This is a genomic window from uncultured Litoreibacter sp. (assembly GCF_947487515.1).
GTDB lineage: Bacteria > Pseudomonadota > Alphaproteobacteria > Rhodobacterales > Rhodobacteraceae > Litoreibacter.
Map to the genome: position 1 here is coordinate 399939 of NZ_CANKWO010000001.1, position 112093 is coordinate 512031.

Sequence of the window (112093 nt, forward strand, 5' to 3'; positions counted from 1 at the left end):
AAAGCCCCGAGCCCGCCTTGGAAGAGCTTTACACCGACATCTACGCAGAAGCTTGAGGGGAAACTGAAAATGGCTACTGAAATCCTAATGCCCGCCCTCTCGCCGACTATGGAAGAAGGCACCCTTGCCAAATGGCTTGTTAAAGAGGGCGACACCGTCTCCTCTGGCGACATCATGGCAGAAATTGAAACCGACAAAGCCACGATGGAATTTGAAGCCGTCGACGAAGGCATCATCGGCAAAATCCTGATTGCAGAAGGCACCGAAGGCGTTGCCGTAAACACCGCAATCGCCGTGTTGATTGAAGAAGGCGAAAGCGCCGACGACATCGCAGCACCCGCCTCAGCCCCTTCCCCAGCAGCTGAAGCTGCCGTAGCCGAGGCACCCGCCGCAGTTGCACGCGGACCCGTTGAAGTGGTCATCCCAGCCGAGGCCGATTTGCCCGAAGGCACCGAGATGAAATCGACCACCGTGCGCGAAGCCTTGCGCGACGCCATGGCCGAAGAGATGCGCCGCACGCCGGAAGTCTTCTTGATGGGTGAAGAAGTCGCCGAATACCAAGGCGCCTATAAAATCTCCCAAGGCCTGCTGGACGAGTTTGGTGCCAAGCGCGTGATCGATACGCCCATCACCGAGCACGGCTTCGCCGGCATCGGCACGGGTGCAGCCTTTGGCGGCCTGAACCCGATTGTGGAGTTCATGACCTTCAACTTCGCCATGCAGGCGATTGACCACATCATCAATTCTGCGGCGAAGACATTGTATATGTCCGGCGGCCAAATGGGCTGCCCGATTGTGTTCCGTGGCCCGAACGGCGCGGCTGCGCGCGTTGGTGCCCAACACTCCCATGACTACGCTGCTTGGTATGCCCAAATTCCAGGTCTTAAGGTGGTAATGCCCTACTCGGCAGCCGACGCTAAAGGCCTGCTGAAATCGGCCATCCGCGACCCGAACCCAGTGGTCTTCCTAGAGAACGAAATCCTTTACGGACAAAGCTTCGACGTACCCGTGCTGGACGATTACACCGTTCCATTGGGCAAAGCCAAAATCTGGCGAACCGGTACAGATGTGACCATTGTCAGCTTTGGCATCGGCATGAAGTACGCCTTGGAAGCTGCTGATAAATTGGCAGAAGATGGCATTTCAGCAGAAGTTATCGACCTGCGCACCCTGCGTCCGATGGACATGCCAACCGTGTTGGAAAGCGTCAAGAAAACCAACCGCTGCGTGACCGTTGAGGAAGGCTTCCCTGTTTGCTCCATCGGCTCTTACATCAGCTCGCAGATCATGCAAGAGGCCTTCGATTACCTCGACGCCCCTGTGATCACCTGCACCGGTAAGGACGTCCCAATGCCCTATGCCGCAAACCTAGAAAAGCTGGCGCTGACCACGACTGCCGAAGTCGTCGAAGCCGTCAAAGCTGTCACCTACCGTTAAGGAGCGCAGATCATGCCAATCGAAATTCTCATGCCCGCGCTGTCCCCGACTATGGAAGAGGGCACATTGGCCAAATGGCTGGTGAAAGAAGGCGACACAGTGAACTCCGGCGATGTCATGGCCGAGATTGAAACCGACAAAGCCACCATGGAATTCGAAGCCGTGGACGAAGGTGTCATCGGCAAAATCCTTGTGGCTGAAGGCTCTGAAGGGGTTGCGGTGAACACGGCGATTGCAGTGTTGCTGGAAGACGGCGAAAGCGCAGATGACATCGGGGCCACCTCAAGCGCCCCGCAAGTCGCTGCACCTGAAGCCACTGCTGAGGCGCCCGTTGCTGCCGCTGCACCAGCGCCCGCAGCCCCTGCCCGCGCCTCTGGTGACCGCGTGTTCGCCTCCCCATTGGCGCGCCGCATTGCGGCCAACAAAGGCATCGACCTTGCAACGCTGAAAGGCTCCGGCCCGAAAGGTCGCATCGTTAAGGCAGATGTAGAGAACGCAACCGCCGCACCAAAGGCCGCAGCCCCCTCAACGTCTTCTGCAGCCGCACCCGCAGGTGCTGCATTGGCCGCAGGTCCGACCACCGACCAAGTGCGCAAAATGTACGAAGGCCGCGAATTCGAGGAACTTCCCCTCGATGGCATGCGCAAAACCATCGCCGCCCGCCTCACCGAGGCCAAACAATCCGTGCCGCATTTCTATCTGCGTCGCGACATCCAGTTGGATGCGTTGCTGAAGTTCCGCTCCACTTTGAACAAGCAACTAGAACCGCGCGGCATCAAGCTGTCGGTTAACGACTTCATCATCAAGGCCTGTGCTTTGGCACTGCAACAAGTCCCCGAGGCCAATGCGGTTTGGGCGGGCGATCGCACCTTGAGCCTGACGCCCTCGGATGTTGCCGTTGCGGTGGCCATCGAAGGCGGATTGTTCACGCCGGTGTTGAAAGATGCTGAAATGAAGTCCCTGTCCTCCCTGTCCACAGAGATGAAAGACCTCGCCTCCCGGGCCCGCGACCGCAAACTCGCGCCGCATGAATACATGGGCGGCAGCTTCGCGATCTCCAACTTGGGCATGTTTGGCATCGACAATTTCGACGCAATCATCAACCCGCCGCATGCCGCTATTCTGGCTGTAGGCGCGGGCGCCAAGAAGCCTGTTGTCGGTGAAGACGGAGAGTTGAAGGTCGCAACCGTGATGTCCACCACACTCAGCGTGGATCACCGCGTGATTGATGGGGCACTTGGGGCAAACCTACTCAACGCCATCAAGAACAACCTTGAAAATCCAATGGCGATGCTCGTTTAACCGGCTCAAAAATCCATACAAAAAAAGGGCCGGATCAACTGATCCGGCCCTTTTTTGTGCGTGTCTCGCAAGTATCAGCCTTTGGTGCCGATCATTTGATCCATAGAAATTGACGGGTGAGTGCAGCCCGCCTCCCCTACGATTTTAGCAGGAACCCCTGCCACTGTTTTCATCGGTGGCACTTCTTCCAGCACCACAGACCCCGCAGCCACCCGCGAACAGTGGCCTACGGTGATATTGCCCAGAACCTTCGCTCCCGCACCGATCAAGACACCATTTTCAATCTTCGGATGACGGTCGTCATGTTCTTTACCAGTCCCGCCCAAAGTCACCGAATGCAGCATTGAGACGTTGTCGCCCACAATTGCGGTCTCGCCGATGACGATGGAATGCGCGTGGTCGATCATGATCCCTTTGCCAATCGTCGCGGCTGGGTGGATATCCACCCCAAAGGTCTCTGAGGTGCGCATTTGCACGAAATAGGCCATATCCTTGCGGCCTTGCTTCCAAAGCCAATTGCCAACGCGGTAGGCTTGGATCGCTTGGAACCCTTTGAAAAACAACACAGGTTGGATAAAGCGCTCGCAAGCAGGGTCGCGATCATGAACGGCCACAATATCCGCGCGCGCCGCCTCCCCCAGCCAAGGGTCAGCCGCATAGGCTTCATCCGCGATTTCGCGCAAAATCTGCTCCGACATCTCGGCGGAGGACAGCTTTTGCGAAAACCGGTAAGCCAGAGCCGATTCCAGCTTGGCATGATGCAAGACAGACCCGTGGACGAGCCCGCCCAACAGCGGCTCGGCCGTGATGGCCAAGCGCGCTTCTTCTGTAATCTGCGTCCAGACCGGATCAATATTGGCCAGCTTGGGGTCGGAATGTGCCATCAGATATCCTCTAAGGTGTTCATGTGTTCATACACCACATAGGTAAATTCTGGCAATTCCAAACCCCTGTCACGCGCAAAAGCGTGAACAGTGCGATCAATTTACGTTATGCTCGCGGAATATCGAAGCGCAGCACATGTACGGCAAGCCGCACCGTACCGCCCGAAAAGTCCCCGCCGTTGGCTGTCAATTTCAACTGTGTGCTGCTGTGGTAGGCCTGTGGTTGCCCCGTAAGGCCGCGCACATAGGATCCATTGCCGATCCCCAAACCTGTCCCGTATCGCGTATCGGAAGTGTCCACGCCCAGCGACCAATTGCTCAACGTCCCTGTAATCGCGTCGGTCACCAGCCCAGTGACGGCAAACACAACACAGTCTTTCGGGATCACAAACCCCGTCAAAACGCTGCTTCCGGCGCCGATGGTGAAATCGAATTCAACCGTTTCCGCCCGCATGCCGGCACCGAAAGGCGACGTGGACAAGGGATTGTCTTGCCACTCCACCCCGTCGAAACGGATGTCCACCGCCTCGTCCGAGACAAAAACCCGCCATCCCGCCAATGGGGTCAGGAAGTCCCATCCCCCATTCAGGTAGACGGCCAGTTTGCCGTCCTGCCCCCCCCAGTCATTCACGCCCCCAAGAGGCACCAAATAGGTCACCCCGTCTTCGACCAAGCTTGGCGGGGTCGAGGTGGTCCTGCTGACCACCCCCAGCTGCAAGGCCGCGTCAATCCGCGCCAAGGCCTCATTCACCGTGACATGCTTTTGAGCCTGAGACGGCGCGAGCAAAGGGAGGTTCAGTGTTGCTGTATCAGCCATTGATTTCGATCCTTGAAAATAGTCCCGGTCCGAAGCGCAAAGACACTTGCGCCACTTCGATTTCATAAGGGCCGCTCAGCCCGTCCGCCATTTGCGCTGAACTTGTGTAGGTCCAATGCGGCACGCTGGTTTCGACCTCCCGCACAACGCTGCCCCCCTGAGTTACACGCAAAAAATAGTGTTCAACATCTTCCCCCAAGGGCACCTCCACCGACGCCCAGCTGTCCCCGTCAATCCGTGTCCGACGTATCCAACTCACGCTGGTCTGCGTGCCAGACCTGCGCGCCTTCAGATGCGCAGGCGCATAGGGTCTGAGGCCAATGCCCTCGAAGGCCTCGACATAATAGCGGTAGGACGGGTCGTCATATGGGCGCAGTGACGGCCCGATCCTGTAGTGCCGCGCCAATCCTCTGGCTGATTGCTGCATCTCGATCTGCGCAGGCCCGCCATCCAGCAACACAAACCGGCTGCCCTCCGGCCAGACATCAGGGATCAGACCGTCGCTGCCCACCTGCCCGCGCAGCAAATCGGACAATTCATATGTATCCGGTGCCACAAGTTCGGCATTTGCGAACTGGATGATTTCCCACCTGTCGGATGAGCCATCCCCGATGGCCGCTACATTGGCCCCGTTCAGCACTGCGCTGCGTGTCACCGAACTCAGTGGCGCCCCAGATACCTTCACCCGCAAAGGCACACCACGTTGCCACATCCCAGCCTGCGCAAAGCCCAATGACGAGGCCAGCACCCCCATGCGTGCCGGATTCTCAATCACCGTATTCAACGCGTAGTCACTGTCCTCGGCAGATCCGTAGACCGCCACCCCTCCGGGCCACGGCTTGGCAGAGGCCGCGACATAGGGCGCGAATGGCACCTCATCACCCTTTAGAAGCGGCAGATCCATGAATTGCGCCGAGACCGGTACAGGAACCGCAAAGGGGCGAATTTCGCCGACATTCTCTACCGCATCACTCGGGGTGTAGATATGACGCTCTACCCGCACGGCCTCAATACGCCGCGCACCTCGGTCCTCGACACGGTCAACACGGAAGAGTGTCCTATCCCCCCGCTCATCCGTCATTTGTGCCAAATCCCCCGCGCGCAGATCACTGCGAGAAGGCGGAACCGCAAAGCTGACAGCATCCCGCGCGACGCGCGCCTCCGACAACCATCGCTCTGCAATGATCTTGGCTTCGGTTTCGGTTAAGGCAAGTGGCAGCTCGTTGTGGGTCGCGTCTACCGATCCGTCATGGGGGAAACGGGCATCCGCGACGCGGGCCACGAACTCCCCTTCTGCCTCAACATAGCCCAAACGTACCTCTCCGACGATCTCCGCCTCCGGTGAACGAATTTGCTCTAGCACCGTATCCGATCCGTCGACGACAAGCTCGGCGGGGTCTACAGGCGTATCAACGGCCTCTTTGCGCGACTGGAACACCAGTTTTCCGCCGCGCTCTATTGCGTCAAAACCCAGCGCGATCATCAAAGGTTGCAACGCGGCACGCGGGGTGTCGAACTCGGCGATGTTGAAGCCACGCACAACGCCGTGCAGCCCATCAACGTCATATTCCGTTAGACCGCCGCGCTCGCAAATTTCGCCCACCACATGCGCCAATGGCATCACAGAGGTGCGCCCCGTCAGCCAATGCCCCGTGACATGGTTGTGCCCGTCACTCCACACAGACAGATTGCTGGGGAAATCTGGCCATGGCCGCGCGTCCCATGCCCAGACAAATGCCCGTGACATATCCACCATTGGCCCCTCATAGATCGGGCTTGTGGGGTTGTTGCTCTCATCCGCAAAGAACCCGAAATAGGCCCGCAAATATTGCATCTGCACGTAGTCGTCACGCTGCCCGTTCGAGAAATGGGGGATCGCGCTTTCGCTAGACTTTGGGTCCAGAAATTTATTCGGCTCATTCGGGCCCTTGTCGATGGCCGCGCAGCCCAACTCGGTGAACCAGATCGGTTTCGACTGCGGCTCCCAGTCGGTGGAAACCGTAGATCGCACCCCGCCCACGCGGTCGTGATGCGCCTGCCCCCACCAGTTCCACAAATCTTTGAAGCGGTAGACCCACGGCTCCCCATGTGCGCCGTCTTCAATCGGTGTGCGAATTTGCAAGGCCCGCTCTTCGGCGTCGCGGTAATACCAGTCATAGCCCTCTCCCCCGCGGATGTTCCCGCGCAGGTAGTCCTGATCATAGATCGAGCCGGCATCTGCATCCAGATGCTCGTCCCCGTCACGCCAGTCCGCGATGGGCATGTAGTTGTCGATCCCGACAAAATCGATCTCATCGTCTGCCCATAGGGGATCAAGGTGGTATAGCAAATCGCCAGAGCCGTCTTGCGGCTGATATCCGGAATACTCTGACCAGTCGGCGGCATAGCCGATCTTGACCCCAGCGCCAAGAATGCCACGCACCTCTCCCGCCAGAACCCGCAAGGCCTCCACTGCCGGAAACCCGCCGGTATGGTCGCGAATTTGGGTCAACCCGCGCATCTCCGAGCCAATGCAAAACGCGTCAACGCCGCCGGCTAGGGCACATAGATGCGCATAGTGCAAAATGAACCTGCGGTAAGAGTACTCATCCGGTCCGGAGTAAGTCACCGCGCCATTGGCCACAGCAAAGTCCGACACCTGCGCCGTCCCCATAAACGCGGTCACTTCGGCGTGGGCCGCTGCCGTCCCATCTGTGGAGCCAGCAACCCCGACTGCGCGTTCTGATGTGATCCGGCCACGCCAAGGCAAGGCAGGTTGCCCTATGTTTCCGCTATAGGGGTCAGGAAGGCTGTTTCCCTCCAGCTGATCCATCAAAATGAACGGGTAGAATGTAACAGCTTGCCCCGCTTCCCCCAGCGCGGCAATGGCTTCCAACACGGAGGCATCCGACGGGGTTCCCCCGTATACGGCAGCCCCATCTTGATGCGCGACAAGCTCTGCGTCATTGCGAGACAGCCCCGAGACGCTCCAGTTGGACGGCGCCACCGCCTGAGGGTGTACGAACGGCAAACTCCCGACGCTGCTTTGCGGGGCGGTTTGTGTCTCCACTTTGGGGGCGATCTTGCACTGCCCAGCGCGCAGGTCGTCGCCAAACCAGCTCACCACCAATGAGGTGGCGGCACAATTGGGCAACTCCCCCTGTAGCGCATCCAGCGAAGACACCAAATCCACGGCCCCGTCGGCGCTGTTTACATTGGCCGCGACCTCTTCGCCCAGCTCCCCTGTGCGGAACACCGGTGAGGTGGCCAATGCGAATTCCCCCGAGCCCGGCATCAGGGCTACGGCCTTTACCACATCGGACATCAAGGGCTCGCTTACCCCATTCGCACGCGACGGGCGGATCACCTCGAAGGTCAATTGAGGAACGCGGTTCCCATATGCGCTCAGGTCCATGTTCTCTATCACCACATAGGCCAGCCCCCTGTAGGCGGGAATAGTCCCCTCGCCCTCAATGGCACTCATCACTGGGTCGGGTTGCTGGTCTTTGGTGCCGCGGTAGACGCGCAGGCTCAGGTCGGATTTACGCACGATCGTGCCATCCGCCCATATGCGTCCTACCCGCGCGATCTCTCCTTCGCACAGGGCAATCGCTACGGATATGCAGTAGCTATACTGCCGTGTTGTGGCTTTCGGTCCACCGCCTTTGCCGCCACGTTGCTCGGTGACGGTCACCTTCTCCTTGAAACGCGATGTCCAGATCACATTTCCAGGAAGTCGCATCCGCCCATAGCTGCGTGCAATCGCGCCGCCTTCATTCGCCCCCATTACCCGCATCCGGTCCAACCGGCCTGCGTCTACGGTTTGGGATCCCGCTCCCATAAGGCGTTGGTCAATCGCACGCCCAACGGTCGCCCCGATGGCACGCCCAATTACAACCGAGCTTAGCCCAAAGACACCGCCCCCTAGGGCGCCCCCGACGGCGGCCCCTGCTGCGGATAAAAGTATCGTTGCCATCAGCTACCTGCTTTCGGAAATTCAAAACGCGCCACAACGCGCCGTGCCCAAGGCTCCGAGAACGGAGACTCCACAACCCCATGCCCCGAATAGGCATGAATAAATTTCGGTGACGCCCCCAGCGCAGAGGTCAGTCCCAAATGTTTGGCCACTCCCTGCTCGCGCATGCGAAACAGCACCACATCCCCCACCCCAGGGTCATCCACGTCTTTGGCAATCAACCTGCGCGCGGCAGCCGCCCACAGGCGTTCTTCTCCCTGTGGCTCGGACCAATCCGCTGAATACGCGGGAACCGCCTCTGGCTCCGCACCATACACAGCCCTCCAGACCCCGCGCAAAAGCCCAAGGCAATCTGCCCCCGCTCCCTTGCAGCTGGCTTGGTGGCGATACGGTGTCCCAATCCACAAACGCGCTTCCGCGATGATCTGTTCCGCTGCCCTGCTCATGAATACCTGCTCCCGCCGTCATTGGCCCCAGCCTCGGTTGGGTAGGTCATCAACCAGTCCTCACCGGGGATATGGGGAAAGCCTTGAAAGTTCGCGATGTTTTGGAACTTCAACCGGCAGGTCTCGATCCGCTTGTCGCAGCCCGCCTCAATCATCACCATGTCGCCCGCCACGATCGGCATGCGAAGCTCTTCCCATAGCTCGATCACCCGAACCCCGTCCTCGGTCCGGTCATTCTTCACCATGGCGACAAGGCCCTCGGCCTCCCCCGTGCGAACCTCAAGACGCCCGCGTTCAAACCAGCGGTCATCGAACCCCGCCAACTGCTTGAAGCGAAACACCCGCCCTGCCTCGACTTGCTCTACGGCGATGTCCGTTCTGTAACCTGCCGCTGTCAGATCAACACAGCAGGTGCCATCCCCCAAAACCGCCTGACATGGTTTTTGGTACACCCGCCCCACCGGAGTGTTCAGCACTTCGGACAATCCACGCAATTCCGCATGAAACGCGCCATCTGCCCGCTTCAGCTCACCAATAGAGCCCTTGAATTGCACGTCACGCGCGTCGACATCGCGCCAGTTCACCAACCACGCCACAACCTCCGCCCCGTCAAAGCGCCCCGCGTTGATGTCAGCCTCCGTCACAGCATCCCCAGATAACGCGCCCACCGCTTCAGAGTTGTCGACGGCCAAACCCGTTACCTGCTGCAACGCGCTCGCCGTCAGGCCGGTGTCGGCCTTGAACTCTATGCCCTCAAAGCTCAGACCTTCGTCGTGATCCGTAAAGCCGAACACACGCCCGTCGCGTCGTGTCACCGCCCAACACCGGCACACGCTGGTCAGCCCGGTTTGTAAATGCTGCTGAAGGCTCATACCCGCACCTCCACAACCGGCACGCTTGGCACATTCCCCGCTTGGAAGCTCGCCACGCTGGTCTGGATGGCATCCACGTCAAAGCGCACAGGCACGTCAAACTCGTACCCTGCGGTGATCTCCACCCCTTCATCCGGCGCCTCGCCAAAGGTGACAACGCCCGTATCCAGATCAATCTGCCAGTCCACGCCCTCTTGCAGCGCAATCCCGTCGAACCCGATAAGTACCGTCCCCGACACAGGCTTTTTCACCGGCCGTGCATAGTCATACCCGCCAGAGGCATAGGTCTTGATCAGCTGCCATTCGGTCTGCACTCCGTCGCCGCGGCCGATGATCTGGTCCTCAAAGGTAACCTCCCTTGATGCCTTGCAGGACCGAAAGTCCGACCAATCCTTCCAGCGAAACCCGTATAGCTGCCCTTGGCGCGCCTCAAAGAAGGCCACCATGGTCTCTACGTCATCCAAAGACCGCATCCCCACGCCCGCGTCATAGCGCCTGCGCGAATGCGCCCATGGGGTGTTGCGCTCCTCAAAGCCGTTGGCCAAGGTCACCACTTCCGTGCGGCGCTCCGGCCCCCCAAGGGAGCCAAAGGACAAAGACGCCGGAAACCGTACTTCATGAAAATTCATCGGGACTTCCTCTTGTTCAATCAGCGGTTGCGTTGGCCACGGCTCAAGGCGCGGCCCATCTGCGCTGCAATCTGGCTTTGGGATCTTTGGAAACCGGCCACATCCGGCGTGGAGATATTCATCACCACCTGCACAGGCTGGCCGCCGCCACCTGCACGCACGCCCAAGCTGCCGTCAGGGCCGCGCGCAAGGGGCATAATCGCCTCTGGCCCCGCTTCCCCCATCAACCCCATGCCGCCGCGCATCGCGAAATTCGTGGGCGCGCTGACAACGCCCCCCTTGGCGAAGGGCATCACCCGTCCTTGGGAAAAGGTGCCGCCTTTCTCAAACGGCAGTATCCCCGAGACCAAGCCATTGACGCCGCTGGCAATCACTTCGCCCAAACCGTTCTGAATGGGCCGCATGGCGGTGTTATAGGCCGCATTGATCATGCTCTCGGCCACGGTTTTCAGCGCATCCGACAGTTTCATCCCGTCAAAGGCCAGCCCGTCGAAGGCCTTCCGCAAGCCGCCACCGATCGACAGCGACAAGGAGGCCACTTCGCGCGAGGTATACAGCATCGTCGAGCGCATCGCGGCCAACTCTGTCTCAAAGGTGCTCACAACCACTTCCGCGCCGCCCAATGAGGTCTCTAAGCCCTCAATGCGGTTCTCAAGCCCGTCTATTCCGTCCAAGACACCCATCAAGGCGCTCCTTTCACGTCGCTATACATGCGCTCCAGCTCTGCAAGCCGTGCGCGGTTCAATGGTTTTTCGACCGCCTCCAGCCCCAAAACCAAGATCAACTCTGCGGGGGTCAGCGCCCAAAACTCGGCCGGCCTCACCCCTGCGGAGGCGCTCACCCGCAGCAAGGCGGGCCAGTCAAAGCCGCTCATGTCCCTTGGGGGGTGAACGCCCGCGCCAGCAATTGCGCCGCGACCTTGGTGCATTCCAGCAGGCCGCCCTCAATCTCGGCCGACAGCAAATCCGTGCCCACGCCGCGCCAGCCGCCACCGCGCAAACCCGCCACGATCAACGCCAACACGTCGCGGGTGGAAAACTTGCCCGCCTCAAACCGTTCGATCAGATCCAACACGGTCTCCCCCGCCAAATCTGCCTCCAGCTCCGCAAGGGCGCCAAGGGTCAGGCGCAACTCATGCGCCTGACCATCCAGCACGAGACGGACCTCACCTGCCCATGGGTTCGCCATTATGGCGTGACCGGAGCATCAAGGATCGGGGTAAAGCTCAACGCTCCGGCCGAGGCCAAGGCCATCTCGTAAGTTGCCTCTCCCTCCAATGCGCCCGCATATTCAATCGAGGTAATCTGGAACGCTCCTTCCACAATTCCGAAGTCAGGGATAATCACCTGAAACTGTGGAACTTCTCCGTCAAAGAAAATCTGGCGCGCGCGCTCGTCCGTGCCTTCGTCACGAAACACGCCAGACCCCGAGATCGCGGCGCTTTTCACACCAGCCCCCGCCAGCAGCTCACGCCAGCCGCCCGCACTTTCCATCGAGGTCACATCCACCTGTTCTGCGTTGAATGAAATCCGCGTCGCCCGAAGGCCCGCGATTGTCTCGAACTGCCCGTCTCCGGTCAGATCCACTTTCAACAATAAGTCCTTACCGCGTTGTACACCCATGGCCCGTCTCCATCCGTTTGTCCCAAGGGAAACCGCCCGCGTCTTCACGCGCCACGCCCCCCATCACTGCTTCAAAAATACCTAAATTCCGCCGCTCAAATCCGCCGCGTCGCTCATGTTCAACTCAACCGTCATCCACACGGGCCCGAAAGGTCAGGTCAATGCGGCGCGCGGTGCCGCTCTCCGCACGGGCCGCCTTCGCCTTCAAGAACCGGCACGACACCAACCGCCCGCGGTCCAACTCTAGGTCCGCGTCAATCAGCAGGTCGCACACGGCAACCCCTGCCTGCTTGGCTGTGGAAAATCCGGCCGCATCTGTCACCACAGAGATGATGAACTCATGCACAGCGCCGCCGCCTGACCCGTCGGACCCTGCTCGAACGCTCTCCGGCCCCAAGGTCACATATAGCTCCGGCAGGCTGCCCGCAGGCTCGGCGTCAAAGATTGCGCCGCCCACAAGGCCACTTAACCCCGCATCCCCTGCCAAAGCACCGTAAACCGCCCCCTGAAGGGCCGCTGAAATCGCGTAAGTCATCCCGCAACCTCCTCAATCGCAAAGCATGTCAGATACCGCGCGTCGACGTCGTATTCAGCGACCCCCACAATCCGGAACACGCGGGCGCCTTCGCGAAACCGCTGGTCGGGCTGCGGGCGCGCGTCCGATCCGACCGCCGCCCCACGCACCACGATCCGGTAAGGCACGGATGACACCGTCACCCCCGCCCCGAAGCGCTCGCGCCCAGAGCCGGCCTTCACCCGCGCCCACAGGTCACCCAGCGGCATCCACGCCTCTGTGTATCCCCCCGCGCCATCCGCCACGCGCACCGCGTGCTCCAAGGTCAGGCGCCTGTTCAGCTCCACACTCATGAGCGCGCCCCCAGCACACGAATGTTGCGGTAAGGCTCCAGCAAAGACACCACACCAAAGGGCATCGCCCGCGCAGCGCCGCTGACCTCATTGCGGTGCTCGTAGTAATGCGCACCCAACATCAACACCGCCTGTTGCAAGTCTGCGGGAATGTCGTCCCAGCTGCTTCCAAATCCGGCGGTGAAGCTCACAATCGCTTCGCCGTCCTCGGTGATGGCAGGCAGGCTGCGCCCCTTGGCAAACAGACGCGGTCTATGCGTGTCGCGCTCAAGCCCGAAAAGCTGCAGGTCAACATCGCTCACCACGCCCTCAACATTGCGCAACGCCACGCTGGTCATAGCGGTTACAGGGGCCACTGGCAGCGGTTGATGCCCGTCCTCAGCCCATCGCGTCACGCGCCACTGCAAAATGCGCTCGAACAATATCTTGCCTGTGCGGGCTTCGATCGCCGCGAGCGTGGCGCGCAAATACCCCGCCAAAAGGTCGTCTTGCAGGCTGTCGTCAGCAAAGCCCGAGCCAAGGCGTAAATGTGCCTTAAACGGCTCCAATGGCAAAGCCTCTAGGGGGGTGGTGGTCAGGTCAACCAGCTCCATGATCCATCTCCAAACGGTCAGTTTCAGTTAGTCGTCGCAAGGTCGGAGAGCTGGGCGCGGCATCTCCCGCGCCCAGCCGGATCGTCTTAGGAAACCGCGAACTTCAGCAGCTTGATCGCCGCAAAGTCGGATACGTCGCCGCCGACGCGCTTGGTGGCATAGAACAGCACATGCGGTTTGGCCGAGAACGGGTCACGCAGGATGCGCAGGTCTGGGCGCTCCGCGACTGTGTAGCCCTTGGAGAAGTCGCCAAACGCAATCGCCGTCGCGCCGGAGCCAATGTCAGGCATGTCTTCGCCAATCAGCACCGGATAGCCCATCAGACGTGCAGGCTCGCCCGCCGCCAATCCGTCGGACCACAAGAAGCGGCCGTCCGCGTCCTTCATCTTACGCACCGCACCCGCGGTCTTGGAGTTCATCACAAAGGCCGCGTTGGAACGGTAGCGCGCGCCCAGCGAGTAGACCAAATCCACGATGCTTTCAGCCGGTGTGCCAGAGGCAAAGTCGCCGTCTACGCCGGTGGCGATGTAGCCGATGTTGCCCCAGCTCCAGGTCGCGTCATCAACGGATGTATGCGTCAAGAAGCCCATTGGCTTGTCCACACCATCACCGCTGATAAACGCCGCAGCTTCGGCCGCGGCAAACTTGTCCGCAATGCGGCCCGCAAGCCAGCCTTCCACGTCAAAGGCCGCGTCATCCAATAGGCGCTGGGACGCTTTCGGCAGTGCCGACAATTCGTGCAGCGGGATGCTGATGCGGTCAAACTGCGGTGTGTCGGTCTCAGGGGATGCAGCTTCGGTCGCCCAGCCAAAGCCCAGTTCCGTATGATCCACCAACACGTCGTAAGACGTCGCCTCAACATTCACCACATTGGCAATTGCGCGCAACGAGGCCGCGGATTTCAGCACCGTCGCCACAGTGTCGGACGTCTGCGGGTCCACCAAGTAACCGCCGTCGGCTGCCACCGCAGTGGTCAGGCCTTTTTCCTCAATTTCGAGGCCGCGCAGACCATCGTCATCGCCACTTCGTAGATAGGCTTGAAAGGCCTTCTGATGAGGCACCTCGGCCTCAACGGCGGTGGACAAAGCCGGACGTGCGGTGCGGGCGAAATTCTTGCGATCCAAATGGGTCATACGGTCTTCCTGTGTTTGTAGTCGGGATTTCACGTCGGCCTGAAACTGGCCGAAGTCGTTCATAAATCCGGCCATCTCTTGGGCCAGATCAAAAGCCGGAGCCGTGCCATCAGGCGTGCGCCCTCCGGCCCGGGACTTAGTCTCGGGTTTGGTCATGTCATGTCCTGCATGTTGCTACGTTGTGGTGCTCAGCCCTCGCCAAGCGTGTGACGCAGGCTGTGACGAAGGGTGCGAAACACCCCCGCGAGGTCCTGCGTCGTCGTTTCAAGCACGGGGTCGTCGGCCTTCGCCGCCACCCGCGCCTCTTGGAGCATCGGGAAGGTCACAAGCGACACCTCCCATAACTCCAGCTCTGCCAAGTGCCTCCGGCCTTTGGCATCCCGTTCGGCTTTCACCGTGCGGTATCCGATGGACAGCCCGTCGATCGCTCCCGCCTCGATCAGGGCGGCGGCCTCAAACCCTTGGCGGGTCTCGGTCAACAGGCGTCCCTTGACGTAGAGGCCACGCGCATCCTCGCGCACCTCGTCCCAGACGCCGATGGGCTGCGCGGGGTCGTGCTGCCACAGCAACTTCACCCCCGTGCCGCTGGCTTTCAGCCGCTCGAGCGAGCCGCTATACGCCCCTTGCCGCACCACATCGCCGCCCTGATCCACTTCGCCAAACACAGACGCATAGCCCGCAATCGTGGCATTGGCCCCCAGTTCAACCTGATCGCCAATCTGGCAAAATTTTCGCTCTAACTCTGGCCCGTAATAGTCTGACATTATTCACCTATTTCAAAGTTTCTACGGCAGAAAAACGCCGGTTACAGTTTCCTTCAACACGGCTGCGGCCACGCCAAAGATCGTCAGCCAAACGCGCTTTTCCAGCCGCTCCAGCCGCGCTTCGATCTGCCCCAGCCGGTAGTCAAGTGCGGTCCAGCGTTCCGCCTGCACGCGCTCCAGCGCTTCCAGTTTCAACATCGGGGCCAGTTCCACCCCGCTTTGAAACGGCTCGTATAGGTAGCGCGACCCGCCCCCCTTGTGGGGGCGCTCCTTGCCCTCCATCAGCTAGGCTCCGCAGGCAGTCCCAACAGCACGCGCTTCTCGGCGGCACTCAGGAAGTCGGCCCCCGCAACCCGCTTCCACTGCGCTTCGCGCTCCACGCCAAGGGCGGGAATCTGGTCCAAATCCACGCTCAGGGTCACCCCGTCGCCCGACAGCTCCGCCAGCCAATGCGACACCGCCCCCAGCACTTTGGCGGCCAATGGCAGCACGGTCAGCCGGTAGAACGCGCGGTTGGCTTCGGCGTAATTGGCGTAGGTCGCGTCGCCCGGAATACCCAGCAGCATCGGCGGCACCCCAAAGGCCTGCGCAATCTCGCGCGCGGCGGCTTCCTTGGTCTTCTGGAACTCCATGTCCGACGGGCTGAACCCCATCGGTTTCCAGTCCAAGCCCCCTTCCAGCAGCATCGGGCGGCCCGCATTGCGCGCCCCTTGGTGATGCGCCTCCATCTCAACCTGCAATCGCTCGAACTGGTCGTTGGTCATCGACTGCTGGCCATCCCCGCCTTTGTAGACAATCGCGCCAGAGGGCCGTGCCGCGTTGTCCAGCAACGCCTTTGACCACCGCGACGCGCTGTTGTGCACGTCAATCGCCGTTGCCGCCGCCTGCAGGGGCGAGAACCCGTAATGGTCGTCTTGCGGGTGAAAGCTGCGGATGTGGCAGATCGGGGCCAAATCGCCCGTCATGCTGAACCGGTGCTTGCGCCCGCCCACGGCGTATTCATAGGCCGCGGGCCAGCCGTCGGCACCAGGCACCAAATTCATCCGCTCCGAGCGCAGCACATGCAGCTCCACCGGCACGCCGTCCCCAAGGCCCACCGCCTCCAGATAGCCGTTGCCCGAAAGCAGAAGCTGCCCGTACAAAGCCTCCAACATCTCCGCGCGGCCCTGCGCTTGGTTGGGGCGTGACATCAGCGCCAGCACCGGATGCGTCTCAAACCGCTGCGCGTCGTCTTGCAAGATCAGTGGCAAGGCCGCTGCCGCCTCCGCAATCATCTTCACTGACCGAAACCCCACAGGGTTCGCCGCAAAGCCCGAGCGCGTCAGCGATGGCGTGTCCCGCGGGCTCCATGCAATGCCGCGCCCGCCGTAAGCCAGTACTTTGCCCGTGGCCGAGGCCTTCGCTTCCGGCACTTCAGCCCGCGCCATTTCCACCGACCCACGCCGCAAAAAGTCAAACACCATCATCCGGCTCCTGTTCGTCCAAAAGAAAAGGCCCCCATGGTGTCATCCAAAGGGGCCTCAATTGTCTGTCGTCTTAGGCCTTGTTCGGCCTTGTATCCCGTCTTGAGGGCACTTTAGCGCACAGTCCCTAAGATCAAATTACACCACCGTACGGTGCTCTGGTTCTGGCGCTACAATGTACGTATGCGCGCTTGCGGGGCTGCCGCGCCCTTCAGTTCCGTCAATGCCCAGACCAGCGCATCCACGCGGTCCGGCGAGCCGCTTCCGTGGAACCCCGTCGTGGTCATCTGACACATCTGGTCTTCCAAATCGCCCAAGTCGCCAAAGTGCTTCACGCGTCCCTGCTCGTATAGCGCCGCCACAGGTTCCGCCCGCGCAGCCTTGCCCCGTGAGGCATGCACAGACCGGTAAGGCACCAAAGGGTTCAGCTGGTGGATCAACGTCTCCACCAAGTCGCCGCCTTGGTTTACCTCTGCCACGATCCGCTCCGCGCCGTGGCGCTCAAAGGCGGCAATTGCGGCATGCGCCCAGCCCGTGGGCGTGGCCCCTTCTACGGTGGCGTCTTCAATCACGACCGCTTCCCAGTCCTTGCCGCTGCGCACCAATCCGGCCACGATTATCCCGCAGGCGTCCGAGGCCTTCTTCGAGGACACCGCAGGGTCCACCGCCACGACCACGCGCTCAAAGTCCGGTAATTCCTGCGTGCGTAGCTCTTCCAACGAAGCCGAGGCCCAAAGTGCGCCGTCCAGATCATCCAGCAACAGGCCGTCCAATTCCTGACGCCCCATCCGTGTGTTGCCAAAACGGGCGCGCACTTCCTCTAGGAAGGATCCTGCCAGATTGGCGCGGTTGGCTTCCGTCGGGGCGTGGGTCACCACCGTGGTGCCCGCATCCAGCACTTGCTTTAGCACTTTCACATTGCGCGGGGTCGTGGTGATCACCTGTTGCGGGCAGTCACCCAAGCGCAGCGCGAATTGCAGCTGGTCATAGGCCTCACGCGCTTTCTTCCACTTGGCCAGCTCATCCACCCAAGCCGCGTCAAACTGCGGTCCGCGCATATGCTCTGGGGAAGACGCGCTATGCGCCTCCGCCACGGCCCCGTTGGGCCAAACCAGACGCCTGCGGGTCGCTTGCCACTCAGGACGCCGGTCCGGCGGCGAGCACGCAATAATTCCGCTGTCGCCGAAAATCATCACGTCGCGCACTTGGTCAAAGGTCTCGCCAACCAAGGCCACGCGTTTGGCACGCCCCGCGTCGCCTGGCATGTCGCCCTCCACCATGCGGCGCACCCATTCGGCACCCGCACGGGTCTTGCCCGCGCCGCGGCCACCCATGATCACCCAAGACCGCCAGTCGCCCTCCGGCGGCACTTGATGCGGATGCGCCCAGAAATCAAAGAGATACGGCAGCGCCGTCAGCTCATGTTCGCTCAACCCGTCAAGAAACGCCTCCTGAACCGCGCGCGGCTCTGATGCTATCAAGGCGGCGCCCGATCTCAAGTCGGGCTGCTCCAAGGTCAATGGCGTATTCTCCGGCTCGGCCGGCACGCTTTGTGCGGTGTTCATCAAGTCTTCCTTCCGCGTCTCTACTCATATTCAACAATTGCTGAAGCTCGGCTTTCAGCATGGGTTTAAAGCTGGGCGGGACGGATTGGTCCTCGCGCACTCGTTGCCATTCACGCCTGACCTTGGTTCTTAGGTCGAGGGTCATGGCGCTCAGGTCTTCCAATATCTCGTCTATTGTTTGCGTCACCGATGGGTCCGGCGAACCGGATTTGTCGGGGGTCTCTGTCATGGGGCCTCCTACCTCTGTCGCACGGGGCGATTAGGCTCACTCAGGGGTCAAGAAACGCAAAAAGCGGCCAAGGGTGGTGACCCAAGCCGCTTTCTCAAATGTTTCTGTCTTGAAGGGTCTTATCCCTCATTCCGCTGCGAAAGTCAAGAAAATGCACCTTCGCGGTAGCTGCGAACGGTCTTTCTTAACAAAGGGTTAGCCCCTTAGTTATTTGCGTTCCGTTCGGCTTCGATCTTGCGCCATTCCGCCACATTCTTGTTGTGCTCTTGAATGGTCACCGCAAAGGCGTGCCCGCCCGTCCCGTCAGCCACAAAGAAGATGTAGGGCGTCTCGTCAGGGTTCAACGCGGCCTCAATCGCCAGTCGTCCGGGGTTGGCAATGGGCGTCGGGGTCAGGCCGGGAATGGCGTAGGTGTTGAACGGTGTTTCACGATCCAACTCCGAGCGCCGCAGCCCGCGCCCCAAAACGCCCTCGCCTCTGGTAATCCCATAGATCACCGCAGGGTCAGTCTGAAGCTTCATGCCTTGGCGCAAACGGTTGGTGAACACGCTGGCCACTTGGCGGCGCTCTTCGGCGATGCCGGTTTCCTTCTCGATGATCGAGGCAAGGATCAAGGCTTCTTCGGGGGTCTTCAGTGGCACGGTCGGGTCACGGGCCTCCCATGCGTCCGCCAAAATTTTCTGTTGGGCGGCCTGCATCTTTGCGATCAAGGCACCGCGATCCGCCCCCGGTTTGATTTCATAGCTGTCCGGAGCAAGGCTGCCCTCTGCGGGTGTGGCAGAAATTTCGCCTTCCAACACATCCAAAGCTTTCAAACTGTCGGCAATCTGCCAGCTCGTTGCCCCTTCAGCGACAGCCACGCGGTAGCGCACGTCGCGGTCGTCACGGGCTTCAACATAGACCTGCGGGGCCTCGTCTTCGCCGGGTACAAATTTCGCGGTCTCGACATAGGCGTTCGTGGCTGGGTCCAGCTCGCGAACCACTGCGCTACGGGCGGTGACACCGATGCGGTAAACAACTTCTGTGCCACAGGTGTTCTGGCCACCACGGGTTACGATGTCGATGATCTCTTCCATCGATGCGCCCGCTGGCACCAAGAAGCTGCCCGCTTTCAGCTGTTGGGACTTATCCGCGTAATCCGCGCCAATCCGGAAGATGCGCCCGTTGGACACAGCCCCTTTTGCCTCTAGGTCCCTTGAAACCAAGGCCATGGAGCCCCCCAAAGGGACGCGCAAACACATGGCGTCCTCCAAAGGACCGGCCTTGCTGTATTGGGATTGCCCCCATCCGATCAGCGCGCCGACACCCACCAATCCAAGGATGATGATGGTTAAGAAATTGGAGGCAATTGATTTCCACATGAGCGGATTACACTTTCCCCATTATGAGACAGGCATTGGTGCCGCCAAAGCCGAAGCTGTTGGACAGAACCACATTAACTTCGCGCTCCACCGCCTTGTTTGCACACAGGTCGATATCCGTATCGACTGCGGGCGTATCAAGATTGATCGTTGGCGGGCAGACGTTGTCGCGCATCGCAAGAATGCAGAAGATCGCCTCAATCGCGCCAGCGGCCCCCAGCAGGTGCCCAGTCATGGATTTGGTCGAGGACATCGTCGCCGTCTTGCACGCATCCCCCAGCAGCCGCTCTACCGCGCCCAGCTCAATGGTGTCGGCCATGGTCGATGTGCCATGTGCGTTGATGTAGTCAATCTGCGAAGGCTCAATTCCAGCCCGTTTCACCGCAGCGCGCATCGCGCGTTCGGCGCCTTCGTGGTCGGGCGGTGGCGCAGTGATGTGATGCGCGTCACCAGACAGCCCATACCCCAAAACTTCGCCGTAGATCTTCGCACCGCGTGCTTTGGCGTGCTCATATTCTTCCAGCACCACAACGCCCGCTCCTTCGCCCATGACGAAGCCGTCGCGGTCCGCGTCCCATGGCCGCGAGGCTTTGGTCGGGTCGTCCGCGCCAGTGGTCGACAGTGCTTTGCATGCGTTGAACCCAGCAATGCCAATTTCGCAAATCGGGCTTTCGGCCCCGCCGGCAATCATCACATCCGCGTCGTCCAGCGCGATCAATCGCGCGGCGTCGCCAATGGCATGCGCACCCGTAGAACAGGCAGTCACAACGGCGTGGTTCGGGCCTTTGAAGCCGTAGCGGATGGACACTTGCCCAGACACCAAGTTCACCAAGGCACCGGGAATAAAGAACGGGGAGACGCGGCGCGGGCCACGTTCCTTGATCAACACCGCAGTGTCAGCGATCGACGACAGGCCGCCGATGCCAGAGCCAATCATAACGCCGGTACGCTCCAGCTCGGTCTTGTCCTCAGGCGTCCAGCCCGCGTCTTCCACCGCTTGCTGTGCGGCCGCCATGCCGTAAAGGATGAAGTCATCGACCTTGCGTTGCTCTTTGGGGTGCATGTAGGCGGCGGCATTGAATTCGCCTTCGCCCTCGCCGCGCGGGACTTCGCAGGCATAGCCGGTTCCCAAGTGGGAGGCGTCAAATTTCTCAATGGTGCGCGCGCCGGATTTGCCCGCCAGCGCATTCTTCCATGTGGTCTCCACGCCGTCGCCCAAAGGCGTCACCATTCCAAGACCCGTAATTACAACTCGACGCATACCCCACCCCTTTATTTTGTAGCACAAGGTTTATCCCTCGCGTCATACACGCCCACGACCCCTAGGGGCAAGGCATCTGCGCAGGAATTCACATTAGCGTTTCAGATGGGGGGACGGCTTCCGGCCTTCAACCCCCTGCGCTACAATGCGCAAATGTACAAAATCTATTCTGTCGGCCATTCGCTTTATTGCGCAAAACTGCGCCTCGCCCTGCGCACGAAGGGCCTAGAATGGCACGAGCGCGCCCCGCCCGCCGACTATCTGGCGCTGGTCCCTACGGGCAATCTTCCTGCGCTGGTGGACGGCGGCCTCACGCTGACCGATAGCGAGGCCATCGCGGAATATCTTGAGGAAAAGCACCCCACCCCCGCGATGCTCCCTGCAAAGCTGATCCCACGTGCGAAATGCCGCGAGTTGTCGCGGTTTCATGATACACGGCTGGAACCCGCCCTGCGCAGGCTGTTCTCCAATGTCGCCCCTGAAACCCGTGTGGCCGCCGAAATTGACGCCGCCCACGCCGAGATCTGCAAACGCCTCGCCGCGCTGAGCACGCTGCTAGAGCAAAGCCCTCTTCCGCGGGACCGCCTGTGGCTGAGTGACTGCGGGGTGATCGTGACGCTGGAATGGCTCGACATCATGGAAACCCACGCCGTCCTGCCGCCCCTGCCTTGGTCCAACACCCTTCGCAGTTACCGCACGCAGATGCAGGCCCTGCCCCAAGTCGCGGCGGAACTGGCGTTCTACCGCCCACACATGACGGAGTGGATGCAAAGCAAGTCGTAGGCCTCCGCGTAGGCTACCCCAGCATAAACACGTCGTAGCGTGTAGATTTGCCCAATATCTGATGTGAACAGGCACGCACACCCTCCATCGGATCAGCCTTCGCGGGCCATTTCAGCACCACGCGATTGCGCGCATGCTCCAGCGCCACGCGCAGCAAATCTGCCGCATCCTCATCCGTGCCCACGATCTCGCGCACTTGGCGCAATTCGCGTTTGACCAAGGCGGAGTTTTTGCGTGGCGGATGCATCGGGTCGATCAACACCGCCTCTCCCGCCAGTTTGGGCAGCAAATCCTTGGCGTCGCCATGCAGCAGCGTCATGCGCTCGATAATCTCGCCGATCACGCCCCCTTCGCGGGCCGCGGCCTCCATGCCGTCGCGAAGCAAGGCATGCATTTTGTCCGACCGCTCGATCATCGTGACCTGTGCCCCCAAGGAGGCCAGCAAGAATGAATCGCGCCCCAATCCGGCGGTCGCATCGACAATCACCGGCGTCTTGCCCTTTCGCAGTCCCATAGCTTTCGCCAGATCCTGCCCGCGCCCTCCGCCAAAGCGCAGCCGGTGCCCAACTGCCCCGCCAACGAAGTCGACCTGTAGTTCCGCGTCTTTTGTCATAATCAGCACGTCGCCCGTCAAGCGTCTGCCTATAGCGTTGCAGACACGTCACGGGGCCCTTTCCCGCCACGAAAAATGGCGCCCCAAAAGGGACGCCATTCTAGGTCTCGTCAAAGCTGTAAGCGAAAGCTTAGGAAGCTTCGGTGATGAATTTCGTCGCGTCGCCGAAAGTCTGGATGGTTTCTGCAGCGTCGTCTGGGATCTCGATGCCAAACTCTTCTTCGAACGCCATAACCAGCTCAACGGTGTCGAGGCTGTCTGCGCCCAGATCGTCGATGAACGATGCGTTTTCAACAACTTTGTCTTCTTCTACACCAAGGTGTTCGACAACGATCTTTTTAACGCGGTCTGCGATATCGCTCATGTTGTATTCCTCGTATTTGCTCGGGAGTTGCCCGATTGGTGGCGGGTAAGTTGCCCCACCCAGTTGGTATTGACCATTTGGCCTGTTATCTCGCCGCATAGGCGGCTGCCGGAGGATGAACCCCAACAATATATGCGCCGCCTATAGCACACCAAATAGGGAACGCAAACGCTTATGCAACCTGTTGGAGGGCCAAGGTATGGGACTGCATACCGTGGTTTAGATCATCGCCATTCCGCCATTCACATGCAACGTGGTGCCTGTGGTGTAGCCTGCTTGCGCGCTGGAGAGATATAATGCCGCCGCTGCAATCTCGGCCGCGTCGCCCATGCGACCGGCGGGAATTTGCCCCAAGATGCCGGCCTTTTGGTCGTCCGTCAGCTTTTCAGTCATCGGCGTGGTGATGAAGCCCGGGGCGATGCAGTTCACGGTGATGCCACGCGACGCGACTTCGTAAGCCAGTGACTTGGACATGCCAACCATGCCCGCCTTGGAGGCCGCGTAGTTCCCCTGCCCGGGGTTGCCCGTGGCCCCGACAACCGAGGATACGTTAATAATCCGGCCCCAACGCGCCTTCATCATGCCGCGCAACACGCCTTTGCATAGCTTGAAGGTCGAGGTCAGGTTCACATCGATCACCGACTGCCATTCGTCGTCTGACATGCGCATGAACAGGTTGTCACGGGTGATGCCGGCGTTGTTGACCAGAATGTCCACGGCTCCCATGGCCTCAACGGCCTGTTTGGGCAAGGCGTCCACGGCGTCAAAGTCGCTTAGATTGCACGGCAACACATGCGCGCGCTCCCCCAACTCGGCGGCCAAGGCCTCAAGCGGCTCGACCCGCGTGCCGGACAGGCCGACTGTCGCGCCCTGTGCGTGCAAAGCTTTGGCGATTTCGCCGCCGATACCACCGGATGCACCGGTTACCAGAGCGGATTTTCCTTCTAAGTTGAACATCTTAATGCCTCTTCTTAATTCTCATCAACGTGTCGCCACGCCAGATTTATGTGTTCAAAGCGTCCACGGCCGCTTTCACGTCTGCGGCGGTCCCGATTGCGCGGGTGCCAATGTCACGATTGATCCGGCGGATCATGCCAGACAAGGCCTTGCCCGCGCCGACTTCCCAAATCTCGGTGACCCCTTGCTCGCCAATGTAGCTGACGCTTTCACGCCACCGCACGGAGCCGGTGATTTGCTCAACCAGCAGGTTGCGAATGGTTGCCGGATCACTAATGGAGGCCGCCAGAACATTCGCCACCAATGGCACTGCCGGACGCTCGATATCAACGCCGCCCAAGGCCACGGCCATGGCCTCTGCCGCGGGCTCCATCAAGGAGCAGTGGAATGGGGCGCTGACCGGCAAAAGCACCGCACGCTTGGCGCCGCGCTCTTTGGCCAGATCGACCGCACGCTCCACCGCGCCTTTGTGACCGGACACCACAACTTGGGCGGGGTCATTGTCGTTCGCAGCTTGGCAAACCTCGTCGCCCGCAGCCTCCGCTGCGACGGCTTGAACCGCTTCGAAATCCAATCCCAGCAAAGCCGCCATTGCGCCCACACCCACAGGCACGGCGTCTTGCATGGCCAAGCCACGCGCGCGCAGCAGCCGCGCGGTGTCGGCGACGGAAATCGCACCAGCCGCCGCCAGCGCGGAATATTCACCCAAAGAATGCCCAGCCACATATGACGCGGCCTCGATGCCAACGCCTTCCGACTTCAGCGCGGCCATCACGGCCAAAGAAGTCGCCATCAATGCGGGCTGCGCATTTTGTGTCAGGGTCAATGTGTCTTGCTCGCCGTTCCAGATCAGGTCCGACAGCTTTTCGCCCAAGGCGTCATCCACTTCGTCGAACACGGCTTTGGCGGCTGGGTAGGCCTCCGCCAAGTCGCGTCCCATCCCGATGGTCTGGGCTCCTTGGCCCGGAAATACAAATGCACGCATTGGCTGCTCCCCTAGAGTATCAAGTGTTTTTTAACGGTCTATCCGACCCTTAGCCCCCTCACAAGCACCCCAAAGCGATGATGCACAAATCATGTGCGCGATTTGATGTTTTGTGTGGCCTCAATATAGGGTCTTACAAACAGACCGTTTACATCAGGAGCTTCCCCATGCGCAGCAACAGTAAAACGACCTACGGATCAGTGACAAAGAGCTTTCACTGGCTAACCGCTTTGCTGGTGATCTCCATGATTCCACTTGGCATCTACGCCAATGGGCTCCCCTTCGACTCAGGGCCGGAACTTGCGCATAAGGCGCAGATGTTTTCGCTGCATAAAACCTTGGGAGTCTTCATTTTCTTTGTCGCATTGGCCCGTATCTTATGGGCTGTTTCCCAGCCCAAACCGGGGTTGCTCAATGCGGACAACTGGCTAGAGGCCACCCTTGCGGAGCTGGTGCATTGGACGCTTTATGGTTCTTTGGTTCTTGTCCCCCTGACGGGATGGGTGCACCACGCCGCCACCACAGGGTTTGCCCCAATTTGGTGGCCCTTCGGGCAAGGTTTGCCCTTCGTGCCCAAAGATGATGGCCTCGCGCATAATTTTGCCGCGTTGCACATTATATTCGAACGGGTTTTGGCCGCGTCCATCCTGCTTCATGTTGCAGGAGCGGTGAAGCACCATATTATCGACAAGGACGTCACGCTCAAACGTATGCTCCCCGGTACGACAGAGCCAGACCACCTTCCCGCGCAAAAGCACTCCAACCTGCCAATCTTTGGTGCCATTGCCGCCTACGGTTTCGCGCTGGTCGTTGGGGCCGGACTGGGGATGTTTTCTGCGCCAGCCCATGACCATGCGGATGGTCACCATGATCATGACCACGACACCACCCTAGAGGTCGTCGAAAGCGGCTGGGCCGTGCAGGACGGCTCGCTGGCGATCACCGTGCGCCAATTGGGCAGCGATGTGACAGGCCAGTTTGCGCAATGGACCGCGGCGATCAATTTCTCCGAAGAAGCCGACGCAAACGGTCGCCACGGTGATGTAGAGGTGCAGATCGCCATAGACTCGCTGACCTTGGGATCCGTGACCGGTCAGGCTTTGGGCGCAGATTTTCTGGATGCCAAAGGGCATTCCACCGCGGTGTTCAGGGCCGAGATTTTGGCAGATGCGGGCAATTACAAAGCTGATGGGACGCTCACCCTGAAGGGGGTGGAAACACCTGTGTCGTTGCCATTCTCCTTGCAAATTGAAGGAGATACAGCGGTCATGCAGGGCCAGACACGGCTCAACCGCACCAGCTTTAACATTGGTGAAAGCCATGCGGATGAAAGCACTGTCAGCTTTGATGTGGCGGTCGAGGTAAACCTGACGGCGACGCGCAACTAAAGCTTGGCAAGCGCATCGCCAAAGAAGGTTTCGGCCCCGAAGTTGCCGGACTTTAAGGTCAGGGCGATGTCCTGACCTGCGCTTTTGGCGAAACACCATGGCACCCCAGGGGCGATCTCTGCACCGATTGCAAGCTCGGTCACACCCAAGGCTTTGGTGACCGCCCCAGAGGTTTCCCCCCCAGCCACGACAAAGCGCCGTGTGCCGAGATCACGCGCCTTCACCGCCAAGGCCGCCAAGGCGTCTTCGACAACGGCCCCCGCTTTTGATGTCCCCAGTATGCCTTGTGCCGCCTTGACGGAAGCAGGCTCCGCGGTGGCATAGATGATCTTGGCGCTGTCAACGGGCTGTTTCTCAAGCCATGCTAAAGCCGCCGCAACGCCGTCTTGTGCCAACTCCAGCGGATCTAGGCGGTATCCCTGCGCGTGATTCAGATAGGTCGAAACCTGCGCGCGGGTCATGGCCGAGCAGCTCCCCGACAGCACAATAGCCCCCGCGCCCAAGTCCGGCGCCTGCATTTTGGGCGCGTCGGCGGACAATGTGCCATCCTTCAAATACAGATCCGGCAGGGCCATCGCGACGGCGCTGCCTCCGGTTAGAAACGGCATATCGCGGCAAGCCTCGGAGATCGCGTAAAGATCATCATTCGACACGGCATCCACAACCACATGCGCCACGCCCTCGGCTTTCAAAGCCGCGATACGGTTGCGCAGCGCCTCCGCCCCCTTCTCGACCACCAACCGGTTCGCCAACCCGACGGGGCGCGTGACCTGTGGCGCCAGCAAGCGCATCAAATTGCTGTCGCGCATTGGGGTCAACGGGTGGTCGCGCATCGGGCTTTCGTGCAACGGCTGATCCCCGACAAATAAATTGCCCATGAAGACGGCGCGGCCATTTTCTGGGAACGCGGGGCAATAGATCGTCTGCTCGGCACCCAGCTTCGCCATCACAGCCTCTGCCACGGGGCCAATGTTGCCGTCTTTGGTGCTGTCAAAGGTCGAGCAATACTTCCAAAAGATGCGGGCCGCGCCTGCAGCTTGCAACCATTCCAACGCTGCCAAGGCGTCCGACACTGCGGTGCCGACTGGCTCTGTTCGGCACTTCAGGGCAATCACCTCAAAGGCCGCCGTCTTTGCAGGAGGCGTGTCCGGCACGCCCATGTGCAAATTCACTTTCACCCCCGAGCGCGCAAGCAACCCCGCCAAATCTGTAGCCCCAGTGAAATCGTCAGCGATGCAGCCCAGTACCGTCATACCATGCCCGGAAGCTTGATGCCGCTCTTGGAGGCCAGCAGCTTCGCCACTGCCGCGTCATCCTCGCGCCCCATCCCAGCATCTGAAGTTTCCTTAAACAAATTCAACGCGGTATGCGACAACGGCACAGGGTGGTCCTCGGCTTCATCAGCGACGATCCCTAGGTCTTTGACAAAAATATCGACGGCCGAATGCGGCGTGTAGTCGCCATCGACCATATGCTGCCCACGGTTGCCAAACATCCATGAATTGCCGGCGCATTCTTGAATAACCTCATGCACAACCCCAAGGTCCAATCCGATTTTGGCGCTCAGTGTCATTGCCTCGGCTGCGGCGGCGATATGCACACCTGCCAACAGCTGATTGATCATTTTCATCTGTGAGCCTTTGCCCGCGACATCGCCCAAACGGTACACTTTGGCCGCCACGGCATCCAAATAGGGTTGGGCTGCGTCAAATGCTTCTGCGCGCCCCGCCGCCATGATCGTCAGCTCTCCGCTTTGTGCTTTGGCCGAGCCACCCGACACTGGGCCATCAATCGCCAGCATTCCTGCCGCTTCGGCGCGCGCCGCCAAATCTGTGGCACGCGATGGCTCCATCGTTACGCAACTGATAAACACGGTTCCGGGCTTGGCGGAGGCCACGGCATTGCCCGCACCGAACATCACATCCTCGGTCTGCGGTCCGTTGACGACAAAGATGAAGACGACATCTGCGGTTTCGCAAGCCTCTGCGACGGAGGTAAAGCTCACCCCGCCTTCGGAGGAAAACTGCGTCAGCACATCCTCGCGAATGTCGACGCCATGCGTGGTGATTCCTGCGCGCACCAAAGACACAGCAGCGCCCCAGCCCATAGAACCCAGCCCAATTACGGCTGCGGTAAGTTGTTTTGACATGAGGTCCTCCCAAGTGCGTAAATTTCAATATTACGCATAATTTCGAAATTTGTGCCCGCTTCAAGCAGGCGTGTCAATCTCGGAACGACAGAAGAAGAGCCCAAAGTCAAAAAAACCCCGCCAGCACAAAGTACCGACGGGGTTGGTAGCCTCAAAAAGGCGACCTACTCGACTTTTTCAGCCTCGATAGAGATCATAACTTGGACTTCGTCGCTGACATAGGGCGCCGCAAGACCAAGACCGTAGTCGGACCGCAGCAAGGATGCGGTGGCGCTGAAGCCCACCCAGTCTTTGCCGCTTTGCGGGTGCTTGTCGGATTTGTTCAAAACCGCATCCAAGACAACGGGTTTGCTGATGTCATTCACGGCCAGATCGCCGGTGATCTTGGCTGTGGTGTCTCCGGTTACTTCAATCCCTGTCGACGTGAAGGTAATCGCGCCCCCTGCTGCACCATTCATCAGGTCTGGCGACAAGAAGTGGCCATCACGCTTTTCCCAACCGGTAAAAATGCTGGTGACAGGCATCGAGACAGTGACCGAAGATTTCTCGGGGTGTTCCGCGTCATAGGAAATATCGCCCTCAAAGCCGGAGAACATGCCATAGGTCGTAGAGAAACCGAGGTGTTGATAGCTGAACACGATTTGGCTGTGACTTGCGTCCAATGTGTATTTATCAGCTGCGAAGCTGGCGGAGGTTGCCATTGCAAATGCAGCGGCCAAAGCTAGAATTTTCATGATGAATGATCCTTGTTGGAAGTGATGTAGCTGTGATGATAAGTTGATCGCGCCGCACGAAAAGGCAATTCAGCGATCTTCAACAGAATGTGTGCGCAACCGCGCAGCCCCCTCAGGCCATGAATTATCTTGAAAATAAGGGGTAAAACCCTTGCGCCCTGCCCGATCCCTGCTATACCGCGCGAACCTTCGTGAAACTATTTGAACCGCGATGCCACTCGTGGATGGGTGCGAAGGCCTAAGATGCCCGTCCTATGAAGCACGCCTAAATATAGAGGAATTACACATGCCAATGTATGAGCACGTGTTTATCTCGCGCCAAGACCTGAGCAACACACAAGCTGAAGGTCTTATCGAGCACTTCTCCGCAGTCCTGTCGGACAATGGCGGCAAAGTTGTCGAGCACGAGTACTGGGGCCTGAAGACTATGGCCTACAAGATCAACAAAAACCGCAAGGGCCACTACGCCTTCGTCCGTTCAGATGCCCCAGCCGCAGCTGTTCAGGAGATGGAACGCCTGATGCGCCTGCATGACGACGTCATGCGTGTTTTGACCATCAAGGTCGACGAGCACCAAGAAGGTCCATCCGTCCAGATGCAGAAGCGCGACGAGCGTGAACGCCGCCCTCGCAACTAATTTTGTTGACTTGAACATAAGGAGCTAAACCATGGCTGCTAAACCATTTTTCCGCCGTCGCAAGTCCGATCCTTTTGAGGGCGATAACGCCCCGAAGATCGACTATAAAGACACTCGCACCCTGCAGCGCTACGTATCCGAGCGCGGCAAAATCGTACCATCGCGTATCACCGCTGTTGGCGCCAAGAACCAGCGTGCGCTGGCCCGTGCCATCAAACGCGCACGTTTCTTGGCCCTGCTGCCCTACGCAGTGAAGTAAGGAGCAAAGCACATGCAAGTTATCCTTCTGGAACGCGTCGCTAAACTCGGCCAAATGGGCGAGATCGTGGACGTAAAGCCGGGCTTCGCCCGCAACTATCTCTTGCCACAAGGCAAGGCGATGAACTCGACCAAAGCCAACATGGCTGTCTTTGAGGCGCAAAAAGCGCAACTCGAAGCCAACAACCTGGAAACCAAGAAAGAAGCCGAAGCAATGGCTGAAAAACTTGGTGGCCAACAGTTCATCGTGATTCGTCAGGCATCCGACGCTGGCGCGCTCTACGGCTCTGTTACAACGCGTGACGCAGCAGAAAGCGCAACAGCGGAAGGCTTCACAGTAGACCGCGGTCAAGTCGTGCTGGAACGCCCGATCAAATACCTCGGTGTTCACGACGTGACTGTACGCCTGCACCCTGAAGTTGAAACCACATTCGCTTTGAACGTGGCGCGCTCAACTGAAGAAGCTGAACTGCAGGCCTCCGGCAAGTCCATCCAAGAGCTGGCCGCCGAAGCCGAAGCCGAAGCTGAGTTCGAAATCTCCGAACTCTTCGACGACATGGGCGCCGCAGCAGCTGAAGACGATGAATTGGCCGAGGCTCCTGCAGCCCCAGCCGCTGAGGAAGCTGAAGACGAGGCTTAAGCCCCCGCCTTCACACTCCGCACAAGATAAAGGCCGTCCCTATCTGGGGCGGCCTTTTTCTGTTGCAAGCTGCACAAATGAAAACGGCCTCCCGAAAATTGAGAGGCCGTTAGTCGCTAAATTGTCGTTGTCGGGGTGGCTAAAGTTAAGCGACGCCCGTGTCTGCACGCAAGCGGCGCAGCAATGGTTCAAGGTCCAGCATGTCCCCGCCACATAGGTTTACCCGATCATTTCCATGTGCACTCATGGTGATGCGGCCATAGTCCCAGCGTGACAAAGCGCTGCGAAGCTCGGTCATGAAGTTTGTCTCGTCCAGATCGATGCGGGTGATTTCTTCAAAGCGGAACGTTTTACGGGACTTCATGATCGACAAAGGCGCGCGGCTAACGACGTGAACCACACGGCCCTTCAGATCGACGATCACCTCATCTTTGCGGCGAAATGCACCACTGGCAACAAAGGCCGCTGCAACAATATAGATCGCAGTGGATAAAACCGCCTTAGAGATCGCGGGATCGCCCGGAAAGCTTGTATCATTCAGGGACCAGATCATTCCGCCCGTGGCCATCAAGCCAAAACAAAGGGCTGCCATGAAAACGCGGGTTGCCTGAACCATCCATCCGTTCAACTCGGTTTCGCGCAAACGGTACCCGTTTGAACTGCGCTTAACCTCCACCGATGGATCTTCTTCCGGCGTATCAAATGTGTAATCCATCAATGTCATTGGTCGTTCCTCAAATGTTTTCCCTGAGGTCGACTGTGGCGAGCAATTGTGTCGAAAATTAATCTTACTTAGGCAGAACTTGCGGCCTTCCCCGTACCCTTTGAAGGCAACAAAAAGGGCCGCCCCGAAGGGCGACCCTAAAAAATCAATCTAGATCAAACGCTTAAGACGCGTCATCTTCCAATGCTTCCACAGCCTTCTCAAGATCCGCTTTCTTAACGGTCTTTTCGGTGATCGTGGCCAGCTCGAAGATATAGTCGACAACCTTGTCTTCAAAGATCGGCGCGCGCATCTGCTGCTGCATCTGTTGGTTTTGCTGAACGAACTCGAAGAACTGGCGTTCCTGCCCTGGGTATTGACGGGCTTGGTTCATGATCGCTTGGGTCATTTCCGCGTCAGAGACTTCGATCTCGTTCTTGCGGCCCATTTCGGCCAACAACAAGCCAAGGCGAACGCGGCGCGCGGCCAGTTCTTTGTGCTCGTCGGTGGTTTCGATCTCGGGGTGATCGTGGCCTTCTACGTCAGGGTTTTCTTCGTGCCACAACTGGTGGGCGATCTGACCGGCCTCTGCATCCAGCAAAGATGGCGGCAGCTCAAAGCTGACCAAACCGTCCAATTCGTCCAGCAGCTTGCGCTTTTGAACGGCGCGCGATGCGCCACCGAATTCAGCTTCAAGACGCTCGGCAACCTGAGTTTTCAGGGCAGCAAGATCATCTGCGCCAAACTGTTTTGCCAGTTCATCGTTGATCTCAGCCGCTTTTGGCTCTTTGACCGCTTTGATTTTGCACTCAAACACGGCCGCTTTGCCAGCCAGGTGCTCGGCTTGATACTCTGCAGGGAAGTCGACTTTAACTTCGACGTCATCCCCAACTTTCGCGCCTACCAGTTGCCCTTCGAAACCAGGGATGAAGGAGTTGGAGCCCAAAACCAGCGGGTAATCTTCTGCAGCACCGCCCTCAAAGGCTTCGCCGTCTACTTTACCAAGGAAGTCGATGGTAACTTGGTCGCCGTCTTTGGACTTGGAGCCCTTCTTGCGGTCGTCAAAGTTCTGGGCGTTCTCGGCCAAGTTCGCCAAAGCTTCGTCGATGTCTTTGTCTTCAGCTTTAACGACCAGCTTCTCCAACTTGATCTTCTTCAGATCAACATCAGGAATCTCTGGCAGAGTTTCATACGCTACCGAGACGTCCACATCGTCGCCCGGCTTCCAGTCTTCGTTGGTCATTTTGATTTCTGGCTGCATCGCAGGGCGATCGCCTGATTCTTCAAAGTGCTTGGACATCGCGCCGTCGATGCTTTCTTGCATCGCTTCGCCCATAACCTTGTCACCGAACTGCTTTTTCAGCAGCGCCATCGGCACTTTGCCTTTGCGAAACCCCTTCATTTCGACTTCGGGCTGCGCTTCGAGAAGCTTTTCGTTCACTTTCTCTTCCATCTCAGCCGCGGTGACTACGATGTTGTAGCCGCGCTTCAGGCCTTCGTTCAGGGTCTCGGTGACCTGCATATTAGTCGTCCTTATATATAATGGTGCGGGTGAAGGGACTCGAACCCCCACGCCTTGCGGCGCCAGAACCTAAATCTGGTGCGTCTACCAATTCCGCCACACCCGCATTTCGTTGCTGGCAAAAGAGTCGCCTCTAAAAGCCTGCTTCGCGCCCATGTAGCAAAGCCCGCCACAGGATGCGAGACGAAAATCACCCAATTCTCGATCTAAAGGTAAGAGAACCCCTACCTTCTGCCCCATTCGACACCAATTTATCCCGATAAGGCCGCGAACATGTCAGCTGCGTGTCCAGATTTTGCCCCATTTGGTCATCACAAGTTAGTTATCGAAACGCAAAACTAAAAACGGGATGATCACATGTCTGCCAACATGCACAAGACTTTCCACGGGGATACAACAACCAAGCTGAGCGGCCTTTTGGGCGGCTCGCAAGTTCTGACACTGCGCGGCTATATGCCAATTTCCAGCCTTGAAGCAGGTGACCGCATCGTAACGCGCAACGGAACACGCAAACTTCAAGAATTGCACGTAGAGCGCCACATGATGCGCCCGATCCGCGTGGGTCAGGGTACATTGGGGTTCTCTCGCCCGAATACAGATATGATGATGGCCCCTGGCCAAGAAGTTATGGTTCGCGACTGGCGCGCTGAGATGCTGTTTGGCCGTGACATGGTTATCGTCAACATCGACACGATGGTTGATGGGAAATACATCTCTGAAGAGCCCGAGCTGGCCCTGCATGACGTCTATCAGCTGCGCTTTGAGGATGAAGAGGTCTTCTACGCAGATGGTGTCGAGATCGTTTCCGGCTTCACCGCGCAGGCCGTCATGGACCCGCAAGACACACTCTACGCCGTCGCCTAAACCGCGACACTTCAACCGACTGGCAGACGGGGCCCGTAAGCACGTGGCCCCAACCCGCCAAACTTATTTATACACCTAATTCTCGATAGATATTTGGGATTTGCTGCGGCAGATCCTCGGCGATGAGCCCTGGCCCAATATTACGAGCGGCCATAACATGTAACAGTGCCCCGATCTCAGCGGATTGCGCCGGTGTCCCCCCCCTGGCCAGCACCCCAGTGATCAAGCCTGATAGCACATCGCCCGCACCCGCCGTGGCCAAATACGCTGCCGCCGGCACGGACCGGCTGTCCATGACCGCTACATCAGGACAGCCGGGGGTTGCGATTGTGGTTTGCATGCCCTTGTACAGGACCACGGCCCCTGACAAATCCGCCGCCCGCTGAGTGGCGTCTTTCTTTTCCTCCAAGGTGAACGGCGTGCCATCTTCACCCAACCCCGGAAACAAGCGCTTAAACTCGCCCGCATGCGGGGTCAGCACGCAGGTTTCATGCAATTGCGGGAACAGGTCACGGTCTTGCGCCATCAGCGTCAAAGCATCGGCATCCAAAACCGTTGCCCGTTTGGCCGCCAGCACCGCCCGAAGGATGGCGGATTGCGCAGGTTCCACCCCAAACCCCGGCCCGAGGCAAAGCGCGTTGATCCGTGCGTCTTCAGCCAAGATCAGCGACAAATCCAACGCCTCCGACACCTCGCGCAGCATGATTCCCGTCAGCTGGGCCGCGCATTCGGGCAAAGCCTCCTGCGGCGCCCCAAGGGTCACAACCCCTGCTCCCACACGCAACGCCGCCATCGCCGCCAATCGCGCGGCACCGGTCCTGTAGGCAGGGCCGGATAGGATAAGGGCAGAGCCATGATCGAATTTATGCTGCTCTGCGCATTTCCGAAGAACCTTGATTTGGTCTGGCGTCATGGTGGGCAAAGTCATATTTTGCGTCCTTGGTCACGGTTGCAGCTGCCCGCTTCTATACCGCGCCATAGAGATTGCCCAACAAGACGAAGTTTACATTTCGCACATTTTTTAATCATACCGCACAAAAATCAGCCACGCCCCACCTCCACAAGCCGGATCATGGCTCCATCTCCCGCGCGCCAATTGTACCTCCCAATTGAAAGTGGTCTGACACAACCAAGACGCGCAAAGGGAGTCGATCTGCGATGAAAAAGATTGAAGCTATTATCAAGCCGTTCAAATTGGACGAAGTGAAAGAAGCACTGCAGGAGCTGGGCATTCAAGGCCTCTCCGTCACAGAGGTCAAAGGCTTCGGTCGCCAAAAGGGTCATACCGAGCTTTATCGCGGCGCTGAATATGTCGTGGACTTCCTGCCAAAAGTTAAAATCGAGGTTGTTCTTGCCGATGACCAGCTTGATGGCGCCATCGAGGCGATCATCGAAGCTGCAAAAACCGACAAAATCGGGGACGGCAAGATCTTCGTGACAACCGTAGAACAAGCTATTCGCATTCGCACCGGTGAAGCCGGCGACGACGCGCTGTAAATCAATCTTAACTGACAGAAGAGGAACCGTCAGATGAGCAACAAAGATATGTTGAAGACCATCAAAGACGAGGGTGTTGAATACGTCGACATCCGTTTCACCGACCCACGCGGCAAGCTGCAGCACGTCACCATCGTAGCCGACCTTGTCGACGAAGACTTCCTTGAGGAAGGCTTCATGTTTGACGGCTCGTCCATCGCAGGTTGGAAATCCATCGACGAATCCGACATGAAGCTGATGCCAGACGCATCCTCCGCTTACATGGACCCCTTCTACGCAGAAAAAACTTTGTGCGTGCACTGCTCCGTTGTAGAGCCGGACACCATGGAGCCTTACGACCGCGACCCACGTGGCACAGCAGAAAAGGCCGAAGCCTATCTGAAGACCTCCGGCATCGGTGACGTATCCTACTTCGGTCCAGAAGCTGAATTCTTCTTGTTCGACGACGTTCGCTTCTCGGTTGAGATGAACAAAGTGTCCTTCGAAGTCGACGCCCAAGACGCCTCTTGGAACTCCGACACCGAATACGAGATGGGCAACATGGGCCACCGTCCTGGCATCAAAGGCGGTTACTTCCCTGTGAACCCAACGGACGCAGCGCATGACCTGCGTGGCGAAATGCTGTCCACCATGAAGCGCATGGGCATGAAAGTTGACAAGCACCACCACGAAGTGGCGTCTTGCCAGCATGAATTGGGCCTGATCTTTGGTTCTTTGACGCATCAAGCCGACGAGCTGCAAAAGTACAAGTATGTGATCCACAACGTGGCCCACGCCTATGGCAAATCAGCGACCTTCATGCCGAAGCCGATTGCTGGTGACAACGGCACTGGTATGCACGTCAACATGTCGATCTTCAAAGACGGCAAGCCTTTGTTCTCTGGCGATAAATATGCTGACCTGTCCCAAGAAGCCTTGTACTTCATCGGCGGCATCCTGAAGCACGCCAAATCGCTGAACGCGATCACCAACCCGTCGACCAACTCCTACAAACGCCTGATCCCAGGCTTTGAAGCACCGGTTCTGCGCGCATATTCCGCACGTAACCGTTCGGGTTGTGTACGTATTCCATGGGCTGAAAATCCAAAAGCCAAGCGCGTGGAAGCCCGCTTCCCAGATCCAGCAGCGAACCCATACCTGTGCTTCGCAGCCCTTCTGATGGCTGGCCTTGACGGCATCAAAAACAAAATCGATCCAGGCCCATCTTCCGACAAAGATCTCTACGATCTGCCACCAGAAGAATTGGCAAACATCCCAACGGTTTGTGGGTCGCTTCGTGAAGCTCTGGAAGCTTTGGAAGAAGATCACGAGTATCTGCTGGCAGGTGACGTGTTCACCAAATCACAGATCGAAGGCTATGCAGAGCTGAAGTGGGAAGAGGTTTACGCCTATGAGCACACACCACACCCAATGGAATACAAGCTGTACTACAGCTGCTAATCCCTTGAGATAAAGAATTTAAAAGGCATCCTTCTTATGAAGGGTGCCTTTTTCTTTGCCCCTTAGACCGACAAGATTTGCGACTCTTGCAAGCCATGTGTCCCCGCCTCGACCGGCTGGAGATCACCAAGGGGCTCCATCGCGGTCCCTGCGATTGTCGCGTCCAAGTTCATGCTGTTTTCAGCGGGCATCTGCGGAATTGGCGCGGGGCCATCGCTTGGCGATACTGCTTGCCCCTCCAAACGAAGCGCGCGACATCCTCCGATCTGGCCAATACGCCCCTTGGCAAGCATCGAATTCCGACCGTCACGCAGTTGCGCCCCCTCCAAAATCCCTTCCGGCAATGCAATCAGCATATCCGGCTCCATGCTCAGCAAAGTTTGGACCGGCAGGCGAACTGACGGCAAATAGGCAAGCAGCCCCAACTCGCAATCCTGAATTGCCTCTACCATATCGGGGTTGATTTTCTTGGGCGCGGCCTTCACCTGCTCGACTGCTGCGGGGAACATCAAAATTGCCTGCCCGACCTTCAACCCCGGCCCGAGATCCAACGACAAGCGCAACACATCATAGGCCTTTTCCGACATCGTCAAACTCAAGGATGCGCGGTCAATTTGCGGGGCCACATAGGAAAATCCGGCCAAAGCACTAGCATCGCGGCGATCGACGCTTAACTCCGCCAGTTTGGCGACCACAGAAGCCGCGAAACCTGTGCAAAGTGCCGCGTCAATTTCGGTCACCGGTCGCTCTACTCTCGGGGCTGCAGAGATGCGCCCTAAAGTTTGTTGCTCGATCAATGCATCGACCAACACCCCGTCAAATACGATCAACCCGCTGACACCGTCGGGCCCTTCCAGCACATGGGGAACCGCAATTTCATCAATGCAATCAATAGCCTTCGCTTGAACCATTCGCTGTGCTTGCGCATCGCGGATCAACAGGTCAATGCTGTGACCGATTTTCGCAGGGCCGCGGAACAAACTGTCGGCGATGTCTTCCAACATGATGTGGCTGGCACCACGCTTGGGCTTGCTGGGGCGCACCATTTGCGCCAATGCGGTGTTGGATCCGGTCAAAGAATTCGCCTATATGTTCGCGTCATGTTCTTGGCTAGAATGGACCGCTACTTCCTGCGAAATCTTTAACAACTAAACTTCTAACGAAATTAGTTTGCCTCAATCGGCAGATGCACACGAAAGGCAGCGCCTCCCTGCCCGGGCACATACTCCAACGTCCCTCCTAAACGGTGCATAATTTCGCGACTGATCGCCAAGCCTAGCCCTGCACTTCCTGCGGCAGATTGGTCGCTCAAACGCGAAAACTTCTCGAAGATGACCGAACTTTCTTTCGCAGATATACCCGTCCCGTTGTCGACAAAATCAATATCCACCCCCCCCTGAGAGTGCGACACAGAAATCGCCAGCTTTGGCTGATCAGACACACAGTATTTTTGTGCATTGGAAATGAGGTTGATAAACACCTGACTTAACCGGTCTGTGTCGGTTCTGAGTTGCACATCCCTGCCGCCTTGGCGCGTGACCTTCAGCCCCGCCGTTTCGCGCGCATTCAACCCCGCAGAAACGACAGCACGGTCCAGCAGATCATGCAGACTGGCCCGTTGAATGTTCAACACAACCTGCCCGTTTTCCAAGACGCTGAGGTCAAGAAGATCGTCCAACAGTCGGGTCAGGCGAATGCTTTCTTCGTGAATAATTCCTGAATACCGCGTTCGAAGCGCCTTATCGATCCCGCCTTCCATCAGGAATTCGGAAAAGGACCGGATAGACGTCATAGGGGTCCGCAACTCATGGCTGACTTGACTGAGGAAGGCGTCTTTTTGAACCGAAAGAGCCGTCAATTTTGCGTTTGCTTCCCGTAGCTTACCGGCCGTCTTCTCCAACTCCCGCGATTGAGTTTCCAACTTGCTGGAATATTCCAGCATCTGCGCAGATTCGTCCGCCACCGCCAGCAAATCGCGCACGGTGATGGAGGCCTGACCATTGATTTGCCCGATCATCGCATGCGCCGTGGCCGCCCCAACAGAGCCCGCCAACTCACGTTCCAACAATGTTATGAAATCCGACGTCGGGTCAGGCAGATACCCGATCTTTCCCTGCCGTGTGGCCTCGCGTTGAAACAACGTCTGAGCCTCGCGTGCGCCCAAAAGCCGTTGCGCCATAACCAGCAGGTCTTCGGCCTCTGCCTGCCCACCGGTAGAGGCCACCGCCCCCTCGCCCCGTTCAAACACATTGACAAAGCTGGCCCCCTGCAAGCGTTCCATCGGGGTTGGGAAAGACACCAATGACACCACAACAAAGGCGATAATATTCAAAGAGATGGACCAAAACATTGAATGCACCAACGGGTCCATATCTTGCACCCCCATCAACGCCTGTGGGCGCAAAGCCCCGATGCCCAAGGGGCCGGCTTCCAACATGGCGGCGGGAAAGCCACCGATCGCAGGCATGAACAGCGTGTAGATCCATAGCCCAAAGCCCACCAACAGTCCGGCAATCGCGCCGCGCCGCGTTGCCCCGCGCCAGAACAATCCCCCCAAAAGCGCCGGTATCACCTGCGCCACCCCCGCAAAGCTAACCAACCCGATGGCAGATAGCGCCGTGGTGCCGCCGGTCGTCCGGTAATAGGTGTAGCCCAGCCCCAACACAGCGGCGATGGAGATCCGCCGAGACAAAAGCACCACCTGACGCATATCGCCCGACATCGACGCGCCGCCTGCGCGGGTGCTTAGCCAGATCGGCACGACTATGTGGTTTGACACCATTGTCGCCAGCGCAATTGAGGCGACGATCACCATCGAGGTGGCGGATGAAAACCCGCCCAGAAACGCCAAAAGTGCCAGCCCCTCCTGCCCCAACTCCAACGGCAACGTCAGCACAAACAAATCGGGGTTGGCGCCAACGGGCATGACGGCCAATCCGACCACCGCAATGGGCAGGACAAACAAACTCATCGCCATCAGATAGGCCGGAAAGGCCCAAGCGGCGGTGCGCAGGTGGCGCTCGTCGGAGTTTTCGACCACCAGAACCTGAAACATGCGCGGCAGGCAAATGACCGCTGCGGCCGACAGAAATATCATGGAGGTCCAACGGCTTGGGCTAGGTTGCCATTGCGCCACCGGACTGGATTCGATCACACGCATCGTCTCCGCAACGCCGCCCGACACCCCCCACACCACAAACAGGCCGACCGCTAGCAAGGCCACCAGCTTCACGATGGCCTCAAGGGCGATGGCCGTGACAACACCGTGGTGGCGCTCATTCGCGTCTAGGTTGCGGGTGCCAAAGAAGATGGTGAACAGTGCCAAGCCCACAGACAGCCAAAAGGCGGTGGCGTTCAGGTCGGAGCCACCGCTCGCGCCGCTGGGGAACTCCGAGAACACGGCAACCGATAGCGTCACCGATTGCAGCTGCAACGCAATATAGGGTGTGGTGCCCGCGATGGACAAAACGGTGACGATGACCGCAATGGCCGGCGACTTCCCGTAGCGGCTGGAGATCATATCGGCGATCGAGGTAATCCGCTCCGCCTTCCCGATACGCACCAATTTGCGCAACAACCACCACCACGCGAGAAACACCAAAGTAGGGCCAAGATAGATCGTCAGATACTCCAACCCCGAGCGCGCTGCATTGCCCACTGCGCCGTAAAAGGTCCATGCGGTGCAGTAAACGCTTAAGGATAATGTGTAGGTCCACGGAGAACGCAGCCAGCGTGAAGGCCCCGACAAGGCACGCCGATCCGCGTAAAAGGCCACGGCGAACAGCACAATCGTATATAGCAACGCCACCGTGACCAAGACGTTAAAGCTAACCATTACGACCGCGTCCCGCCGGATTTGGGTTTGTCCTCGCGGGGGGTATCTGCCCCCGTGAGCCCGCGCGCGATGACCGCGCATGTTGCAATGAGGCTCAGCCAAACAAAGAAGAAATACCCCAGCCGCACCGAAGTGGTCCCTGACGTACCGTCCCCATAAGGGGTTCCCAGCAGCAGGGCCGGAATGACAAACAAAAACAACCCCAAGATCGGCAGCATTTTGGCAGCATCTACAAGGCGACGGTGCTGGTAGACGCGGCGCTCCAAAAACAACGAGCGCGAACTGGTGTTGGTGTGGGTCAAGCCGATGCGGCGACGCCCCTGCCCCTTGGGCTGGTCCTTCTCATCTGGCGTATGGCCGTCTTCGGGCACCTGCGCCATCAAGCCTTTGCGACCGAGGCCGCATAGAGTTCGCGAACCTTGCCCAGCATTTCCTCATTGGAAAACGGTTTGGTCATAAAGTGGCTGACCCCGTAGCTTTCGGCAAGTTCACGGTCCTTGGTTTGGCCACGGGCGGTGAGCATCAAAATAGGCAAATCTCGGGTCACCGCGTCATTGCGCAAGTCGCGCAAAATGTCGAAGCCACTGCGACCGGGAAGCATGACATCCAAGATGACCACATCCGGCGACACCCGCTCCACCGCTTCAATGGCCTCTGTGCCCTGCGCATGGATTCGCACGGTCCAGCCGTCTCGCTCAAGCAAAAAGCTGATCGCCTCAATGATATTTGGCTCATCCTCCACAAGCAAAACCGACTTAGACATGCGCCTTACTCCTCCCAAAGTTTGGCCGTATGTGACCATTAGGCCTGAATTTCTCCAGTTGTCAAAACGCCGCTACGTCAACTTGAAGATAAAACCGTCGGTTCGCGTCGGTCTGCGCAGTCGCTGCGGGTGCAAATCCGGCACGATGCCCCCACCTGCACGCCGTGCTGTCCCGCGTCGCCGTCTACCGCCACCAGCAGCATGGTTGCGTGATAGCTCGCTGGGCGATCAAAGCGCAAAGGGCCGTTGGTATAGGCCAGGGCCATCGCGCTAAATTGCGTGCCATCTTCGCCTTCGATCAGCTGACGCAGAGGTTGCCCCGGAGTGCGCAGCGCCGCGTAAAGTGGCCACTGCGGGCACCCTGCCCCAAACCACGGCAACACCAATCCTGAAGGAGACTTGCGCGCCAACAGCGCTCCCGCCGCATCACAGATCACCAATCCGAAATCCGGAACCGTGGCACTTCGCGGCAGGCTGGCAAGGCGTCTGAACACCGCCTCCAGCGGAGCATTAAACTGCGCCGACAAGGCCGAAGGATCAAAATTCGCCTCATGCGCCGCGGCGCTGAAGGCGTCAAACGGCATGGCTTGAGCGTCTTGCTGATATCTTGTGAGATAGTCGACCATCAGCTCATGTGCCTGTTTGCTGTCGATCTCTGGAAGGCGCGTTGCAAGGTCGTCTGCGTTCTGTCCGCGCTCCATTTCGTCAAAGTGATACGCCCGTGCGTCCAAGGCTGCGAACATGGCTTCCAGCGGTGTCGCATGGCTGGTGTCCTTGCGCGACAACCGATCCAGATGTGCAGCCATGGAGGCAGAGCTGTCGGCCAAACGGCGACTTTCCGTGTCGATGTTGGAATAGAACCTCGCTTGCCATTCTGCCCCTAGGTCCGGTGTTCCCACAAGGATCGAAGCGGTTGAACGAATGGCAGACACGGTGGTTAAAACCTCGTGCATTTTCTCTGACAACACGGGGTCATGGGTCAGCCGGTCATTCAACCCGCCGACGGTCTGCTCCAACCTGCGCAATCGGTGATGCTGGGCGGTGATCTTTGCCGCCCAACCGGGAAACCGCGCAACAAGATCGTCGATCTGGTCCAACTCCACCGACACAGCAGAATCTGTGGTCGCTGCATCTTGCAAGTCGGCCACCACCGCACGTTCCGCCCCCTGACTTAAGGTAGATGGATCAATGCCGAGCACCTGAGACAAGGCCAACAGGGTTTTCCCACCGATTCTGCGGCGGTTATGTTCGATCAGGTTCAGATAGCTCGCAGATATCCCCGTTTCACGCGCCAAATCCGCTTGTTTCATGCCACGCATCAGTCGATGTTCGCGAATTCTGGAGCCCGTCAGTGCAGATTTCGACACGTTAATTCCTTTGCGTTGAGACAGGCACGACCCTGAAATATCATAGAATTTTCCCTACATTCCGCAGCACGTTGAAAATTAGTTTACACTTTCTGCGCCAGCAATGTCCATTTGTTTACAAATTTTCAAAGCAAACCCAATGGCTTGTTGCGCGATTTACTACCCCTCCTTGATACTAAGGTCAGCCTGAAGACTATCGGGCACAGGCTTTTCCTGAGGAGGAGGAAGCCACAATCACTTAGGGAGGATATTAATGTCCAATTCGAACTTCACACGTCGTGGCTTGCTCAAGACGTCTGCAATGGCAGGCGGCGCATTGGCAATGCCAACGATTTTCAGCGGTGCCGCTTGGGGTGCTGGCTATATGAACGAGCCTACCGGTTCCACTGTGACGCTTGGCTTCAACGTACCGCAATCCGGCCCATACGCGGATGAAGGCGCCGACGAGCTGCGCGCCTACGAGCTGGCCGTTGAGCACCTCAATGGTGGCGGCGACGGCGGCATGATGAACACCTTCTCGTCCAAAGCCCTCAAGGGCAACGGTATCTTGGGCAAGAAAGTCGAATTCGTCACTGGCGATACGCAGACTAAATCTGACGCGGCGCGCGCTTCGGCGAAGTCGATGATCGAAAAAGACGGCGCAGTTATGATCACGGGCGGGTCTTCCTCCGGTGTGGCGATCGCGGTTCAAGGTCTGTGCCAAGAGGCTGGCGTGATCTTCATGGCGGGCTTGACCCACTCCAATGACACCACCGGCAAAGACAAAAAAGCCAATGGTTTCCGCCACTTCTTCAACGGTTACATGTCAGCCGCGGCTTTGGCCCCTGTGCTGGAGGCACGCTACGGCACGGACCGTACAGCCTACCACCTGACCGCTGACTATACTTGGGGTTGGACACAGCAAGAATCCATCCAAGCTGCGACAGAAGCGATGGGTTGGCAGACTGCAAACAACGTGCTGACACCGCTGGCGACGACCGATTTCTCGGCTTATGTTGCTCCGGTTTTGAACTCTGGCGCTGATGTTTTGGTACTGAACCACTACGGCGGCAACATGGTGAACTCGCTGACCTCTGCGGTTCAGTTCGGTCTGCGTGAAAAGCAGGTAAACGGCAAAGACTTTGAAATCGTCGTCCCACTGTACTCGCGCCTGATGGCACGGGGTGCTGGTGAAAACGTTAAGGGCATCTTCGGTTCCACAAACTGGCACTGGTCCTTGACTGACGAAGGCTCCAAAGCATTCGTCAAATCCTTCGGCGAGAAATACGGCTTCCCGCCAAGCCAGGCGGCGCACACAGTGTACTGTCAGACCATGCTTTACGCAGATGCGGCAGAGCGTGCTGGCACCTTCAACCCATGTGGCATCGCGCAGGCCCTCGAAGGCTTCAAGTTCGATGGCCTCGGCAACGGCGAAACAGAGTATCGCGCCGAAGACCACCAGTGCTTCAAAGACGTTCTGGTCGTGAAGGGTAAAGACAACCCGACGTCCGAGTTCGACCTTCTGGAAATCGTGGAAATCACCCCACGAGCACAGGTTGAATATGCGGTTGACCACGCAATGTTTGCCGGTGGCGATCTGGGGTCCTGCAACCCGGGCGCATAAGCTCAAGCTGACAATAACCGCCAAGGCCCAGCTGCCCCGAATGGGGATGGGCCTTGGCACCCACTGCCCACTTGGCCGCATGCGCGGCACAGGTTTTGGCAAGATCACCCAAACAGGCGAGAACGGGAACGATGGACGTAATCCTTCTGCAATTATTGAACGGTTTGGACAAAGGCTCCGCGTATGCGCTGATTGCCTTGGGCCTGACTTTGATCTTCGGCACGCTCGGCGTGGTAAACTTTGCCCATGGCGCATTGTTCATGCTGGGCGCATTTTGTGCGGTCACCGTGCAACGCCTTTTGTCGATTTCCTTTGAGACCATAGACCCCGACAAGGTGGATTTCCTTGGCAATCCCGCCAAAGTCAAAACCCCTTATGTGGAAAGTTGGTTCGGCCCAGAGATGGGCGGGGCAATCGTCGACTGGTCCGTCCCCATCGCCATTCTCTTCGCCATCCCGATCATGATCGCCATCGGCTTCATCATGGAGCGCGGGTTGATCAAGCACTTCTACAAACGCCCACATGCGGACCAGATCCTTGTGACTTTTGGTTTGGCCATCGTGATCCAAGAGGTCATCAAGCAGTTCTACGGGGCCAACCCAATCCCGACCCCTGCGCCGGATGCGTTTAAAGGCTCGTTCGACTTCGGGGTGTTGCTGGGCTTTGACCCGAATGCGGTAATCTACCCCTACTGGCGCCTTGTCTACTTCGGCTTCGCCGCCATCGTTATTGCCGCCGTCTTCGCCTTCTTGCAGTTCACCACCTTCGGAATGGTGGTGCGTGCCGGCATGGCCGACCGCGAAACTGTCGGCTTGCTGGGGATCAATATCGACAAGCGCTTCACCATCATGTTTGGCATCGCTGCCGCGGTGGCGGGCTTGGCCGGTGTTATGTATGCGCCGATCAATTCGCCCAATTACCACATGGGGATGGACTTCCTTGTCCTCAGCTTTGTGGTCGTGGTTGTCGGCGGCATGGGGTCCCTGCCCGGGGCTGTGCTGGCGGGCTTCATGCTGGGTATCTTGGAAAGCTTCTCCTCGATGAATGTGATCAAGTCCATTGTTCCGGGCATTGACCAAATCATCATCTACCTCGTTGCAATCATCATTCTACTGGTACGTCCACGTGGCCTTATGGGTCGCAAAGGCGTGATGGAGGACTAAACCAATGCTCGGTCTCGAAAAGAAAGACACCTCCTTGCTGATCATCGTTGCGATTTTGACGATGTTCGCCCCTTTCATCCTGAACCCCTTCCCTGAGGGGTCCGCGCTGGCGCAATTCAATGCGGGCTACCCCGACTTGATGCAACGCTTCGTGATCTTTGGCATCTTTGCCATCGGGTTCAACATCCTGTTTGGCCTCACAGGCTACCTGTCCTTTGGCCACGCAGCCTTTCTTGGCATAGGGTCCTACTCGGCGGTGTGGATGTTCAAGCTTCTGGGCTACAACATCATTCCCGGCATTGTGCTGTCGGTGATCACCTCTGGGCTGTTTGCCTTGCTGATCGGCTATATCTCGCTGCGCCGGTCGGGCATCTACTTCTCGATCCTGACGTTGGCCTTCGCACAGATGTCCTTCGCATTGGCCTATTCGGTGCTAACGCCGCTGACCAACGGGGAGACGGGCCTGCAGGTCTATAACTCCGACCCGCAGTATTTCCACTCCGAGAACATGCCAAATATCCCGCACCTCTTTGGCGCAAAGATGCAAGGCACCTACTCGTTGGAAATGGGGCCATGGAGCTTTGACTTCAACACGGGCTACTACCTGTGTGCGATCATCATGCTGGGCATGTTCTACCTCGCGATCCGCATCTTCCGGTCCCCGTTCGGGCTGATGCTGAAGGCGATCAAAACCAACCAAACCCGCATGAACTACACCGGATTGAACCCGCGCCCCTATACGTTGGCGGCCTTCGTTATCTCTGGCATGTACGCTGGTCTGGCTGGTGGCCTGATGGCATCGATGGACCCGCTGGCCGGTGCAGAGCGCATGCAGTGGACGGCCTCGGGCGAGGTTGTTCTGATGACCATCCTTGGCGGTGCGGGCACCTTGATCGGGCCGGTTCTGGGGGCAGGTTTCATCAAGTATTTCGAGAACATCTTCTCCAAGATCAACGACACGGTCTTGCACCAATGGTTCGCCTTTCTGCCAGACGGCATGGAGAACTTTGTGATCACCATCATCCACCCCTTCGTGGGTAAGGGCTGGCATCTGACCCTTGGCTTGCTGTTCATGGCCGTCGTCATCTTCTTGCCGGGTGGCTTGGTAGAAGGCGGGCAACGGATCACTGCCGCCCTGCGCAGACGTGCAGGCCGGTCGGGTCGGTCGGGCGATGACGCCTCCTCCACTGACACTACACCCGCAGAATAAGGAGCATATGACATGGGTATCTTAGAGATCAAAAATGTCGGCAAGCGCTTCGGCGGGTTGCAAGCATTGGGCGACGTAAACCTCAGCGTGGCCGAGAACACCGTACACGCAATCATCGGCCCCAACGGGGCCGGTAAATCCACCTTGCTGAACTGCCTTGTGGGCAAGCTGATCCCCGACACGGGCTCGGTCACCTTTCAAGGGCAGTCTTTGCTGGGGCGCAAACCCTATGAGATCAACCAGATGGGAGTTTCGCGGGTGTTCCAAACGCCGGAAATTTTCTCGGATCTGACGGTGTTTGAGAACGTCATGATCCCCTGCTTTGCCCATCGGGATGGCGCGTATAAGCTGAACGGGATCAATCCGGTTCGCAGTCAAAACGACATCAAGGAGATGGCCGAAGCCATTTTGAACGATGTGAACATGATCGATAAACGCAACATGGTGGCATCGTCGATGTCGCGCGGGGACAAGCGCCGCTTGGAAATGGCCATGTGCCTTGTGCAAGAGCCAAAGCTGCTGCTGTTGGACGAACCCACCGCCGGTATGGCGCGCGCGGATACCAATAACACCATCGATCTGCTCAAAGAGATCAAGGAAAAGCGCGACATCACCATGGCCATCATCGAGCACGACATGCACGTGGTGTTCTCGCTGGCCGAGCGCATCACCGTCTTGGCCCAAGGCACGCCTCTAGTCGAAGACACCCCCGAGAACATCAAAGGCCACCCGAAGGTACGCGAAGCGTATCTTGGCGAAGCACAGGTTTAGGAGCCGGACTATGAATGTGAAACCCGACTTCAACAAAAACGCCAATAACGCGGCCACCGCCCCTGCCTTCCTGTCCGTCTGGGACATTGAGGCGTATTACGGCGAAAGCTACATCGTGCAGGGTATCAGTTTCAACGTGCATGAGGGGGAAATCCTTGCCCTTTTGGGGCGCAACGGGGCGGGCAAAACCTCGACCCTGCGTGCCTTGGCGCGGATGGATGATCCACAAGTGAACCACGGTGAAATCTGGCTGGATCACAAGCCGCTTCACACCATGCGCTCTCACGAGGCCGCAGGCGCTGGCATCGCCCTTGTTCCTGAAGACCGCAGCATCATCCCCGGCCTGACGGTGGAAGAGAACCTGCAACTGGCCCAAATCGCACCGCCCATCGGTTGGTCAATTGAGCGCGTGTATGAGCTGTTCCCGCGCTTGGGCGAACGCCGCAAACAAGAAGGCATCACCCTGTCCGGCGGGGAGCAGCAAATGCTGGCCATCGCACGGGCTTTATGCCGCGATATCAAAGTGTTACTTCTGGACGAGCCCTATGAGGGACTGGCGCCGGTTATTGTACAGGAAATCGCGAAAACGCTGCAGATTATTCGTGACCAAGGCATCACAACAATCATCGTGGAGCAAAATGCCGTGGCGGCGCTGAAGCTGGCGGACCGCGCGGTCATTCTGGATACCGGATCGGTGGTCTTTGATGGTTCGGCCGAAGAGGTGCTGGAAAACGACGCGCTGCGCGAAGAATATCTGGCAATCTAAACCCGCCAAATTTGAAACAATGTTGAGGCGCAGTTGAGAGAAACTGCGCCTTTTCTTATCCGCGCCGTTAACAATCCATTGGGATTTGAGGTCCACCCTGAGTGCGGGTGGGATCCATACAAACGGAAAGGGCAATGCGATGGCGCTGCTTTCTCAACAATTATCCAGCCTCATACCAACACCAAACAAACCGAATCTTCCCTCTGTCGAAAACCAGCTTGAGCAAAGCATGAGCCCCGTAATCGGCGCACAACCCCGACAATCGCAGGTGGAGCCGGTCACACCGGCGGCCCAGAGCACGGCCTCTACCTTCCCACCGGATCTGGAGCAAAACAAAGCCCTGCGTGATCGCGAGCAACATGAGTTGCAATCTCTGCTGCGCGACATGCAAGGAATAGAGAAACCCTTCCCACGGGGGGAACATGTCGATCTGGTGGTTCCGCGCCCGACACAAGACGATCCCTCACCCTAGGGTTTGGCGATAATTCACGCCTTTTCACCTAAACGACCTTGGCCTATAAGCGGAACAGACAAATCAAAGCCGCATTACCAGACACGCGCTGGCACGTAAGAACGGCACTCCGGTCGAGGAATAAAAGAATGGCAAAGAATTCGCATGACGGTGACGTCGCTTTCGTAAAAGCGCTGGCCGAAGTATTGAAAAGCAATGACCTTACAGAGCTTGAGGTTATGCGTGAATATGGCCAAGACGACAGCCTGAATGTGCGCGTCTCAAAGCAAGTTAATGTTGTACAACAAACAGTTGCAACCGCCCCTGCCGCGGTTGCGGCACCTGTTGCTGGGGCGGTTCCTGCGGCCGCTGCCCCTGCCGCGGCGGCCTCAAATGACGAGGATCCCGCGCAGCACCCAGGTGCGGTCGTTTCACCAATGGTCGGCACGTGCTACCTACAAGCCGAGCCAGGCACCCCCGCTTTTGCAGCGGTCGGAGACAAGGTGACAGAAGGCCAAACCCTGTTGATCATCGAAGCCATGAAAACGATGAACCATATTCCGGCGCCGAAATCCGGCACGGTCAAACGCGTATTGGTTGAAGATGGCACTCCGGTAGAATTCGGCGCACCGCTGATGATCGTGGAGTAACCCTCCATGTTTAAGAAAATCCTGATCGCCAATCGCGGCGAAATCGCCCTTCGCGTTATCCGCGCGGCGCGCGAAATGGGCATCCAGTCCGTCGCTGTTCATTCCACAGCCGATAGTGACGCAATGCATGTGCGCATGGCCGATGAGGCCGTTTGCATCGGGCCGCCTTCCGGTACGGAAAGCTACCTGTCGATCCCCGCGATCATTTCCGCGTGCGAAATTTCAGGCGCGGAAGCCATTCATCCAGGTTACGGGTTTTTGTCCGAAAATGCGGGCTTTGTGCAGATCATCGAAGACCACGGGCTGAAGTTCATCGGACCAACCGCTGAGCACATCCGTGTGATGGGCGACAAAATCACCGCCATCGAGACTATGAAAAAGCTTGGTGTCCCTTGTGTTCCCGGCTCTGGCGGCGGTGTTCAAACCCTTGAAGACGCATATAAATTCGGGGATGAAATCGGATATCCGGTGATCATCAAAGCCACTGCAGGCGGCGGCGGCAAAGGCATGAAAGTTGCCGGATCGCGTGAAGAGATGAAAAGCGCGTTCCAAACAGCCCGCGCCGAAGGCAAAGCCAACTTTGGCAATGATGAAGTCTATATCGAGAAATATCTCACCACACCACGCCACATCGAAATTCAGGTATTTGGCGACGGCAAAGGCCGCGCGGTCCATTTGGGAGAGCGTGATTGCTCCTTGCAGCGGCGCCACCAAAAGGTGTTTGAGGAAGCCCCCGGCCCTGCGATTGACGCGGAAACCCGCGCGCGTATCGGCAAAATCTGTGCCGACGCCGTGGCCGACATTGACTACGCCGGTGCAGGTACAATCGAGTTTCTCTATGAAAACGGCGAGTTCTATTTCATTGAAATGAATACCCGCCTGCAAGTAGAGCACCCCGTTACAGAGGCCATTTTCGGTGTTGATCTGGTGCGCGAGCAAATCAAAGTTGCCGCCGGCGAAGACATGTCGTTCCAGCAGGAAGACCTTCAAGTCAACGGCCACGCAATCGAGGTTCGAATCAACGCGGAAAAACTGCCAAACTTCACGCCTTGCCCAGGAAAAATCACGCAATATCATGCCCCTGGCGGTCTTGGTGTGCGGATGGATTCGGCGCTGTATGATGGCTACTCAATCCCCCCCTACTACGACAGCCTTGTGGGGAAATTGATTGTTCATGCGCCTGATCGCCCAGCGGCCTTGGCGCGCTTGCACCGTGCTTTGGGCGAGTTGATCGTCGACGGGATCGATACCACGACACCGCTGTTCCACGCGCTTTTGGCCGAGGAAGACGTCCAAACAGGGAATTACAACATTCACTGGCTTGAGAAGTGGCTCGAGGAAAACACATAGGGAGTTGCGCGTCATGCGCAGCCCTGCTTTTCTAGCCTGATGGCCAAAGATGAACATGCTCCAGAGCTGACGCCGGAATTGATCCTGAGCGCCTATGCGCAAGGGATCTTTCCGATGGCAGAAAGCCGTGATGACGATCGTTTGTTTTGGGTCGACCCCGAAGAACGAGGGGTCATGCCATTGGATGGGTTCCATATCTCTCGTTCCTTGCGGAAAACCATCCTCCAAGCCCCCTATCAAATCAAAGTCGACACCGCTTTTTCTGCGGTTGTAGAAGGATGCGCGGATCGCGACGAGACATGGATCAACGACCAAATACTCAACATTTACATGGGATTGTTCAACGCAGGCTTCGCACATTCCATCGAAGTGTGGGACGGTGCCGATCTTGTGGGCGGAGCCTACGGAGTTTCCTTGAAGGGCGCATTTTTCGGCGAGTCGATGTTTTCACGCAAACCCAATGCGTCAAAAATTGCGATGGCCTACCTAGTGTCACGATTGAACGCGGGGGGATTTACGCTTCTCGACACTCAATTCTTAACGCCGCATCTGGCATCAATGGGCGGCGTCGAAATCTCGCGCATTAGTTACCACGAAGCCCTTCGGGACGCTCTAAAGGTCGAGGCGAACTTTCACCGGCAACCACCGACGGTGTCCGGTCGTCAAGTTTGCACCTGATCGCCCAAACGTCATACCGCGGGTGATCCATCGCATTAAGCGCCGGACTGGAAGCCACCATCCAGCCTTGAAACGCTGGCTTACCGGTCAACATATTGACAATAGACAGGTTTACAAAGGCGTCCCCGTTCGGATTACCTTTCGGGTAACGGCAATCTTGCATGGTAATGGAAAGCGGGCCGAATTTCGTCGTCATGCCCGCAGTCAAGACAATGTCTTCACTTGCGCCGGCCAATTTGTCCAAGCCTCGCATCACCGCCTGCGCGGCACTTGATGCAGAGGAGCGCGTTTCGCGTTCAATCGGCGCATTTCCAAGGCTGATGACCGTGTTGTCGCCCTCGATGGTCGTTTGGGCAAACAGCGGGTGAGACATCAAAGCCAAGATCGCGATCAAGCGCTTCATTCGTCGCCGTTCCCAGCCACAAATTTCATCAGCAATGTGATCAAAGAGACAGAGCTTTGCGTGTCCTCAATCTCCCCGCCCGGGTCAAGATTGAACGGTGACCCACCCGGAATAACTTCGACAAAGTTCCCCCCCAGCAGCCCTTCAGAGCTGATGGAAATAGCGCTGTCATCGGGGATTTCGATATCTTGCTGCATGGTAAATGTCGCATCAGCGCGAAATGTTTGTGGGTTTAACGTCAACCCCGTAACCGTTCCGACTTTTACGCCCGCCATGCGCACATCAGTCCCGACTTTGACGCCTTCGGCCGATCTGAAGCTGGCGGACAATGGATAGCTAGAGCCGCCAACAGAGAAAGATGTCGCCCCAGTTGCAAAGACAAGAAAGCCAATCGCAACAGCAAGAACACCAGTTCCGGTCAAAACTTCGGTTGTATTTTCAGCCATTTACGCCCCCGTAAACTGTGATCGCTATTCAGGCGACCAGGCCTCATAATCCGCCCGAGCCTTAGGCGCTGCCTGACGCAACGATCCCTGCGGCGCATAGGCCTGAGCCGTGCCTGTCAGATTTGGGAGATGCGGCTTTTCCCACGACTTACGGGCAAGCGGTGCATCTGTCGGTGGCTCGTCCCAAGTGTGGTGTAGCCATCCGTGCCAGTCTGGACCGACGCGCGATGCCTCTGCCTCACCGTTGTAAACCACCCAGCGGCGCTTCCCGTCTGCGGTTTTGTAGAAGCAGTTTCCAGCGTCATCTTCCCCCACTTTCAAGCCCTTACGCCAAGTGAACAGCTGCGTGTTTAGCGTCTGACCGTTCCACCAAGTTACGGCGCGAAGAAGAGTGTTGAGAATGCCCATACCGGCCTCCGAAATTTATCTTGCGTTATATGGACTATCACCACGCGACAGTCCAGTGCGCGACAGCCCCTAGGAGCTTGGTTTATAAGCGGTTACCTCAATCTCGATCCGGTACTTCGGATCGATCAACCCGCATTCAATCATCGTTGCGGCCGGTGGATTGTCACCGAATGCGGCGCGCAAAGCGGGCCAGCACTGCTCGAACTCATCTGCCGCGGGCAACATATATGTCACGCGCACGACGTCGCTGAACCCTGCCCCCGCCTCTTCCAAAGCTTTTTGAATGATCTCCAAGGCAGAAGCACATTGTGCGGCGGCCCCAACAGCGGGTTCGCCTGTATCCGGATCAGGGGCAGCAACTGTGCCCGCCACATGTATCCAATCGCCAGCGACCACTGCACGGCAATACCCAACCTTGGGCTCGAACGCACCGCCCGATGAAATACGCCGTATGGACATTAGCCGGCCTCGGCTTCGGCTTTTTCTTGTGCTTCACCGTAGATGATCAGCGGTTTTGCCGTGCGGCCCACGGCATCTTCATTCACCACCACTTCATCGACATTTTCCAATGCAGGAAGTTCAAACATCGTATCCAGCAAGATGTCTTCCAGAATGGAGCGCAATCCGCGCGCACCGGTTTTGCGTTCAATCGCACGTTTCGCGATGGCCAGAAGCGCGTCGTCGGTAAAGGTCAACTTGGCATCTTCCAACTCGAACAAACGTTGGTACTGCTTGATCAATGCGTTTTTGGGCTCGCTCAGGATAGTGACCAATGCATCTTCATCCAGATCTTCCAGCGTTGCGATCACCGGCAGACGACCCACAAATTCAGGGATCAGGCCGAATTTCAACAGATCCTCTGGCTCCAGATCCTTGAACAGCTCTCCAACGCCCTTGTCGTTTTCTTCACGAACATCAGCACCGAATCCCATGGCAGACCCTTTGCCACGTTGCGCGATAATCTTGTCGAGCCCCGCGAATGCGCCACCACAAACGAACAGGATATTTGTTGTATCAACCTGCAAAAACTCTTGCTGCGGATGCTTGCGCCCACCTTGCGGTGGAACAGAGGCGACGGTGCCTTCCATAATCTTCAGCAAGGCCTGCTGCACCCCTTCGCCCGATACGTCGCGGGTGATCGAAGGGTTGTCAGATTTGCGCGTAATTTTATCAACCTCATCAATATAGACGATGCCGCGTTGCGCGCGTTCCACGTTATATTCAGATGCTTGAAGCAGCTTTAGGATAATATTTTCAACATCTTCGCCCACATAGCCCGCTTCGGTAAGCGTCGTCGCATCGGCCATAGTGAAGGGCACATCCAAAATGCGGGCCAACGTCTGGGCCAGAAGGGTTTTACCACAGCCGGTTGGGCCGATCAGCATGATGTTGGATTTCGCCAACTCGATGTCGCCGGATTTGCCTGCGTGGTTCAAACGTTTGTAGTGATTGTGCACAGCCACCGAAAGCACACGTTTCGCGTGCCCTTGGCCGATCACATAGTCATCCAGAACTTCGCAAATCTCTTGCGGTGTCGGCACCCCGTCCGCGGCTTTCAGGCCAGCCGTTTTGGTTTCCTCGCGAATGATGTCCATGCACAGCTCGACACATTCATCGCAGATGAAGACCGTCGGCCCAGCTATCAGCTTGCGCACTTCATGTTGGGACTTACCGCAAAACGAGCAGTAGAGGGTGTTTTTTCCGTCACCAGAGTTGTTAGCCATTACACACCTGTATCCTGATATTCGCGCGCTGCTTAACGCTATGTAGAAAACCGTTTCTGTCTGTTGTTACAAGTTAGGCCAGCAACAAGGGAGGCACAACGTCAAAAGCGAAATTACTGCGCCCCGTTTCGATCAAAAAAACGAGGCGCAAATCTTAGTTATTTATCGTCGTCATCTTTGCTGCGGTTCTCGACGATTTCATCGATATGACCCCAGTCTTTGGCTTCTTCGGGCGACATGAAGTTGTCGCGGTCCAGCGCCTTTTCAACCGACTTTTTGGTTTGGCCGGTATGCTTCACGTAGATATCGTACAGACGATCTTTCAGCTTCTGCGTTTCGGCCGCGTGAATCATAATGTCCGACGCCTGACCTTGGTAGCCACCCGACGGCTGGTGCACCATGATCCGCGAATTCGGCAGCGAGAAACGCATCCCCTTTTCACCGCCCGCCAGCAGCACAGACCCCATAGAAGCAGCCTGACCAATGCACAGCGTCGACACTTTCGGTTTGATGTATTGCATCGTGTCGTAGATCGACAGGCCAGAGGTCACCACGCCACCAGGTGAGTTGATGTAGATGCTGATTTCTTTCGACGGGTTTTCCGCCTCAAGGTGCAACAATTGCGCAACCACCAGATGGGACATGCCGTCATGGATTGGACCGTTGATAAAAATGATCCGCTCCTTCAACAGGCGCGAGAAAATATCATAGGCGCGTTCGCCGCGGCTGGTCTGCTCGACCACCATCGGTACAAGGTTCATATAGGTTTCGACTGGATCGTGCATGCCTGCCTGCCTTCTGCTTTTGAGCGCTTCGTAATGCGTAAATGTGAACGTGAGGTTAGTAGCGGAGAAAAACGGGCGCAAGCGCAACCCGCTGCCATGACCTGCGTCTGGCTCATTTGGGGGTAGAAATTTCCGTTTCAAGCCGCAGCACTGCCCTTGTTACCTCAAGGCCAGAGAATTCCCTGTGACATCACAGGCTTGACAGCTAGCCTTAGCTAAGGCTCATTGACCGCAGCCCAGACAGAGCTACCGCAACCCCCTCGGGGCGCTTGCGGGCAGCCCCCATCTGCACTTTAATAAATCGACACAATTCGCTGTAAAATAAACGAAAACCTGATTTTTCATGGAAAAGATCTCAGAAATGCGCGCCGAGGCTCTTCGGCTGTTTGACATCGCAATCCTTGCGGCAGACCCCGCGCGTGCAGTAGAGCGCGCGTTGAATTCAACCAAGCTAAGCGCCGAAGGGACGCTCTATTTGGTCGCGGTGGGCAAAGCCGCAATTCCGATGATGTCGGCCGCATTGGCACGGGTGAAAACCGGAACCCAAGTCGAAGCAATCGCAGTTACGAATCCTGAGAACGCTGCGCCGCTAAAGGGCTGCCGCGTGTTGCAATCCAACCACCCTGTTCCCGATGCCGCCGGAGAGGTCGCGGCGCACGCAGTTGAGACGCTGCTTTCCAAGACAACTCCCGATGACCACGTTGTTGCCCTGATCTCCGGCGGAGGCTCTGCCCTGTTGCCCGCCCCCGCTAAGGGACTAACTTTGGCCGACAAAGCGCGCGTCAACGAGGTGTTGCTGGGGTCCGGCTTGGAAATCAACGACATGAACCACATTCGCCAGCAGCTCTCGCGGCTAAAGGGCGGTGGCTTGCTACGTATCGCCGCGCCGGCGCCTGTAACGGCCTACATTTTGTCGGACGTTGTGGGCGATGACCTGCGGGCGATTGCCTCCGGTCCCACAGTCGCCCCGATCGGCACCCGTCGCAGCGCCAAAGCCTTGTTGATGAAGGCAAATATCTGGAAGGACATGCCGGGTAGCGTACAAGCGCACCTCAGCACAGCCGAGCCGGAAATGCCCCCGCTTCCCGCTGCGAACAACCATCTGATTGCGTCCAACCGTCATAGCCTTGACGCGATGCGCGCCGCGTGTCCACAGGCCCAGATCATCTCCGATCGCTTGGAGGGGAACGTGGCAGATGTTGCCCCGCAATTGGCCGAAATTTTTCGCGCCTGCCCACAAGATGAACTTGCCGTTTTGCTGTTTGGCGGGGAGACAACCGTGACCCTGAAAGGCGATGGAAAAGGTGGCCGGAATCAAGAGCTTGCCTTGCGTGTGGCGCTGCAGGACATCGACGGGGATTGGGTGTTTCTATCGGGTGGTACCGACGGGCGTGATGGCCCAACTGACGCCGCGGGTGGAATGGTCGATAGTCGATCACGCGACCGGATGGCGGCGGCAAATTCCAAGGTTGACGCCTTGCTGGACAACAACGACGCCTACGCTGCCCTAAGCGCTTCGGACGATCTGGTTATAACAGGCGGTACCGGCACGAATGTTGCCGATGTGCAAATCTTCATCAAAGGATGATCGCGGGCCCTAAGGCTCGCGAAAGGCCTCGCGCGATTTATACAGAGGCTTGGTGAGATACTGCAAAATGGTCTTCTCACCGGTGTGCAGCTCTACTTGTGCCAACATACCCGGGCGAATTTCGACCGACTTCTGGCGGGCTGATAACTGCTCCATGTCGACGGACAACAGCACTTTGTAATGCGGGTCACCATCTGCCACACGTTCGTCTTTGAACGTATCCGCCGAGATCACCTGAACCTTGCCAGCCAATGTGCCGTAGATCGTGTAGTCATAGGCCGATAATTTCACCGTGGCGTCTTGGCCGGCGCGAAGGCTGGCTATGTCCTTTGGTTTTACCTTTGCCTCGACGAATAACTCCTCGCCCATCGGGATAATCTGGAAAATCTCTTCACCCGGGCGCACAACGCCGCCAATGGTTGAAATCGCGACGTTGTTCACAATCCCTTTCATCGGCGAGCGGATGACGGTTCGCGCCAATTGGTCTTTGCTCAGCTTCATGTTCTGGCGCAGGGTCGCCAGTTCTTTCAACGTGTCGGAGAACTCGGAAGCGCGTTCCAATTCCGCCCGCGAGACGATCTCTTTGTACTTTGCCTCGGCATCCGTGTTGGCTTTGCGCGCCTTGGAGGCTTCGACCAACGACACGATGTTTTGCTGCAAGAGGTCTTCCATCAAAATGGCTTCGCGGCGGGTTTCCTTCAAGATCGCCCGCGCCCCTTCGGTGCGCCCTTCATAGTCTGTTTGGCGCGCATTGAGCAGCGCGCGCTCCGAGGCCACGATTTCCGGCTGACGCTTTTCCAAGTCCCCCGCCACATAGAAATCAAACTGACCGGCAAGCTCTGCCTCTAGGCGCATGCGGCGAATCTCCAGCGCGTCGATTTGGTCTTGCAAGTCATCCACGGAGGTTTGGAAATTGGTCACCGACAGGCGCGCCAGAATATCCCCCGGGTTGACGGTGTCGCCCTCAGACACCAGCAATTCGGACAGGATACCGCCTTCAAAGTTTTGAACAATTTGTGGCCGAGAAGAGGATACGAACTCCCCTTCCGAGCGCACAATTTCGTCCACCCAAGCAAATGACGCCCATATGATAAAGACCAGAACGGTCAGGCCAATGATGCGGATAACCCAAGACGGGCCACGGACATCTTCATCCATTGCAGCACCGACTGTGGACATCACTTGCTTCCTTTCGGCGTGTTAATCTGAACCCCAGTTTGCGCAGCTGCTTTGGTTTTCTTCAGGTGGTCGAGAACCTGTTCGCGCGGGCCATCTACCGACAGCTTGCCGCCCTTCAAGATCATCACACGTTCGGTCAAAGCAAGGATCGGCATGCGGTGCGTCGCGATCACTGCGGTGCGGCCCTTCAACCAGCCCTGCAAATTGGCCACGAGTGCCGTTTCCAAGGATTGATCCAATGCGGCCGTCGGCTCATCAAGCAGAACAACAGACGGGTCTTGCAGCCACAAACGTGCCCAGCCGATGGATTGGCGCTGACCGATCGAAAGCCCCGCGCCGCCGTCATGAATTGCCAGATCCAGCCCCTTGGCATGCTCGCGCACATAGCGACCAAGCCCAGCAAAATCGAGGGCGGCCAGAAGGCGCGCATCGTCCCGCTCAAGTCCCGACAGGTTCAGGTTTTCGCGCAAAGTGCCAGCAAACAAGCGGACCTCTTGGCTCAGGTAGCCTACGCCACGACGCAAATCTTTAGGGTGAATTTGTCCCATGTCGATCCCATCGATCAACACACGCCCTTTATCCGGAGAATAGAGCCCAGAGAGCATCTTGATCAGTGTTGATTTCCCCGATCCATTGGCGCCCAAAATCGCCACATGCTGACCCGCAGGAATTCCCATTCCCGCCAAATCCAGCACGGGTGCCGCATCTTCGTCATAGCGGTGGATTACGTCGCGCAGCTCAAAGCGGCCGGTGATACGCTCACGGCGCAAATAGCTGCGGTTCGCATCATAGTCTTGTGGGCTTTCAACAACCGCATCCAAGCCAACCAAAGCCGTCTTTACATTCGACCAGCGCGCCATCGTGCCCGCCAACTGCGTCAACGGTGCAAGTGTGCGCGAGGTTAAGATACCAACCGCAATGATCGAACCGACGGTGAATTCACCCGAAAAGACAAGGAAAGTTCCCAGCACAACCGCCCCCACATAAGTGGCTTGCTGCACCCCTTGCGACCAGAAGGTCAGCGCAGAGGCCAGCCGGCGTTGCTCGGAAGATTTCAAGGCGGAAAGCGCGTTCAACTCCCCCCAAAGACGGGAGAAACGCTCTTCTCCGCGGTGGGATTTAACCGTGTCCGCCTCATAGATCGCCTCATGAAGCAAACGGTTTGCCTTGACGGAGGCGCCCTGCGTCTCTTCGGTCAGCTTCATCATGCGCTTTTGCAAGAAGAAGCCCGGAAGCAGCATTAACGCGCCGCCCAAGACCAAAACCCAAACCACATTGCCGGCGATAGAGCCCACAAGCAGCAAGAACAAAAAGATAAATGGCACATCCGTCAGCGATCCAATGGTGGACGCCGTGAAGAACTCGCGAATGGACGAAAACTCGCGCATGGCGGAAAATGTCCCCGAAGGCGACGCACCAGGAGTGCCCGCGCGCATCCCCAACAGGCGGCTCATCAGCGTTTGCTGCACGGCCAGTTCGATCTTGCGCCCTGCCCCGTCCATCATGCGGGCGCGGGCGATCTTCAAAAAGGCCTCAAGCGTCAACGCGCCCATGGCACCGATTGCCAAGACCCAAAGAGTTGCATGCGACTGATGCGGAATCACGCGGTCATAGACCTGCAGCGAAAACAGCGCCACGGCCACAGCCAAGAGATTGGCCACGAACGAGCCAGCAGTGATCTCAATCAGGTGGCGCTTGTACTTCGGAAATTCGCCCCAAAACCAATGCGTTGGCTTTGTTTCAAGACGGTGCTTTTCCTCGACCTGACGCATCGAGCTTTCAGCCTTCAACACCTTGCCAGAAAACACTTTGGCGAATTCAGCCAGCGGCACTTCGGTGCGGCGGTCGCCAATGGTCGCATCAAAAATGGTCAGCGTCTGATTATGTTGCTCCAGCACCAAAACCAGTTGGCCGGTTTTCATCTCAACAAGAGCTGGCCAAAGATCCGCCTGCAGACGTACTTGGCGCACCGAGCAAACCAATCCCAAGGATTTCATCACGCGGCTCAGCAGCTCCGGCGAGACACCGCCCGCATCCAAAGGCAGCTCGACGGCTGCGTCCAGAATATCGGAGGGCTGCAAGTCGACGCCCAAAAGCCCCGCATAGACCGAGACCAAATCGGCACGGCTGCGCAGCTTCTTGGAGAACCGCCCCGCCTTCTCAGCAGGTTTCGGCATTGGCACCCGCAGTCCGGGATCATTGGCGACGAAGGTCGGTGTTTCGACCGGTTTTAACTTTGCAGTATTAGACGCTTGGGCCGCTTTGGCCCGAGCCATGTCAAACGCGATGACGGGGGTGTTCATATATCTTCACCATCCACCAAGGCACCCATGAGATGGGCGATTTGCAACTCAACCAATGCAATTTCGTATTTCAGGCCAATCTGGTCACGCTCGGTCGCCACTTTGGTTTCATAAACGCTAACCACATCCATCACTGGGCGTTGGCCTGCTTGGTATTGGCGATCAAACAATGACAGATTGTCATTGGCTGAGGCCAAGAGCCCCTGCCCCTGTTTTTGCTGACGCTTCAGGGAAATCAGGTTTTGCTCCAACCGGCGCATGGTGCGCGATTGATCCTCAGAGGCCTGATCGATCCGGCGACCGGCGGCTTCTTTGGTGGCCTCGATGGCTTTCAAGCTGGCTTTGGTGCCAAAACCGAACCCGTTTGCGGCACCAGCATTCAAGCCGACACCCGATCCCCCGTCAGAGACCACGGCCTGTGCCGAAACACTTGGCAAAAAGCCCGCACGATTGATCGTGGCTTGGGCGATGTCGCGGTCACGCTCGGCTTCGGCCTTCAGGATCGAAAGAGGTTTTGCCGCCTTGGAGCTGGCAATCGTCGACAATCCACGCACATCGCTCAGTGATTTCAACGACATCGCGTTCAGCTCTGCAATTGCAGTGCGTGCAGTTTCCAAATCAGAGTTGCGCTGGTTTTCCGCTTCCGCCAGCTTCTGGTTCACAACATTCACGTCGGCAGGGTTTGAAACCCCTCCGCGCACACGTTGCTCCATGATCCACGCAAACTCGCCCAAACGGCTGGCAGCACGGCTACCGGCCTCGGCTTGGGCGCGGCCACGCTCGGCTGTGATGTATAATTCCAGCGCCGAATAGACGCGGTCATTGGTGTCTTCGGCCAAAGCGACGGCCGCTACTTCGACGTCGGCCTTGGCAAAGCTGCGCTCGGCCTTTTTGCGGCCATTGTCGAACAACACTTGGTCAATCACCAAGGAGGCCACAACTTCCCCCAAAGACGACAGGGACAAGGATGGCCCGATTGTCGGCAGCCAGTTTTTCGATGCGGCCTCGGCGCGCAATTTGGCAGACCGCAACTCGGCCTCGGCAGCCCGAGAGTTGGCCGCCAACACAGAGCCCGCGACTTTGCCGTAAGAGGTGTTCGCGTTCAAAACGGCCTCACGGCGCAACAATGTCTCGATCAGCGCGGAGCTTTCCTTGCCACCGGTGCCCCCAGCGAGCGCAGGTTGCGCCTGCACTGTGGCCCCTGTCAGATTTTCACCGACGCTTATGCTGGAGGCATTGCGCGTTGGGGTTTCTTCCGAGTTGTTGCGTTTGAGAAAGCCGAAAATTGGTGTGGTTTCAGCATCGGTCGACTGCACGCGCTCGGCGAAGCGACCGGTGGTCTTAACATCTGTCGATAGCGCAGGACGCTCTGCGGAGAATGCTCCGCGCGTTGCCTCGTCGCCCATGCAGCCCATAAGGGTAACTGCGGTGGTGCCTGCCAACACCATGCGCAAAATTGCGCGTTTACTTTTATTATGTCCCATGCGGAGCCCCTTCTTGTTAATCGAGAGGTTGGAAAGGGCGTATCCTTTGCGGATACGCCCCCGCCCGCTTTTAGTAGTTTACCGTGATGTCATGCTCGATCAGCAAGCTGCCATCGTCGCCCAATGTGTAGACGTCATAGACACGACCATCGATTGTCTCGGAGGTGTTGGTGTCAACGGCCCCTGCAATGTTGACGGTATCTGTGTTGTCGCCGTGGATCAGCAAAGCATTGGTGTCATCAGACAGACCAAGGAGGTCCGATTCCGACAGTGTCAGCTCGCTTTCAGCTACGATGGACAGGTCGATGGAACTTACGTTGAAGTTCGACAAGCCATTGAGCGAAACGTTAACCGTGCCAACCGCGTTGTCATCCAGCACCAGCAATGTGGCGCTTTCGTTACCGACTGCATCCTCGGAGTTCACAACAAGGTTTGATCCATCTGGGATGCGATCATTGAAGGTGAACTGAAGCTCGTCGCCGCGCACAATGTTGGTGTCGTAGTTAACGTTGCCTACGGCTCCGGTTTCGGACACTTGGCTGATTGCGACGATATCGTCGGTCAGCTCGGTGCCGATGCCCGACACGCCTGGATCACCGCGGAAGTACTCGGTGTAGGAGATAACAACCGGCGCGTCTGGCACTTCTGTGTCCACAGTTACCGGTGTTGTCACGCTATCAGGGTTGCCGTTGCGGTCCACAGTGGTGACGGTCACCTCAGAGGTGTATTCACCTGCAGGGATTTCATTGGGCCCGAAGGTCACCGACCAGTTGCCGTTGCCATCAATCGTTGCAGGGCGTGCTGGCAATGTGTGGAAGGTTACCATCACATTTTGCGCACCTGGCTCGGTTGTGCCTGTCAGCGTGAAGCCGGAGCCCGCCTCGTTGGCGTCAACCACACCGTCGCCCGTTGGCTGGCTGGTGCTCAGGTTGCGCACGATTGTGTCAACCTCAACAGTGCCATTGGCCACCGCGGTGTTGCCCGCTGCATCCGTGAAGGTTGCCTGAACCGGAACAGTCGTCTCTACGCCCGCAGGTACATCACCTGGACCAAAGGACGCCTGCCAGTTGCCATTGCTGTCGGTCACCACGGTCCGTGGAGAGCCGCCGAAGTTCACATCGACCCGCGAATTGGCTTCTGCCGTGCCGGTGATTGTGACACCATCCGCCGCTTCTGCGATGTTGATGACGTTGTCGCCTTCGACATTCAGCGTGTTCACTGACACATCTGCAACCGTATCAACCGCGAAGGTCGAGGTTGTCGATGCGGTGTTCCCCGCGCCGTCGGTGGCAACCGCCGATACATTCACGTCATACTCACCACCCGGCAATGTGTTGGCCGAGAAGTTCGCGCCCCATGTGCCGTTGGAATTGGCGATTACCGTCTGGCTGCCCAGCACGACACCCGCGTCAGACGTCAGTGTCACAACAACCGAGGCCCCTGCTTGCGCAGTTCCGTTCAACTGTGTGCCATTGGCGCTTTCGGACAGGTTCATCACGTTGTCCGCGCCGGTGTTATTGCCGGTGATCGCAACATTGGTGATCGTGTCGATTTGCATGGTTGTGCTGGTGGTGTCTGTGTTGCCGACAGCATCCTCAATGGACACGGCAACATCAACCTGACGCTCGCCCGTTGGGATTTGCGACGCCGCGAAGTCCACGCTCCAGTTTCCGTTCGCATCAACGATGCCAGTAGCCGTACCACCACCTGCAACGGCAACCGTGACAGTGCCGCCCGCTTCGCCTGTGCCAGACATTGTCACGCCATCTGCGTGCTCTGCGGCATTGATGATCCCTGTGCCTGCGGCCTCACCCTCGATCTGGGCGATCTCAACATGAGTGATTGTGTCGACTGGGATTGTTGCCGATGTGGTTTCGGAGTTTCCGGACGCATCCGTCGCAACCGCCGTGACTGTAAGATCATACTCCCCATCGGGTAGCGTGTTGGAAGGGTATTGAACCGTCCAAGTCCCAGCCGAAGTGGCGGTTACAGTTTGCGACCCCAAAGCCTGACCCGCAGGACCAGTCAGCGTCACAACAACCGAAGAGCCAGCCTGAGCCGTCCCGTTCAACACTGCGACCGTAGAGGCCTCTGCGTCGTTATAGACGCCATCGCCACCCGCATTATTGCCGGTAATTGCAACATTGGTGACGGTATCAACTGGGAATGTCGAGCTGGAAGTCGCCGAGTTACCGGCCGCATCTGTCGACACCGCGGTGACTGTCGCGTCATATTCGCCGCCGGGCAATGTGCCGCCCGCGAATTCCGCCGACCAATCACCTGAAGATGTAGCCGTAACCGTCTGAGTTCCAAGAACTTGCCCAGCTTCACCGGTCAAAGTCACAACCACAGAAGATCCAGGCTGCGCAGTGCCGTTCATCACGGTCGCATTGCCAACTTCAGAGCCGTTGTAGACGCCGTCTGCACCAGAGTTATTGCCCGTTATCGCCACCTCGGTGAAGGTATCAACGACCATTTCCGCCGTTGCCGTCGCCTCGTTGCCGTAGGCGTCAGTGCTGGTCACAGTCACTGTGCTGGTGTATTCGCCCGTGCTCACTTGATCCGAGCCGAAGTCGACCGACCAATTGCCATCCGCATCAACAACCGCAGTCGCCGTGGCGCCGCTTTCCTCGATCGTGACAACCACATTGGCCCCGACTTCGCCGGTCCCTGTCAGCGTCACGCCATCCGCATGCTCAACTGCATTGATAATGTCGCCAGAACCGGTTGCCGAACCGTCAATCGTAACAACGTCCACAACAGTGACCGTATCAACCCGAACCACATCCGTGATCGTCGTGGTGTTTCCGGCCGCATCTGTCGCAGTGATGATCACGTCAACATCATATTCACCCTCAGGAACCTGCGTCGGGTCGAACACCACTTCCCAAGTACCATCTTCACCAACAACGGTTTCCTGTGTCTCGCCATCGATCTCTACGACGATATCTACACCAGGCTCACCCTCGCCGCCGATTTCTACGCCGTCAGCGTGGTCATCCGCATCGAACACGTGATCCACGGAAACAACACCGGTATCCAGCGAAACCGCAGGGGCCTCAGTGTCGGGACCGGCACCACCGCCGCCACCGCCGCCGGAACCCAGAACCGCAGCGCCACCAACGACAGCGGCCGCAGCACCCAATCCGGTTGCACCCGCACCGCCAAGACCCGCAAGCAACGGGGCCGCCAGCATGGTTGCCGTCTCTTCACCCGCCACAGCATCAGCCGCGATAACAGTATCCACCTCGGAACCACCAACATAGTAGAGCGCATCATCAGGGCTCCACTTGCCGAAAATCTGGGCTTCCGCGTAATTCGCGTCAATCAAGCCCTCTTGTGCACCGCTCAGATCAACCTGAGTCAACGTACCATCCGCACTGACATAAAGATCAGCGTCTGCGCTGTAATATCCTTCCAGACGGATCTTACGCCCGTCGGCCAAAGTCACGATCACCGCATCACCGGACCGCTCGTATCCCGCCACCTGAAACCTGCGCAGGTTCAAGGAGACATCATCACCACTGTTTACAAAAATTGTATCGGCGGTTTCGGCCTGCGCCAGCATGCCACGCCTAATATTGCCCGCACGATCACGAACGACGAATTCAATCGCTTCCATTACTACTACTCCGCCTCTACATATCGGGCACTTTTGTACCTCGAATTTTTATGTATTCCTTAAAGCAGAAATGTTCGATTTATCCAAGGGGAAAAGCCGATATATTCGATCAAAATCCATATATTGTGGTTTTTCCAAAACTTACAGCAAGGCTTTCGCGGGGAACGTTAACTCTGGTTAAGCAAGTTGTGCCTTGTGACCCCGCCTGCGTCAGCACAAGCTGGCCAATACAACCGCAAGGAGGTCCGAGAATGATGCAAGCACTTGTCTACACCGCCCCGCATGAGATGGAGCTGCGCGAAATTTCGCGCCCGACCCCACCACAAGGGGAGGATCTGATCGAAGTCAAATCCGTGGGCATTTGCGGGTCGGACATGCATGGATATCTGGGGCATGACGAACGACGCCCCGCCCCCCTTGTTCTTGGCCATGAAGCGGCAGGCGTTGTCGCATCCACCAATGCCCGCGTGACGGTCAACCCGCTGGTCACCTGCGGCAGCTGCCCTGCATGCATTTCGGGCCGGACCAATCTTTGCCCAGACCGCCAAATCATCTCCATGCCGCCGCGCGCGGGTGCGTTTTCGCAATATCTGAGCATGCCATCGCGCAATCTGATTCCAATCCCCGATGATTTAAGCTTCGATCAGGCAGCCCTTGCCGAGCCACTGGCCGTGTGCTGGCATGCCGTGCGACTTTGCGCAGCCCTTCCCGATGCCGATTTGGCGGCCCCGACGGTTGTGATCGGCGGCGGGGCCATTGGATTTGGATGCCTTCTGGCGCTTCAGGCCTTCGGGGCCACGGATGTTTCACTGATTGAGACCAACACGCACAGGGCCGCGCATCTTCGCGGCTTGACCGACGCCCCGATTTGCGAGGCCTCACAGCTGCGCGAAGATGGTGCTGCGTTGGTTGTCGATTGCGTGGGGTTCGGTGGGACACGCGAAACCGCCTGCGCCTTGACCCGCCCCGGAGGCACCATCTGCCATATTGGCTTGGGAGACTCCGCGGAAGGACTTGATGTTCGCCGCATAACCCTGCAGGAAATAACGTTTTTCGGAACATACGCCTATACGGATCAGGACCTCCTCGACACCGTCGAAGCCATGACCCAAGGGCGCTTGGGCAAGCTAGATTGGGCTGAAACGCGGCCATTGTCGGATGGAGCCGAGGCCTTTGCGGATATCTTGGCGGGGCGCGTGCTGGCGCCGAAGGTGATTTTGCACCCGTAAGACGGCCCCTAAACGAACAATGTGTCGCGCAACTTGTCCGCCGCAAGCTGCAAAGCCGGCACCATATCGCGTGCTTGATGCATATTCATCCGCTGCGATGGCCCGTGAATAGCCAAAGAGGCCACATATCGCCCCATCGGATCCTTAACCGGTACTGCAACCGCGACCATATCGTCCAAAAACTCACCGTTATCCTCGGCGTAGCCCTGCTTGGCAATTTTCTTCAGCTCCAACATCAGCGCCTCGGGATCGGTGTGGGTCGTCCCCGTGTGGCGTGACAGGTTGAGCGTATTAATAAAGGCCTGCCGCGCCTTTGGCGTAAGCGAGGCCATAAAGATTTTTCCGGATGCGGTGCAGTGAAACGGCACATTCGTCCCCACGGGCAATTGTATCCGGAATGACCAACCGGTGTCGACGCGGTCGAGATACCGCATCCCCTCTTCTTCGGGCACAACATAGTTTACGGTCTCGCTGGTGGCTGTTGCGACCTCGGACAATACTTGGTGGCGCGCAATATTCGCCCAACCCGCATGTAAAATCCCTGCCGCCAGCAGTCGCGCGCGACGTGCGGCGCGCAGCCCCTTGCCATCCCCGTCCCGCACCAAAAAGCCTTCGGCCTCTAGCGTCGCACACAAGCGGTGAACGGTTTGCTTGGGAAGACCTATGCTGGCGTTCAACTCGGTGGGCGTCATTGCCCGCTCACTATGCCCCAAAGCCTCCAGCAACATCAGCGTGCGCATGTTTGTCGGAATACGTCCCTCTGAGACCTCGGTCTTTTCATCATCCTGAGGCATGATAACTCCAATAAATACAACCCCCTACGCAGCCACGGCGGGCGCGCGAACAGCACTATACGGGAAATCACTTGTTTCGAAACCGAATCGCTGTAGGTTAGCTATATCAAAAACGAGACCTAAAGTCTCATTTTTTGATTAAGGAGGGGATTTTTGGAATTTGACTATGTCATTGTCGGCGCTGGTTCTGCCGGATGCGCCATTGCGAACCGCCTGTCTCAAGGCGGCAAATACACCGTTGCTCTTCTGGAGGCCGGTGGTCGCGACAACAATCCTTGGATCCACATCCCCGTCGGATACTTCAAAACCATGGATAATCCGAAAACCGACTGGCGCTATCAGGCCGCCAGCGACCCGGGGTTAAACGGGCGCTCCATCCCGTGGCCGCGCGGACGTGTCTTAGGCGGATCATCTTCGATCAACGGGCTGCTCTATGTGCGAGGACAGGCGCAAGACTACGACCAATGGGCCCAGCAGGGAAATTCTGGCTGGGACTGGGATCAAGTGCTCCCCTATTTTCAAAAGGCCGAAAACTGGCTCGGGGATGACGTCGGCGAAGAGCGCGGCACCGGCGGCCCTTTGCAAGTCTCCCCGACCCGATTGAAACGGGATGTGGTCGACAAATGGATCGATGCGGCAGAAGCCGCCGGCTACAAGAAAAACCCTGACTACAACAACGGTGACCAAGAAGGCGTCGGCTACTTCCAGCTGACAATGGCAAACGGCCGCAGGTGCTCCTCGGCGGTGGCCTACCTGAAGCCCGCCCGTGACCGGCACAACTTGGAGATCATCACTCACGCGCAGGCCAAACGCCTGATGATGGACGGCAAACGCGCCATCGGGGTCGTCGCCGACATCAAAGGGGAACACACAGAAATTCGCGCCCGCCGCGAGGTGATTTTGTCTGCAGGTTCAATTGGTTCGCCGCAAATCTTGATGCTGTCAGGGATTGGCGACGCGGATGGGATCAAGCAACATGGCATCGAAATGTTGCATGAATTGAAAGGTGTCGGGCGTAACCTGCAAGACCACTTGCAAGCCCGTCCAGTGTTCAAAACTGACCTCTCCACAATCAACGTCGAGGTGTCCAACTACTTCAAGCAAGGCATGATCGCGCTTGAATATGCGCTAAAGCGGACCGGCCCGATGGCCATGGCCGCCAGCTTGGGGACCGGCTTTCTAAAAACCGAGGATCACATGGATGTGCCGGATATCCAGTTCCACATCCAGCCCTTCTCGGCCTCGCATCCTGCCGAAGGGCCGCATAAATTCTCGGCGTTTACGGCATCCGTTTTGCAGCTGCGCCCTGAAAGTGCGGGCCATTTGGAACTGAAGTCCTCCAATTGGCAGGACCACCCAGCGATCCACCCGAACTATCTGGCGACGGAAACCGACCAGCGGACCATCGTCAAAGGCATTCAGGTGGCCCGCCGCATCGCAGGGTTCAGCCCGCTTAAGGAACATATCCTTGAGGAATTCGCCCCCGGTCACGAGGTGGCCTTTGATGACTACGAAGGCACACTCAACTGGGCACGGGACACCGCAGTTACGATCTACCACCCCACAGGCACCTGCAAGATGGGGCAAGACGACATGTCCGTTGTCGACGAGCGCCTGCGGGTCCGCGGCATCGACGGCCTTCGGGTGGCAGATTGCTCGATCATGCCGACCATCGTGAGCGGCAACACAAATGCACCGGCAATCATGATCGGTGAAAAAGTTTCAGATATGATCCTCAAGGACGCACACGCATGATTGATACAGCATTAGACTTTGGCAAGATTGTCATCGCCGACCTTATTTTATCGGGCGACAACGCCTTGATTATTGGCATGGCGGCGGCAGGGCTTGCGCCAGAGCTTCGCAAGAAGGCGATCTTATACGGCATGGTGATTGCCGCCCTGCTGCGCATTCTCTTCGCCATTGTCGCCACCAAGCTTCTGGGCATTCCTGGTATTCTTTTCGTTGGGTCCTTGCTCCTCTTTTGGGTATGCTGGCGCCTATACGCCGAAATTCGCGACGACGTGGATGAACAGGCCGAACACGCGTTGGAGTTGGCGCAAGACGACAGCCAAGGCTACACAGGCCCACCGCGAAAAACGCTTGCTGCCGCTCTGATTTCGATCACCATCGCGGATGTTTCCATGTCGCTGGACAATGTTTTGGCGGTGGCCGCAATTGCCGATGGCGACACCAATATGCTGGTCTTCGGGCTGGGACTTGCCATCGTATTGATGGCCTTTGCGGCAACCATGATCATGAAGCTGCTGACCCGCTATCCGTGGATCAGCTGGCTGGGTTTGATCGTGCTGCTCTATGTGGCCGGAGAAATGTTCTACCGCGGTGTCTTTGACATGCACACCGGCATTGGCCCGATGATGGGCTGGTTCGAGGGACATGAGATTGGCAAAGGGGGGCATTAGCCCCGACAGAATTCAACCACCGTGCCTTAGAGGAGGATCACGGTGACCCGTTGAAGAACAGGTGATTTGGGATGCCTTCTCCAGATTACCAAAGACCTAACCGAAGGCTTGGACCTTAAGGGAGGACCTTATGTTGAACTTGAAAACCATCACGGCAGGCGCGCTAGGCTTGTCCATGTTGGCCTCGGCGGCAATCGCCGAGACCACAATTCGTGTGCAATCTGTTATTCCGTCTTCCGCGGATGAAATCGTCATGTTGACCGACTTCGCAAATGACGTGCGGGCGTTGACAGACGGGGAAGTGAACATCGAAATCCTGCCAGCTGGCGCGGTGGTTGGTGTTCAAGAAACGCTTGACGCCGTCGACGCCGGCCTCATCGAGGGCGGCTTTGCTTGGACGCACTACTGGTCCGGCAAACACCCTGCGGCCATGCTGTTCGGCTCCCCTGTTGCGGGCGCGGGTGTTGGTATGGACAACCTTGCGTTTATCTCGTGGTTCCTGAACGCTGGCGGCAAAGAGCTGTATGAACAGCTGTGGGACGAGATGGGCATGAACGTCAAAGGGTTCATGCTGCAACCAAACGGCCCAGAGGCTTTGGGTTGGTTCAAAGAGCCAATCGAGACCATGGCCGACTTCCGCAAATACCGCTTCCGGACACCTCCGGGCATTCCGGGTCAAACCTATAAAGACATTGGTGTGGCTTCTGTTGCTATGGGCGGCGGCGACATCCTTCCTGCGCTTGAAAAAGGCACAATTGATGCGGCCGAATGGTGCTGCCCGAAGCCTGACTCTGTATTCGGCTTCCAAAAGGTCCTGAAGCACTACTACCTGCAAGGCCTGCACCAAGTTGTGGTGAACGCTGACATCTACTTCAACAAGGATGTCTTCAACAGCCTGACCCCAATGCAGCAAAAAGCCATCGAAGTTGCCGCCAACGCATCCTTGATGAAATCGCTGGCCTACCGCATCAACGAGAACGGCATCGCGCTGGACAAGCTGATCAACGAGGACGGCGTTATCTTGCATGACACCCCTGCTGACTACTTCACCGAGTACATGTCGGCCGCCTCCAAAGCATTGGAAACAAACGCAGCCGAGAATGAGTTCTTCGCCGAAGTGTGGCAGTCCCAAAAAGACTTCGCACGCACAGCGATCCCGTTCTGGGCCGGTGCACAGACCTCCAACGCCAACTTGGGCCGCGCCTATGCTGCTCAGCTGGCCGCAGAGTAATCTGTAGCGCGTGAAACCTTTCCTGCCCGCGCCACCCGCGCGGGCAGGACCTACCCCCAGCACATAAGCGGGGCCTCTTTTCGCCAGTTAGGGACATCCCCATGATCAACGAAGATCAAGACCAGATCGATTTCTCAGAATACGAGAACATCGGCGACGAGCTTCTTGCAGATGCAGGTGGTGCGGTCGGCAAGACCCTGCCCGACGACATGCATCCGCTTGCAAGCAAAACCATTTATGCCATTGACCATTTCTCGAACTGGCAAGGACGGATCGCCTGCCTGCTGGTCGTGCCGATCATTTTTGGCATGTTCTACGAAGTGATTGCGCGCAGCTTCTTTACCGCCCCGACACTGTGGGCCTATGATCTGTCGCGCATTTTATACGGGGTGTCCTTCATGCTGGGCGCGGCCTATGCGTTGATGCGCGGGCTGCATATTCGGGCGGATTTCTTGTATCGCAACTTTACCCCGCGCACCCAAGGTCGCGTAGATTTGGTCCTCTATATCATTCTGTTCATGCCTTCGATGCTGTTCTTCTTGAAAGCTGGCTACGACTTTTCGTTGAAGTCGTTCCTTCAAGGCGAGCGCGCAGGCGACAGCACATGGGCCCCAATCGTGTGGCCTGTCAAAATCGCGCTGACATCGGGGGTGCTGTTCCTATGCATTCAAGGTGTCTCTGAAATATTGAAATCGTGGTACGCCGCGACACGTGGAAAGTGGCCGGTCTAATGGAATTTTCAAACGAAATTATCGGCTTGCTGATGATCGGGGCGATGCTGTTCGCCATCTTCATCGGCTTCCCGATCTCCTTCACTCTGATCTTCTTGGGCGTCACCTTTGGCGCTTGGGGCATTGGTGTGAAACTCACCATCTTCTTGATGACCTTGCAGTTCTACAACTCGATGATGGAGCAAACGCTGGCTGCGGTGCCGCTCTTTGTGTTCATGGGCTTCATGATGGAGCAAGCCGGACTGATGGAGCGATTATTCGCGGCCATTCAGATGCTATTGGCCCGCATGAAGGGCTCGCTTTATGTGGCTGTGTTGTTCGTCTCGGTGGTCTTTGGTGCCGCGACTGGCATCGTGGGCGCGTCGGTGACGATCCTTGGCATTATGGCTGCGAAAACCATGAACCGTTCTGGCTATGACGTGCGTCTGGCTGCAGGGACCATCACGGCCGGTGGTACGTTGGGCATCTTGATCCCGCCGTCGATCATGCTGGTTGTTATGGGGCCTGTGCTGGAAATTCCGGTCACCGACCTGTTTGCGGCCGCGATTGTACCGGGCATCATGATGGCGTCGCTCTACCTGCTATATGCGGTTGGTCGTTGCTGGATTAACCCCAAGCTGGGCCCCCCCCTGCCCGAGGAATTGATCGAGGATGACAAAGGCAAGGTTCTCAAAGAGCTGCTGCTGGGCTTCGTGCCACCGACCATCCTGATCGCCTTCGCATTGGGGTCCATCCTGTTTGGCTTGGCCACCCCAACCGAGGGCGCGGGCATGGGGGCTTTCGGGTCCATCTTGCTGGCCTTGGGTTACCGCAAGTTCTCGATGAAGGGCTTCTATGATGCGCTGATCAAGACTTTGGAAATCTCGGTGTTGATTTTGTTCCTTGTGGCGGCGTCCAACTTCTTTGGCGCGGTGTTCTCGCGGTTGGGCACTCCGACCATGATCACGGAGTTGCTGTTGAACCTCGATGTATCTGCCTCGGTGGTGATCATCTTGATCCTGGCTTTGGTCTTCGTTTTGGGATGGCCACTGGAGTGGGTTCCGATCGTGTTGATCATTCTGCCCATCCTTGCACCGGTTTTGCTGGAGCTGGAGGTCGACATGCTGTGGTTCGCAATCCTCGTGGCGGTCTGTTTGCAAACCGCGTGGCTCAGTCCGCCGGTGGCCTTATCGGCTTACTTCCTCAAGGGAGTTGTGCCGGAATGGGATCTCAAGGACATCTATCTGGGGATGATGCAATTCATGTGCATCCAGATTATCGGCCTAGGGCTTGTGTTCGCTTTCCCTGCGATTGCCACTTGGCTGCCGGTCTATATGTACAGCCAGTAAGGTCGCGACCGAAAACCGGCAAAGGGGCGTGCCAAGCCATTTGGCGCGCCCCTTTTGCGTTTGCGATACGTCGTGCCCCTCTCCCTGAGACCTAGCTGACCCGCCACCTTATCACCCTTTCGCCTTTGCCGCGTTGCGCCACATCAAGGCCCCCCTTGCCCTTTGCGCGTACACATCAGGGGAAACGCAACGGAGGTGTATCATGAAGAATGCGACTTTACTGACAGTGCTTGATGCGGCGGGCCCTGCGGACAGCCATAAGGCCATTGCCGAAACGGCCCGCACGCAGAACATCCATTTGTCCTACCTTGTGGTGGGCACCGTCCCGCAATTCCCGAACTACGGTGTGGGGATGTTGCCCTACGGCACCCCCGTCGTTCCCGACACATGGCAAGACGCAGTCGCGCAAACCAACGCAGAGCTGCAAACCAAGGTCGACGCGCTGGAGACCTTTCTGTCACGCGAGACCATGTCCGGAGATGTCATATCAGCCTACGCCGAGCCAACAGGGCTTTCGGATGTGGCCGCGTGGCGGGCCAGACTGTGCGACCTGTCGTTTGTCTCAAATGACCTGCGCCGTGAACCTCTTGCATTCAACAGCGTCCTTCACGGGCTGTTGATGGATTCGGCAGCCGCCGTAGTGATCAATGATGACACAGGCGCAAAGACGCTGAATGCGTCCCATATTCTAATTGCGTGGAACACGGGGCTTCCGGCAGCACGGGCTGTTAAACAAGCCCTTCCCTTGCTGAAGCGCGCGGCCTCGGTGACCATCGCCTGCTTTGACCCCATCATGAACGAATTGGCCGACGGCGAGAACCCCGGCTCGGACATTGGCAAATGGCTGGCCCATCACGGCTGCAATGTCACCCTAGAGCAGCACCCAAGTGGCGGAAAAACCGTCGCCACCTGTATCCTTGAGCGGGCAGAAGACGTCGGGGCCGATTTGATTGTGGCTGGAGCATATGGCCACGCGCGGTTGCGCGAGACCCTGTTCGGAGGGACGACTGCCAGCCTAATAGAGCAACGCGACAAATCCGTTCTGATGGCGCATTAAGGTCGCTGCAAACGTTCCCCCCGCGCGACCCATTGGCCGCGCGGGGACTATTTTAGGCCAGATCGAAGCGATCAGCGTTCATCACTTTGACCCAAGCCGCCACAAAGTCCTTCACGAACTTCTCGGCGTTATCATCTTGGGCATAAACCTCTGCATAGGACCGCAGGATCGAGTTTGACCCGAAGACCAGATCAACCCGCGTTGCCGTCCATTTCACCGCATCTGTTTTGCGGTCGCGAATCTCATAGAGGTTCTTGGACACAGGCGTCCATGTGTTGCGCATGTCGGTCAGATTGACAAAGAAGTCATTGGTCAGCGCTCCAACGCGATCCGTGAACACCCCATGCGAGGTGCCACCGTGGTTGGTGCCGATGACGCGCATGCCGCCAACCAACACGGTCATCTCATGCGCTGTGAGGCCCATGAGTTGCGCTCGGTCCAGCATCATTTCTTCGGATGCCACGGCATAGTCTTTCTTCTGCCAGTTGCGGAACGCGTCATGGACAGGCTCCAACGCATCAAAAGATGCAGCGTCGGTGGCCTCGGCCGTCGCGTCGCCGCGCCCTGCCGCAAAAGGAACCGTGACGTCGAAGCCCGCAGCTTTCGCCGCCTGCTCTACCCCCAGATTACCAGCAAGCACGATCACATCCGCCACAGTGGCACCCGTGTCTGCGGCAATGCCTTCCAGCACCTCAAGAACAGAGGCCAGACGGGTTGGCTCATTGCCCGCCCAAGCGTTTTGCGGGGCCAAACGGATACGCGCACCATTCGCCCCCCCGCGCATGTCGGACCCGCGGTATGTCCGCGCGCTGTCCCACGCAGTGGAGACCATATCCGCCGTCGACAAGCCACTTGCTGCGATTTTTGCTTTCACCGCATCAACGTCATAGCCGGTGGCGCCAGCGGGCACCACATCCTGCCAGATCAGGTCTTCGGCGGGGGCTTCTGGCCCGATATAACGCGCTTTCGGCCCCATATCACGGTGGGTCAGCTTAAACCAAGCCCGTGCGAACACCTCAGAAAAGTAAGCCGGATCATCATGGAATTTTTGCGAAATTTCGCGGTAAATCGGATCCTTGATCATTGCCATATCGGCATCCGTCATGATCGGGTTGCGGCGCACCGAGGGGTCCGCTGAATCGACGGGCTTGTCCTCTTCGGCAATATCCACCGGTTCCCATTGGTTGGCTCCGGCTGGGGATTTGGTCAGCGCCCAGTCGTATTTGAACAAGAGATAGAAGTAGCCGTTGTCCCATTTTGTAGGCTTGGTGGTCCATGCGCCCTCGATGCCACTGGAGACCGTGTCGCCACCAACGCCGGTTCCGTTCGGGTTACTCCAACCCAAGCCTTGTTCTTCGATGCTGGCGCCTTCTGGCTCTGCCCCGACTTTGGACGCGTCACCATTGCCGTGGGCCTTGCCAACAGTGTGGCCGCCCGCAGCCAAGGCCACGGTTTCTTCGTCGTTCATTGCCATGCGGGCAAAGGTTTCACGCACCTGTTGCGCGGTCGCCAGCGGGTCGGGGTTTCCGTTGACGCCCTCAGGGTTCACATAGATCAGGCCCATCTGAACGGCCGCCAGCGGGTTCTCCAATGTCGACGGGTCTTTCACATCGTCGTAGCGGGTGTCGCTTGGGGGCAGCCATTCTTCCTCGCCCCCCCAGTAGACGTCCTTTTCTGGGGCCCAAATGTCAGGGCGCCCATAGGCGAAGCCGTAGGTTTTTAGCCCCATGGATTCATAGGCCGCGTTGCCTGCAAGGATGATCAAATCCGCCCAGCTCAGTTTGTTGCCATATTTCTTTTTGATCGGCCACAGCAGGCGGCGCGCCTTATCAAGGTTCACGTTATCAGGCCAAGAGTTCAGCGGGGCAAAGCGCTGGTTGCCCGTGTTGCCGCCCCCGCGACCATCGGCCAGACGGTACGTCCCCGCCGCGTGCCACGCCATGCGGATCATCAAGCCACCATAGTGCCCCCAGTCCGCTGGCCACCAATCTTGGCTGTCGGTCATCAGCGCATAGAGGTCTTTCTTCACCGCATCGTAATCAAGGGTCTTCACCTCTTCGCGGTAGTCAAAATCTGCGCCCATCGGGTCAGTCTTGGCGTCATGCTGGTGCAAAATGTCCAAGTTCAGCGCATTCGGCCACCAATCCATAACCGAGGTTTCCGTCTTGGTCTGCGATCCGTGCATCACTGGGCATCCGCCGGTTCCGCTGGCTTTATCTGCGCTCATAAGTCTCTCCGCTTGCATTGTTAAACTGCGACGCTTCTGGGCAGCGCCCTTGGTGCTGTCACACGCGGGGGAATCTACCTTTGGGCATCAATATCTGTGATCCGATATACGTCGCCCAATCCATAGTTAAAATTTGTATTTTCTAATCACATCTATAATCTACGCCTATGAATCAAATCACCCTCAAGCATCTTCGATATTTTGAGGCCTTAGCCCATCACACCCACTTTGGGCGGGCCGCAGATGTCTGCGCGATCTCGCAGCCGGCACTCTCGGTGCAAATGAAAGAGTTGGAGCGCATTCTCGGTGCTCCGCTGATCGAACGCGGCGCCCGACAGATCCGTTTGACCAAGCTGGGGGAGGATTTTGCGGCGCGCGCGCGTGATGTATTGAGGTCCGTGGACGAGTTGGGCGATCTGGCCCGCGCCTCCAAAAATGACCTATCCGGCCCCTTCCGCATCGGCATTATTCCGACGATTGCACCCTATTTGTTGCCCGCCTTTGTCAAATCTCTGGCCGCGCACCACCCTGAGGTCGAACCCCACCCCCGAGAGGCGATCACGCAGCGTCTTATCCACGATCTATTGGATGGCCGCCTTGACGCGGCCATCGTCGCCTTGCCTATCTCTGAACCCTCGTTGACGGAAGTCGCGCTGTTTGATGAAGACTTCATATTGGTGCGCCCCCAATCCGACGCCAATAAGCCGGTTCCAAATGCCGAACTTCTGGCCGAAATGCGGCTGCTGCTGTTGGAGGAAGGCCATTGCTTTCGCGATCAGGCCTTGTCGTATTGCAGCCTGTCCTCTTCAACCCCACGTGATCTGATGGAGGCCAGCTCCTTGTCGACATTGGTGCAAATGGTGGGGGCCGGTATCGGGGTCACCTTGATCCCCGAAATGGCCGTCGCGATTGAAACACGGTCGGCGGATGTATCGGTGGCACATATGCCCGCGCCTGAACCTTCGCGCACCATCGGAATGGTGTGGCGCAACACAAATCCGCTGGCGGAGCATCTGTTCGATATTGCCGAGTTGTTCCGCGCAATTGGCACCGCCAAACGCTAGTCGTTGTCCCCCTCACCAGCCCCTGCGCCCAAACGGCGCGATGCCTCGGTCGCGGGGGCATAGGTCAGTTGCGCATAGGCCGTCAGCCGCGCCCAAGAGGCGGAAGAGACGATGCCGCGTTGAGCAGGAAACTTGGGCAGACCCCGAGGAGGTGCTTGGCATTTGCAGGTCAGCTTGGGGGCAATTCCATCTTCCATTTGCCCGCTCGCCTCATTGGGAAAAACGCTGAAACCATCAGTGCTAACTGAGCGGTCCCCCCACGCCACGCAAACGGGGGTAGACAGCCGCACAGCCGCCCAAGCCGCAAACGGCACGACAAGAAGCGGATGCGCCACCTGTTCCAAGGTGAACGTCTCCCCTCCCTGTAGTCGCGCCGCACAATCGCTGATGGCTGCTCCACTCGCCAAAGGGCAAAGCACCCCGTCGGCCGCGCGCCAAATCCCGTCCAACGACGTCGGCGCCAATTGTGCAGGCGATTTGCGCGTATTTAGATCCAGCACATCTGCAAAAGCCCCTGCCCCCGAAAACCCGAAGGACGTCAACCAGCGCAGGGCCTTTCCCGCCTCTTCGGACATGCCCCATGACAGCCCAGCTCCGCGCGCCGCACGCTTGGCAAGGGCATCAATTTCGTTCAAGGAATAGGTCATGCGCCCCTCGCGTCCAGTGGCGGATAGACCCAATCATCTGCGTTGCGGACGCATAATTCCTCGGGGTATGGCGCGTTCCCGAACAAACAGATACGCACCCAGCGATCCGACCTAGGGTCAAAATGCGTCGCCCCGAAAAACGATAACTTGCACCGCAACATGTCGATCGGCAGCAGCGCGGCCGAGATGGTATTGTCGCGGATTTCCGCATAGGGCGCGCGGTCAACGATCTGGGTGCGGCGCACCATGTGGCGATGGGCAGGATGGGCCCGCAGAAACTCTGCCAAAGAGGTATCCGCGCCCCATTCGCGCAAAGCATCAAACAAAGCGCTGGCATCACGACCCGGCGCCAAAGGTTGCTCATAGGGGGCGATTGGCTCGCTGAAGCGTTCGCCCAAACGCGGTTCCAGCTTTTCTTCGGAGACATACCATGCCCGCGCGCAGCAGGCCTTATCGGCCCAATCGATAGTCATGGCCCACGCATAGTCCCGCGCAAGGATATCGCGCAGCGCCCCCACAGTCATTGCGCCATCGATACTGACCGGCCCGACCTCATCGTCCGACATTTGCGCGCAAAGGTCATCCACCAAGGCGCCGTAGGGCTCCAACATCACAGAGGCCAAACATTCTTGCGCATCAATCCCAAGTTGCGCAGCCGCCCAATCAAACAAGCCGTCCCACGGGTGATCTTGCGACAAATCTGCCCTCTCCAGATGCCGCGACAGTCGCGCCAAATCACCTCGAAGGGCCGTCAGCTTGTCAATTTGGATCGGATGCGCCGACTGCCATTGATCCGCCGATAGGATCACCCGCGCAACCAAATCCTGAAACATCGCCACCTCTTGGGAAGAGGCTTTTCGCACCGCCCTTACCCGTGCAAGCGCCGTCTCACGCGCGGCGATCCAATTGTGAAACAACGTCGGATGGTTCAGCAAGAACGGGGCCATGCCAAGGCCGGTGGAATTGCCAATGCCAATGCTGCGGGCAATTGAGCGGTCCAGCTGCACCGCCGCATCCCCGCCCCGCATTTGGGCCATATGTTGCACAAGGTCGCGCACGAAAGCCCGCGTCAAAAACACCGATAGCATTTCGATCTGGAACGGGGCTGCGAACTCGGGCCGCGCAGCTGTGGCTTCGCGGTCCGCGGCACCTAGTTTGCCAGACCCGTATACCGCCGTGGTGCGCATCAAATAGCCGACCTGTGCAATCATCGCCTGATCCGGTTGCTGCCCCTGCGCCAACCGCGACACCACATGTTCCCACAACCGCACCGAGCGGTTGGCGCGGGACACCGAGAGTTCTGACCGACGCACCCGCCCAGCTTCCTGCACGGGAATATTTTGACGCAAACGTTCAATGTCGTCTTGTGTGGGAACCCCGTCAAACAGGGTAAATGTGCTGTCCCAAGCCTGCGCAATCACGCGGTCAGACCGCTGATCTGCGGGCAAATCATGTGCGAAGGCCACAAGCGAATAGCTTCGCTCGGGCGTATGCGCACAATAGACCGCATGCCCAACCCCGCGTGCATCCACCGCAAATTCGGGGCGTGTGAAGGTCCACCCCTGTGCCGCCATTCGGCGGGTGAGAATACGCATGAAGGACAGACGTGACTGATGAAACGAGCCCAACCTCTCTAGCCGCATGACCGTGTTCGGGTCGCGCAGCGCAAATGTTTTGCGAGGGTGTTGCTGTGCCATCTCTGCGCCCTTTCTCCCGAGATCGAGGTTTTCTACATGGGCCGGAAGCCCTCAGCGTAGAAGCGATGCCAATTGTCTCCCATAATGCCCGCGACCTCTTGAGGGGCCATACCGACCTTCCGCAACCCTGCTTCTAGGGTGTCAAAATCGCGATTGTCGCGGAACCAACTGGGCATCGGCGGAAACCCCGGGGCCGCCGCCGAGCCTTCGCCGAAGTCCATTTCCTTGCTCCAGCGCCCGACCCGCATCCATTCGACAACGCGATCGGGTTGATCCTGACACAGGTCCGAGCCAATCCCCAAATTCTGGGTCCCAAACTTATCAGCGGTGCGCGCGATCATCTCGCAAAAACTATCAAGCGTGCAGTCCGATTTGCCCTTCAGGTGGTGAGGGTAGATCGAAAACCCAAGCATGCCGCCATTTTGTGTCACCGCGCGGATCACGTCGTCTTTTTTGTTGCGCAGCGCCGGAGACCAGTCGTGAGGGTTGGCATGGGTTATGGCGATTGGGCGCTGAGATATATCCGCCGCCTCTATGGTCGAGCGATCCGCAGAATGGCTCATATCCACCACCAACCCCACACGGTTCATTTCCCCGATGACTTGCTTTCCCATACGGGTAATTCCGGTGTCCTCAGCCTCGTAACAACCTGTCGCCAACAAGGATTGATTGTTATATGTCAACTGCATAAAGCGCACACCTAATGTATGAACGATCTCTACCAGTCCGATGTCATCCTCGATGGGGCTGGGGTTTTGGAAGCCGAAGAAAATCGCTGTCCGCCCCGTTTCCTTCGCCAAACCAACATCGCTGGCCCATTGCCCTTTCATGATCAAATCGGGGTATTGCTCGAACCAGCGGTTCCATTGCTCAAGGTTCAGAACCGTTTCGCGAAAGTTTTCGTGATACGCGATGGTTACATGCACTGCATCAACACCGCCCTCGCGCATCTGACGAAAGATTTTCTCGGACCAATTGGCATATTGAAGATTGTCGATACGCATCAAGTCCCCCTCTTGGGTGCAGGGCTGGCGAACGGGAGGTGCGGCATGGCTTGATCCTTCTACAGCTGCAAAACCTTGGGGCATATTCCGGCCCCGATCAAGCCCGCCCGTAACGGCTAGGCGTCTTTCAAACCCTGCAACACGATGTCGGAGCGCACCTGCGTCACATTGGGAAAGGGCAGCAGGCGTTGATGGATGAATTCCGCAAAAGATTTCAGGTCTCGGGTGACGACCATCAAAATGTAATCCGCATCCCCTGACACCGAATAGGCGGCCTCTATCTCGCTGCTGGCCGCAACGAACGCGTTGAAATTGCTTGCGTTCGGGCCGCTATGAGACTGCAAATTGATCCGCACGACAGCCCGCATACCAAGCCCCAAGGCCTCATTGTTCAGCTTCGCACGATACCCCTGAATGACCCCGTTTTGCTCTAGCTTGTTTCGCCTGCGAGAGCATTGCGACGCAGAAAGCGCCACCTTCTCGGAGAGCTCGGCATTCGACAAGGCACCATCTCGCCCCAATGCGTTCAAAATCGCGACATCAAACTCATCAAGCTTTATCTCGGTCATATTTCACCCCATTCATGCAATATTCACGCATATCTTGGGCAAAATGCGGCCAAGTTGCAACCAACATGCATGAGCGCTGCCCTACCCTTTGCATAACAGGGTTTTATTGAAGGAGTCCCCATGGGGCCGTTTCCACATGACGCGCAGCGCGCAACGATCACAGATGCCAATCCAGCAGGCACCGACGGGTTTGAATTTGTTGAATTCGCCCATCCCAACCCCGATGAATTGCGCAGCCTGTTTGCATCCATGGGCTACACCCATGTGGCAAACCACAAAACCAAATCGGTCGAGATATGGCAGCAAGGCGACATCACCTATGTGCTCAACGCCGAGCCGAAGACCCATGCCGCCGCCTTTATCGAGAAACACGGGCCCTGCTGCCCGTCCATGGCGTGGCGGGTCGTCGATGCACAGCACGCCTTCGACTACGCCATCAGCAAAGGGGCCGAGGCCTATGAAGGTGACGGCAAGTTGATGGATGTGCCCGCCATTGTCGGCATCGGCGGGTCCTTGATCTACTTCATCGACCAATACTATGAGGCCAGCCCCTACAACGCGGAATTCAACTGGATCACCAACGCACATCCCGCAGGCGTCGGCTTTCACTACCTCGACCATCTGACGCATAACGTTTTCAAAGGAAACATGGACAAATGGTTCCAGTTTTACGGCAAGCTGTTCAACTTCCGCGAAATTCGCTTCTTTGACATCGAAGGAAAATTCACCGGCCTCATGTCGCGCGCTTTGACCTCGCCGTGCGGGCGCATTCGCATCCCAATCAACGAGGATCGCGGCGAGACGGGCCAGATCGTCAACTACCTGAAAAAGTATAATGGCGAAGGCATCCAACACATCGCGGTTGGCGCCCATGACATTTACGCCGCCACAGACCAGATCGCCGAGAATGGTGTGAAGTTCATGCCCGGCCCTCCAGAGGCCTATTACGCCCTATCCAGCCAACGCGTCGTAGGCCATGCCGAACCCTTGGATCGCATGAAAAAACATGGCATTTTGATAGATGGCGAAGGCGTGTTGGACGGCGGCGAGACCAAAATCCTGCTGCAGATCTTCTCAAAAACCGTCATCGGGCCGATCTTCTTCGAGTTCATCCAGCGCAAAGGCGACGACGGATTTGGCGAGGGCAATTTCAAGGCCTTGTTTGAATCCATCGAAGCCGAAGAAATCGCCAATGGCGACTATGGAGATGTCGAAACTGCATAACGATAGGGCTTATTCTGGATGGGCGGCGACGAAGGCAGGAACCCTTTGCGCCGCCCTTTCTGCGGCACATATTCGCGGGCAATCATCATAAAGAACCCCCCATCGGTTGGCATTATAGAGCTGCGGGATGAGACAAATATCCGCCAAAGACGGGCGTGCGCCTGTGCAAAAAAGCCCCTGCCCGAAGCCCTTAGACAAAGCCTCAAATGCCAATAGACCGGGCCGGATAAACCGTTGCATCCATTGACGTCGCGCAGGGTCTTGGCCCCCCGTTGCCTCCTGCACCACTGACAAATTGCACACCGGATGCACATCGACCGCCAAACCATAGGCCAGCGCGCGAACCTTCGCCCTTTGCAAGGGCTCATCTGGCAAAAGCCCCAAACTGCGGGTCGCATCAAGGTATTCAATGATCGCAAGAGACTGCGTCAACCGGTGCCCGTCAATTTCCAGAACCGGCACCAACCCTTGCGGGTTCCGCTCCATATGGGCGGGTGATTTGTGGTCTTTTTTCAACAAGTTGACCGTTTCTACGCGGTACTTTACCCCCGCCAATCCAAGCGCGATGCGCACGCGGTAACTGGCCGACGACTTGGGATAATCCCATAAAACAACGTCAGTCATCCACGTGATCCTTTACAGCGCATCGGCCTCAGCACACCAAGGCCAGCGAAAACTGAGCGGATCGAAACCTCTGGCGGATTGGTGCGCAACACGAAGACATTCAATCCAATCGGCGGAGAATTCAGGCTGATCTCGGTCAACTCGAAGCCCTCCCTTTATCGGGTTGTTAAACACGTAGCCTGCCACAACATCCAAGGTGATGAGCATCATCATCGCCACTAAGGTGACGCCGCCGCCAACCCCATAAACCGCACGAATGCAGGCAAAACTTGACGACATGGCCCACACCTGCGGTATCGCTTGCGGCTTCACGACGGGTTATTCCGCAGCTTGTGCGCGCAAGTCAGCCAAATCATCCCATCGGTCGCCATTCCTCACCAGTTCTTCGGCAAAGGCCGCGCCGGACGTCAGGGAATAAGCAAAGGCAGCGCTGCCCAAAAAGCGGGTCATGGATGAGTTTTGATGTGTCATATTTTCCTCCCAGAAAATGTCGCCACTTGGGATCTCCAAGCAGAAAATTCAGTTTCATTTGAAACTTAATTCAGGTTAGTTTCAGATGAAACAATGTCAACATCAATTTTCCACGTCCATGAAATTGCTTTAAAGCTCTTGAAAAATAAGGCAGTTAATCAGAACACCTTGAAGCACTCCCGCTTTGATGCAACCTCGGATTCCGCATGCCCCTGCAGCTAAACGCCTTCCTCCCCTACCAGCTTCGCCGCACATATGCCGCGATCAACCACTGCCTGTCAGAGGTCTATGAGGGGCGATATGAACTTACTCAGCCGGAATGGCGGGTCATGGCGATTGTTGCTCGGGACATGGAAATCACCAGCACTGACATCGCCGCGGCCGCCACCATCGACAAAGTCGCCGTCAGCCGTGCGGTCACCCGCCTTGAGGCCAAAAATCTTGTGGAACGCATCCCAAACCAAAACGACGGGCGCAGCATGTTGCTGACCCTATCGCGCGAGGGCCAAGCGATTTACGACAAAATGTCCGCCGAGCTGCTCAAGGTAGAGGCACAATTGATGCAAGGCTTGAAACCAGAGGAGCGCGACGCGCTTTTGCGCCTTCTCGCGACACTTGAAGCCAACGCCAACACCATTGCATAGCCCGCCTCAAGGTTGGGTTTTCGCGGCGTCCAACCCGCTGATCTGACGCAAGCAGCGCTTCAAAGCATCAATGTCAGCCGCCGGAATGTCGCGCGCAAGATATTGGTCAAAGCGGCTCGCCTCTTGGCGCAGGTCCCGATAGGCCCGTGTTCCGGTCTCCGTCAGCTTCAAGGCTTCTTGGCGGCGGTCTTTTTCATCTTCGGTTCGGGTTAAAAACCGTTTGACCTCCAAGGCACTAACTGCGCGGCTGATCTTGGTTTTGTGGATTTGCGCGCGCTGGCAAATCTGCTTGGCGGTCATTTCCCCATATCGCCCGAGGTGAAACACCACCCGCCATTCGGTCTGCAGCATACCGTATTTGGCTTTATAGTAGGACTGGAACCCCAGACTGGACGCCTCGGCCGCTTGGTTCAGCAGATAGGGCAGAAAGTCCTGCAAATCGAATTCGTCATTTTTTGTCATATTTCACATTAGCCGTTGTTAGTTACAAAAGCAACTAATATTGAGGTTATCAAGAACTGAAAAGGATAGTTTGATGAACACGGACGTTACTGCCCATGGCCTGCAAAGCGCCGCAACCCCCACTGGAACAACAGAAGGCTACATGCCAGGGTTTGGCAATGACTTCGAGACCGAGGCCTTGCCCGATGCCCTTCCCCAAGGCATGAACAGCCCGCAAAAGGTGAACTACGGCCTCTATGGCGAACAACTCAGCGGCACCGCCTTCACCGCCCCCAGCCATCAAAACGAACGGTCATGGTGCTACCGCATCCGCCCCTCGGTGAAGCACACCCACCGGTTCGAAAAGATCGACGTCCCCTATTGGAAGTCCGCCCCCCATGTGGACCCAGACCTTATCTCACTGGGGCAATACCGCTGGAACCCTGTCGCCCCTACCGAAGACGGCCTGACATGGATTACCGGCATGCGCACCATGACCACCGCGGGTGATGTAAACACCCAAGTCGGAATGGCCAGCCATGTCTACCTTGTGACCGACAGCATGGTTGACGCCTATTTCTATTCTGCCGACAGCGAGCTTCTGGTCGTCCCGCAAGAAGGTCGCTTGCGGTTTTGCACCGAGTTGGGTGCCATCGACATCGAACCGCAAGAAATCGCGATTCTGCCGCGCGGGCTTGTCTACCGCGTAGAGGTCTTGGACGGCCCCGCACGCGGTTTTGTGTGCGAAAACTACGGCCAGAAGTTTGATCTACCGGGGCGTGGGCCAATTGGCGCCAATTGCATGGCCAACCGCCGCGACTTCAAAACCCCTGTTGCGGCCTTTGAAGACCGCGAAGTGCCCTCCACCGTGACGGTAAAATGGGCGGGGCAATTTCATGAGACCAAAATCGGACACTCGCCGTTGGATGTGGTCGCATGGCATGGCAATTACGCGCCCTGCAAATACGATCTACGCACCTACTGCCCCGTCGGCGCCATCTTGTTCGACCACCCCGACCCTTCGATCTTCACCGTGCTGACCGCCCCCTCGGGTGTTGAGGGCACAGCGAACATCGATTTCGTGCTGTTCCGCGACCGCTGGATGGTGGCCGAGGACACCTTTCGCCCGCCGTGGTATCATAAGAATGTCATGTCCGAGATGATGGGCAACATCCATGGCATCTACGACGCCAAGCCCGAGGGGTTCATTCCAGGCGGCATGTCGCTGCACAACATGATGATCCCGCATGGCCCAGATAAAGCCGCCTTTGAGGGCGCATCCAACGCCGAGCTTGGCCCCGAGTATCTGGCCAACACCATGTCCTTCATGTTCGAAACCCGCTTCCCGCAACATCTAACCCAATTTGCCGCCAAAGAGGCCCCCTTGCAGGACGACTACATCGATTGCTGGGCCGACCTTGAAAAGAAATTCGACGGCACCCCCGGCAAAAAGTGAGATCACAAACATGACCCTTATGAAAAGCTGGGTGGCCTCGGCCAACTCTCCTGACACGCAGTTTCCACTGAACAACCTGCCTTACGGTGTGTTTTCCACCAACGGCACAGAGCCGCGCTGCGGCGTGGCCATTGGCGACATGATCCTCGACATGGCAGCCTGCGAAGCAGAGGGGCTCATCACGTTGGATGAAGGGGGCGCATTCGATCTGCCCTGCTGGAACGATGTGATGGAGTTGGGCCCCGAGGTTTGGAGCCAATTGCGCGCACGGCTGATCGCGCTGCTAAAGGAAGACGCGGCAGAGCCCGAAGCGGTGGCCCCCTTCCTTGTGGCGCAGGCGGAAGCCGATCTGCATATGCCCCTGCTGGTGTCCGAATTTACCGACTTTTACGCAGGCAAGCATCACGCGATGAATGTCGGCACAATGTTTCGCGGCCCCGAGAATGCGCTGCCGCCGAATTGGCTCCATATCCCTATCGGCTATAACGGACGTGCCTCCTCTGTGGTGGTGTCCGGCACGGATGTGGTCCGGCCCAACGGGCAAACCAAAGCCCCCGACGCGGATATGCCGTCCTTTGGCCCCTGCAAACGTCTGGATATTGAACTGGAAATAGGTGCAATCGTGGGCACATCCAGCGCCTTGGGCCAGCCGGTCAGCGTGGCGCAGGCAGATGCGATGATCTTCGGCTATGTGCTGCTCAACGACTGGTCCGCGCGCGACATTCAGGCGTGGGAGTATCAACCTTTGGGGCCTTTCCAAGCCAAGGCCTTCGCCACGTCGATCAGCCCTTGGATCGTCACAAAAGCCGCGCTGGAGCCATTTCGCACCACCACGCCCGAGCGCGAAAAAGACCTGCTGCCCTATCTGCGGGAACCCAGCCCGATGCTCTATGATATCGACCTTTCGGTCACCATGGCACCAAAAGGCCAAGCTGCCACAACCATTGCACGGACCAATTACAATCAGATGTATTATTCTGCCGCACAGCAACTGGCGCATCACGCCTCTTCGGGCTGTGCGATGACATCTGGCGATCTGTTGGGGTCAGGCACCATCTCCGGCCCAGAAAAGTCAGAACGCGGCTCCTTGCTGGAAATGACATGGGGCGGCAAAGAGCCGATAACCCTCGCGACGGGCGAGACCCGCAGTTTCATTGAGGACGGCGATACGCTGACGCTAAGCGGCGCGGCGCAAGGCGACGGCTACAAAATAGGCTTCGGGAGCTGCATCGGCACGATCACCCCCGCCGTCAAATTTCCCGAGTAAAGGACGATCACCATGGCAAAAGCATTCGCATCACAAGGCGACATGACCGAAAAGAAAATCACCTTTGACGAGGTGGGGCGTGACCTTTGGGCGTTCACGGCCGAGGGCGACCCCAACTCTGGCGTTATCATCGGCGACGAAAGTGTCATGATCGTCGAGGCGCAGGCCACCCCGCGACTGGCAGAGCAGGTTATTGAGAAGGTGCGCTCGGTCACCGACCAACCCATCAGCCATCTTGTGTTGACCCATTACCACGCCGTGCGCGTGTTGGGGGCATCGGCCTATGGCGCCGATCAAATCATCATGTCCGACGTCGCACGCGGCATGGTGGAGGAACGCGGCCAAGAAGATTGGGACAGCGAATTCCAACGGTTCCCGCGTCTGTTTGAGGGGCATGAATCCATCCCCGGATTGACCTATCCAACCACCACATTTTCCGACAGCATGACCGTCTACCTTGGCAAGCGCCGCGTCGATATCAAACACATCGGGCGCGCTCATACGGCGGGGGATGCGGTGATCCATGTCCCCGATGAAAACGTCATGTTCACCGGTGACATCGTTGAAGATCACTCTGCATGTTATTGTGGTGACGGGTATTTTGGCGACTGGGGGCAAACGCTCGACAATATTGTGGCCTATGATGTGGACGCAATCGCCCCCGGTCGTGGCGGGGCGTTGGTTGGCAAAGAGGCCGTGACCCGCGCAATTGAAAGCACCCGTGATTTCGTCGAAAGCACCTACGCCCCTGCCGCCCGTGTGGCGGCCCGAGGTGGCTCGTTGAAAGAGGCGTGGGACGCGGTTCGCGCCTCATGCGACCCAAAATTCAAAGACTACGCCATCTATGAACACTGCCTGCCGTTCAACGTCAGCCGCGCCTACGACGAGGCGCGCGGCATCGCTCACCCGCGCATATGGACGGACAAACGCGATCTGGAGATGTGGGCGGAATTGCAAGGCTAGTCGCTGATTTAGGAGGCTTGTTATGGTTGCCGAAAGATATAAAACCGAATTCCAGCTATACCCCTATCAAAAGGTCCCGGGCCAGTCGGGCGCTGTTCAACGCCACCCCGTTGTCATTGTGGGGGGCGGCCCGATCGGGCTGGCCCTTGCATTGGACCTTGGGCAAAAAGGCACGCCCGTGCTGCTTCTCGACGACCATGAGGGCGCTGGGCTGGGCAGCAAAGCCATCTGTTTTGCCAAACGCACGCTTGATATTGCCCACCGCCTTGGGGCCAGCGGGCCAATGGTCGACAAAGGCGTGGTTTGGAATGTCGGCAAGGTGTTCCACGGTGAAAACAAGCTTTTTGACTTCAACCTCTTGCCCGAAGAGGGCCACCGGAACCCCGCCTTCATCAATTTGCAACAACCCTATTTCGAGCAATTCTTGGTCGAGGAAATCCGCAACGCTCAAAAGCAAGGTGCACCGATCGAGATCCGCGGGCGCAACGCCGTTGTCGATTTGACCCCCTATGACGATCACGTCCGGTTGACCGTCGATACCCCTGACGGGGAATACCATCTTGAAGCCGATTACCTGATTGCTTGCGACGGGGCGCGCTCTTTGGTGCGCGAAAAGATGGGCCTGACATTTGACGGGCGGATGTTCGAAGACAACTTCTTGATTGCCGACGTCAAAATGAAGGCAGATTTCCCAACGGAGCGTTGGTTCTGGTTCGAGCCCCCCTTCAAGAACAGTGGCCAATCCGCCCTGCTTCACAAGCAGCCCGACGATATCTGGCGCATTGATTTCCAGCTTGGCTGGGACATCGACCGCGAAAAAGAGATGCAGCCGGACCGCATACGCGCGCGGGTGGACGCCATGCTGTCCAGCCAGTCAGGCAGCATTCCAAACTACGCATTGCACTGGACATCGATATACACCTTCCAATGCCGCCGGATGAAATCCTTCCGCCATGGGCGGGTGCTATTCGCTGGCGACAGTGCCCATCAGGTGTCCCCCTTCGGTGCGCGCGGGGCCAACTCGGGGGTGCAAGACGCAGAAAACCTCGCTTGGAAACTGGATTTGGTTCTCAAGGGCATCGCACCCGAGGCGCTGCTCGACAGCTATGCAACCGAGCGCGAATTCGCAGCCGATGAGAATATCCTCAACTCGTCGCGGGCCACAGATTTCATGACCCCCAAAAGCGGAATATCCCAGATGTTTCGAAACGCGGTCCTAGACTTGGCAAGCCGCCACGACTTCGCGCGACCATTGGTGAATTCCGGCAGGTTATCAGTGCCTTGCACCTATGACGGATTTGCACATTTCGGCCCCGACGCCCTGCAGGGGCCTGCAGTGACACGCCCTGGCGCCCCTTGCGTCGATGCGCCGGTCGGGGACGGGTATGTGCTCGACAAACTCAAACAGGGCTTCGTCATACTTGCCCTAGGCGGCGACCGCCCCCAAACTGTGCGTGCCTGTGGCGTGACCCCGCGGGTGGTTCATATTGCGGCCCCCTCGCCTGAACTGTCGGCGCGGTATTTGGGATCGGCGGGTCATGCGATCTATCTGATCCGGCCCGACCAACATGTGGTGGCCCGCTGGGCCAGCTACGACCCCAAAGCCATCGCGCAAGCGCTATCGACAGCCATCGAAGGAGCGTAGAAATGCCCCTAACCCTATCTGCGAATATCCCCGACCCCGACGGGTTCTATGACGACCTTCTGCAGGCCCATGACGGGTTGAGCGACGCTGAAAGTCACGCGCTCAACGCACGTTTGGTGCTCATATTATGCAACCACATCGGGGATCGAACCCTGTTGCGAGACGCGATAGACGCGGCGAAAACGACGCGGTAAGTTTTGCCCCCTCACGCCAACCAAGCAGAGTAATCGCTGACCAAAAGATGCCGCGGTTCAACATCTTCCTCTATCTTGGCAAAACGCCCGATGGGGTCGCGAAAGATATTGTCCGTTTCATCATCATTCACGGTGGAAACCTCACCGATCAATACGTCCCCGCCGTCGCCCCAAAACGCATGCCAGTCGCCCGGCATCAAGGTCACACTTTCCCCGGGAGCCAGACGTAGCTTTTCACCTGCAGCGAAGTCCCGCTGAATGCCGTCGCAAAAGACAGACCCGCCACGATCTTCGGCAAAATTCCCTTGCGCGTCGGAGCCGAACAATTCCACCATCAAAGTCGCACCGCCGCGGTTGATGATGTCCTCGGCCTTCAAGACATGGGTATGCATGGGGCTCAGTTGATCCTGCTTCGAGATCAGCAGTTTCTCGGCGTAGCACATGCCGCCTCCGCGCTGAAGATCGGCCAAACGCCCGTTGCGCAGGGTAAACAAAAACAGCCCCATTTGATCGTAATCGCCCGCCCCATAGTCGGTGATATCCCAACCACAACGGGCCTCAATCACATGTCTTGCAACGTCCTTTCGGGCTTTAAACGTGCTTGGGGTCCAATAGGCAAATGGCGGCAAAACAAACCCGTGAGACCGCATCAGCTCATCTGATTGCGCGATAATTTCATTGATCCGAGAACGTTTCATAAGGGCGGCTTCTTCCGTGAAAAGGCTCCAATTGGCACGACACACAGGCATAATCCGAATCCGCCGTTTCGCAAAACTAGAATATTTTCTTGCGCTCCGAAACCGGTTTCGGTTAGCGTTTTGAACATCAGGGGAGGATTCTATGTCCAGCAAGCCAGTCAGCTTGAAGGTTTTAGCCGCGCATCTTGGCCTAACGGTCGGGACGGTGAGCCGCGCGTTGAATGGCTATGCCGACATCAGCCCCGCCACCCGCAAGCGTGTGCAAACTGCGGCGAAAGAATTGGGATATCGTCCCAATCAAAATGCGCGTCGACTGTCCATCGGCAGCCCCGAAACGGTCGGGTATCTAATGCCCCGCCTCAACCACTCCGGCTCGCAACCCTTTATCGCCCAGTTGCTGCAAGGTCTGGGGGAAGCTCTTGGCAAACGCCATTGGGATTTGTTGGTCACTCACGCGGATTCGTCACAAGACGAGCTAGCCCATATTGAGCGATTGGTTCGCTCGGGCCGCGTGGGTGGACTGGTGATCTCGCGCCCCTTGAAAAACGACCCGCGTATTCGGTTGCTGCAAGATCTGAAATTCCCCTTTGTCGTCCACGGACGCACCGCGTCTTGTGACAATTATGCGTGGTATGACGTTGACGGCGAGGACGCCTTTGTAACCGCGGTGAACCATCTTGTGGCCCTTGGCCACAGCCGTATCGCCTTTGTCGGCGCTCCCTTGCAGCATCAGTTCGCGCAAGATCGCTTGAATGGCTATCAAACAGCGATCAAGGCCAACGGCTTGCCCTTGGATCCTGACCTGATCCAAATCGCTGAATTCAGCGATGACGGCGGCGAAATGGCGACCAATCTGTTGCTGGATTTCGCGCAACCACCAACGGCGGTGGTCTGCATCTCTGACACTGTGGCGCTTGGGGCGCTTGCTGCCCTTCGCGCCCGTGGCCTTCGCCCGGGCATAGATGTGTCGGTCATTGGCTATGACGGGTTGAAATTCGGCAACCACTCCAACCCGCCTTTGACGACCATGGCACAGCCACAAGCCCACGCAGGCCGCCGTTTGGGCGACATGTTGCTGGCGATTATCGACGGCGACGATCCAGCCATGCATCAAGAACTGCAACGCGCCCAACTGCTGCGTCGCAAAACAGACGGGCCCTTGCATTGCGCAAAAGCCCAACAAGACATTTCAAAAAGGGAGGAAATTCAATGAACTACACAAAACAACTAATGACGGGTCTTCTGGCGTCGACCGTGTTGGCGGGGGCCGCAGGCGCGGATACCATCCGTTTCTGGACCATGGAAGTTCAACCAGAGCGGATGGCCGTTCAAGAGGAAATGGCCGCCGGTTTCAAAGCCGCCTCCGGCCATACGGTGGAGATCATCCCCGTCGAGGAATCCGACATTCAGACCCGCGCGACTGCGGCCTTTGCAGCGGGTGACTTGCCCGATGTGATCAATCTGACCGTCAGCCATATTCTGCCCTACTCCGAAGCCGGCTTGCTGGATGCGGGGGCTGCCAGCGAAGTCATGGACAACCTCGGGGTGGACACATTCGCGCAGGGTCCCGTTGGCATGGCAATGTCGGACGGCGAGATCGTCGCCGTCCCCACCGACGGTTGGACGCAGCTGGTTGTCTACCGCTCCGACCTGTTTGAAGCCGCGGGCCTCAAAGCGCCCACAAACTTCGAGGCCATGAACGCCGCGATGGCCAAGTTGCATAACCCGCCGGAAATCTACGGCTTTGTCGCCGCGACCAAGATCGACGAAGGCTACATGATGCAGCTGATCGAACATCTGTCGCTGGCAACGGGGTATTCGCCGGTGAATGCCGATGGCTCGATCAACGAGGACACCACCCATCTGGTAGAGCTGCTCGAGTTGTACAAAAACCTTGTGGCAAACTCCCCTGAGGGTGACCTCTATTGGTCGCAGTCTCGCGAGCTGTATCTTGATGGCAAAGCCGCCATGGTGATCTGGTCGCCTTCAATTCTGGACGAGCTTGGCGGCCTACGCGACAGCGCGCCAGTGACTATCTCGGATGACCCAACAACCAAAGACCTTGCAAATATGACAGGTTTCTCCACGGTCATCTCGGGTCCGGGCAACGCCGATGGCGCGGCCTATGCAGACGTGCGCTACCTTGGGATTACCGCAGACGCCAACACCGGCGTGGCACAAGAGTTCGTCGAATACGTGATGTCCGAAGGCTATGGCCAATGGTTGTCACAAGCACCCGAAGGCAAGTTCCCTGTGCGCCGCGGCAGCAAGGCCAACGACACATCCTTTGAAGCCGCGTGGGCCGGTTTGGACGTGGGCGTTGATCGCAAAGCCCCGCTGGGCGACATCTACCCGCAATCTGTGATCGACGACATCGTGGCAGGCCTGTCAGTGGGCGACCGCTGGGGCGTGGCCGATGGGCAGTTGGCAACGGCCTCCAAGATCGTGAACTCTCAGATTATGTCGCGGGTTATCCGTGAGATGACCGATGGTGATCTAAGCGTGCAAGACGCCGCCGACAAGATTGTAGCCGAGCACAAAGCGCTCGACCTGTAATCCAGACCTTTGGCGGTGCGATTAGTCGCGCCGCCACCTTCCCTATCAGGATAAGTTGATGTCCGCAGATACACCCCCCACCCCTCCGAAAGGACTTGGGCCGCTGGCCAAGCGCGAGATGCGCTTTGCCTATTTGTTGCTGTTGCCGACGTTTCTTATCGTTCTATCCGTGGTGTTGTTTCCGCTGGTCGCCAACATCTGGATCGCCTTCAAACCGGTAACCTTAGGGGATTTGCGCGCGCCATCCATCCTTGTCAACGAGCGCCTTATGGGCAAGTTGAACGCCGCCGGAGACGAAGCCGACATCCGCTACCGCCTGCGCAACTCGTCGCGCAAAAGCCCGATTGCAGACATCAGCATGGCAGACGTTCTGCCCGCCACCTTAGACGTTCTGGATGTTGACGAGCGCTGCACGTTGAGCGGCACCGCCCTTCGATGCAACTTCGGTGATTTCGCCGCGGGTCAGCGCGAAGATGTCCTTTTGCGCGTTGCCGCCACACAGGCCTATCTGGACGCTCCGACAAATATCAAAGACACGGATGCGGCGTTCACCTTCACTCCCGAAAACATCCTGACCAATAACAGCTTCACCTTGGAAAATTTCCGCAAGCTGTTCAACGCCTCTGACTTTTGGCAGGTCCTTTGGGCCTCTCTCTACTACACAATTGCGGGAACTGTGGGGGCATTGATCATGGGGCTGTTCGCCGCGCAGTTGATGAATATGGCGTTCCGTGGCCGCAGCTTTTTGCGTGGGCTGTTCCTCTCCCCTTATGTGGCCCCTGTCATTGCCGTGGCTCTGGCGTGGGTGCTGCTTCTAGACCCGGGCCCCGGCGGCACGCTGAATGCCTTGTTGATCCAGTTGGGCGTCATCGACGGGCCGATCAGCTTTTTGGGTCAAAGGGTGGCTGAACTCAATATCCTTGGGCTCAGCTTCAACTTCCCCGTGGCCCTTACCGTGGTGATCATCTTCGAGGTCTGGCGCTACTTTCCGCTGGCTATGTTGTTCATTCTTGCCCGAATGCAATCGGTATCGACGGACATCTTTGAGGCCGCCGAGATCGACGGCGCCACCCCTATTCAACAGTTCCGCTTCATCTCGCTTCCTCAATTGATGGGAATTATGGCGGTGTTGTTCCTGCTGCGGTTCATATGGACCTTTAACAAATTCGACGACATCTTCCTGCTGACCGGCGGGGCGGCTGGTACGCGCACTTTGACGGTGAATGTCTATGAGCAGGCCTTTGCGGTCTCCAACTTGGGCGCAGGGGCGGCGGTGGCTGTGGTCGTGTTCATGATTTTGCTGTTCTTCTCGTTCATCTTCTTCAAATTTTCACCGGAGGATGAGGCATGAGCCGTTTCGGCAATATTTTCTACCTGTGCTTGCTGTTCGGTGCGCTTTGGGGGGCAATTGCCACGGTGTTGGTGACGCTGCTGGCACTGTTTATTTCAGGGGAGGCCTTTCAGCCGCAAGTCACCGCTGGGGCTGTGGCGGGGGGCCTCTCGGGGGGGCTTTTGACAGCGCTGCCGCCTGCGCGTCGAAGCAAAGGCATCATCGCCGCCTGCGGGTTGGTGTTTGTCATCGTGTTGACTGTGGCCTCTGGCGCACTGCCTTTTGGGCAAGCGATGTCGGTTTGGTCGATTGGTCAGTTGATCTTCATCGTCATAACCGCGTGGTCCACGGTTCACGCCACCCATCTCACGGCTTTGGGCTTCGGCCCGACCCGCGAACGACGCTACAACGTCGAAGTTATTTGCCTGCGCTTCCTCAAAGGCATTGGTCTGGTGGCATTTACCATCGCCGTGGCCCTGCCCTTTTTCGTCATGGTCATGATGAGCCTGAAAAACCAGCAATTGCTGCTGTCCAACCCGTTGGATTTCTCCTTGAATTTTGGCCAAGGCGCCAGCGCGTTGTTTCGCAGCTACATCGAGTTGTTCACCCAGTATCACTTTGGCAGCTATTTGCTGAACTCGGCGATGGTGTCTGTGGCAACCGTGTTGATCACGCTGTTCTTCGCCGTCCCCGGAGCCTATGCGGTCGCGCGCCTGAAGTTTCCGGGGCAAAACTTTTTGTCGCGGTCAATCTTGCTGATCTACATGGTGCCGATGATCGTTCTGGTCATCCCACTTTATGCCATCTTTAGCCAATTGGGGATGCGAAACACGCTGTGGGGGTTGCTGCTGGTCTACCCTGCAACCACCATCCCCGTGGCCCTGTATATGCTGCAAGGTTACTTCCGCGGAATTCCCGCAGAGCTGGAGGAAGCCGGTCTGATGGACGGGTTGTCGCGGCTGAATGTGATCCGCAAAATCACCTTGCCGCTGGCACTTCCTGCCATGGCCTCGGTGGCGCTCTATGTCTTCATGATCGCGTGGAATGAGTTCCTCTTCGCCTTCATGTTCCTTGACAATGTCGACCTCTACACCCTGTCGCGCGGCATCGCAGAGCTGAACTCCTCAGAGGTGCCGCGGCAACATCTGATGGCAGGCGCTGTCATCGCGACGGCTCCGGTGCTGGCCTTGTTTTTATGGTTCGAACGCTTCCTCGTCGCCGGCCTGACGGCTGGCAGTGTGAAAGGATAAACTATGTCATTGAAGCAGACCGCAATCGATACCCTGTCCAAGAACGACCGAGGCAGATTCACCATCCCGACTGAAGGGCTGTACCCCTATCAGTGGAACTGGGACAGCGCCTTCATTGCCCTCGGCCTCGCGACCTATGATATGGAACGGGCATGGGCAGAGATCATCTCCCTGATCGAGGGGCAATGGCCCGACGGAATGATCCCCAGCATCATCTTTAGAAGCGATGACACAGATTATTTTCCGGGCCCCTCTCGCTGGGGCAATACTTTGGGAAGCACCCCGTCTACGGGCGTATCACAGCCTCCGGTTTTGGCCACGATCGTGCGCCAGATCACCGAAGGCCCGCAGGGGGCTGCACGCCGCGCCGAGGTCTTCGACCAGATTTTTGCGTGGCACAAATGGTTTCACGAGGCGCGCACCGTCGATGGCATCGTGGCGACCGTCCATCCGTGGGAGACGGGGCGCGACAATTGCCCCGAATGGAACATCGGGCTGGACCTCATGCAAGTCGCCCCCGATTTGCCCCCCTATACGAGGATGGACAATAAACACGTCGATCCCAGCTTCCGCCCTACCCAAGAGCAATACGACAAATATCTCACCATCGTGCATTTTGGCGACAGCATCGGCTGGGACCAACGCAGATTGACCGATGAAGGCCCGTTCCTGATGGCGGATCCGAACATCCACTTTGTGCTGCTCCGTGCGGATAAAGACCTTCTGGCCATGGCAACCGAGATGGGCAAACCTGCGGACATTCGCGACCAGATCAGCGCGTGGATCGCCAAGGGCGAAGCCGCCACGGATTATCTTTGGAGCGACGACCTCGGTGCCTTTGTTGCGCGCGACATTCGCAGCGGTGCCTTCTCCACCGGCTTTAGCAATTGCAGCGCCCTATGTTTTTACGCCGACAGTGGTACGCACATGCAAAGGGCACGCACGATCGAGAACCTGAAGCGCATCGCCGGCAAGGTCGAACATCTTTTGCCAAGTTGGGATCCTGATGCGGACGGCTTCGAGGCACAAAGATATTGGTGCGGCCCCCTCTGGCCCCAGATGAACTACATGACCGCACGTGGCTTGGACGAGCAAGGAGAGGCCGAGCTGGCCATGCAAGTTCGAAATGGACTGTGCGATGCCATCGAAAAATCCGGCTTTTGGGAATGCTTCAACCCCCTCACCGGCGCTGGCTGTGTTGGGTCCAATTTCTCGTGGACAGCGGCGATCTGGCTGTCTTGGCAACATGAAACCAAGCTCGAAGGCGTGGCCTAGGCCGAATAAAGGATACGAAATATGGGGTCTATCAGCCTGAAATCAGTCGAAAAATGGTTTGGCGACGTTCAAGTCATCAAAGGCATCGACTTGGACATCCAAGATGGGGAGCTTGTTATCTTCGTGGGCCCTTCCGGCTGCGGGAAATCCACATTGCTGCGCATGATTGCGGGATTGGAAGAAACCAGCCGCGGACAGATAATGCTCGATGATGTTGAGGTGACCCATAAGGTGCCGTCCGAACGCGAACTGTCGATGGTGTTTCAGTCCTACGCGCTTTATCCGCACCTCAGCGTGGCGGAAAACATGGGGTTCGCCCTGAAAACTGCGGGGGCGTCCAAGGCTGAAATTGAACAAAAAGTCAACCGTGCCGCCGATATTCTCAAACTTGATGCCTACATGAACAGACGCCCGAAAGACCTGTCCGGCGGGCAACGCCAACGCGTCGCCATTGGACGTGCAATCGTGCGCAAGCCTAAGGGCTTTTTGTTTGACGAGCCTCTGTCCAATCTGGATGCCTCTTTGCGCGTGGATATGCGGTTCGAGATCGCCCGCCTTCATAAGGCGCTGGAAACCACGATGGTCTATGTGACCCATGATCAGGTCGAGGCCATGACCCTCGCGGATCGGATCGTGGTGCTCAGGGACGGCCTAATCATGCAGGTTGGCACCCCGCGCGAGTTGTATGAAAAGCCCGACAATGTCTTCGTCGCGCAATTTATCGGCAGCCCGAAAATGAACCTGATGCCCTGCACCGTTCAGAAAGGAAATTTCGCCTTGGCTGGCGGTCGTGGTGGCGCGCTAGGGTCGGATCAGCGCAACGCCGCGGTTCAACTCGGAATCCGCCCAGAACACATCACCGTCACCGAGGCAGGCACGGGGCATTGCGACGGGGTGGTTCAAGTCAGCGAATATCTTGGGGCCGATTTCTTTCACTATGTAGATTGCGGCCCGCTGGGGCTGCTGACGATCCGAACCTCCGGAGCCTTCCCAGACATTGAAGGCAAGACGGTCGGGTTAAACTTTGAGGGTGAAAACCTGCATTTCTTCGCCGCTGACGGCCGCGCTTTGTAGCGGTCCGTCTCGGCCCAAGGATCGGGGGCAGCGCGTGCCCTCGCATTGCGCTGCACCGGCGTTCACCCTGAATTCAAAAGAAAAGGCCGCCCAAGGCGACCCAATCAAAGCGACCACAAATCGGTGGTGGCGGAGGAACAGGGATTCGAACCCTGGGAGGACTTTCACCCTCGTCGGTTTTCAAGACCGGTGCATTCGACCACTCTGCCACTCCTCCGACGCACAAGGACTTACCCGCCTCTTTTTGATTCTGGAACCCCTTGGTTTGACACAATAGATCACGCCAAATTTCGCCGATGATGCAACGGATTGCTTTGCAACATGCAGATTATTTAATAGGGTGCGCATGAACGGGCGCCCATATTCTGGGTGATCTTGGAAAATGTCACGAAAAGTGGCACGGAATGCACCATGAAAGGTGCGGCGGGCAAAGGCAGTATTATGGGGCAGCAGCATATTATGACACGAGCATGGCGAATTGCGTTACTGTTGGGAGCCACGGCGGCACTTGCGGCCTGTGAAGACAGTCAAGGTTTTGATTTCTTGAAGAAAAAAGATACCGCTGAGACAAGTGCAATCGACGCGAAAGCAGTGGCCAACGGCCCGACAACCGAGCGTGAAGTCGAAGCCCCAGACGTGTTTCAAGCCAGCGAAGACGGGCTTTGGGATGGACGCCCCTCCCTTGGTGGCGTGTGGGTCGCCTACCCCGGCGTGAAAGACCCAGAGCGGGTCGTGATCCGCAACCTGTCCAACAACAAAACCGTAATCGGAGCCCTTTTCCGTCGCGAACGCGACAATCCGGGGCCAAAATTGCAACTCTCATCAGACGCGGCGCAAACGCTGGGAATGATCGCCGGTCAGCCCACAAAAATGACGGTCACAGCCTTGCGCACCGAAACAGTGCCAGTGGCCGCCCCTGCGATCTCGTCGCCGGCGGGGACCGAAACCCTGCCCGCGCCAGACGCCATCGAAGCAAAATCGCTGGACCCGATCAGCAAAGCCAAGGCAGCCCTTGATAAAACCGCGAAAGCCAGCCCTGCGCCGGCAGCCACAGCGGCTCCGGTACCAGCGGCGAAGCCTACGCCCGCCGCGGCCCCTGCGCGCAAATCTTCGAGCTTGTCCAAACCGTTCATCCAGATCGGCATTTTCTCGGTTAAAGAAAACGCCGACAACACCGCAACCTCCCTCCGCGGGATCGGCATTTTGCCAGCGGTCAAAAAGGGATCAAGTCAGGGCAAAGACTTCTGGCGCGTGATCGTCGGGCCATCGGGCTCCTCCTCCGAGCGCGCAACACTACTGAAGAAGGTAAAAGAGCTGGGCTTCAACGACGCCTATTTCGTTACCAACTAGACACATATAACCAAAGGAGCCGCCATGAGCATCCGCGCTGCCACGCTTATCGCCGCCCTCACGTCCTCCCTTTGCATGAGCTTCGCTGCGCATGCCTTTGAAACCTCTGCGAAATCCGCAATCGTTTTGGACTTGAGCACCGATCTGACCTTGATGGAAAAGAACGCCGATATGGCGCTCCCACCTGCGTCTATGTCCAAGTTGATGACGTTGAATATGACGTTTGAGGCACTTGAGGATGGTCGCTTGTCGCTGGATCAACTGCTGCCAGTTTCGCAACATGCACAGGACTATGGCGGCTCCACCATGTTCTTGAACACCCGTGATCGCGTGAGCGTTGAAGACCTGATCCGCGGTGTCATCGTTCTTTCGGGGAATGACGCGGCAGCCGTGCTGGCAGAAGCCATTTCCCCTGACGGCACCGAACGCGGCTTTGCCCAAATGATGACAGAGCGTGCGCAAGACTTGGGCATGACCAACTCGACCTTCGCCAACTCCAACGGCTGGCCCGCCCCTGCGCAGCGCATGTCGATGCGTGATCTGTCGATCTTGGCCAAGCGCCTGATCACCGTCTACCCGCAGTACTACGGCTACTTCGCCGAAACCGAATTTGCCTTTGACGACCGCGCCCCTGACAACCGTTTCAATCGCAACCCTTTGCTCAAATTGGGCATTGGCGCCGACGGCTTGAAAACCGGCCACACGAGTGAAGCAGGCTACGGGCTTGTGGGGTCGGCCAAACAAGGCATGCGGCGCATTATCTTTGTGCTGTCCGGCCTTGGCACTCCGCAGGCGCGCGCCACCGAAAGCGAACGCATCACCAATTGGGCCTTCCGCCAATTCGCCGAGCAGCAATTGGCCGAGCAAGGCGTGATCATGGCCGAAGCCGAGGTTTGGATGGGCACATCCGCCAAGGTTGGCATGGCGGCGGTTGAAGACATCAAGGTTCTGGTGCCGGTTTTGAAAAAGGACGGGGTTACCGCCAAAATTCAGTACCAAGGCCCGCTGGAGGCCCCGATCACCGCAGGCGACAAGATTGCCGAGCTGATCGTGAGCGTCCCGGGCATTGGCGACGCGACCCATGACTTGGTGGCCACCGAAACCGTCAATAACGGGGGCTTCATGGTGCGGGTGCGCACAGCCGCGACCGTTTTGTTCCGCCAGTTGACCGGCCAAGCAGCGACTTTGTTTTGAGCGGTCTGTTTTTGACATTTGAAGGCATTGACGGCTCTGGGAAATCCACTCAGTCGCGCCTTTTGGCGGGCCATCTGGAGGCCGCAGGGCATGACGTTGTGCTCACCCGTGAGCCCGGCGGCTCCTTGGGGGCGGAGGATATCCGGCGGCTGTTGGTTGAGGGGGACCCCGGTCGCTGGTCTGCTGAAACAGAGATACTGCTTTTCACCGCCGCCCGCCGCGACCATCTGGAACGCCTGATCACCCCTGCCCTAAAGGCTGGGAAAATCGTGATCTGCGACCGCTTTGCCGATAGCACCCGCGTCTACCAAGGGGCCACCCGTGGCGACCTGCGCCAGATCGTCGACGCTTTGCACTCTCAGATGATTGGTATCGAACCCGACCTGACATTGGTCATCGACATGGACCCCGACATTGCGCTGGAACGCGGGTTGGCGCGCGGATCGGGAGAAGACCGTTTTGAAGACTTCGGCGCGGAGTTCCAGCACAAGTTGCGCGACGGCTTCTTGGCGCTGACAAAGGACTATCCCGACCGCACCCAACTGATTGACGGGACAAAGGGGGCGCAGGACGTCGCGCATACTATTGCCGCTGTCGTCGACAGCTTTCTGGCTGCCCGCTCATGAGTGACGAAGACCTTCCCTCCTCTGACCAGATCGACGGCGCCCCACACCCGCGCGAAACCACTGCGTTGATTGGCCAACAGGTGGCCGAAGAGGCGTTCCTCGAGGCCTTTACAGGTGACCGGCTGCATCACGCGTGGATGATCACCGGCCCGCGCGGCGTGGGCAAAGCAACATTGGCGTGGAAGCTGGCAAAGTTTTTGCTGGCCAATCCGCCTGTCGATCCAAATGATATGTTCGGTGCGCCCCCTGCGCCCACGTCCCTTGAGATAGATCAGAGCCACCCGATTGCCACCCGCATGGCCGCAGGCAGCGAGCCGGGGCTATTCGTGCTCAAACGCCCCTATGACGCTGACAAAAAGAAATTCAAGCAGCAGATCACCGTCGATGAAGTGCGTAAACTAAAGGGGTTCTTCTCCCTCTCGGCCACCGAAGGTGGTCGCCGCATTGTGATTGTAGACGCGGCTGATGATATGAACGTCTCGGCGGCAAATGCCCTGCTGAAAGTGCTGGAAGAGCCCCCCGCAGATGCGCTGTTGTTTTTGATCAGCCATCAGCCATCCCGCCTGTTGCCCACCATCCGCTCCAGATGCCGTGAGTTGCGCTGCGTGACAATGAACGCACAGGACATGGCGGCCGCATTGACCGCCACGGGTGCCGATGTGGGGGGGCACGGGCCGGCGTTGGCGGAACTCTCTGGTGGCTCGGTTGGGGAATCCTTGCGGATGCTCAACCTTGGGGGGCTGGAGGTCTACGCGGACCTTGTCGCATTGGCAGCAACCTTCCCGAAGCTGGACCGCACCATGATGGTCGCCTTGGGCGAAAAAGCCGCCGCCCGAGGGCAAGAGGCCCGTTATGAGTTGATGCTGCGGCTGACGGATGTGCTTTTGTCACGTCTTGCGCGCGCGGGACTTGGGCTTGCACAAACCGAAGCCGCCGCCGGAGAATTGGCCATGTTGGCCCGCCTGTCTCCCGACGCAAATGCATCACGGGCGTGGGCCGCCGTATCGGCAAATATTTCATCGAGGGCGCAACATGGGCGCGCGGTGAACCTTGACCCTTCGGCGCTGGTCATTGATATGGTTCTTGCAATGAACGAGGTGGCGGCGAAAACCGCGGCCTAACGAGGTCAAGAATGAGCACCCCTGAGATTACCGACAGCCACTGCCACCTTGATTTCCCCGACTTCGATGGCGAACTCCCCGATGTCATCGCCCGCGCCCATGCCGCAGGTGTGACCCGCATGGTGACCATCTGCACCCGTTTGCGCCAAGAACCGCAGGTGCGCGCCATCGCCGACGCCCACCCTTCGGTCTTTTACGCCGCTGGCACCCACCCGATGAGCGCCGCCGAAGAGCCTCTGGCCACGGTAGATGAATTGGTCGCCCTTGCGGATCATCCCAAGTTCGTAGGCATCGGTGAAACCGGCCTCGACTACCACTACACGCAAGACAGCATGGACATCCAAAAGGAAAGCCTACTGATCCACATCGAAGCCGCGCGTCAAACCAAGCTGCCCTTGATTATTCACGCACGCGGAGCAGATGACGACATGGCCCAGATACTGGCAGATGAGCACGCAAAGGGGGCCTATACATGTGTCATGCATTGCTTCTCATCGTCCAAGGAGCTAGGCCAAGCGGCCCTTGATCTGGGCTTCTATCTATCGATGTCGGGCATCGCCGCCTTTCCCAAATCCCAAGACCTCCGAGACATCTTCGCGGCGGCGCCTTTGGACCGCATCTTGGTGGAAACCGACAGCCCCTACCTTGCACCACCCCCCTACCGCGGCAAGCGCAACGAGCCCGGGTATTCGGCCTATACGGCCCGCGTGGGCGCAGAGGTCTTCGGGCTTGAGTACGCCGAATTCGCGGCCCAAACGCAGGCCAACTTCGAACGCCTGTTCTGGAAAGCCGCGTGAAACGTCGCTTCACCATATTGGGCTGCGGCTCGTCGGGCGGAGTTCCGCGTCTCGGGGGGCACTGGGGGGATTGCGACCCTGAAAACCCGAAAAACCGCCGCCGCCGCTGTTCCTTGCTGATCGAGCAGATCGGCCCGCAGGGAACCACTTCGGTGCTGATCGATACCTCGCCGGACCTGCGTTCGCAGCTTCTGGATGCGCAGGTCGGGCGGCTGGACGGGGTGGTCTACACCCATTCCCATGCGGATCATGTTCACGGCATCGATGACCTGCGCATGGTTGTGTACAACATGAAGGAACGCCTGACCGTTTGGGCTGACGGGGATACCTCCAACAGCCTGATCTCTCGATTTGGCTATGTGTTTGTGCAGCCCGAAGGCTCTCCCTATCCGCCAATTCTGACACTGAAATCCATCAACGGCCTGATCGAAATTGACGGGGCTGGCGGCACCATCCCATTGACGCCCTTCAAGGCAAACCACGGCACAATCGACGCGCTTGGCTTTCGCATAGGCGACGTGGCCTATCTGCCAGACGTGGCCGCGTTTTACGACGAAACCTGGGAGGCACTTCAGGGATTGGATTGCTTCATCATCGACGCCTTGCGCCGCGCACCGCATCCAAGCCATTCCCATTTGGACAACACATTGGGCTGGATCGAGAAGCTCGCCCCGAAACGCGCCGTGATCACCAATATGCATATCGATCTGGACTATGCGACGCTTGAGGCGGAAACCCCCGACCACATCACCCCCGCCTATGACGGAATGACAATCGAGGTCGACCTCTAAATGGGGGCGCTGCTGGAAGTCATCCTCCCCGTCTTCCTTGTCATTGGCGCAGGCTTCATTGCCGTAAAGCGCGGGTTATTCACCGATGACGGTGCCGACGCGCTGATGAAATTCACCCAGAACTTCGCCATCCCCTGCCTGCTGTTTCGTGGCATCGCGGGTTTGGAGCTAGGGGCCTATTTTGAGCTTGGCTTGCTGGCGTCCTATTATGTCCCTGCGGTCTCGGGCTTCGCACTTGGATCTTTGGGAGCACGTCTCCTGTTTGGGCGCCCGTGGGAAGACAGCATCGCCATCGGGTTTTGCTGCCTGTTTTCCAATGCAGTGCTTTTGGGCCTGCCCATCACCGAGCGCGCCTATGGCGCGGAGGCCCTTTCGCCCAACTATGCGATCATCGCGTTGAACGCGCCCATTTGCTTTGGCGTGGGCATCACCGCGATGGAAATTATGCGCAACAAAGGGGGCGGCATCTGGCCCACCGCCAAGGCCGTTTGGCGCGCCGTTACCCATAACGCGCTGATCATCGGCATCACGTTGGGATTTGTGGTCAATGTCACCTCCCTGCCCTTGCCCAATGTGTTGACCGACGCAATTGATTTGATGATCCGCGCCGCCTTGCCCGCCGCCATTTTTGGCTTGGGCGGCGTCTTGGCGCGCTACAAGTTGGAGGGCGACACCGGTCCGGTTATCATGGTTTGCGCACTCATGCTGATCATTCAGCCCAGCTTAACTTGGGTGATGGCAGGGGCCACCGGCTTGGCGACAGGTGCGTCGCGCTCGGTGATCCTTACGGCAGCCATGGCCCCTGGGGTAAACGCCTATGTCTTTGCCAATATGTACGGCGTGGGCAAGCGCGTCGCGGCCTCGGCGGTGTTGGTGTCGACGGCGCTTTCCGTGCTTACGCTGTGGGTGTGGCTGGCTCTGCTGCCTTAGTGTAGGAACGCAGCAGCACCTGTGCTTCATGGGCTTGCAAGGGCGGAAATGCCAGTTTGGCCCCTGCGGGAATGGCCGAGGCGTCGGCCTGCCCCAATTGAGAGCTTTCCACCGGCACCCGTTCGGCAAAGATTATGTGATGCGCATCGAAGCCCAAATAGGCATAGCGCACCATCCCGCCCACGTCGCGGGTCACCGTCACGCCATTGACGAAATCCCGCGCTGCGACCAGCACCTCCCATTCGCCAAACAGCAAGTCCGACTGCCACCCCGCAAACCGGATGCGGTGATCCGCGGTGACACAAAGGTCATGTTCATTATTCAAGGTCCCCGCCTTGAAGCGGATCGGGGCAGCGTCCTCAACTGCTTCGAAGCGCCGAACCCCCATGGAGCGGATCGGTTGCGCACCGTGATCCAAAGTCTCGACCAAATCGCCGACCTTAAGGTCTTGGATCAACCGGTCTCCCAAGGGGGTCAGGATATGGGTTCCAAGCGCAAAGCAGGGATTTTTCCTGCGGTTGTAGGAAATACGCAGCCCCGCGTCTTGGGAAATCTGAAGCTGATGCTGTGACATAACACGTCCTTGGGTAATTCGCCCCCTCTGACTACTTTCCAAGTTTGTCCCAAAACTGGCCAAAACGCCGTCAAGCATGGCAATTAAGTGGCATATCGCATGGAAAGGGAAACACTGCGTTTCCAGTCCCTACAAACCCGAGGTTGCCAATTTTGTCACCGCATTGGCCCGCCTCCCCTTGGGCTATAGGTAAACCGGCTGAAATGCAGTATAATGGCGGCATTCATTTAACGAAGGTTTCATCATGATTACCCCATCCGCCTTTCGCAAAAGCTGCATCGCCCTCTCAGCATGTGCCGTGCCCCTGATGGCGCCCACTTTGGCCAGCGCCCAGATGTATCCCACAATGAATGACCCCAGATCCGACGCGATCGGCGCCCATGTTGGAGGTGACATCGCCAGTTTCCGCGATGCCATTGCCCAAAGACGCGGTCGCATCAGCCGCCCGCAGGTCTTGCAAGAAAGTAATAGCCTCAGCGGTGGCGAAAGCCCGTCATGGGGCGGCATTTCTTCGGCTTGGGCGTCTGCCGACACCAAGCGCTTCAACGGCACCTATTCAGGCAATTCGACCAACCTGATCTTCGGCGCGGATACGCTTCTTGGTGACGCTTTCGCAGTGGGGATCATCGCGGGCTACAACAACTCGTCCGTCGACGTCCCCGCAGGCCAGCGTGTCAAAGCCGAAGGGCTTTCCATCGGGACGTATTTTTCCGCCCAATTGTCCGACACCCTTAACCTTGACGGCTTTGTCGGCTTCGGCAAGCCTGACTACAATGTCGATGGCGGGCAGTTCTCGGGCGATAAGACCTTCGGCAACCTGACGCTGACCGGCAGCGTGCCGCTGCAACGCGCCGAGCTGTCCCCGTTCATCAGCGTGGCCTCCGTGCGCGAGAAACTACCGGCCTTTACCAGCACCGCCCCCGTCGTCGCCTATGCCGCCACCGAGATCAAAAGCTTCGTCGCCACCATCGGCACCGGCGTTCACTATAACCCGATCGATAAGGGCAATCTGACCTATCTGCCAAACGCGGGCTTCGAAGTTGACTACGTCCGCAATGATGACGGCTTTGGCACCACCGACAGCTTTACCGCGCCGCGGATCAGCGGGGGCGTGACGATCCTCAGTGATACCGGTGCGGCAAACTTCGGGGCCCACATATCGCGCACCTCGGAAGGGACGACCACCGTCGGCGCCAATGCGTCCTACTTCTGGCAATTCTGATACCTGTCCCAACGTGGCCCACCTTAAAGGATGGACCGCGTTGGGGACGACAAGATTGCAGCCTGCCAGCGCCTTCACGCCCGCCAATCTGCCATCTTCGTCACGCGATCAAAGCGTCACGAACTGTATCGTCCCAACCCAGATATAGCGCATCCCCGTCCCGAATAATCGGACGCGCCATCACTTTGGGCTTGGCTGCAATCTGCGCCTCGGCTTCGGAGTTCTTCAGCCAATCATTCAAACCGCGGTAGTCATTCGTCGTGCGATCCACCAAGCGGTCGCCAAATTCGGTGATCAGCTCCTCGAGTTCCGCTTCGCTCAACGGCTCAGCACGTACATCGCGAAACTCCACCTGTTTTCCGGCGGCTTCCAAATCCTTACGCGCCCGCCCACATTGGGGACAGGTGCTTATGCCGTAAATCAACATGATGCGTTCTCCTTTGAAGATGCGACAAGCCTGTTGCATATTCCACAAGAACACAAGCCATTGCGCCATGACCAAGAAGCGTCACAAAAATCAGCAATTTCAAGGAGTTATGGTGCGGTCGGAGGGACTCGAACCCTCACTCTTGTTACAGAACAGCGACCTCAACGCTGCGCGTCTACCAATTCCGCCACGACCGCAAAATCATAGGGATGTGGGCGGCGTTCTAGCGTGCACCTCTGCCCTTGTGAAGCGCTAAATCGCATCAAATGAAAAAGGGCTGGTATTCGACTGGTTTCGGGACACTTTGGCTGGCCGCCCTGTGCAAAAAATTCAGCCAATTAGAGGGCTTGACCCCTTCCAATGCTTCGGCGCATCCATTGCAGTATAAGGTGGCCCCACCCGACGTCCCATTTCCGCAAGCGCCACGGGCTGTTATAGTGGCACCTGCCCCTCACCCATCGGCCTATGCGCCCCCCTGAAACGAAGGCAAACCGGATATGGTAGACTGGATCACAACCGACGGATTGACCGACTATGCGCAGGCCGTGGCGTTCATGGAAGACCGCGCCAATGCGATCTATGCCGGAGAAGCGTCCGAATGCATCTGGTTGGTCGAACACCCGCCGCTCTATACTGCGGGGACCTCTGCCGACACGGCCGATCTTGTGTCCCCCGATCGCTTTCCGGTGCATGAAACCCGCCGAGGCGGGCAATATACCTACCACGGGCCAGGACAACGCGTGGCCTATGCGATGCTGGATTTGAACAAGCGCGGCAAAGACGTACGCAAATATGTGCAAAGCCTCGAGGCATGGGTGATCGCGACATTGGCGGAATTTTCCGTGACCGGCCATATTCGCGAGGGCCGCGTGGGGGTCTGGGTTGAACGCCCCGAAAAACCACTCAACGCCGACGGCAGCTTGGCCGAAGACAAGATCGCGGCCATCGGGGTGCGCCTGCGCAAATGGGTAACCTTCCACGGGCTGTCGATCAACGTGGAGCCGGATTTGGAACATTTCACCGGCATCGTGCCTTGTGGAATCTCCAAGCACGGGGTGACATCGCTGGTCGATTTGGGGCTTCCGGTGACCATGGATGATCTCGATCTGGCCCTTAAATCCAATTTTACGCAGATTTTTGAGGGCTCAAGGTAAAATCATTCCGCTAAATGCGACATTTTGCGCCTTCTGCGGCAGGTTGCAACATTGCCCCTGCGCCCTATCGCCTCTAAAACAGCGGCACAACAACGGGGCGAGTCTGCCCTGTCTTTCGCGTAGGGCCAATCGCCTTGCCAATAAATGAGTGGAAACGGGAGAAACGCATGGCCGACGCCGCCATCCAAGGGCACGACCACGACGAGCGGGGGTTCTTCACCCGCTGGTTCATGTCCACAAACCATAAAGATATCGGGATCTTGTATCTCTTCACTGCCGGCCTGATGGGCTTGGTGTCTGTTTTGTTCACCGTTTACATGCGGTTGGAATTAATGGACCCCGGCGTGCAATACATGTGTCTCGAAGGCGCACGTCTGACTGCTGCGGCTGTTGCTGACTGTACCCCGAACGGCCACCTGTGGAACGTTTTGATCACTGGCCACGGCATCTTGATGATGTTCTTCGTCGTGATCCCTGCCCTGTTCGGCGGCTTTGGCAACTACCTGATGCCACTGCAGATCGGCGCGCCTGACATGGCGTTCCCGCGCATGAACAACCTGTCCTACTGGATGTATGTGGCGGGCTGTTCGCTGGCTGTGGCGTCCCTGCTGACACCGGGTGGGAATGACCAATTGGGCTCCGGCGTGGGCTGGGTACTTTACGCCCCGCTGTCCACCTCCGAGGCCGGTATTTCCATGGACTTCGCCATCTTCGCGGTTCACCTTTCCGGTGCCTCCTCGATCCTTGGCGCGATCAACATGATCACCACCTTCTTGAACATGCGCACACCTGGCATGACGTTGCACAAAGTGCCTTTGTTTGCTTGGTCCATCTTCGTGACCGCGTGGCTGGTGCTTCTGTCCTTGCCAGTTCTGGCCGGTGCGATCACCATGTTGCTGACAGACCGTAACTTCGGCACCACCTTCTTCCAAGCGGAAGGCGGCGGCGACCCGATCTTGTACCAACACCTGTTGTGGTTCTTCGGCCACCCAGAAGTGTACATCATCATCGTTCCGGGCTTCGGCATTATCAGCCACATCATCGCGACCTTCTCCAAGAAGCCGGTCTTTGGCTACCTGCCGATGGTTTACGCGATGGTTGCAATTGGCGCGCTTGGCTTCGTTGTCTGGGCACACCACATGTACACTGTCGGCATGAGCTTGTCGCAGCAGTCCTACTTCATGATGGCCACTATGGTGATCGCAGTGCCAACCGGCATTAAGATCTTCTCGTGGATCGCCACCATGTGGGGCGGCTCCATCGAGATGAAGACCCCAATGTTGTGGGCCTTCGGCTTCTTGTTCTTGTTCACCGTGGGTGGCGTGACAGGCATTGTTCTGTCGCAAGCGGGCATCGACCGCGCCTACCACGACACCTACTACGTTGTGGCACACTTCCACTACGTGATGAGCTTGGGCGCCGTGTTCTGTATCTTCGCAGGTATCTACTTCTACCTGCCGAAGTTCTCGGGCCGTATGTACCCTGAATGGGCTGGTAAGCTGCACTTCTGGGCGATGTTCATCGGGGCCAACCTGACGTTCTTCCCACAGCACTTCTTGGGTCGCCAAGGCATGCCACGTCGCTATATCGACTACCCAGAGGCCTTCGCCTACTGGAACTACGTGTCGAGCTGGGGCGCCTTCTTGTCCTTCGCATCGTTCATCTTCTTCATCGGCGTCATGGTCTACACGTTGACCAAAGGCCGCAAGGTGACTGAGAACAACCCTTGGAACGAATATGCGGACACATTGGAATGGACACTTCCGTGCCCTCCTCCAGAGCACACATTCGAGATTCTGCCCAAGCAGTCTGAATGGGACAAAGGCCATAGCCACTAACCGGCCATGCCTATCCAACGCATAAATCTTGCTGAAAGGGCCTCGGATTATCCGCAGGCCCTTTCTTCTTATCAGGGCAAGCCGCCGGTCTACCGCGTGCTGCTTTACCCCCACCGGTCCTTGCCGCGCGCAGGCTTCGTGTTCTTTATCGCCGTCACATCCGTCATGCTGGCCCTGCCCTTGCTTGCGTTGATGCAAACGGCGGTATTTTGGGGGCTGCTGCCCTTCATGGTGATCACTGTCTTCGCAATCTGGATGTTCCTGATGCGCAGTTACCGCACAGGGCAATTGGTCGAGGAACTCAGCCTTTGGCCCGACCGCGTCACTCTGATCCGCCGCAACCCCGACAGCAGCCAGCAAGAATGGCAAGCCAACCCCTATTGGGTCGAGGTCATACCCCACGACACCCCTGTCCCCCACTATCTAACCCTGCGTGGCGGCCCCAGAGAAGTCGAACTAGGTGCGTTCCTATCTGTGGAGGAGCGGATGGAGTTGAAGGCAGAGTTTGAGGAACAGCTGCGGCTTTTGGCGGTAACTCAGCAGTAAGACCTGTGCCCGCACATAGTCAGGCGTGAGCCCAGCTCCCCCCCTTCAGCACAGTGCGGGCATCTGAGCTATTGCACACGGACGGTTGGACCTTAGAACTTTCATCACAGATTGGTGACAGGCCGACCCATGAAAAGGCAACGCATGAGACTTCTTCAAGCTACTTTAATAGCGGTGTTCAGCTGTACCATTGTCAGTGACGCAAACGCGCAGCAACGTGTTGTTGATTGCTCCCAAGACCATGCTCTTTGCGATCTGGAAAACATCAAGACCATTGATGAAGAATGGAACAACACAGTGCTTAGGCATTGTAGGATTTCGAACAAGCGAACTGGCATCGTCATTCGAAATGTTCAGAACTTCACTCTAGAGCGCTGCGTGATCGAGAATATCTCTAAAGGCAGTGGGATTTATATGAACCCGATGCATCCGTCTCAGAACGTGACGCTGATGGGGAACACACTTCGAAACATCGCAAAGAACGGGATCGCCGCGCCGGAAAACAGTGTCAGCCACCTGACCATCGACAGCAATATTCTCGTTGATGTCGCCACTAAGGGGCGACGGGGCTTGCACCACGGAATCTACATTCAAACGCCGGCTTCTCGGATCGTGGATAACCAGATCACCAGAGTGCACGATGGGAACGGCATTGCCATTAGAAGCTCGGGAGAGGTGTCTGGCAATGTGATACGTGACACGGGGAAATCGGGCGTCGGCTATTTTAACGACCACCCCGCGCCACGGCCTTCGATCCTCGCCATATCTGGCAATACAATTTCCGGCTATGGTCAACGAGCCTCTGGGCGAGCGGGGATTGAAGTGCTGACAAATTCGCCTCGCCACCTCGTCATTGACCGCATTCTCATTGAAAACAACCTAGTGGCAGGAGCAAATCCCGTTAACTGCAATGACCACAAAGATTGCACCGTTCGGTGAACGCCCCCCAACCTTTGAAACCGTGACCACGTCAAAGGATCGGGGCGTCGCTAGTTAGGCGGAAGGCAGGCTTTGGCCGAAAGAAATTTAGTGCTCACTGCGTCTCGTATTGCAGCCCCGCGCTGCGCCTACCCCAGCCGCGCCTTAACCATTGGGCCCACACTGCCGAAATCCATCTGGCCTGTGTA

At 57.8% G+C, this 112093-nt stretch carries 113 protein-coding genes and 3 tRNA genes (2 of these 116 only partly in view); 54 read left to right on the forward strand and 62 right to left on the reverse strand.

Annotation, left to right across the window (positions count from 1 at the left end):
- The 3 genes in view from pdhA to Q0746_RS01905 are tightly spaced (at most 13 nt apart) and all read left to right on the forward strand, a layout consistent with a single transcriptional unit that may run on beyond the window.
- Nucleotides 1–56, forward strand: the 3' portion of a protein-coding gene (gene pdhA / locus Q0746_RS01895; RefSeq protein WP_298256641.1) for a pyruvate dehydrogenase (acetyl-transferring) E1 component subunit alpha. 940 nt of this gene lie to the left of the window's left edge; only the last 56 of its 996 coding nucleotides appear in the window; its start codon lies off the left edge, out of view; it ends in the stop codon at nucleotides 54–56.
- Between the two features lie 13 nt (nucleotides 57–69).
- Nucleotides 70–1437 carry a pyruvate dehydrogenase complex E1 component subunit beta gene (locus Q0746_RS01900; RefSeq protein ID WP_298256643.1) on the forward strand — a complete coding sequence of 456 codons (1368 nt, stop codon included), beginning with the start codon at nucleotides 70–72 and terminating at the stop codon, nucleotides 1435–1437.
- Nucleotides 1438–1449: 12 nt separating this feature from the next.
- The gene (locus Q0746_RS01905; protein ID WP_298256645.1) at nucleotides 1450–2739 is read left to right on the forward strand and encodes a pyruvate dehydrogenase complex dihydrolipoamide acetyltransferase; all 1290 of its coding nucleotides are present in this window, start codon (nucleotides 1450–1452) and stop codon (nucleotides 2737–2739) included.
- Nucleotides 2740–2813: 74 nt separating this feature from the next.
- Here Q0746_RS01905 and cysE read toward each other — a convergent pair whose 3' ends face one another.
- From cysE to fabF, 20 genes are all read right to left on the reverse strand, one after another.
- Nucleotides 2814–3623, reverse strand: a complete 810-nt coding sequence (gene cysE, locus Q0746_RS01910) for a serine O-acetyltransferase (RefSeq protein WP_298256647.1) — start codon at nucleotides 3621–3623, stop codon at nucleotides 2814–2816.
- 106 nt (nucleotides 3624–3729) lie between these two features.
- Nucleotides 3730–4440, reverse strand: coding sequence for a DUF2793 domain-containing protein (locus Q0746_RS01915; RefSeq protein WP_298256649.1), 711 nt, complete (start codon nucleotides 4438–4440; stop codon nucleotides 3730–3732).
- Nucleotides 4433–8395, reverse strand: a complete 3963-nt coding sequence (locus tag Q0746_RS01920) for a glycoside hydrolase/phage tail family protein (protein WP_298256651.1) — start codon at nucleotides 8393–8395, stop codon at nucleotides 4433–4435. Before Q0746_RS01920 ends, Q0746_RS01915 begins: the two co-directional genes overlap by 8 nt.
- A complete protein-coding gene (locus Q0746_RS01925) occupies nucleotides 8395–8841 on the reverse strand; it encodes an NlpC/P60 family protein (RefSeq protein ID WP_298256653.1) in 447 nt (148 codons plus the stop codon). Before Q0746_RS01925 ends, Q0746_RS01920 begins: the two co-directional genes overlap by 1 nt.
- Nucleotides 8838–9713: a DUF2163 domain-containing protein gene (locus Q0746_RS01930; RefSeq protein ID WP_298256655.1), complete on the reverse strand. Its 876-nt coding sequence runs from the start codon at nucleotides 9711–9713 to the stop codon at nucleotides 8838–8840. Before Q0746_RS01930 ends, Q0746_RS01925 begins: the two co-directional genes overlap by 4 nt.
- The gene (locus tag Q0746_RS01935; RefSeq protein ID WP_298256657.1) at nucleotides 9710–10342 is read right to left on the reverse strand and encodes a DUF2460 domain-containing protein; all 633 of its coding nucleotides are present in this window, start codon (nucleotides 10340–10342) and stop codon (nucleotides 9710–9712) included. The genes Q0746_RS01930 and Q0746_RS01935 overlap by 4 nt, the downstream gene beginning before the upstream one ends.
- 20 nt (nucleotides 10343–10362) lie before the next feature.
- Complete coding sequence (locus Q0746_RS01940) at nucleotides 10363–11025, reverse strand: phage tail tape measure protein (protein ID WP_298256659.1); 663 nt, start codon at nucleotides 11023–11025, stop codon at nucleotides 10363–10365.
- Nucleotides 11025–11216 (reverse strand): phage tail assembly chaperone, encoded by a 192-nt coding sequence (locus Q0746_RS01945; RefSeq protein WP_298256660.1) that lies wholly within the window; start codon nucleotides 11214–11216, stop codon nucleotides 11025–11027. Before Q0746_RS01945 ends, Q0746_RS01940 begins: the two co-directional genes overlap by 1 nt.
- Entirely contained in the window at nucleotides 11213–11530 is a 318-nt protein-coding gene (locus tag Q0746_RS01950) for a gene transfer agent family protein (protein ID WP_298256661.1), read from the reverse strand. The genes Q0746_RS01945 and Q0746_RS01950 overlap by 4 nt, the downstream gene beginning before the upstream one ends.
- On the reverse strand, nucleotides 11530–11964 hold the full coding sequence (locus Q0746_RS01955; RefSeq protein ID WP_298256663.1) for a phage major tail protein, TP901-1 family: 435 nt from the start codon (nucleotides 11962–11964) through the stop codon (nucleotides 11530–11532). Before Q0746_RS01955 ends, Q0746_RS01950 begins: the two co-directional genes overlap by 1 nt.
- A 124-nt stretch (nucleotides 11965–12088) precedes the next feature.
- Nucleotides 12089–12499 (reverse strand): DUF3168 domain-containing protein, encoded by a 411-nt coding sequence (locus Q0746_RS01960; protein WP_298256665.1) that lies wholly within the window; start codon nucleotides 12497–12499, stop codon nucleotides 12089–12091.
- Nucleotides 12496–12831: a phage head closure protein gene (locus Q0746_RS01965; RefSeq protein ID WP_298256667.1), complete on the reverse strand. Its 336-nt coding sequence runs from the start codon at nucleotides 12829–12831 to the stop codon at nucleotides 12496–12498. Before Q0746_RS01965 ends, Q0746_RS01960 begins: the two co-directional genes overlap by 4 nt.
- The gene (locus tag Q0746_RS01970; protein WP_298256670.1) at nucleotides 12828–13424 is read right to left on the reverse strand and encodes a head-tail connector protein; all 597 of its coding nucleotides are present in this window, start codon (nucleotides 13422–13424) and stop codon (nucleotides 12828–12830) included. The genes Q0746_RS01965 and Q0746_RS01970 overlap by 4 nt, the downstream gene beginning before the upstream one ends.
- 86 nt (nucleotides 13425–13510) lie before the next feature.
- Nucleotides 13511–14713 carry a phage major capsid protein gene (locus Q0746_RS01975; protein ID WP_298256672.1) on the reverse strand — a complete coding sequence of 401 codons (1203 nt, stop codon included), beginning with the start codon at nucleotides 14711–14713 and terminating at the stop codon, nucleotides 13511–13513.
- Nucleotides 14714–14745: 32 nt separating this feature from the next.
- Entirely contained in the window at nucleotides 14746–15321 is a 576-nt protein-coding gene (locus Q0746_RS01980) for an HK97 family phage prohead protease (RefSeq protein WP_298256674.1), read from the reverse strand.
- 21 nt (nucleotides 15322–15342) lie between these two features.
- A complete protein-coding gene (locus tag Q0746_RS01985) occupies nucleotides 15343–15603 on the reverse strand; it encodes a hypothetical protein (RefSeq protein ID WP_298258079.1) in 261 nt (86 codons plus the stop codon).
- Nucleotides 15603–16784, reverse strand: coding sequence for a phage portal protein (locus Q0746_RS01990; protein ID WP_298256676.1), 1182 nt, complete (start codon nucleotides 16782–16784; stop codon nucleotides 15603–15605). The genes Q0746_RS01985 and Q0746_RS01990 overlap by 1 nt, the downstream gene beginning before the upstream one ends.
- Nucleotides 16785–16954: 170 nt before the next feature.
- Nucleotides 16955–18349 carry a terminase family protein gene (locus Q0746_RS01995; protein WP_298256678.1) on the reverse strand — a complete coding sequence of 465 codons (1395 nt, stop codon included), beginning with the start codon at nucleotides 18347–18349 and terminating at the stop codon, nucleotides 16955–16957.
- A gap of 432 nt (nucleotides 18350–18781) precedes the next feature.
- Entirely contained in the window at nucleotides 18782–19939 is a 1158-nt protein-coding gene (gene mltG, locus Q0746_RS02000; protein WP_298256680.1) for an endolytic transglycosylase MltG, read from the reverse strand.
- Between the two features lie 7 nt (nucleotides 19940–19946).
- Nucleotides 19947–21200: a beta-ketoacyl-ACP synthase II gene (gene fabF / locus Q0746_RS02005; protein ID WP_298256682.1), complete on the reverse strand. Its 1254-nt coding sequence runs from the start codon at nucleotides 21198–21200 to the stop codon at nucleotides 19947–19949.
- 105 nt (nucleotides 21201–21305) lie between these two features.
- Here fabF and Q0746_RS02010 point away from each other — a divergent pair, with 105 nt between their 5' ends.
- A complete protein-coding gene (locus tag Q0746_RS02010; RefSeq protein ID WP_298256684.1) occupies nucleotides 21306–21983 on the forward strand; it encodes a glutathione S-transferase family protein in 678 nt (225 codons plus the stop codon).
- Between the two features lie 13 nt (nucleotides 21984–21996).
- Here Q0746_RS02010 and Q0746_RS02015 read toward each other — a convergent pair whose 3' ends face one another.
- The 4 genes from Q0746_RS02015 to fabD all read right to left on the reverse strand — a co-directional run bounded on the left by Q0746_RS02015 (nucleotide 21997) and on the right by fabD (nucleotide 24902).
- Nucleotides 21997–22596 carry a class I SAM-dependent methyltransferase gene (locus tag Q0746_RS02015; RefSeq protein WP_298256686.1) on the reverse strand — a complete coding sequence of 200 codons (600 nt, stop codon included), beginning with the start codon at nucleotides 22594–22596 and terminating at the stop codon, nucleotides 21997–21999.
- A 130-nt stretch (nucleotides 22597–22726) separates the two neighbouring features.
- Nucleotides 22727–22960 (reverse strand): acyl carrier protein, encoded by a 234-nt coding sequence (locus tag Q0746_RS02020; RefSeq protein WP_090217826.1) that lies wholly within the window; start codon nucleotides 22958–22960, stop codon nucleotides 22727–22729.
- Nucleotides 22961–23179: 219 nt separating this feature from the next.
- Nucleotides 23180–23917 carry a 3-oxoacyl-ACP reductase FabG gene (gene fabG, locus Q0746_RS02025; protein ID WP_298256691.1) on the reverse strand — a complete coding sequence of 246 codons (738 nt, stop codon included), beginning with the start codon at nucleotides 23915–23917 and terminating at the stop codon, nucleotides 23180–23182.
- A gap of 46 nt (nucleotides 23918–23963) precedes the next feature.
- Nucleotides 23964–24902, reverse strand: coding sequence for an ACP S-malonyltransferase (fabD, locus tag Q0746_RS02030; protein ID WP_298256692.1), 939 nt, complete (start codon nucleotides 24900–24902; stop codon nucleotides 23964–23966).
- Nucleotides 24903–25069: 167 nt separating this feature from the next.
- Between fabD and Q0746_RS02035 the strand changes: the two genes are divergently transcribed.
- Nucleotides 25070–26290 carry a cytochrome b/b6 domain-containing protein gene (locus Q0746_RS02035; protein WP_298256694.1) on the forward strand — a complete coding sequence of 407 codons (1221 nt, stop codon included), beginning with the start codon at nucleotides 25070–25072 and terminating at the stop codon, nucleotides 26288–26290.
- Here Q0746_RS02035 and otnK read toward each other — a convergent pair.
- From otnK to Q0746_RS02050, 3 genes are all read right to left on the reverse strand, one after another.
- Nucleotides 26287–27543 carry a 3-oxo-tetronate kinase gene (gene otnK / locus Q0746_RS02040; RefSeq protein WP_298256696.1) on the reverse strand — a complete coding sequence of 419 codons (1257 nt, stop codon included), beginning with the start codon at nucleotides 27541–27543 and terminating at the stop codon, nucleotides 26287–26289. The genes Q0746_RS02035 and otnK overlap by 4 nt on opposite strands.
- Nucleotides 27540–28439 (reverse strand): L-threonate dehydrogenase, encoded by a 900-nt coding sequence (gene ltnD, locus Q0746_RS02045; RefSeq protein WP_298256698.1) that lies wholly within the window; start codon nucleotides 28437–28439, stop codon nucleotides 27540–27542. Before ltnD ends, otnK begins: the two co-directional genes overlap by 4 nt.
- Before the next feature lie 164 nt (nucleotides 28440–28603).
- Nucleotides 28604–29173, reverse strand: a complete 570-nt coding sequence (locus tag Q0746_RS02050) for a YceI family protein (RefSeq protein ID WP_298256699.1) — start codon at nucleotides 29171–29173, stop codon at nucleotides 28604–28606.
- A 286-nt stretch (nucleotides 29174–29459) separates the two neighbouring features.
- Between Q0746_RS02050 and rpsF the strand changes: the two genes are divergently transcribed.
- From rpsF to rplI, 3 genes are read left to right on the forward strand one after another with little or no spacing between them, the layout of a single operon-like run.
- The gene (gene rpsF / locus Q0746_RS02055; RefSeq protein WP_298256701.1) at nucleotides 29460–29810 is read left to right on the forward strand and encodes a 30S ribosomal protein S6; all 351 of its coding nucleotides are present in this window, start codon (nucleotides 29460–29462) and stop codon (nucleotides 29808–29810) included.
- Nucleotides 29811–29841: 31 nt separating this feature from the next.
- Nucleotides 29842–30069: a 30S ribosomal protein S18 gene (gene rpsR / locus Q0746_RS02060; RefSeq protein WP_073139131.1), complete on the forward strand. Its 228-nt coding sequence runs from the start codon at nucleotides 29842–29844 to the stop codon at nucleotides 30067–30069.
- Between the two features lie 12 nt (nucleotides 30070–30081).
- Nucleotides 30082–30708, forward strand: a complete 627-nt coding sequence (gene rplI, locus Q0746_RS02065; RefSeq protein ID WP_298256705.1) for a 50S ribosomal protein L9 — start codon at nucleotides 30082–30084, stop codon at nucleotides 30706–30708.
- A gap of 145 nt (nucleotides 30709–30853) precedes the next feature.
- Here the strand turns inward: rplI and Q0746_RS02070 are convergent, their stop codons facing one another.
- The 3 genes from Q0746_RS02070 to Q0746_RS02080 all read right to left on the reverse strand — a co-directional run bounded on the left by Q0746_RS02070 (nucleotide 30854) and on the right by Q0746_RS02080 (nucleotide 33039).
- The gene (locus Q0746_RS02070) at nucleotides 30854–31432 is read right to left on the reverse strand and encodes a hypothetical protein (RefSeq protein WP_298256707.1); all 579 of its coding nucleotides are present in this window, start codon (nucleotides 31430–31432) and stop codon (nucleotides 30854–30856) included.
- A gap of 163 nt (nucleotides 31433–31595) precedes the next feature.
- A complete protein-coding gene (tig, locus tag Q0746_RS02075) occupies nucleotides 31596–32933 on the reverse strand; it encodes a trigger factor (protein ID WP_298256709.1) in 1338 nt (445 codons plus the stop codon).
- A gap of 21 nt (nucleotides 32934–32954) precedes the next feature.
- Nucleotides 32955–33039 (reverse strand) — tRNA-Leu (locus Q0746_RS02080).
- Nucleotides 33040–33290: 251 nt separating this feature from the next.
- Between Q0746_RS02080 and Q0746_RS02085 the strand changes: the two genes are divergently transcribed.
- Nucleotides 33291–33797, forward strand: coding sequence for a Hint domain-containing protein (locus Q0746_RS02085; RefSeq protein WP_298256711.1), 507 nt, complete (start codon nucleotides 33291–33293; stop codon nucleotides 33795–33797).
- Nucleotides 33798–33864: 67 nt separating this feature from the next.
- Here the strand turns inward: Q0746_RS02085 and Q0746_RS02090 are convergent, their stop codons facing one another.
- The gene (locus Q0746_RS02090; RefSeq protein WP_298256713.1) at nucleotides 33865–34725 is read right to left on the reverse strand and encodes an NAD(P)H-hydrate dehydratase; all 861 of its coding nucleotides are present in this window, start codon (nucleotides 34723–34725) and stop codon (nucleotides 33865–33867) included.
- A gap of 230 nt (nucleotides 34726–34955) precedes the next feature.
- Here Q0746_RS02090 and Q0746_RS02095 point away from each other — a divergent pair, with 230 nt between their 5' ends.
- On the forward strand, nucleotides 34956–35294 hold the full coding sequence (locus tag Q0746_RS02095) for a P-II family nitrogen regulator (RefSeq protein WP_298256715.1): 339 nt from the start codon (nucleotides 34956–34958) through the stop codon (nucleotides 35292–35294).
- Between the two features lie 33 nt (nucleotides 35295–35327).
- Nucleotides 35328–36734 carry a type I glutamate--ammonia ligase gene (gene glnA / locus Q0746_RS02100; protein ID WP_298256717.1) on the forward strand — a complete coding sequence of 469 codons (1407 nt, stop codon included), beginning with the start codon at nucleotides 35328–35330 and terminating at the stop codon, nucleotides 36732–36734.
- Nucleotides 36735–36796: 62 nt separating this feature from the next.
- On the opposite strand, the gene Q0746_RS02105 is transcribed toward glnA, so the two are convergent.
- The 5 genes from Q0746_RS02105 to Q0746_RS02125 form a co-directional block, all read right to left on the reverse strand.
- On the reverse strand, nucleotides 36797–37810 hold the full coding sequence (locus tag Q0746_RS02105) for a FliM/FliN family flagellar motor switch protein (protein ID WP_298256719.1): 1014 nt from the start codon (nucleotides 37808–37810) through the stop codon (nucleotides 36797–36799).
- A gap of 89 nt (nucleotides 37811–37899) precedes the next feature.
- Entirely contained in the window at nucleotides 37900–40569 is a 2670-nt protein-coding gene (locus Q0746_RS02110; RefSeq protein WP_298256721.1) for an ATP-binding protein, read from the reverse strand.
- Nucleotides 40569–40949, reverse strand: a complete 381-nt coding sequence (locus tag Q0746_RS02115; protein ID WP_298256723.1) for a hypothetical protein — start codon at nucleotides 40947–40949, stop codon at nucleotides 40569–40571. The genes Q0746_RS02110 and Q0746_RS02115 overlap by 1 nt, the downstream gene beginning before the upstream one ends.
- Nucleotides 40949–41332, reverse strand: coding sequence for a response regulator (locus tag Q0746_RS02120; protein WP_298256726.1), 384 nt, complete (start codon nucleotides 41330–41332; stop codon nucleotides 40949–40951). The genes Q0746_RS02115 and Q0746_RS02120 overlap by 1 nt, the downstream gene beginning before the upstream one ends.
- Before the next feature lie 77 nt (nucleotides 41333–41409).
- Nucleotides 41410–42699: a helix-turn-helix transcriptional regulator gene (locus Q0746_RS02125; RefSeq protein ID WP_298256728.1), complete on the reverse strand. Its 1290-nt coding sequence runs from the start codon at nucleotides 42697–42699 to the stop codon at nucleotides 41410–41412.
- A gap of 253 nt (nucleotides 42700–42952) precedes the next feature.
- On the opposite strand from Q0746_RS02125, the gene Q0746_RS02130 reads away from it, so the two are divergent.
- From Q0746_RS02130 to aat, 9 genes are all read left to right on the forward strand, one after another.
- Complete coding sequence (locus Q0746_RS02130) at nucleotides 42953–44302, forward strand: substrate-binding protein (protein ID WP_298256730.1); 1350 nt, start codon at nucleotides 42953–42955, stop codon at nucleotides 44300–44302.
- 131 nt (nucleotides 44303–44433) lie between these two features.
- Entirely contained in the window at nucleotides 44434–45465 is a 1032-nt protein-coding gene (locus tag Q0746_RS02135; RefSeq protein ID WP_298256732.1) for a branched-chain amino acid ABC transporter permease, read from the forward strand.
- 4 nt (nucleotides 45466–45469) lie between these two features.
- Nucleotides 45470–46675 (forward strand): branched-chain amino acid ABC transporter permease, encoded by a 1206-nt coding sequence (locus tag Q0746_RS02140; protein ID WP_298256733.1) that lies wholly within the window; start codon nucleotides 45470–45472, stop codon nucleotides 46673–46675.
- 12 nt (nucleotides 46676–46687) lie between these two features.
- On the forward strand, nucleotides 46688–47446 hold the full coding sequence (locus Q0746_RS02145; RefSeq protein ID WP_298256735.1) for an ABC transporter ATP-binding protein: 759 nt from the start codon (nucleotides 46688–46690) through the stop codon (nucleotides 47444–47446).
- 10 nt (nucleotides 47447–47456) lie between these two features.
- Nucleotides 47457–48212: an ABC transporter ATP-binding protein gene (locus Q0746_RS02150; RefSeq protein ID WP_298256737.1), complete on the forward strand. Its 756-nt coding sequence runs from the start codon at nucleotides 47457–47459 to the stop codon at nucleotides 48210–48212.
- Nucleotides 48213–48441: 229 nt separating this feature from the next.
- Nucleotides 48442–48684, forward strand: coding sequence for a hypothetical protein (locus Q0746_RS02155; protein WP_298256739.1), 243 nt, complete (start codon nucleotides 48442–48444; stop codon nucleotides 48682–48684).
- 128 nt (nucleotides 48685–48812) lie between these two features.
- Complete coding sequence (gene accB / locus Q0746_RS02160) at nucleotides 48813–49313, forward strand: acetyl-CoA carboxylase biotin carboxyl carrier protein (RefSeq protein WP_298256741.1); 501 nt, start codon at nucleotides 48813–48815, stop codon at nucleotides 49311–49313.
- A 6-nt stretch (nucleotides 49314–49319) separates the two neighbouring features.
- Complete coding sequence (gene accC / locus Q0746_RS02165; RefSeq protein ID WP_298256743.1) at nucleotides 49320–50663, forward strand: acetyl-CoA carboxylase biotin carboxylase subunit; 1344 nt, start codon at nucleotides 49320–49322, stop codon at nucleotides 50661–50663.
- 39 nt (nucleotides 50664–50702) lie between these two features.
- Nucleotides 50703–51341, forward strand: coding sequence for a leucyl/phenylalanyl-tRNA--protein transferase (gene aat, locus Q0746_RS02170; protein WP_298256745.1), 639 nt, complete (start codon nucleotides 50703–50705; stop codon nucleotides 51339–51341).
- Here the strand turns inward: aat and Q0746_RS02175 are convergent.
- The 6 genes from Q0746_RS02175 to Q0746_RS02200 form a co-directional block, all read right to left on the reverse strand.
- Nucleotides 51247–51744: a DUF2155 domain-containing protein gene (locus tag Q0746_RS02175; protein ID WP_298256746.1), complete on the reverse strand. Its 498-nt coding sequence runs from the start codon at nucleotides 51742–51744 to the stop codon at nucleotides 51247–51249. The two genes, aat and Q0746_RS02175, sit on opposite strands and share 95 nt — an antisense overlap.
- Entirely contained in the window at nucleotides 51741–52190 is a 450-nt protein-coding gene (gene mlaD, locus Q0746_RS02180) for an outer membrane lipid asymmetry maintenance protein MlaD (RefSeq protein WP_298256749.1), read from the reverse strand. The genes Q0746_RS02175 and mlaD overlap by 4 nt, the downstream gene beginning before the upstream one ends.
- 24 nt (nucleotides 52191–52214) lie before the next feature.
- Nucleotides 52215–52598 carry an NADH:ubiquinone oxidoreductase subunit NDUFA12 gene (locus Q0746_RS02185; protein WP_298256751.1) on the reverse strand — a complete coding sequence of 128 codons (384 nt, stop codon included), beginning with the start codon at nucleotides 52596–52598 and terminating at the stop codon, nucleotides 52215–52217.
- A 69-nt stretch (nucleotides 52599–52667) separates the two neighbouring features.
- Nucleotides 52668–53057: a RidA family protein gene (locus Q0746_RS02190; RefSeq protein WP_298256753.1), complete on the reverse strand. Its 390-nt coding sequence runs from the start codon at nucleotides 53055–53057 to the stop codon at nucleotides 52668–52670.
- Nucleotides 53057–54322, reverse strand: a complete 1266-nt coding sequence (gene clpX / locus Q0746_RS02195; protein ID WP_298256755.1) for an ATP-dependent Clp protease ATP-binding subunit ClpX — start codon at nucleotides 54320–54322, stop codon at nucleotides 53057–53059. Before clpX ends, Q0746_RS02190 begins: the two co-directional genes overlap by 1 nt.
- Before the next feature lie 158 nt (nucleotides 54323–54480).
- A complete protein-coding gene (locus Q0746_RS02200; protein WP_298256757.1) occupies nucleotides 54481–55107 on the reverse strand; it encodes an ATP-dependent Clp protease proteolytic subunit in 627 nt (208 codons plus the stop codon).
- Nucleotides 55108–55450: 343 nt separating this feature from the next.
- On the opposite strand from Q0746_RS02200, the gene Q0746_RS02205 reads away from it, so the two are divergent.
- Nucleotides 55451–56695 (forward strand): DUF4147 domain-containing protein, encoded by a 1245-nt coding sequence (locus tag Q0746_RS02205; protein WP_298256759.1) that lies wholly within the window; start codon nucleotides 55451–55453, stop codon nucleotides 56693–56695.
- A 9-nt stretch (nucleotides 56696–56704) separates the two neighbouring features.
- Here the strand turns inward: Q0746_RS02205 and Q0746_RS02210 are convergent, their stop codons facing one another.
- The 4 genes from Q0746_RS02210 to Q0746_RS02225 all read right to left on the reverse strand — a co-directional run bounded on the left by Q0746_RS02210 (nucleotide 56705) and on the right by Q0746_RS02225 (nucleotide 65283).
- Complete coding sequence (locus tag Q0746_RS02210) at nucleotides 56705–57874, reverse strand: HlyD family type I secretion periplasmic adaptor subunit (protein WP_298256761.1); 1170 nt, start codon at nucleotides 57872–57874, stop codon at nucleotides 56705–56707.
- Nucleotides 57874–60051, reverse strand: coding sequence for an ATP-binding cassette domain-containing protein (locus Q0746_RS02215; RefSeq protein WP_298258022.1), 2178 nt, complete (start codon nucleotides 60049–60051; stop codon nucleotides 57874–57876). The genes Q0746_RS02210 and Q0746_RS02215 overlap by 1 nt, the downstream gene beginning before the upstream one ends.
- 122 nt (nucleotides 60052–60173) lie before the next feature.
- The gene (locus Q0746_RS02220) at nucleotides 60174–61661 is read right to left on the reverse strand and encodes a TolC family protein (RefSeq protein WP_298256762.1); all 1488 of its coding nucleotides are present in this window, start codon (nucleotides 61659–61661) and stop codon (nucleotides 60174–60176) included.
- 70 nt (nucleotides 61662–61731) lie between these two features.
- Nucleotides 61732–65283: an Ig-like domain-containing protein gene (locus Q0746_RS02225; RefSeq protein ID WP_298256764.1), complete on the reverse strand. Its 3552-nt coding sequence runs from the start codon at nucleotides 65281–65283 to the stop codon at nucleotides 61732–61734.
- A 254-nt stretch (nucleotides 65284–65537) separates the two neighbouring features.
- On the opposite strand from Q0746_RS02225, the gene Q0746_RS02230 reads away from it, so the two are divergent.
- Nucleotides 65538–66512, forward strand: coding sequence for an alcohol dehydrogenase catalytic domain-containing protein (locus tag Q0746_RS02230; protein WP_298258024.1), 975 nt, complete (start codon nucleotides 65538–65540; stop codon nucleotides 66510–66512).
- Nucleotides 66513–66520: 8 nt separating this feature from the next.
- On the opposite strand, the gene Q0746_RS02235 is transcribed toward Q0746_RS02230, so the two are convergent.
- A complete protein-coding gene (locus Q0746_RS02235) occupies nucleotides 66521–67306 on the reverse strand; it encodes an IclR family transcriptional regulator (RefSeq protein WP_298256766.1) in 786 nt (261 codons plus the stop codon).
- 153 nt (nucleotides 67307–67459) lie between these two features.
- On the opposite strand from Q0746_RS02235, the gene Q0746_RS02240 reads away from it, so the two are divergent.
- The 6 genes from Q0746_RS02240 (at nucleotide 67460) to Q0746_RS02265 (ending at nucleotide 74076) form a co-directional block, all read left to right on the forward strand.
- The gene (locus Q0746_RS02240) at nucleotides 67460–69061 is read left to right on the forward strand and encodes an FAD-dependent oxidoreductase (protein WP_298256768.1); all 1602 of its coding nucleotides are present in this window, start codon (nucleotides 67460–67462) and stop codon (nucleotides 69059–69061) included.
- On the forward strand, nucleotides 69058–69729 hold the full coding sequence (locus Q0746_RS02245; RefSeq protein WP_298256770.1) for a TerC family protein: 672 nt from the start codon (nucleotides 69058–69060) through the stop codon (nucleotides 69727–69729). Before Q0746_RS02240 ends, Q0746_RS02245 begins: the two co-directional genes overlap by 4 nt.
- 130 nt (nucleotides 69730–69859) lie before the next feature.
- Nucleotides 69860–70960 carry a TRAP transporter substrate-binding protein gene (locus Q0746_RS02250; protein ID WP_298256772.1) on the forward strand — a complete coding sequence of 367 codons (1101 nt, stop codon included), beginning with the start codon at nucleotides 69860–69862 and terminating at the stop codon, nucleotides 70958–70960.
- A 101-nt stretch (nucleotides 70961–71061) separates the two neighbouring features.
- Nucleotides 71062–71691 (forward strand): TRAP transporter small permease subunit, encoded by a 630-nt coding sequence (locus Q0746_RS02255; protein WP_298256774.1) that lies wholly within the window; start codon nucleotides 71062–71064, stop codon nucleotides 71689–71691.
- On the forward strand, nucleotides 71691–73019 hold the full coding sequence (locus Q0746_RS02260) for a TRAP transporter large permease subunit (protein WP_298256776.1): 1329 nt from the start codon (nucleotides 71691–71693) through the stop codon (nucleotides 73017–73019). The genes Q0746_RS02255 and Q0746_RS02260 overlap by 1 nt, the downstream gene beginning before the upstream one ends.
- Before the next feature lie 202 nt (nucleotides 73020–73221).
- The gene (locus tag Q0746_RS02265; RefSeq protein WP_298256778.1) at nucleotides 73222–74076 is read left to right on the forward strand and encodes a universal stress protein; all 855 of its coding nucleotides are present in this window, start codon (nucleotides 73222–73224) and stop codon (nucleotides 74074–74076) included.
- Between the two features lie 52 nt (nucleotides 74077–74128).
- Here the strand turns inward: Q0746_RS02265 and katG are convergent, their stop codons facing one another.
- On the reverse strand, nucleotides 74129–76303 hold the full coding sequence (gene katG / locus Q0746_RS02270) for a catalase/peroxidase HPI (protein WP_298256780.1): 2175 nt from the start codon (nucleotides 76301–76303) through the stop codon (nucleotides 74129–74131).
- A 167-nt stretch (nucleotides 76304–76470) separates the two neighbouring features.
- On the opposite strand from katG, the gene Q0746_RS02275 reads away from it, so the two are divergent.
- Nucleotides 76471–77367, forward strand: coding sequence for a hydrogen peroxide-inducible genes activator (locus tag Q0746_RS02275; RefSeq protein WP_298256782.1), 897 nt, complete (start codon nucleotides 76471–76473; stop codon nucleotides 77365–77367).
- Here the strand turns inward: Q0746_RS02275 and Q0746_RS02280 are convergent.
- The 4 genes from Q0746_RS02280 to Q0746_RS02295 form a co-directional block, all read right to left on the reverse strand.
- Entirely contained in the window at nucleotides 77364–78014 is a 651-nt protein-coding gene (locus Q0746_RS02280) for a DUF3726 domain-containing protein (RefSeq protein ID WP_298256784.1), read from the reverse strand. The genes Q0746_RS02275 and Q0746_RS02280 overlap by 4 nt on opposite strands.
- A complete protein-coding gene (locus tag Q0746_RS02285; RefSeq protein WP_298256786.1) occupies nucleotides 78011–79711 on the reverse strand; it encodes a hypothetical protein in 1701 nt (566 codons plus the stop codon). Before Q0746_RS02285 ends, Q0746_RS02280 begins: the two co-directional genes overlap by 4 nt.
- A gap of 32 nt (nucleotides 79712–79743) precedes the next feature.
- Nucleotides 79744–80715, reverse strand: coding sequence for a membrane dipeptidase (locus tag Q0746_RS02290; RefSeq protein WP_298256788.1), 972 nt, complete (start codon nucleotides 80713–80715; stop codon nucleotides 79744–79746).
- Nucleotides 80716–80831: 116 nt separating this feature from the next.
- Entirely contained in the window at nucleotides 80832–81284 is a 453-nt protein-coding gene (locus Q0746_RS02295) for an Lrp/AsnC family transcriptional regulator (RefSeq protein ID WP_298256790.1), read from the reverse strand.
- Between the two features lie 120 nt (nucleotides 81285–81404).
- On the opposite strand from Q0746_RS02295, the gene hppD reads away from it, so the two are divergent.
- On the forward strand, nucleotides 81405–82508 hold the full coding sequence (gene hppD, locus Q0746_RS02300; protein ID WP_298256792.1) for a 4-hydroxyphenylpyruvate dioxygenase: 1104 nt from the start codon (nucleotides 81405–81407) through the stop codon (nucleotides 82506–82508).
- A gap of 9 nt (nucleotides 82509–82517) precedes the next feature.
- Here hppD and maiA read toward each other — a convergent pair whose 3' ends face one another.
- Genes maiA through Q0746_RS02315 form a run of 3 tightly spaced genes read right to left on the reverse strand, consistent with a single transcriptional unit; the run spans nucleotide 82518 to nucleotide 83603 of the window.
- Nucleotides 82518–83132, reverse strand: coding sequence for a maleylacetoacetate isomerase (maiA, locus tag Q0746_RS02305; RefSeq protein WP_298256794.1), 615 nt, complete (start codon nucleotides 83130–83132; stop codon nucleotides 82518–82520).
- Nucleotides 83133–83144: 12 nt separating this feature from the next.
- Nucleotides 83145–83411: a hypothetical protein gene (locus Q0746_RS02310; protein ID WP_298256796.1), complete on the reverse strand. Its 267-nt coding sequence runs from the start codon at nucleotides 83409–83411 to the stop codon at nucleotides 83145–83147.
- Nucleotides 83412–83450: 39 nt separating this feature from the next.
- Nucleotides 83451–83603, reverse strand: coding sequence for a hypothetical protein (locus Q0746_RS02315; protein WP_298256798.1), 153 nt, complete (start codon nucleotides 83601–83603; stop codon nucleotides 83451–83453).
- Between the two features lie 206 nt (nucleotides 83604–83809).
- Between Q0746_RS02315 and Q0746_RS02320 the strand changes: the two genes are divergently transcribed.
- Nucleotides 83810–84247 (forward strand): MarR family transcriptional regulator, encoded by a 438-nt coding sequence (locus Q0746_RS02320; protein ID WP_298256799.1) that lies wholly within the window; start codon nucleotides 83810–83812, stop codon nucleotides 84245–84247.
- A gap of 6 nt (nucleotides 84248–84253) precedes the next feature.
- Here Q0746_RS02320 and Q0746_RS02325 read toward each other — a convergent pair whose 3' ends face one another.
- Entirely contained in the window at nucleotides 84254–84709 is a 456-nt protein-coding gene (locus Q0746_RS02325) for a MarR family winged helix-turn-helix transcriptional regulator (protein WP_298256801.1), read from the reverse strand.
- A 73-nt stretch (nucleotides 84710–84782) separates the two neighbouring features.
- Between Q0746_RS02325 and hmgA the strand changes: the two genes are divergently transcribed.
- The 5 genes from hmgA to Q0746_RS02350 are packed head-to-tail and all read left to right on the forward strand — an operon-like array spanning nucleotide 84783 to nucleotide 90213.
- On the forward strand, nucleotides 84783–86144 hold the full coding sequence (hmgA, locus tag Q0746_RS02330) for a homogentisate 1,2-dioxygenase (protein WP_298256803.1): 1362 nt from the start codon (nucleotides 84783–84785) through the stop codon (nucleotides 86142–86144).
- A gap of 10 nt (nucleotides 86145–86154) precedes the next feature.
- On the forward strand, nucleotides 86155–87411 hold the full coding sequence (gene fahA / locus Q0746_RS02335) for a fumarylacetoacetase (protein WP_298256805.1): 1257 nt from the start codon (nucleotides 86155–86157) through the stop codon (nucleotides 87409–87411).
- A 12-nt stretch (nucleotides 87412–87423) separates the two neighbouring features.
- Complete coding sequence (locus Q0746_RS02340) at nucleotides 87424–88374, forward strand: MBL fold metallo-hydrolase (protein WP_298256807.1); 951 nt, start codon at nucleotides 87424–87426, stop codon at nucleotides 88372–88374.
- A 22-nt stretch (nucleotides 88375–88396) separates the two neighbouring features.
- Nucleotides 88397–90019, forward strand: coding sequence for an FAD-dependent oxidoreductase (locus tag Q0746_RS02345; protein ID WP_298256809.1), 1623 nt, complete (start codon nucleotides 88397–88399; stop codon nucleotides 90017–90019).
- Nucleotides 90020–90021: 2 nt separating this feature from the next.
- Complete coding sequence (locus tag Q0746_RS02350) at nucleotides 90022–90213, forward strand: DUF2783 domain-containing protein (RefSeq protein ID WP_298256812.1); 192 nt, start codon at nucleotides 90022–90024, stop codon at nucleotides 90211–90213.
- An 11-nt stretch (nucleotides 90214–90224) separates the two neighbouring features.
- Here Q0746_RS02350 and Q0746_RS02355 read toward each other — a convergent pair whose 3' ends face one another.
- A complete protein-coding gene (locus Q0746_RS02355; RefSeq protein ID WP_298256813.1) occupies nucleotides 90225–90911 on the reverse strand; it encodes a D-lyxose/D-mannose family sugar isomerase in 687 nt (228 codons plus the stop codon).
- Nucleotides 90912–91053: 142 nt separating this feature from the next.
- Between Q0746_RS02355 and Q0746_RS02360 the strand changes: the two genes are divergently transcribed.
- From Q0746_RS02360 to Q0746_RS02385, 6 genes are read left to right on the forward strand one after another with little or no spacing between them, the layout of a single operon-like run.
- Nucleotides 91054–92124 carry a substrate-binding domain-containing protein gene (locus Q0746_RS02360; RefSeq protein ID WP_298256815.1) on the forward strand — a complete coding sequence of 357 codons (1071 nt, stop codon included), beginning with the start codon at nucleotides 91054–91056 and terminating at the stop codon, nucleotides 92122–92124.
- Nucleotides 92121–93467, forward strand: coding sequence for an ABC transporter substrate-binding protein (locus tag Q0746_RS02365; protein ID WP_298256817.1), 1347 nt, complete (start codon nucleotides 92121–92123; stop codon nucleotides 93465–93467). Before Q0746_RS02360 ends, Q0746_RS02365 begins: the two co-directional genes overlap by 4 nt.
- A gap of 58 nt (nucleotides 93468–93525) precedes the next feature.
- Entirely contained in the window at nucleotides 93526–94818 is a 1293-nt protein-coding gene (locus Q0746_RS02370; protein WP_298256819.1) for a sugar ABC transporter permease, read from the forward strand.
- On the forward strand, nucleotides 94815–96047 hold the full coding sequence (locus Q0746_RS02375; protein WP_298256821.1) for a carbohydrate ABC transporter permease: 1233 nt from the start codon (nucleotides 94815–94817) through the stop codon (nucleotides 96045–96047). Before Q0746_RS02370 ends, Q0746_RS02375 begins: the two co-directional genes overlap by 4 nt.
- Nucleotides 96048–96050: 3 nt before the next feature.
- The gene (locus Q0746_RS02380; protein ID WP_298256823.1) at nucleotides 96051–97322 is read left to right on the forward strand and encodes a hypothetical protein; all 1272 of its coding nucleotides are present in this window, start codon (nucleotides 96051–96053) and stop codon (nucleotides 97320–97322) included.
- A gap of 21 nt (nucleotides 97323–97343) precedes the next feature.
- On the forward strand, nucleotides 97344–98396 hold the full coding sequence (locus Q0746_RS02385) for an ABC transporter ATP-binding protein (protein WP_298256825.1): 1053 nt from the start codon (nucleotides 97344–97346) through the stop codon (nucleotides 98394–98396).
- A gap of 127 nt (nucleotides 98397–98523) precedes the next feature.
- Here the strand turns inward: Q0746_RS02385 and Q0746_RS02390 are convergent.
- Nucleotides 98524–98613: transfer RNA gene (locus Q0746_RS02390), tRNA-Ser, on the reverse strand.
- Between the two features lie 194 nt (nucleotides 98614–98807).
- Between Q0746_RS02390 and Q0746_RS02395 the strand changes: the two genes are divergently transcribed.
- From Q0746_RS02395 to Q0746_RS02425, 7 genes are read left to right on the forward strand one after another with little or no spacing between them, the layout of a single operon-like run.
- A complete protein-coding gene (locus tag Q0746_RS02395; RefSeq protein ID WP_298256827.1) occupies nucleotides 98808–99746 on the forward strand; it encodes an SPOR domain-containing protein in 939 nt (312 codons plus the stop codon).
- A gap of 24 nt (nucleotides 99747–99770) precedes the next feature.
- Nucleotides 99771–100940: a D-alanyl-D-alanine carboxypeptidase family protein gene (locus tag Q0746_RS02400; RefSeq protein ID WP_298256829.1), complete on the forward strand. Its 1170-nt coding sequence runs from the start codon at nucleotides 99771–99773 to the stop codon at nucleotides 100938–100940.
- Nucleotides 100937–101566: a dTMP kinase gene (gene tmk / locus Q0746_RS02405; RefSeq protein ID WP_298256831.1), complete on the forward strand. Its 630-nt coding sequence runs from the start codon at nucleotides 100937–100939 to the stop codon at nucleotides 101564–101566. Before Q0746_RS02400 ends, tmk begins: the two co-directional genes overlap by 4 nt.
- The gene (locus tag Q0746_RS02410) at nucleotides 101563–102687 is read left to right on the forward strand and encodes a DNA polymerase III subunit delta' (protein WP_298256833.1); all 1125 of its coding nucleotides are present in this window, start codon (nucleotides 101563–101565) and stop codon (nucleotides 102685–102687) included. Before tmk ends, Q0746_RS02410 begins: the two co-directional genes overlap by 4 nt.
- Before the next feature lie 11 nt (nucleotides 102688–102698).
- Nucleotides 102699–103484, forward strand: a complete 786-nt coding sequence (locus tag Q0746_RS02415) for a TatD family hydrolase (RefSeq protein ID WP_298256835.1) — start codon at nucleotides 102699–102701, stop codon at nucleotides 103482–103484.
- Complete coding sequence (locus Q0746_RS02420) at nucleotides 103481–104275, forward strand: MBL fold metallo-hydrolase (protein ID WP_298256837.1); 795 nt, start codon at nucleotides 103481–103483, stop codon at nucleotides 104273–104275. The genes Q0746_RS02415 and Q0746_RS02420 overlap by 4 nt, the downstream gene beginning before the upstream one ends.
- Nucleotides 104276–105205 (forward strand): AEC family transporter, encoded by a 930-nt coding sequence (locus Q0746_RS02425; RefSeq protein ID WP_298256839.1) that lies wholly within the window; start codon nucleotides 104276–104278, stop codon nucleotides 105203–105205. It begins immediately after the preceding gene.
- On the opposite strand, the gene Q0746_RS02430 is transcribed toward Q0746_RS02425, so the two are convergent.
- Nucleotides 105171–105779 (reverse strand): Hint domain-containing protein, encoded by a 609-nt coding sequence (locus tag Q0746_RS02430; RefSeq protein WP_298256841.1) that lies wholly within the window; start codon nucleotides 105777–105779, stop codon nucleotides 105171–105173. The genes Q0746_RS02425 and Q0746_RS02430 overlap by 35 nt on opposite strands.
- A 244-nt stretch (nucleotides 105780–106023) precedes the next feature.
- On the opposite strand from Q0746_RS02430, the gene Q0746_RS02435 reads away from it, so the two are divergent.
- Nucleotides 106024–107001, forward strand: a complete 978-nt coding sequence (locus Q0746_RS02435; RefSeq protein WP_298256843.1) for an autotransporter outer membrane beta-barrel domain-containing protein — start codon at nucleotides 106024–106026, stop codon at nucleotides 106999–107001.
- A 100-nt stretch (nucleotides 107002–107101) separates the two neighbouring features.
- On the opposite strand, the gene Q0746_RS02440 is transcribed toward Q0746_RS02435, so the two are convergent.
- Nucleotides 107102–107428, reverse strand: coding sequence for a glutaredoxin domain-containing protein (locus tag Q0746_RS02440; RefSeq protein ID WP_298258026.1), 327 nt, complete (start codon nucleotides 107426–107428; stop codon nucleotides 107102–107104).
- A 110-nt stretch (nucleotides 107429–107538) separates the two neighbouring features.
- Nucleotides 107539–107625, reverse strand: a tRNA-Leu gene (locus Q0746_RS02445).
- A gap of 300 nt (nucleotides 107626–107925) precedes the next feature.
- Here Q0746_RS02445 and lipB point away from each other — a divergent pair.
- The 4 genes from lipB (at nucleotide 107926) to Q0746_RS02465 (ending at nucleotide 111905) form a co-directional block, all read left to right on the forward strand.
- Nucleotides 107926–108582, forward strand: a complete 657-nt coding sequence (gene lipB / locus Q0746_RS02450) for a lipoyl(octanoyl) transferase LipB (RefSeq protein WP_298256844.1) — start codon at nucleotides 107926–107928, stop codon at nucleotides 108580–108582.
- 167 nt (nucleotides 108583–108749) lie between these two features.
- Nucleotides 108750–110420 carry a cytochrome c oxidase subunit I gene (ctaD, locus tag Q0746_RS02455; RefSeq protein ID WP_298256846.1) on the forward strand — a complete coding sequence of 557 codons (1671 nt, stop codon included), beginning with the start codon at nucleotides 108750–108752 and terminating at the stop codon, nucleotides 110418–110420.
- Nucleotides 110421–110426: 6 nt separating this feature from the next.
- Nucleotides 110427–110966 carry a DUF2244 domain-containing protein gene (locus tag Q0746_RS02460; protein WP_298256848.1) on the forward strand — a complete coding sequence of 180 codons (540 nt, stop codon included), beginning with the start codon at nucleotides 110427–110429 and terminating at the stop codon, nucleotides 110964–110966.
- 144 nt (nucleotides 110967–111110) lie between these two features.
- Nucleotides 111111–111905 (forward strand): right-handed parallel beta-helix repeat-containing protein, encoded by a 795-nt coding sequence (locus Q0746_RS02465; protein ID WP_298256850.1) that lies wholly within the window; start codon nucleotides 111111–111113, stop codon nucleotides 111903–111905.
- A 128-nt stretch (nucleotides 111906–112033) separates the two neighbouring features.
- Here the strand turns inward: Q0746_RS02465 and Q0746_RS02470 are convergent, their stop codons facing one another.
- Nucleotides 112034–112093, reverse strand: partial view of a GatB/YqeY domain-containing protein gene (locus Q0746_RS02470; RefSeq protein ID WP_298256852.1) — the end only. 399 nt of this gene lie beyond the right edge of the window; only the last 60 of its 459 coding nucleotides appear in the window; its start codon lies off the right edge, out of view; the stop codon is at nucleotides 112034–112036.

Excerpts from the sequence above, each read along its gene's own strand:
- Q0746_RS01900 (WP_298256643.1), top strand. The coding sequence starts at position 70 with ATGGCTACTGAAATCCTAATGCCCGCCCTCTCGCCGACTATGGAAGAA.
- Q0746_RS01905 (WP_298256645.1), top strand. The coding sequence starts at position 1,450 with ATGCCAATCGAAATTCTCATGCCCGCGCTGTCCCCGACTATGGAAGAG.
- cysE (WP_298256647.1), bottom strand. The coding sequence starts at position 3,623 with ATGGCACATTCCGACCCCAAGCTGGCCAATATTGATCCGGTCTGGACG.
- Q0746_RS01915 (WP_298256649.1), bottom strand. The coding sequence starts at position 4,440 with ATGGCTGATACAGCAACACTGAACCTCCCTTTGCTCGCGCCGTCTCAG.
- Q0746_RS01920 (WP_298256651.1), bottom strand. The coding sequence starts at position 8,395 with ATGGCAACGATACTTTTATCCGCAGCAGGGGCCGCCGTCGGGGGCGCC.
- Q0746_RS01925 (WP_298256653.1), bottom strand. The coding sequence starts at position 8,841 with ATGAGCAGGGCAGCGGAACAGATCATCGCGGAAGCGCGTTTGTGGATT.
- Q0746_RS01930 (WP_298256655.1), bottom strand. The coding sequence starts at position 9,713 with ATGAGCCTTCAGCAGCATTTACAAACCGGGCTGACCAGCGTGTGCCGG.
- Q0746_RS01935 (WP_298256657.1), bottom strand. The coding sequence starts at position 10,342 with ATGAATTTTCATGAAGTACGGTTTCCGGCGTCTTTGTCCTTTGGCTCC.
- Q0746_RS01940 (WP_298256659.1), bottom strand. The coding sequence starts at position 11,025 with ATGGGTGTCTTGGACGGAATAGACGGGCTTGAGAACCGCATTGAGGGC.
- Q0746_RS01945 (WP_298256660.1), bottom strand. The coding sequence starts at position 11,216 with ATGAGCGGCTTTGACTGGCCCGCCTTGCTGCGGGTGAGCGCCTCCGCA.
- Q0746_RS01950 (WP_298256661.1), bottom strand. The coding sequence starts at position 11,530 with ATGGCGAACCCATGGGCAGGTGAGGTCCGTCTCGTGCTGGATGGTCAG.
- Q0746_RS01955 (WP_298256663.1), bottom strand. The coding sequence starts at position 11,964 with ATGGGTGTACAACGCGGTAAGGACTTATTGTTGAAAGTGGATCTGACC.
- Q0746_RS01960 (WP_298256665.1), bottom strand. The coding sequence starts at position 12,499 with ATGACTTACGCGATTTCAGCGGCCCTTCAGGGGGCGGTTTACGGTGCT.
- Q0746_RS01965 (WP_298256667.1), bottom strand. The coding sequence starts at position 12,831 with ATGAGTGTGGAGCTGAACAGGCGCCTGACCTTGGAGCACGCGGTGCGC.
- Q0746_RS01970 (WP_298256670.1), bottom strand. The coding sequence starts at position 13,424 with ATGGAGCTGGTTGACCTGACCACCACCCCCCTAGAGGCTTTGCCATTG.
- Q0746_RS01975 (WP_298256672.1), bottom strand. The coding sequence starts at position 14,713 with ATGACCAAACCCGAGACTAAGTCCCGGGCCGGAGGGCGCACGCCTGAT.
- Q0746_RS01980 (WP_298256674.1), bottom strand. The coding sequence starts at position 15,321 with ATGTCAGACTATTACGGGCCAGAGTTAGAGCGAAAATTTTGCCAGATT.
- Q0746_RS01985 (WP_298258079.1), bottom strand. The coding sequence starts at position 15,603 with ATGGAGGGCAAGGAGCGCCCCCACAAGGGGGGCGGGTCGCGCTACCTA.
- Q0746_RS01990 (WP_298256676.1), bottom strand. The coding sequence starts at position 16,784 with ATGGTGTTTGACTTTTTGCGGCGTGGGTCGGTGGAAATGGCGCGGGCT.
- Q0746_RS01995 (WP_298256678.1), bottom strand. The coding sequence starts at position 18,349 with ATGAACACCGCACAAAGCGTGCCGGCCGAGCCGGAGAATACGCCATTG.
- mltG (WP_298256680.1), bottom strand. The coding sequence starts at position 19,939 with ATGTGGAAATCAATTGCCTCCAATTTCTTAACCATCATCATCCTTGGA.
- fabF (WP_298256682.1), bottom strand. The coding sequence starts at position 21,200 with ATGCGTCGAGTTGTAATTACGGGTCTTGGAATGGTGACGCCTTTGGGC.
- Q0746_RS02010 (WP_298256684.1), top strand. The coding sequence starts at position 21,306 with ATGGGGGGACGGCTTCCGGCCTTCAACCCCCTGCGCTACAATGCGCAA.
- Q0746_RS02015 (WP_298256686.1), bottom strand. The coding sequence starts at position 22,596 with ATGACAAAAGACGCGGAACTACAGGTCGACTTCGTTGGCGGGGCAGTT.
- Q0746_RS02020 (WP_090217826.1), bottom strand. The coding sequence starts at position 22,960 with ATGAGCGATATCGCAGACCGCGTTAAAAAGATCGTTGTCGAACACCTT.
- fabG (WP_298256691.1), bottom strand. The coding sequence starts at position 23,917 with ATGTTCAACTTAGAAGGAAAATCCGCTCTGGTAACCGGTGCATCCGGT.
- fabD (WP_298256692.1), bottom strand. The coding sequence starts at position 24,902 with ATGCGTGCATTTGTATTTCCGGGCCAAGGAGCCCAGACCATCGGGATG.
- Q0746_RS02035 (WP_298256694.1), top strand. The coding sequence starts at position 25,070 with ATGCGCAGCAACAGTAAAACGACCTACGGATCAGTGACAAAGAGCTTT.
- otnK (WP_298256696.1), bottom strand. The coding sequence starts at position 27,543 with ATGACGGTACTGGGCTGCATCGCTGACGATTTCACTGGGGCTACAGAT.
- ltnD (WP_298256698.1), bottom strand. The coding sequence starts at position 28,439 with ATGTCAAAACAACTTACCGCAGCCGTAATTGGGCTGGGTTCTATGGGC.
- Q0746_RS02050 (WP_298256699.1), bottom strand. The coding sequence starts at position 29,173 with ATGAAAATTCTAGCTTTGGCCGCTGCATTTGCAATGGCAACCTCCGCC.
- rpsF (WP_298256701.1), top strand. The coding sequence starts at position 29,460 with ATGCCAATGTATGAGCACGTGTTTATCTCGCGCCAAGACCTGAGCAAC.
- rpsR (WP_073139131.1), top strand. The coding sequence starts at position 29,842 with ATGGCTGCTAAACCATTTTTCCGCCGTCGCAAGTCCGATCCTTTTGAG.
- rplI (WP_298256705.1), top strand. The coding sequence starts at position 30,082 with ATGCAAGTTATCCTTCTGGAACGCGTCGCTAAACTCGGCCAAATGGGC.
- Q0746_RS02070 (WP_298256707.1), bottom strand. The coding sequence starts at position 31,432 with ATGACATTGATGGATTACACATTTGATACGCCGGAAGAAGATCCATCG.
- tig (WP_298256709.1), bottom strand. The coding sequence starts at position 32,933 with ATGCAGGTCACCGAGACCCTGAACGAAGGCCTGAAGCGCGGCTACAAC.
- Q0746_RS02085 (WP_298256711.1), top strand. The coding sequence starts at position 33,291 with ATGTCTGCCAACATGCACAAGACTTTCCACGGGGATACAACAACCAAG.
- Q0746_RS02090 (WP_298256713.1), bottom strand. The coding sequence starts at position 34,725 with ATGACTTTGCCCACCATGACGCCAGACCAAATCAAGGTTCTTCGGAAA.
- Q0746_RS02095 (WP_298256715.1), top strand. The coding sequence starts at position 34,956 with ATGAAAAAGATTGAAGCTATTATCAAGCCGTTCAAATTGGACGAAGTG.
- glnA (WP_298256717.1), top strand. The coding sequence starts at position 35,328 with ATGAGCAACAAAGATATGTTGAAGACCATCAAAGACGAGGGTGTTGAA.
- Q0746_RS02110 (WP_298256721.1), bottom strand. The coding sequence starts at position 40,569 with ATGGTTAGCTTTAACGTCTTGGTCACGGTGGCGTTGCTATATACGATT.
- Q0746_RS02115 (WP_298256723.1), bottom strand. The coding sequence starts at position 40,949 with ATGGCGCAGGTGCCCGAAGACGGCCATACGCCAGATGAGAAGGACCAG.
- Q0746_RS02120 (WP_298256726.1), bottom strand. The coding sequence starts at position 41,332 with ATGTCTAAGTCGGTTTTGCTTGTGGAGGATGAGCCAAATATCATTGAG.
- Q0746_RS02130 (WP_298256730.1), top strand. The coding sequence starts at position 42,953 with ATGTCCAATTCGAACTTCACACGTCGTGGCTTGCTCAAGACGTCTGCA.
- Q0746_RS02135 (WP_298256732.1), top strand. The coding sequence starts at position 44,434 with ATGGACGTAATCCTTCTGCAATTATTGAACGGTTTGGACAAAGGCTCC.
- Q0746_RS02140 (WP_298256733.1), top strand. The coding sequence starts at position 45,470 with ATGCTCGGTCTCGAAAAGAAAGACACCTCCTTGCTGATCATCGTTGCG.
- Q0746_RS02145 (WP_298256735.1), top strand. The coding sequence starts at position 46,688 with ATGGGTATCTTAGAGATCAAAAATGTCGGCAAGCGCTTCGGCGGGTTG.
- Q0746_RS02150 (WP_298256737.1), top strand. The coding sequence starts at position 47,457 with ATGAATGTGAAACCCGACTTCAACAAAAACGCCAATAACGCGGCCACC.
- Q0746_RS02155 (WP_298256739.1), top strand. The coding sequence starts at position 48,442 with ATGAGCCCCGTAATCGGCGCACAACCCCGACAATCGCAGGTGGAGCCG.
- accB (WP_298256741.1), top strand. The coding sequence starts at position 48,813 with ATGGCAAAGAATTCGCATGACGGTGACGTCGCTTTCGTAAAAGCGCTG.
- accC (WP_298256743.1), top strand. The coding sequence starts at position 49,320 with ATGTTTAAGAAAATCCTGATCGCCAATCGCGGCGAAATCGCCCTTCGC.
- aat (WP_298256745.1), top strand. The coding sequence starts at position 50,703 with ATGGCCAAAGATGAACATGCTCCAGAGCTGACGCCGGAATTGATCCTG.
- Q0746_RS02175 (WP_298256746.1), bottom strand. The coding sequence starts at position 51,744 with ATGAAGCGCTTGATCGCGATCTTGGCTTTGATGTCTCACCCGCTGTTT.
- mlaD (WP_298256749.1), bottom strand. The coding sequence starts at position 52,190 with ATGGCTGAAAATACAACCGAAGTTTTGACCGGAACTGGTGTTCTTGCT.
- Q0746_RS02185 (WP_298256751.1), bottom strand. The coding sequence starts at position 52,598 with ATGGGCATTCTCAACACTCTTCTTCGCGCCGTAACTTGGTGGAACGGT.
- Q0746_RS02190 (WP_298256753.1), bottom strand. The coding sequence starts at position 53,057 with ATGTCCATACGGCGTATTTCATCGGGCGGTGCGTTCGAGCCCAAGGTT.
- clpX (WP_298256755.1), bottom strand. The coding sequence starts at position 54,322 with ATGGCTAACAACTCTGGTGACGGAAAAAACACCCTCTACTGCTCGTTT.
- Q0746_RS02200 (WP_298256757.1), bottom strand. The coding sequence starts at position 55,107 with ATGCACGATCCAGTCGAAACCTATATGAACCTTGTACCGATGGTGGTC.
- Q0746_RS02205 (WP_298256759.1), top strand. The coding sequence starts at position 55,451 with ATGGAAAAGATCTCAGAAATGCGCGCCGAGGCTCTTCGGCTGTTTGAC.
- Q0746_RS02210 (WP_298256761.1), bottom strand. The coding sequence starts at position 57,874 with ATGTCCACAGTCGGTGCTGCAATGGATGAAGATGTCCGTGGCCCGTCT.
- Q0746_RS02215 (WP_298258022.1), bottom strand. The coding sequence starts at position 60,051 with ATGCCGAAACCTGCTGAGAAGGCGGGGCGGTTCTCCAAGAAGCTGCGC.
- Q0746_RS02220 (WP_298256762.1), bottom strand. The coding sequence starts at position 61,661 with ATGGGACATAATAAAAGTAAACGCGCAATTTTGCGCATGGTGTTGGCA.
- Q0746_RS02225 (WP_298256764.1), bottom strand. The coding sequence starts at position 65,283 with ATGGAAGCGATTGAATTCGTCGTTCGTGATCGTGCGGGCAATATTAGG.
- Q0746_RS02230 (WP_298258024.1), top strand. The coding sequence starts at position 65,538 with ATGCAAGCACTTGTCTACACCGCCCCGCATGAGATGGAGCTGCGCGAA.
- Q0746_RS02235 (WP_298256766.1), bottom strand. The coding sequence starts at position 67,306 with ATGCCTCAGGATGATGAAAAGACCGAGGTCTCAGAGGGACGTATTCCG.
- Q0746_RS02245 (WP_298256770.1), top strand. The coding sequence starts at position 69,058 with ATGATTGATACAGCATTAGACTTTGGCAAGATTGTCATCGCCGACCTT.
- Q0746_RS02250 (WP_298256772.1), top strand. The coding sequence starts at position 69,860 with ATGTTGAACTTGAAAACCATCACGGCAGGCGCGCTAGGCTTGTCCATG.
- Q0746_RS02255 (WP_298256774.1), top strand. The coding sequence starts at position 71,062 with ATGATCAACGAAGATCAAGACCAGATCGATTTCTCAGAATACGAGAAC.
- Q0746_RS02260 (WP_298256776.1), top strand. The coding sequence starts at position 71,691 with ATGGAATTTTCAAACGAAATTATCGGCTTGCTGATGATCGGGGCGATG.
- Q0746_RS02265 (WP_298256778.1), top strand. The coding sequence starts at position 73,222 with ATGAAGAATGCGACTTTACTGACAGTGCTTGATGCGGCGGGCCCTGCG.
- katG (WP_298256780.1), bottom strand. The coding sequence starts at position 76,303 with ATGAGCGCAGATAAAGCCAGCGGAACCGGCGGATGCCCAGTGATGCAC.
- Q0746_RS02275 (WP_298256782.1), top strand. The coding sequence starts at position 76,471 with ATGAATCAAATCACCCTCAAGCATCTTCGATATTTTGAGGCCTTAGCC.
- Q0746_RS02280 (WP_298256784.1), bottom strand. The coding sequence starts at position 78,014 with ATGACCTATTCCTTGAACGAAATTGATGCCCTTGCCAAGCGTGCGGCG.
- Q0746_RS02285 (WP_298256786.1), bottom strand. The coding sequence starts at position 79,711 with ATGGCACAGCAACACCCTCGCAAAACATTTGCGCTGCGCGACCCGAAC.
- Q0746_RS02290 (WP_298256788.1), bottom strand. The coding sequence starts at position 80,715 with ATGCGTATCGACAATCTTCAATATGCCAATTGGTCCGAGAAAATCTTT.
- Q0746_RS02295 (WP_298256790.1), bottom strand. The coding sequence starts at position 81,284 with ATGACCGAGATAAAGCTTGATGAGTTTGATGTCGCGATTTTGAACGCA.
- hppD (WP_298256792.1), top strand. The coding sequence starts at position 81,405 with ATGGGGCCGTTTCCACATGACGCGCAGCGCGCAACGATCACAGATGCC.
- maiA (WP_298256794.1), bottom strand. The coding sequence starts at position 83,132 with ATGACTGACGTTGTTTTATGGGATTATCCCAAGTCGTCGGCCAGTTAC.
- Q0746_RS02310 (WP_298256796.1), bottom strand. The coding sequence starts at position 83,411 with ATGTCGTCAAGTTTTGCCTGCATTCGTGCGGTTTATGGGGTTGGCGGC.
- Q0746_RS02315 (WP_298256798.1), bottom strand. The coding sequence starts at position 83,603 with ATGACACATCAAAACTCATCCATGACCCGCTTTTTGGGCAGCGCTGCC.
- Q0746_RS02320 (WP_298256799.1), top strand. The coding sequence starts at position 83,810 with ATGCCCCTGCAGCTAAACGCCTTCCTCCCCTACCAGCTTCGCCGCACA.
- Q0746_RS02325 (WP_298256801.1), bottom strand. The coding sequence starts at position 84,709 with ATGACAAAAAATGACGAATTCGATTTGCAGGACTTTCTGCCCTATCTG.
- hmgA (WP_298256803.1), top strand. The coding sequence starts at position 84,783 with ATGAACACGGACGTTACTGCCCATGGCCTGCAAAGCGCCGCAACCCCC.
- fahA (WP_298256805.1), top strand. The coding sequence starts at position 86,155 with ATGACCCTTATGAAAAGCTGGGTGGCCTCGGCCAACTCTCCTGACACG.
- Q0746_RS02340 (WP_298256807.1), top strand. The coding sequence starts at position 87,424 with ATGGCAAAAGCATTCGCATCACAAGGCGACATGACCGAAAAGAAAATC.
- Q0746_RS02345 (WP_298256809.1), top strand. The coding sequence starts at position 88,397 with ATGGTTGCCGAAAGATATAAAACCGAATTCCAGCTATACCCCTATCAA.
- Q0746_RS02350 (WP_298256812.1), top strand. The coding sequence starts at position 90,022 with ATGCCCCTAACCCTATCTGCGAATATCCCCGACCCCGACGGGTTCTAT.
- Q0746_RS02355 (WP_298256813.1), bottom strand. The coding sequence starts at position 90,911 with ATGAAACGTTCTCGGATCAATGAAATTATCGCGCAATCAGATGAGCTG.
- Q0746_RS02360 (WP_298256815.1), top strand. The coding sequence starts at position 91,054 with ATGTCCAGCAAGCCAGTCAGCTTGAAGGTTTTAGCCGCGCATCTTGGC.
- Q0746_RS02365 (WP_298256817.1), top strand. The coding sequence starts at position 92,121 with ATGAACTACACAAAACAACTAATGACGGGTCTTCTGGCGTCGACCGTG.
- Q0746_RS02370 (WP_298256819.1), top strand. The coding sequence starts at position 93,526 with ATGTCCGCAGATACACCCCCCACCCCTCCGAAAGGACTTGGGCCGCTG.
- Q0746_RS02375 (WP_298256821.1), top strand. The coding sequence starts at position 94,815 with ATGAGCCGTTTCGGCAATATTTTCTACCTGTGCTTGCTGTTCGGTGCG.
- Q0746_RS02380 (WP_298256823.1), top strand. The coding sequence starts at position 96,051 with ATGTCATTGAAGCAGACCGCAATCGATACCCTGTCCAAGAACGACCGA.
- Q0746_RS02385 (WP_298256825.1), top strand. The coding sequence starts at position 97,344 with ATGGGGTCTATCAGCCTGAAATCAGTCGAAAAATGGTTTGGCGACGTT.
- Q0746_RS02395 (WP_298256827.1), top strand. The coding sequence starts at position 98,808 with ATGAAAGGTGCGGCGGGCAAAGGCAGTATTATGGGGCAGCAGCATATT.
- Q0746_RS02400 (WP_298256829.1), top strand. The coding sequence starts at position 99,771 with ATGAGCATCCGCGCTGCCACGCTTATCGCCGCCCTCACGTCCTCCCTT.
- Q0746_RS02410 (WP_298256833.1), top strand. The coding sequence starts at position 101,563 with ATGAGTGACGAAGACCTTCCCTCCTCTGACCAGATCGACGGCGCCCCA.
- Q0746_RS02415 (WP_298256835.1), top strand. The coding sequence starts at position 102,699 with ATGAGCACCCCTGAGATTACCGACAGCCACTGCCACCTTGATTTCCCC.
- Q0746_RS02425 (WP_298256839.1), top strand. The coding sequence starts at position 104,276 with ATGGGGGCGCTGCTGGAAGTCATCCTCCCCGTCTTCCTTGTCATTGGC.
- Q0746_RS02430 (WP_298256841.1), bottom strand. The coding sequence starts at position 105,779 with ATGTCACAGCATCAGCTTCAGATTTCCCAAGACGCGGGGCTGCGTATT.
- Q0746_RS02435 (WP_298256843.1), top strand. The coding sequence starts at position 106,024 with ATGATTACCCCATCCGCCTTTCGCAAAAGCTGCATCGCCCTCTCAGCA.
- Q0746_RS02440 (WP_298258026.1), bottom strand. The coding sequence starts at position 107,428 with ATGTTGATTTACGGCATAAGCACCTGTCCCCAATGTGGGCGGGCGCGT.
- lipB (WP_298256844.1), top strand. The coding sequence starts at position 107,926 with ATGGTAGACTGGATCACAACCGACGGATTGACCGACTATGCGCAGGCC.
- ctaD (WP_298256846.1), top strand. The coding sequence starts at position 108,750 with ATGGCCGACGCCGCCATCCAAGGGCACGACCACGACGAGCGGGGGTTC.
- Q0746_RS02460 (WP_298256848.1), top strand. The coding sequence starts at position 110,427 with ATGCCTATCCAACGCATAAATCTTGCTGAAAGGGCCTCGGATTATCCG.
- Q0746_RS02465 (WP_298256850.1), top strand. The coding sequence starts at position 111,111 with ATGAGACTTCTTCAAGCTACTTTAATAGCGGTGTTCAGCTGTACCATT.